The 115,001-nt window shown below is 58.8% G+C and carries 111 protein-coding genes, 2 tRNA genes, 1 other RNA gene and 2 pseudogenes (2 of these 116 running past the window's edge); 55 read left to right on the top strand and 61 right to left on the bottom strand.

Annotation, left to right across the window (positions count from 1 at the left end; all coding sequences use genetic code 11):
- Positions 1–1,113 carry the 5' portion of a GGDEF domain-containing protein gene (locus tag PJU76_RS04785; protein ID WP_271780706.1) on the bottom strand. The gene continues 24 nt to the left of window position 1, outside the view, so only the first 1,113 of its 1,137 coding nucleotides appear in the window; it begins with the start codon at positions 1,111–1,113; its stop codon lies beyond the left edge, outside the window.
- 292 nt (positions 1,114–1,405) lie between these two features.
- On the opposite strand from PJU76_RS04785, the gene PJU76_RS04780 reads away from it, so the two are divergent.
- Complete coding sequence (locus PJU76_RS04780) at positions 1,406–2,158, top strand: MBL fold metallo-hydrolase (RefSeq protein WP_271780705.1); 753 nt, start codon at positions 1,406–1,408, stop codon at positions 2,156–2,158.
- A 40-nt stretch (positions 2,159–2,198) separates the two neighbouring features.
- On the opposite strand, the gene amrS is transcribed toward PJU76_RS04780, so the two are convergent.
- The 4 genes from amrS to PJU76_RS04760 all read right to left on the bottom strand — a co-directional run bounded on the left by amrS (position 2,199) and on the right by PJU76_RS04760 (position 6,071).
- A complete protein-coding gene (amrS, locus tag PJU76_RS04775; RefSeq protein WP_271780704.1) occupies positions 2,199–3,284 on the bottom strand; it encodes an AmmeMemoRadiSam system radical SAM enzyme in 1,086 nt (361 codons plus the stop codon).
- Positions 3,277–3,879: an AmmeMemoRadiSam system protein A gene (gene amrA, locus PJU76_RS04770; RefSeq protein ID WP_271780992.1), complete on the bottom strand. Its 603-nt coding sequence runs from the start codon at positions 3,877–3,879 to the stop codon at positions 3,277–3,279. The genes amrS and amrA overlap by 8 nt, the downstream gene beginning before the upstream one ends.
- Positions 3,866–4,693: an AmmeMemoRadiSam system protein B gene (gene amrB / locus PJU76_RS04765; protein ID WP_271780703.1), complete on the bottom strand. Its 828-nt coding sequence runs from the start codon at positions 4,691–4,693 to the stop codon at positions 3,866–3,868. The genes amrA and amrB overlap by 14 nt, the downstream gene beginning before the upstream one ends.
- Before the next feature lie 70 nt (positions 4,694–4,763).
- A complete protein-coding gene (locus PJU76_RS04760) occupies positions 4,764–6,071 on the bottom strand; it encodes an arsenic transporter (RefSeq protein WP_271780702.1) in 1,308 nt (435 codons plus the stop codon).
- A gap of 117 nt (positions 6,072–6,188) precedes the next feature.
- Between PJU76_RS04760 and PJU76_RS04755 the strand changes: the two genes are divergently transcribed.
- Positions 6,189–6,521 carry an ArsR/SmtB family transcription factor gene (locus tag PJU76_RS04755; protein ID WP_226854932.1) on the top strand — a complete coding sequence of 111 codons (333 nt, stop codon included), beginning with the start codon at positions 6,189–6,191 and terminating at the stop codon, positions 6,519–6,521.
- On the opposite strand, the gene PJU76_RS04750 is transcribed toward PJU76_RS04755, so the two are convergent.
- Positions 6,505–7,647 (bottom strand): cache domain-containing protein, encoded by a 1,143-nt coding sequence (locus PJU76_RS04750; protein WP_271780701.1) that lies wholly within the window; start codon positions 7,645–7,647, stop codon positions 6,505–6,507. The genes PJU76_RS04755 and PJU76_RS04750 overlap by 17 nt on opposite strands.
- Positions 7,648–7,733: 86 nt before the next feature.
- Between PJU76_RS04750 and PJU76_RS04745 the strand changes: the two genes are divergently transcribed.
- From PJU76_RS04745 to hemG, 3 genes are all read left to right on the top strand, one after another.
- Positions 7,734–7,907: a hypothetical protein gene (locus PJU76_RS04745; protein ID WP_271780700.1), complete on the top strand. Its 174-nt coding sequence runs from the start codon at positions 7,734–7,736 to the stop codon at positions 7,905–7,907.
- A gap of 854 nt (positions 7,908–8,761) precedes the next feature.
- Positions 8,762–9,805 (top strand): AI-2E family transporter, encoded by a 1,044-nt coding sequence (locus tag PJU76_RS04740; RefSeq protein ID WP_271780699.1) that lies wholly within the window; start codon positions 8,762–8,764, stop codon positions 9,803–9,805.
- A gap of 4 nt (positions 9,806–9,809) precedes the next feature.
- Positions 9,810–11,150, top strand: coding sequence for a protoporphyrinogen oxidase (gene hemG / locus PJU76_RS04735; protein ID WP_271780698.1), 1,341 nt, complete (start codon positions 9,810–9,812; stop codon positions 11,148–11,150).
- A 14-nt stretch (positions 11,151–11,164) separates the two neighbouring features.
- On the opposite strand, the gene PJU76_RS04730 is transcribed toward hemG, so the two are convergent.
- The 8 genes from PJU76_RS04730 to PJU76_RS04695 form a co-directional block, all read right to left on the bottom strand.
- Positions 11,165–12,013 carry a L,D-transpeptidase family protein gene (locus PJU76_RS04730; protein WP_271780697.1) on the bottom strand — a complete coding sequence of 283 codons (849 nt, stop codon included), beginning with the start codon at positions 12,011–12,013 and terminating at the stop codon, positions 11,165–11,167.
- A gap of 88 nt (positions 12,014–12,101) precedes the next feature.
- On the bottom strand, positions 12,102–14,156 hold the full coding sequence (gene recG / locus PJU76_RS04725; RefSeq protein WP_271780696.1) for an ATP-dependent DNA helicase RecG: 2,055 nt from the start codon (positions 14,154–14,156) through the stop codon (positions 12,102–12,104).
- 1 nt (position 14,157) lies between these two features.
- Positions 14,158–14,376 (bottom strand): DUF1858 domain-containing protein, encoded by a 219-nt coding sequence (locus tag PJU76_RS04720; protein ID WP_064219974.1) that lies wholly within the window; start codon positions 14,374–14,376, stop codon positions 14,158–14,160.
- A 1-nt stretch (position 14,377) separates the two neighbouring features.
- The gene (locus PJU76_RS04715; RefSeq protein WP_064219975.1) at positions 14,378–14,767 is read right to left on the bottom strand and encodes a Rid family detoxifying hydrolase; all 390 of its coding nucleotides are present in this window, start codon (positions 14,765–14,767) and stop codon (positions 14,378–14,380) included.
- 14 nt (positions 14,768–14,781) lie between these two features.
- The gene (locus tag PJU76_RS04710) at positions 14,782–17,031 is read right to left on the bottom strand and encodes a RelA/SpoT family protein (protein WP_271780695.1); all 2,250 of its coding nucleotides are present in this window, start codon (positions 17,029–17,031) and stop codon (positions 14,782–14,784) included.
- Between the two features lie 16 nt (positions 17,032–17,047).
- Positions 17,048–17,323, bottom strand: a complete 276-nt coding sequence (gene rpoZ / locus PJU76_RS04705) for a DNA-directed RNA polymerase subunit omega (RefSeq protein WP_271780694.1) — start codon at positions 17,321–17,323, stop codon at positions 17,048–17,050.
- A gap of 24 nt (positions 17,324–17,347) precedes the next feature.
- Entirely contained in the window at positions 17,348–17,986 is a 639-nt protein-coding gene (gene gmk / locus PJU76_RS04700) for a guanylate kinase (protein WP_271780693.1), read from the bottom strand.
- Positions 17,987–17,992: 6 nt separating this feature from the next.
- Entirely contained in the window at positions 17,993–18,856 is an 864-nt protein-coding gene (locus PJU76_RS04695) for a YicC/YloC family endoribonuclease (protein ID WP_064219870.1), read from the bottom strand.
- A gap of 220 nt (positions 18,857–19,076) precedes the next feature.
- Between PJU76_RS04695 and PJU76_RS04690 the strand changes: the two genes are divergently transcribed.
- Positions 19,077–19,439, top strand: coding sequence for a hypothetical protein (locus PJU76_RS04690; RefSeq protein ID WP_271780692.1), 363 nt, complete (start codon positions 19,077–19,079; stop codon positions 19,437–19,439).
- A gap of 28 nt (positions 19,440–19,467) precedes the next feature.
- Here the strand turns inward: PJU76_RS04690 and PJU76_RS04685 are convergent, their stop codons facing one another.
- From PJU76_RS04685 to PJU76_RS04665, 5 genes are all read right to left on the bottom strand, one after another.
- A complete protein-coding gene (locus PJU76_RS04685) occupies positions 19,468–21,786 on the bottom strand; it encodes a nitric oxide reductase activation protein NorD (RefSeq protein ID WP_271780691.1) in 2,319 nt (772 codons plus the stop codon).
- Between the two features lie 55 nt (positions 21,787–21,841).
- Positions 21,842–22,645, bottom strand: a complete 804-nt coding sequence (locus tag PJU76_RS04680; RefSeq protein ID WP_271780690.1) for a CbbQ/NirQ/NorQ/GpvN family protein — start codon at positions 22,643–22,645, stop codon at positions 21,842–21,844.
- A gap of 151 nt (positions 22,646–22,796) precedes the next feature.
- A complete protein-coding gene (locus tag PJU76_RS04675) occupies positions 22,797–23,153 on the bottom strand; it encodes a ribulose bisphosphate carboxylase small subunit (RefSeq protein WP_064219874.1) in 357 nt (118 codons plus the stop codon).
- A 78-nt stretch (positions 23,154–23,231) separates the two neighbouring features.
- Entirely contained in the window at positions 23,232–24,653 is a 1,422-nt protein-coding gene (locus tag PJU76_RS04670) for a form I ribulose bisphosphate carboxylase large subunit (protein WP_215848829.1), read from the bottom strand.
- Positions 24,654–25,047: 394 nt separating this feature from the next.
- Entirely contained in the window at positions 25,048–25,251 is a 204-nt protein-coding gene (locus PJU76_RS04665) for a hypothetical protein (RefSeq protein WP_271780689.1), read from the bottom strand.
- Between the two features lie 427 nt (positions 25,252–25,678).
- Between PJU76_RS04665 and PJU76_RS04660 the strand changes: the two genes are divergently transcribed.
- Both PJU76_RS04660 and PJU76_RS04655 read left to right on the top strand, forming a co-directional pair.
- On the top strand, positions 25,679–26,191 hold the full coding sequence (locus PJU76_RS04660) for a HugZ family pyridoxamine 5'-phosphate oxidase (RefSeq protein WP_271780688.1): 513 nt from the start codon (positions 25,679–25,681) through the stop codon (positions 26,189–26,191).
- 731 nt (positions 26,192–26,922) lie between these two features.
- On the top strand, positions 26,923–27,474 hold the full coding sequence (locus tag PJU76_RS04655; protein WP_271780687.1) for an SCP2 sterol-binding domain-containing protein: 552 nt from the start codon (positions 26,923–26,925) through the stop codon (positions 27,472–27,474).
- Between the two features lie 80 nt (positions 27,475–27,554).
- Here PJU76_RS04655 and gatB read toward each other — a convergent pair whose 3' ends face one another.
- The 17 genes from gatB to secB all read right to left on the bottom strand — a co-directional run bounded on the left by gatB (position 27,555) and on the right by secB (position 47,017).
- Positions 27,555–28,985: an Asp-tRNA(Asn)/Glu-tRNA(Gln) amidotransferase subunit GatB gene (gene gatB, locus PJU76_RS04650; protein WP_271780686.1), complete on the bottom strand. Its 1,431-nt coding sequence runs from the start codon at positions 28,983–28,985 to the stop codon at positions 27,555–27,557.
- Between the two features lie 2 nt (positions 28,986–28,987).
- The gene (gene gatA, locus PJU76_RS04645) at positions 28,988–30,460 is read right to left on the bottom strand and encodes an Asp-tRNA(Asn)/Glu-tRNA(Gln) amidotransferase subunit GatA (RefSeq protein WP_271780685.1); all 1,473 of its coding nucleotides are present in this window, start codon (positions 30,458–30,460) and stop codon (positions 28,988–28,990) included.
- Positions 30,461–30,469: 9 nt separating this feature from the next.
- Positions 30,470–30,757 carry an Asp-tRNA(Asn)/Glu-tRNA(Gln) amidotransferase subunit GatC gene (gene gatC, locus PJU76_RS04640; protein WP_271780684.1) on the bottom strand — a complete coding sequence of 96 codons (288 nt, stop codon included), beginning with the start codon at positions 30,755–30,757 and terminating at the stop codon, positions 30,470–30,472.
- 2 nt (positions 30,758–30,759) lie between these two features.
- Positions 30,760–31,566 carry an MlaA family lipoprotein gene (locus PJU76_RS04635; protein WP_271780683.1) on the bottom strand — a complete coding sequence of 269 codons (807 nt, stop codon included), beginning with the start codon at positions 31,564–31,566 and terminating at the stop codon, positions 30,760–30,762.
- On the bottom strand, positions 31,563–32,231 hold the full coding sequence (locus PJU76_RS04630) for an HpnM family protein (protein WP_271780682.1): 669 nt from the start codon (positions 32,229–32,231) through the stop codon (positions 31,563–31,565). Before PJU76_RS04630 ends, PJU76_RS04635 begins: the two co-directional genes overlap by 4 nt.
- Before the next feature lie 47 nt (positions 32,232–32,278).
- Positions 32,279–33,382 (bottom strand): adenosyl-hopene transferase HpnH, encoded by a 1,104-nt coding sequence (hpnH, locus tag PJU76_RS04625; RefSeq protein WP_215859528.1) that lies wholly within the window; start codon positions 33,380–33,382, stop codon positions 32,279–32,281.
- 151 nt (positions 33,383–33,533) lie between these two features.
- Positions 33,534–34,556, bottom strand: a complete 1,023-nt coding sequence (locus PJU76_RS04620) for an HpnL family protein (RefSeq protein ID WP_271780681.1) — start codon at positions 34,554–34,556, stop codon at positions 33,534–33,536.
- A 1-nt stretch (position 34,557) separates the two neighbouring features.
- The gene (locus tag PJU76_RS04615; RefSeq protein ID WP_271780680.1) at positions 34,558–37,260 is read right to left on the bottom strand and encodes an MMPL family transporter; all 2,703 of its coding nucleotides are present in this window, start codon (positions 37,258–37,260) and stop codon (positions 34,558–34,560) included.
- Complete coding sequence (hpnK, locus tag PJU76_RS04610; RefSeq protein ID WP_271780679.1) at positions 37,241–38,155, bottom strand: hopanoid biosynthesis-associated protein HpnK; 915 nt, start codon at positions 38,153–38,155, stop codon at positions 37,241–37,243. Before hpnK ends, PJU76_RS04615 begins: the two co-directional genes overlap by 20 nt.
- The gene (gene hpnJ / locus PJU76_RS04605) at positions 38,118–39,548 is read right to left on the bottom strand and encodes a hopanoid biosynthesis associated radical SAM protein HpnJ (protein ID WP_271780678.1); all 1,431 of its coding nucleotides are present in this window, start codon (positions 39,546–39,548) and stop codon (positions 38,118–38,120) included. Before hpnJ ends, hpnK begins: the two co-directional genes overlap by 38 nt.
- A complete protein-coding gene (gene hpnI, locus PJU76_RS04600) occupies positions 39,548–40,705 on the bottom strand; it encodes a bacteriohopanetetrol glucosamine biosynthesis glycosyltransferase HpnI (protein WP_271780677.1) in 1,158 nt (385 codons plus the stop codon). Before hpnI ends, hpnJ begins: the two co-directional genes overlap by 1 nt.
- 39 nt (positions 40,706–40,744) lie before the next feature.
- Positions 40,745–41,734 (bottom strand): hopanoid-associated sugar epimerase, encoded by a 990-nt coding sequence (hpnA, locus tag PJU76_RS04595; RefSeq protein WP_271780676.1) that lies wholly within the window; start codon positions 41,732–41,734, stop codon positions 40,745–40,747.
- Complete coding sequence (locus tag PJU76_RS04590; protein WP_271780675.1) at positions 41,731–42,441, bottom strand: phosphorylase family protein; 711 nt, start codon at positions 42,439–42,441, stop codon at positions 41,731–41,733. The genes hpnA and PJU76_RS04590 overlap by 4 nt, the downstream gene beginning before the upstream one ends.
- Positions 42,423–44,354, bottom strand: coding sequence for a squalene--hopene cyclase (shc, locus tag PJU76_RS04585; RefSeq protein WP_271780674.1), 1,932 nt, complete (start codon positions 44,352–44,354; stop codon positions 42,423–42,425). The genes PJU76_RS04590 and shc overlap by 19 nt, the downstream gene beginning before the upstream one ends.
- A complete protein-coding gene (locus tag PJU76_RS04580) occupies positions 44,351–45,418 on the bottom strand; it encodes a phytoene/squalene synthase family protein (protein ID WP_271780673.1) in 1,068 nt (355 codons plus the stop codon). Before PJU76_RS04580 ends, shc begins: the two co-directional genes overlap by 4 nt.
- A gap of 117 nt (positions 45,419–45,535) precedes the next feature.
- Positions 45,536–46,564 carry an NAD(P)H-dependent glycerol-3-phosphate dehydrogenase gene (locus PJU76_RS04575; protein WP_271780672.1) on the bottom strand — a complete coding sequence of 343 codons (1,029 nt, stop codon included), beginning with the start codon at positions 46,562–46,564 and terminating at the stop codon, positions 45,536–45,538.
- Between the two features lie 3 nt (positions 46,565–46,567).
- The gene (gene secB / locus PJU76_RS04570) at positions 46,568–47,017 is read right to left on the bottom strand and encodes a protein-export chaperone SecB (RefSeq protein ID WP_064220049.1); all 450 of its coding nucleotides are present in this window, start codon (positions 47,015–47,017) and stop codon (positions 46,568–46,570) included.
- Positions 47,018–47,165: 148 nt separating this feature from the next.
- Between secB and PJU76_RS04565 the strand changes: the two genes are divergently transcribed.
- A tRNA-Glu gene (locus PJU76_RS04565) sits at positions 47,166–47,241 on the top strand.
- A 141-nt stretch (positions 47,242–47,382) separates the two neighbouring features.
- Here the strand turns inward: PJU76_RS04565 and PJU76_RS04560 are convergent.
- Positions 47,383–48,255 (bottom strand): Fic family protein, encoded by an 873-nt coding sequence (locus PJU76_RS04560; RefSeq protein ID WP_271780671.1) that lies wholly within the window; start codon positions 48,253–48,255, stop codon positions 47,383–47,385.
- Positions 48,256–48,455: 200 nt separating this feature from the next.
- Between PJU76_RS04560 and PJU76_RS04555 the strand changes: the two are divergent.
- Positions 48,456–48,731: pseudogene (locus tag PJU76_RS04555) on the top strand (transposase); the annotation flags it as partial.
- Here PJU76_RS04555 and PJU76_RS04550 read toward each other — a convergent pair.
- The 5 genes from PJU76_RS04550 to exaC all read right to left on the bottom strand — a co-directional run bounded on the left by PJU76_RS04550 (position 48,707) and on the right by exaC (position 54,028).
- Positions 48,707–49,030, bottom strand: a complete 324-nt coding sequence (locus tag PJU76_RS04550; RefSeq protein WP_271781039.1) for an N-acetyltransferase — start codon at positions 49,028–49,030, stop codon at positions 48,707–48,709. The pseudogene PJU76_RS04555 and the gene PJU76_RS04550 overlap by 25 nt on opposite strands.
- A gap of 66 nt (positions 49,031–49,096) precedes the next feature.
- Positions 49,097–50,551 carry an undecaprenyl-phosphate galactose phosphotransferase WbaP gene (gene wbaP, locus PJU76_RS04545; protein ID WP_271780670.1) on the bottom strand — a complete coding sequence of 485 codons (1,455 nt, stop codon included), beginning with the start codon at positions 50,549–50,551 and terminating at the stop codon, positions 49,097–49,099.
- Between the two features lie 5 nt (positions 50,552–50,556).
- On the bottom strand, positions 50,557–51,738 hold the full coding sequence (locus PJU76_RS04540; RefSeq protein ID WP_271780669.1) for a glycosyltransferase family 4 protein: 1,182 nt from the start codon (positions 51,736–51,738) through the stop codon (positions 50,557–50,559).
- The gene (locus tag PJU76_RS04535) at positions 51,738–52,145 is read right to left on the bottom strand and encodes a hypothetical protein (RefSeq protein WP_271780668.1); all 408 of its coding nucleotides are present in this window, start codon (positions 52,143–52,145) and stop codon (positions 51,738–51,740) included. Before PJU76_RS04535 ends, PJU76_RS04540 begins: the two co-directional genes overlap by 1 nt.
- Positions 52,146–52,507: 362 nt before the next feature.
- Positions 52,508–54,028, bottom strand: coding sequence for an acetaldehyde dehydrogenase ExaC (exaC, locus tag PJU76_RS04530; RefSeq protein ID WP_271780667.1), 1,521 nt, complete (start codon positions 54,026–54,028; stop codon positions 52,508–52,510).
- A gap of 343 nt (positions 54,029–54,371) precedes the next feature.
- Here exaC and PJU76_RS04525 point away from each other — a divergent pair, with 343 nt between their 5' ends.
- Both PJU76_RS04525 and PJU76_RS04520 read left to right on the top strand, forming a co-directional pair.
- Positions 54,372–56,084 carry a proline--tRNA ligase gene (locus PJU76_RS04525; protein WP_271780666.1) on the top strand — a complete coding sequence of 571 codons (1,713 nt, stop codon included), beginning with the start codon at positions 54,372–54,374 and terminating at the stop codon, positions 56,082–56,084.
- Positions 56,077–56,553, top strand: coding sequence for a universal stress protein (locus PJU76_RS04520; RefSeq protein WP_271780665.1), 477 nt, complete (start codon positions 56,077–56,079; stop codon positions 56,551–56,553). The genes PJU76_RS04525 and PJU76_RS04520 overlap by 8 nt, the downstream gene beginning before the upstream one ends.
- 9 nt (positions 56,554–56,562) lie before the next feature.
- Here PJU76_RS04520 and PJU76_RS04515 read toward each other — a convergent pair whose 3' ends face one another.
- Positions 56,563–57,186, bottom strand: a complete 624-nt coding sequence (locus tag PJU76_RS04515) for an ABC-type transport auxiliary lipoprotein family protein (RefSeq protein ID WP_271780664.1) — start codon at positions 57,184–57,186, stop codon at positions 56,563–56,565.
- Positions 57,187–57,232: 46 nt separating this feature from the next.
- Positions 57,233–58,171: an MlaD family protein gene (locus tag PJU76_RS04510; RefSeq protein ID WP_271780663.1), complete on the bottom strand. Its 939-nt coding sequence runs from the start codon at positions 58,169–58,171 to the stop codon at positions 57,233–57,235.
- A 150-nt stretch (positions 58,172–58,321) separates the two neighbouring features.
- On the opposite strand from PJU76_RS04510, the gene PJU76_RS04505 reads away from it, so the two are divergent.
- The 3 genes from PJU76_RS04505 to PJU76_RS04495 are packed head-to-tail and all read left to right on the top strand — an operon-like array spanning position 58,322 to position 60,906.
- Entirely contained in the window at positions 58,322–58,975 is a 654-nt protein-coding gene (locus PJU76_RS04505) for a protein-L-isoaspartate O-methyltransferase family protein (RefSeq protein WP_271780662.1), read from the top strand.
- Between the two features lie 6 nt (positions 58,976–58,981).
- The gene (locus PJU76_RS04500) at positions 58,982–59,137 is read left to right on the top strand and encodes a hypothetical protein (RefSeq protein ID WP_271780661.1); all 156 of its coding nucleotides are present in this window, start codon (positions 58,982–58,984) and stop codon (positions 59,135–59,137) included.
- Positions 59,134–60,906 (top strand): M61 family metallopeptidase, encoded by a 1,773-nt coding sequence (locus PJU76_RS04495; RefSeq protein ID WP_271780660.1) that lies wholly within the window; start codon positions 59,134–59,136, stop codon positions 60,904–60,906. Before PJU76_RS04500 ends, PJU76_RS04495 begins: the two co-directional genes overlap by 4 nt.
- A gap of 149 nt (positions 60,907–61,055) precedes the next feature.
- Here the strand turns inward: PJU76_RS04495 and PJU76_RS04490 are convergent, their stop codons facing one another.
- The 4 genes from PJU76_RS04490 to PJU76_RS04475 form a co-directional block, all read right to left on the bottom strand.
- Positions 61,056–61,619 (bottom strand): 5-formyltetrahydrofolate cyclo-ligase, encoded by a 564-nt coding sequence (locus tag PJU76_RS04490; RefSeq protein WP_271780659.1) that lies wholly within the window; start codon positions 61,617–61,619, stop codon positions 61,056–61,058.
- A gap of 53 nt (positions 61,620–61,672) precedes the next feature.
- Positions 61,673–61,853: non-coding RNA, 6S RNA (ssrS, locus tag PJU76_RS04485), on the bottom strand.
- A gap of 9 nt (positions 61,854–61,862) precedes the next feature.
- Complete coding sequence (locus PJU76_RS04480) at positions 61,863–62,183, bottom strand: cell division protein ZapA (protein WP_226825084.1); 321 nt, start codon at positions 62,181–62,183, stop codon at positions 61,863–61,865.
- Positions 62,184–62,199: 16 nt separating this feature from the next.
- Positions 62,200–62,439 carry a hypothetical protein gene (locus PJU76_RS04475; RefSeq protein ID WP_271780658.1) on the bottom strand — a complete coding sequence of 80 codons (240 nt, stop codon included), beginning with the start codon at positions 62,437–62,439 and terminating at the stop codon, positions 62,200–62,202.
- Between the two features lie 87 nt (positions 62,440–62,526).
- Here PJU76_RS04475 and mrdA point away from each other — a divergent pair, with 87 nt between their 5' ends.
- The 14 genes from mrdA (at position 62,527) to PJU76_RS04405 (ending at position 79,339) form a co-directional block, all read left to right on the top strand.
- Positions 62,527–64,440, top strand: coding sequence for a penicillin-binding protein 2 (gene mrdA, locus PJU76_RS04470; RefSeq protein WP_271780657.1), 1,914 nt, complete (start codon positions 62,527–62,529; stop codon positions 64,438–64,440).
- 13 nt (positions 64,441–64,453) lie between these two features.
- Positions 64,454–65,062 carry a 50S ribosomal protein L25/general stress protein Ctc gene (locus PJU76_RS04465; RefSeq protein WP_271780656.1) on the top strand — a complete coding sequence of 203 codons (609 nt, stop codon included), beginning with the start codon at positions 64,454–64,456 and terminating at the stop codon, positions 65,060–65,062.
- Between the two features lie 6 nt (positions 65,063–65,068).
- Entirely contained in the window at positions 65,069–65,638 is a 570-nt protein-coding gene (gene pth, locus PJU76_RS04460; RefSeq protein ID WP_271780655.1) for an aminoacyl-tRNA hydrolase, read from the top strand.
- Positions 65,639–65,647: 9 nt separating this feature from the next.
- Positions 65,648–66,739, top strand: coding sequence for a redox-regulated ATPase YchF (gene ychF / locus PJU76_RS04455; protein ID WP_271780654.1), 1,092 nt, complete (start codon positions 65,648–65,650; stop codon positions 66,737–66,739).
- Between the two features lie 56 nt (positions 66,740–66,795).
- On the top strand, positions 66,796–67,341 hold the full coding sequence (locus tag PJU76_RS04450) for a helix-turn-helix domain-containing protein (RefSeq protein WP_271780653.1): 546 nt from the start codon (positions 66,796–66,798) through the stop codon (positions 67,339–67,341).
- Positions 67,338–69,320, top strand: a complete 1,983-nt coding sequence (gene hyfB / locus PJU76_RS04445; RefSeq protein ID WP_271780652.1) for a hydrogenase 4 subunit B — start codon at positions 67,338–67,340, stop codon at positions 69,318–69,320. Before PJU76_RS04450 ends, hyfB begins: the two co-directional genes overlap by 4 nt.
- Positions 69,317–70,258 (top strand): respiratory chain complex I subunit 1 family protein, encoded by a 942-nt coding sequence (locus tag PJU76_RS04440; RefSeq protein ID WP_271780651.1) that lies wholly within the window; start codon positions 69,317–69,319, stop codon positions 70,256–70,258. Before hyfB ends, PJU76_RS04440 begins: the two co-directional genes overlap by 4 nt.
- Position 70,259: 1 nt before the next feature.
- Positions 70,260–70,892 (top strand): formate hydrogenlyase, encoded by a 633-nt coding sequence (locus PJU76_RS04435; RefSeq protein ID WP_271780650.1) that lies wholly within the window; start codon positions 70,260–70,262, stop codon positions 70,890–70,892.
- A complete protein-coding gene (locus PJU76_RS04430) occupies positions 70,892–72,346 on the top strand; it encodes a hydrogenase 4 subunit F (protein ID WP_271780649.1) in 1,455 nt (484 codons plus the stop codon). The genes PJU76_RS04435 and PJU76_RS04430 overlap by 1 nt, the downstream gene beginning before the upstream one ends.
- Before the next feature lie 10 nt (positions 72,347–72,356).
- The gene (locus PJU76_RS04425; RefSeq protein ID WP_271780648.1) at positions 72,357–73,910 is read left to right on the top strand and encodes a hydrogenase large subunit; all 1,554 of its coding nucleotides are present in this window, start codon (positions 72,357–72,359) and stop codon (positions 73,908–73,910) included.
- A gap of 36 nt (positions 73,911–73,946) precedes the next feature.
- The gene (locus tag PJU76_RS04420; RefSeq protein WP_271780647.1) at positions 73,947–74,444 is read left to right on the top strand and encodes an NADH-quinone oxidoreductase subunit B family protein; all 498 of its coding nucleotides are present in this window, start codon (positions 73,947–73,949) and stop codon (positions 74,442–74,444) included.
- 252 nt (positions 74,445–74,696) lie between these two features.
- On the top strand, positions 74,697–76,076 hold the full coding sequence (locus PJU76_RS04415; protein WP_271780646.1) for a ribulose-bisphosphate carboxylase: 1,380 nt from the start codon (positions 74,697–74,699) through the stop codon (positions 76,074–76,076).
- A 142-nt stretch (positions 76,077–76,218) separates the two neighbouring features.
- On the top strand, positions 76,219–77,037 hold the full coding sequence (locus PJU76_RS04410) for a CbbQ/NirQ/NorQ/GpvN family protein (RefSeq protein ID WP_271780645.1): 819 nt from the start codon (positions 76,219–76,221) through the stop codon (positions 77,035–77,037).
- Between the two features lie 22 nt (positions 77,038–77,059).
- The gene (locus PJU76_RS04405) at positions 77,060–79,339 is read left to right on the top strand and encodes a nitric oxide reductase activation protein NorD (protein WP_271780644.1); all 2,280 of its coding nucleotides are present in this window, start codon (positions 77,060–77,062) and stop codon (positions 79,337–79,339) included.
- 7 nt (positions 79,340–79,346) lie between these two features.
- Here the strand turns inward: PJU76_RS04405 and PJU76_RS04400 are convergent, their stop codons facing one another.
- Positions 79,347–80,258 carry a LysR family transcriptional regulator gene (locus PJU76_RS04400; RefSeq protein WP_271780643.1) on the bottom strand — a complete coding sequence of 304 codons (912 nt, stop codon included), beginning with the start codon at positions 80,256–80,258 and terminating at the stop codon, positions 79,347–79,349.
- A gap of 240 nt (positions 80,259–80,498) precedes the next feature.
- Between PJU76_RS04400 and PJU76_RS04395 the strand changes: the two genes are divergently transcribed.
- Positions 80,499–81,335: a polysaccharide deacetylase family protein gene (locus tag PJU76_RS04395; RefSeq protein ID WP_271780642.1), complete on the top strand. Its 837-nt coding sequence runs from the start codon at positions 80,499–80,501 to the stop codon at positions 81,333–81,335.
- Between the two features lie 102 nt (positions 81,336–81,437).
- Positions 81,438–82,520: pseudogene (locus PJU76_RS04390) on the top strand (putative glycoside hydrolase); the annotation flags it as partial.
- Positions 82,521–82,630: 110 nt separating this feature from the next.
- Here PJU76_RS04390 and PJU76_RS04385 read toward each other — a convergent pair.
- From PJU76_RS04385 to PJU76_RS04375, 3 genes are read right to left on the bottom strand one after another with little or no spacing between them, the layout of a single operon-like run.
- Entirely contained in the window at positions 82,631–83,131 is a 501-nt protein-coding gene (locus tag PJU76_RS04385) for an RNA pyrophosphohydrolase (RefSeq protein WP_334212496.1), read from the bottom strand.
- Between the two features lie 57 nt (positions 83,132–83,188).
- Positions 83,189–83,638 carry an NUDIX hydrolase gene (locus PJU76_RS04380; RefSeq protein WP_271780640.1) on the bottom strand — a complete coding sequence of 150 codons (450 nt, stop codon included), beginning with the start codon at positions 83,636–83,638 and terminating at the stop codon, positions 83,189–83,191.
- On the bottom strand, positions 83,635–84,348 hold the full coding sequence (locus PJU76_RS04375; RefSeq protein ID WP_271780639.1) for a pseudouridine synthase: 714 nt from the start codon (positions 84,346–84,348) through the stop codon (positions 83,635–83,637). The genes PJU76_RS04380 and PJU76_RS04375 overlap by 4 nt, the downstream gene beginning before the upstream one ends.
- 87 nt (positions 84,349–84,435) lie before the next feature.
- On the opposite strand from PJU76_RS04375, the gene PJU76_RS04370 reads away from it, so the two are divergent.
- The 3 genes from PJU76_RS04370 (at position 84,436) to PJU76_RS04360 (ending at position 88,366) form a co-directional block, all read left to right on the top strand.
- On the top strand, positions 84,436–85,467 hold the full coding sequence (locus PJU76_RS04370; protein ID WP_271780638.1) for an agmatine deiminase family protein: 1,032 nt from the start codon (positions 84,436–84,438) through the stop codon (positions 85,465–85,467).
- Between the two features lie 71 nt (positions 85,468–85,538).
- On the top strand, positions 85,539–86,357 hold the full coding sequence (gene lgt, locus PJU76_RS04365) for a prolipoprotein diacylglyceryl transferase (RefSeq protein ID WP_271780637.1): 819 nt from the start codon (positions 85,539–85,541) through the stop codon (positions 86,355–86,357).
- A 29-nt stretch (positions 86,358–86,386) separates the two neighbouring features.
- Complete coding sequence (locus PJU76_RS04360) at positions 86,387–88,366, top strand: UvrD-helicase domain-containing protein (RefSeq protein WP_271780636.1); 1,980 nt, start codon at positions 86,387–86,389, stop codon at positions 88,364–88,366.
- A gap of 100 nt (positions 88,367–88,466) precedes the next feature.
- On the opposite strand, the gene rpsT is transcribed toward PJU76_RS04360, so the two are convergent.
- The 3 genes from rpsT to PJU76_RS04345 form a co-directional block, all read right to left on the bottom strand.
- On the bottom strand, positions 88,467–88,742 hold the full coding sequence (gene rpsT, locus PJU76_RS04355; protein WP_064219339.1) for a 30S ribosomal protein S20: 276 nt from the start codon (positions 88,740–88,742) through the stop codon (positions 88,467–88,469).
- 141 nt (positions 88,743–88,883) lie between these two features.
- Positions 88,884–89,891: an ABC transporter ATP-binding protein gene (locus tag PJU76_RS04350; protein ID WP_271780635.1), complete on the bottom strand. Its 1,008-nt coding sequence runs from the start codon at positions 89,889–89,891 to the stop codon at positions 88,884–88,886.
- 18 nt (positions 89,892–89,909) lie between these two features.
- A complete protein-coding gene (locus PJU76_RS04345; protein ID WP_271780634.1) occupies positions 89,910–90,713 on the bottom strand; it encodes an ABC transporter permease in 804 nt (267 codons plus the stop codon).
- 268 nt (positions 90,714–90,981) lie between these two features.
- Here PJU76_RS04345 and PJU76_RS04340 point away from each other — a divergent pair, with 268 nt between their 5' ends.
- The 7 genes from PJU76_RS04340 (at position 90,982) to PJU76_RS04310 (ending at position 95,911) form a co-directional block, all read left to right on the top strand.
- The gene (locus PJU76_RS04340) at positions 90,982–91,350 is read left to right on the top strand and encodes a hypothetical protein (protein ID WP_271780633.1); all 369 of its coding nucleotides are present in this window, start codon (positions 90,982–90,984) and stop codon (positions 91,348–91,350) included.
- A gap of 3 nt (positions 91,351–91,353) precedes the next feature.
- The gene (locus tag PJU76_RS04335) at positions 91,354–92,193 is read left to right on the top strand and encodes a symmetrical bis(5'-nucleosyl)-tetraphosphatase (RefSeq protein WP_271780632.1); all 840 of its coding nucleotides are present in this window, start codon (positions 91,354–91,356) and stop codon (positions 92,191–92,193) included.
- 2 nt (positions 92,194–92,195) lie between these two features.
- Positions 92,196–93,992 (top strand): DNA helicase RecQ, encoded by a 1,797-nt coding sequence (recQ, locus tag PJU76_RS04330; protein ID WP_271780631.1) that lies wholly within the window; start codon positions 92,196–92,198, stop codon positions 93,990–93,992.
- A gap of 87 nt (positions 93,993–94,079) precedes the next feature.
- Complete coding sequence (gene cyaY, locus PJU76_RS04325; RefSeq protein ID WP_271780630.1) at positions 94,080–94,394, top strand: iron donor protein CyaY; 315 nt, start codon at positions 94,080–94,082, stop codon at positions 94,392–94,394.
- Between the two features lie 4 nt (positions 94,395–94,398).
- The gene (locus tag PJU76_RS04320) at positions 94,399–94,851 is read left to right on the top strand and encodes an EVE domain-containing protein (protein WP_271780629.1); all 453 of its coding nucleotides are present in this window, start codon (positions 94,399–94,401) and stop codon (positions 94,849–94,851) included.
- An 8-nt stretch (positions 94,852–94,859) separates the two neighbouring features.
- The gene (locus tag PJU76_RS04315) at positions 94,860–95,552 is read left to right on the top strand and encodes a glutathione S-transferase family protein (RefSeq protein ID WP_271780628.1); all 693 of its coding nucleotides are present in this window, start codon (positions 94,860–94,862) and stop codon (positions 95,550–95,552) included.
- A 14-nt stretch (positions 95,553–95,566) separates the two neighbouring features.
- Positions 95,567–95,911 (top strand): hypothetical protein, encoded by a 345-nt coding sequence (locus PJU76_RS04310; RefSeq protein WP_064219630.1) that lies wholly within the window; start codon positions 95,567–95,569, stop codon positions 95,909–95,911.
- Here the strand turns inward: PJU76_RS04310 and lptG are convergent.
- Positions 95,904–96,977, bottom strand: coding sequence for an LPS export ABC transporter permease LptG (lptG, locus tag PJU76_RS04305; RefSeq protein WP_271780627.1), 1,074 nt, complete (start codon positions 96,975–96,977; stop codon positions 95,904–95,906). The genes PJU76_RS04310 and lptG overlap by 8 nt on opposite strands.
- On the bottom strand, positions 96,974–98,095 hold the full coding sequence (gene lptF / locus PJU76_RS04300; protein ID WP_271780626.1) for an LPS export ABC transporter permease LptF: 1,122 nt from the start codon (positions 98,093–98,095) through the stop codon (positions 96,974–96,976). Before lptF ends, lptG begins: the two co-directional genes overlap by 4 nt.
- 116 nt (positions 98,096–98,211) lie before the next feature.
- Between lptF and PJU76_RS04295 the strand changes: the two genes are divergently transcribed.
- The 9 genes from PJU76_RS04295 (at position 98,212) to PJU76_RS04255 (ending at position 108,411) form a co-directional block, all read left to right on the top strand.
- Positions 98,212–99,714, top strand: a complete 1,503-nt coding sequence (locus PJU76_RS04295) for a leucyl aminopeptidase (protein ID WP_271780625.1) — start codon at positions 98,212–98,214, stop codon at positions 99,712–99,714.
- A gap of 12 nt (positions 99,715–99,726) precedes the next feature.
- Positions 99,727–100,152 carry a DNA polymerase III subunit chi gene (locus tag PJU76_RS04290; protein WP_271780624.1) on the top strand — a complete coding sequence of 142 codons (426 nt, stop codon included), beginning with the start codon at positions 99,727–99,729 and terminating at the stop codon, positions 100,150–100,152.
- 14 nt (positions 100,153–100,166) lie between these two features.
- Complete coding sequence (locus tag PJU76_RS04285; protein WP_271780623.1) at positions 100,167–100,748, top strand: hypothetical protein; 582 nt, start codon at positions 100,167–100,169, stop codon at positions 100,746–100,748.
- Between the two features lie 12 nt (positions 100,749–100,760).
- Complete coding sequence (locus tag PJU76_RS04280; RefSeq protein WP_271780622.1) at positions 100,761–103,577, top strand: valine--tRNA ligase; 2,817 nt, start codon at positions 100,761–100,763, stop codon at positions 103,575–103,577.
- Positions 103,578–103,595: 18 nt separating this feature from the next.
- Positions 103,596–104,945 (top strand): Na+/H+ antiporter NhaA, encoded by a 1,350-nt coding sequence (nhaA, locus tag PJU76_RS04275; RefSeq protein ID WP_271780621.1) that lies wholly within the window; start codon positions 103,596–103,598, stop codon positions 104,943–104,945.
- On the top strand, positions 104,942–105,769 hold the full coding sequence (gene nadC / locus PJU76_RS04270; protein WP_271780620.1) for a carboxylating nicotinate-nucleotide diphosphorylase: 828 nt from the start codon (positions 104,942–104,944) through the stop codon (positions 105,767–105,769). Before nhaA ends, nadC begins: the two co-directional genes overlap by 4 nt.
- A gap of 164 nt (positions 105,770–105,933) precedes the next feature.
- On the top strand, positions 105,934–106,551 hold the full coding sequence (locus PJU76_RS04265) for a TetR/AcrR family transcriptional regulator (RefSeq protein WP_226817568.1): 618 nt from the start codon (positions 105,934–105,936) through the stop codon (positions 106,549–106,551).
- Positions 106,552–106,609: 58 nt separating this feature from the next.
- Complete coding sequence (locus PJU76_RS04260) at positions 106,610–107,338, top strand: dienelactone hydrolase family protein (protein ID WP_271780619.1); 729 nt, start codon at positions 106,610–106,612, stop codon at positions 107,336–107,338.
- Positions 107,335–108,411, top strand: a complete 1,077-nt coding sequence (locus PJU76_RS04255; protein WP_271780618.1) for an NADH:flavin oxidoreductase/NADH oxidase — start codon at positions 107,335–107,337, stop codon at positions 108,409–108,411. Before PJU76_RS04260 ends, PJU76_RS04255 begins: the two co-directional genes overlap by 4 nt.
- Positions 108,412–108,425: 14 nt before the next feature.
- Here the strand turns inward: PJU76_RS04255 and PJU76_RS04250 are convergent, their stop codons facing one another.
- On the bottom strand, positions 108,426–109,049 hold the full coding sequence (locus PJU76_RS04250; RefSeq protein WP_271780617.1) for a nucleotidyltransferase: 624 nt from the start codon (positions 109,047–109,049) through the stop codon (positions 108,426–108,428).
- 53 nt (positions 109,050–109,102) lie between these two features.
- Here PJU76_RS04250 and PJU76_RS04245 point away from each other — a divergent pair.
- Positions 109,103–109,187, top strand: a tRNA-Leu gene (locus PJU76_RS04245).
- A 99-nt stretch (positions 109,188–109,286) separates the two neighbouring features.
- Here the strand turns inward: PJU76_RS04245 and PJU76_RS04240 are convergent.
- Positions 109,287–110,162 carry an ATP-binding protein gene (locus PJU76_RS04240; protein WP_271780616.1) on the bottom strand — a complete coding sequence of 292 codons (876 nt, stop codon included), beginning with the start codon at positions 110,160–110,162 and terminating at the stop codon, positions 109,287–109,289.
- Between the two features lie 62 nt (positions 110,163–110,224).
- On the opposite strand from PJU76_RS04240, the gene PJU76_RS04235 reads away from it, so the two are divergent.
- The 4 genes from PJU76_RS04235 to argA all read left to right on the top strand — a co-directional run bounded on the left by PJU76_RS04235 (position 110,225) and on the right by argA (position 112,803).
- Positions 110,225–110,788 (top strand): septation protein A, encoded by a 564-nt coding sequence (locus PJU76_RS04235; protein WP_271780615.1) that lies wholly within the window; start codon positions 110,225–110,227, stop codon positions 110,786–110,788.
- A 79-nt stretch (positions 110,789–110,867) separates the two neighbouring features.
- Entirely contained in the window at positions 110,868–111,170 is a 303-nt protein-coding gene (locus PJU76_RS04230) for a YciI family protein (RefSeq protein ID WP_219616089.1), read from the top strand.
- Positions 111,167–111,478 carry a BolA family protein gene (locus tag PJU76_RS04225; protein WP_271780614.1) on the top strand — a complete coding sequence of 104 codons (312 nt, stop codon included), beginning with the start codon at positions 111,167–111,169 and terminating at the stop codon, positions 111,476–111,478. Before PJU76_RS04230 ends, PJU76_RS04225 begins: the two co-directional genes overlap by 4 nt.
- An 11-nt stretch (positions 111,479–111,489) precedes the next feature.
- On the top strand, positions 111,490–112,803 hold the full coding sequence (gene argA, locus PJU76_RS04220; protein WP_271780613.1) for an amino-acid N-acetyltransferase: 1,314 nt from the start codon (positions 111,490–111,492) through the stop codon (positions 112,801–112,803).
- 7 nt (positions 112,804–112,810) lie between these two features.
- On the opposite strand, the gene PJU76_RS04215 is transcribed toward argA, so the two are convergent.
- Together PJU76_RS04215 and ilvD are read right to left on the bottom strand one after the other, a co-directional pair.
- Complete coding sequence (locus PJU76_RS04215; protein ID WP_271780612.1) at positions 112,811–113,767, bottom strand: LabA-like NYN domain-containing protein; 957 nt, start codon at positions 113,765–113,767, stop codon at positions 112,811–112,813.
- A 6-nt stretch (positions 113,768–113,773) separates the two neighbouring features.
- Positions 113,774–115,001 carry the 3' portion of a dihydroxy-acid dehydratase gene (gene ilvD / locus PJU76_RS04210; RefSeq protein WP_271780611.1) on the bottom strand. 449 nt of this gene lie beyond the right edge of the window, so the window shows 1,228 of its 1,677 coding nt (coding positions 450–1,677); its start codon lies off the right edge, out of view; it ends in the stop codon at positions 113,774–113,776.

The following is a 115,001-nucleotide window of genomic DNA, read 5'->3' as shown; positions in this document are numbered from 1 at the left end:
TCCATTGATTTTGACCTGGTACATACGGTTGTCGGCCAGCTTGATCAGGTCGCTCCAGTTTTTGCCGTTTTCGGCTTGCAATTCGGCGATGCCCCCGCTCATCCTTATGGGTTGCCCGTCCGGCTTCTGCACGGTGCGTCCATCGAGGATGACCTGCAGGCGCGCCTGAGCCTGCCCGGAATTCGCATAGGGCATCACTATCACAAACTCTTCACCACCCCACCGTATCACGGCATCGCCCGTCCGTACCCCGGATTGCAGCAGTTGTGCCACCTCCTGAAGTACCCGATCCCCTGCCTCGTGACCCCAATTGTCATTAACCCCCTTGAAGTCATCCACATCCAGCATGGCGATAGAGAGTGAATGGGGATGGCGCTCGGCCTGAGCAAACAACAGGGTCAACAGCTCTTCGCCAGCGCGCCGGTTAAACAACCCGGTCAGGGGGTCCGTAGAAGATTGCACGAAGAGTCTTTTCATGCCCTGAAGCTGGCTCATGGCGGCCAGGGTGGCAACACTGGCTACCAGCATCAGGTCAATGAGCTCTGGTAGAATTCGAGGGTCCTGCCGCAGCCATAAGGGCAGTGCAAAAACCGTAAGGAGAGAAAGAGTGAAAGCCAGGGTTTCCAACAGAACCATGGGAAACACCCCGATACTCGCCATGAGTATAAAGGGTAGATAAGTATACTTATCGAAGTATTCCGCCGCGCCATTAAGCCGGGAATGGGCAAGTAATGCGTGTGAAAAAAGGAAGAAAAAAGCGGGAATCAAAAAGAGTATGACCATAGCCAACCGGGCGTGCCGCTGTGTCGGACTGCACCTGCAAAAAAAGGCCAATACGGCAAATGCCACGGCCACGAGAATCCGTCCGCTATCGAGAAGGATGAACAGAGGATGCGGGAGCAGCAGATCATCTACAGCGATCCGGAATGGAGCGAGAATTGCCAGCAGAGCGGCAATGATACGGACACGGGAGAGGATGAAACGCGCCCGTTCGCGCTGGAAAAGATAAGGATGATTGAGACTGGAAAAGAGATCTCGCCATTCTCCCGGGGCCAGGAGGAGAAACGATTGTATGGAACGCGGCACGGCTGCCACTATGGCGTTATCGGGCATGCGCATGGCCGGTGGATAGTCGTGGAAACCTCATAATTAGCATATTCTCTGGCAAAGGATGACGTAGTGGGGGCGAGCTAGGCGGCCCATCCGAGCACATACGGATGTTTTCACGTATACAGCCTGACATAGCGCCAAATTATCACCTTTATTCCAAGACATATCCATCCAGCAGCGGGGATTGAGCCCCTGCGGCGATGAAGGCTATCCTTTTGGATCAGCACTGCCGAGGAAATGACCAGTTTCTAAGCACATGGCGAATCCCTGACTTGCCCTGAAAGAAAGGAGACACATGATGATATTTCGACAGATGTTTGAAGCGGAATCTTCTACTTATACCTACCTGTTCGGTTGTACTCAGACGGGACAGGCGATCCTGCTGGATCCCGTACTGGAAACCATGGAGCGGGATTTGCAAGTGCTTCAGGCGCTGGGTCTGCACCTGGTCTACACCCTGGAGACCCACATTCATGCCGATCATGTCACCAGCGCCTACAAGCTCAAATCGGTTGTCGGAAGCCGGATTGCCGGTCCGACCATGGACCAGCTTCCCTGCACAGATTTTGGGACCATGGAGGGACAAGCATTCAGAGTAGGCAGCCTCACCTTTTCTCCACTGTTCACACCCGGACACACCGACACCCACCATAGTTATTTGCTGAGTGAGGGCGATAGTCAACGAGTATTTACGGGCGACGCGCTGCTGATTGATGGCTGCGGACGCACCGACTTTCAGAATGGCGATGCAGCCACTCTTTATCGGTCGATCCGGGATAAGTTATTCAGCCTGCCGGACGAAACCCTGATCTATCCAGCGCACGATTATCAGCATCGACACGTTTCTTCTGTGGCACAGGAAAAAGGGCGGAATCCCCGGCTGGCGGGCAAAAGCGTGAAAGAGTTCCAGGACATCATGGCGAACCTGAATCTGGCCTATCCAAAAAAAATAGATTATGCGGTACCCGCCAACCGACACTGCGGTGAGTGCCCTACCGAGCTGCCAGAGAATATGCGGCGTTTGTGTGACCCCTCTCCACAGGGATAATAGATCTGAGCTCTGGGCTATGGACTTGGCGGGCCACCACTCAAGCCCCGATGCGTAAAGGAATGCGCTTGCGTCCGAAACTCCCCGGCCGGGCCTCGAAATGTCCGGCAATAGAGTGGCCACAATGGGGACAACGACTCTCCGGAGTCAGGTGATAAGACAATATCTGATACCAGTCGCGGACGATCAATGCCGCCCCGCATCCGGGACAAAAAGTGCTATCGCCCTCCTGATCATGCACATTTCCGGTATAGACATAGTGCAAACCCGCCGCCATGGCCACGCGGCGTGCCCGCACCAGGGTATCTGTCGGCGTGGCGGGCACATCCGACATCCGGTAATCGGGATGGAAAGCGGAGAAATGAAGCGGTACGTCAGGACCCAGATGCTCCATAATCCATTCCGCAGCCGCACGGATTTCCGCCTCGGAGTCATTATGACCCGGGATAAGCAACGTAGTTATTTCCAGCCAGGTCTGAGTTTCCTTGACAATATACTCCAGTGTTTCTAACACGGGAGCCAGATGCGCTCCCGTCAGTTTGAAGTAAAACTCGTCGGTAAAGGCCTTGAGATCGACGTTGGTTGCGTCCATTTTGGCGAAAAACTCCGCCCGCGGCTGCGTATGGATGTAGCCAGCGGTAACGGCCACGGTCTTAATGCCGGCGGCATGGCAGGCATCCGCCGTATCCATGGCGTATTCGGCAAAAATAAGCGGGTCATTATAGGTAAAGGCCACACTTTTGGCAGCCAGCGACAGGGCAGTTGCCGCGATGCCCGCAGGACTCGCCTGGTCCTGGAGCCGGTCCATCTCGCGAGACTTGGAAATATCCCAGTTCTGGCAGAACTTGCAGGCCAGGTTGCAGCCCGCCGTACCGAAAGAGAGCACACTGCTGCCGGGGTAAAAATGATTCAGGGGTTTTTTCTCAATGGGGTCCATGCAAAAACCCGAGGAACGCCCATAGGTGCTGAGGACCATGGTATTGCCCTCCCGCATCCGCACAAAGCAAGCCCCGCGTTGCCCTTCCTGCAGGCGGCAATCGCGCGGACAGAGGTCACACTGAATGCGTCCATCTGCGAGATTATGCCAGTAGCGGCCGGGATGCGTTATAAGCGCTTCTTTATCCATCGCTCTTTCTGTCTACGGTCGGCCCTTCACGCCATTTCTCGACCATATAGCGGTACACCTCTATGTTTACAGACCAGAAATCCGCAGGCAGGCCCGCCTTGTGCTTCAGCGCACGCAGAAATTCCCGTGGCTGGGGGAGTTCGTCCCATACCTGCGGGAGAAAGGTGCCGCGATGCACCCCATGGCTTAAAACCAGCCCATCCTGATGGGGTTGTATTTGCTGCAACAGGCTCTCTTCGCTGTCAAAATGCATGCGTTGCAGCGAAGAAAGTAATGAAACCTCCACCTCCATCTGTGACCACTCCTCCGCGCCCAGCGGCGGGAAACGCGGGTCCTCGAAGGCCGCCGCCAGGGCATTGGCGCGCAGGTCCATCCCAAGGGGACGGTAGGCTTGCAGGCTGCCGATGCAGCCTCGCAGGCCCTGAGGTCCAGTCAGCGTTACAAAGGTCGCACCGGGCCGCTGCGCCCAGTTCGGAACAGCCGCCAACTCGGCGGGCAAACCCAACGCCCCGGCAATCGTAGCGCGGGCCAAATGCAACAGGCATTTCCCGGCTTCCGGTGGAAGCCCACTGGTCTTTTCATCAGCATCCTGCATGGTCACGGTTTTCTCCGTAAAAAGCTACCGCGGCATAGCCCACCACCACATCACGGGACCCCGCCGTATCACCCGAGTTACACAGCCCCACCAGACGTGGGTGCAGGTGGTGCTTGCGGGCGACCGGGAGGAAGCCATTGATGGGCGTAGCGCCGCAAGCCTGCTCGTGGTCTATGGGTGTGGAATCGAAGTGCAATATTTCCTGCACCGTATGGCGGTCTATCGCACGGGCTTCGGCGTAGGGATGGTAGTGAGAGAGGTCGGAGCTGATAACGATGACTGTCTCCTCGCCACCCCAGAGCTTCTCCAGAACCTCCGCCACCGCCTCTGGCCGGGCATCTCCCACCACCAGAGGAATGATGCTGACGCCATCCAGCACTTCCTGAATAAAAGGCAATTGTACTTCCAGGGCATGTTCCTGGGCGTGCGCGGTCGGCATTTCCCGGACCTGGGGCAACCCGGCCAGTGCCTCCGCCCCCGCCGGATCCACCGCGACATTACCCAGCGGCGTTTGCATGGCCTGGACCCCAGGAAGAGCGAGACCGCGGAATGGCACACGATGCGCCGGCCCCAGAAGCACCACCCGGCGGATGTGCCCCCGCCCCTTGGCCAACAGGGCGTAACCGGAAGCGGCTACCGCTCCCGAGTAGATGTAGCCCGCATGAGGGACGATAATGGCCTTGGGCCATGAGACAGCCGCCACGTCACCGGCATGTTCAGCCCTGGCCAGCAAACGCCCTACTTCGGTCCGCAAAACGGCAGCCTCGGCAGGATAAAACGTGCCGGCCACCGCTGCCGGTCTGACGAGATTCATGAAATACCCCCCGGCCGCTATAAGGCCAACACCTCCATATCACACTACATGAGGATGGGAAAGGATTTTTTCAAGCCAGCGGCAACCACCAGGCGAGCGCCAGCAGAGTCACCAAAAGCACCGGCGGTGTGATCAGCAGCCCAATCCTCATATACTGGCCCCAGGTGATGGTGACCCCCTTGCGACCCAACACATGCAACCACAATAAGGTGGCGAGACTGCCGATGGGTGTAAACTTCGGACCCAGATCACAGCCGATGATATTGGCGTAGACCATGATCTCGTGAATCATGGGATCCGCTGCGGCTGGCGCGTGGTGAATGGCCAGTGCGCCCACCAATACCGCTGGCATGTTATTCATCGCCGAAGAAAGTAGTGCCGCCAGGAAACCCATACCCAGTGCCGCCGCGATCCGCCCATGCGCGCCAAACCAAAGCAGGGCCTGTGTCACATAGCCCGTCAGTCCGGCGTTACGTAACCCGTACACCACCAGGTACATACCCAAACTGAAGACCACAATTTTCCAGGGCGCTTCCTGCAAAACCTTACGTATGGGAATCTGCGCGCCGCGCCCACCCTGAAACCAGCGGCCAGCCAGGGCAAGCAGAATCAAGGCACCCGTAACAGTGACCACAGAGACGGGCATCTGCCACTGCGCGGTCACAAAATAGGCGATGAGCAACAAAATCAGCACCGGGAAGCTGGCACGGAACACCAGATGGTCTTTGATCGCCGTTGCCGGCTCCGGGAGGTGCGCCGTGCCGTAATGCTGTGGCAGCGTCCGCCGAAATGCGATCCAGAGCACCAGCAGCGTCGTCGCCAACGCCACCAGATCTACCGGAATCATCACCAGGGCGTAGCGATCAAATGAAATATTGAAATAGTTGGCGCTGACGATATTAACCAAATTAGAAATCATCAGCGGCAGGCTGGTGGTGTCGGCGACAAAACCCGTGGCGATGACAAAGGCAAAGGTGGCGGCCGGGGTGAACTCCAGTTGCAGCAAAATGGCCATCACAATCGGGGTCAGGAGCAAGGCGGCGCCATCATTGGCAAAGACTGCAGCGATGGCCGCGCCGAGGATAACAATCAGCGGGAATAAGAGCCGCCCCCGCCCACCACCCCAACGCGCCACGTGCAACGCCGCCCAGTGAAAAAAACCCGCTTCATCCAGAATCAGCGAAATGATGATGAGGGCCACAAAGGTAAAAGTGGCGTCCCAGATGATGTGCCAAACTACGGGGATATCACTCCAGGTGATGACACCAGTCGCCAGCGCCAGCGCCGCCCCGCCCATGGCACTCCAGCCAATACTCAGCCCCTTGGGTTGCCAGATCACCAATATCAACGTTGCCAGAAAGATCAGTACCGCCAGCATGGGCCCGTCGCTCCGCAGAAGATTCAGCGCGTAGTCTTGACGAGCGGTCAGTTCATGTCAATACTTCCACGAAAGTTCGTGAGTTGATTTATGGATGCCACAGAACAACGGAATCGAATGGTAATTTGCTTGGAGGCACTCGCGTCGCCGGTACGGCTGGATATTTTCCGGTTCTTGGTGGAGCAGGAGCCTGTAGGCTTGGTATCTGGCGAAATTGCCGAGCATTTGGGGCAAACGCACAATGGTATTTCTTTCCATCTCAAGTCTCTGCAACATGCAGGACTGGTCACGGTACAGCGGGAGGGGCGCCACCAACGTTATCGCGCGGTCATGCCCGTAGTCTGGACCTTGGTGGCCTATCTCAGCGAAAATTGCTGCACAGCGGGCGTGGCACCATCAATGCAGACAGTGCCAAACGCAGAGGAAAATTGTGCTAGTCAGATTTCTTAATATGGCTCAGCATGTTCAGCAAGGTCTTGCGCAGTCGCTCGGCTGCTGTTTGGAGAATGCCGATCTCGTTCGTTTCTGTCTGTTCTAGCGATTGTTCCAATCGCTCTCCCAGAGAAATTGCCCGCAGCCGCTGCGCCAATTCCACTACTGGAGCAAGAATGCGCCGCTCGACAAAGCGTTTCAGATTGAGTCCGATCAAAAGAAATACCAAAGCACTCAAGATTAGAGATGCACCGAGCGTAATCGCCGCGATGCGCAGCGTGCTTGTTACGTTGTAACCAAACACGGCCAGGCCCAGCGGTTTCTTATCATATCCCGTCAGAGGCATCACGAAGAGATGGTAAAACTCACCATCCTTAAGCCTGGCTATGCCACTGTAGTTCGCGCGCAGCATATGGGGATGTTGGGCAATATATTCCTGCAGATCAGGAGAGCTAACATAGCTAACCAAATTATTTCCCGGCATTTTTCCATTAACATCATCAGGCGAAGCAGCGTTGTGATGGATCAGGACAGCAATACCGCTCCCTGGAATATCATGCAATATGCGGCCATATAACGAGGCAATGGGCAAACTGACCTGCGCAACCCCGATCGCAGTACCGTCACTAGAAAGCACAGGAGCGACACCACTTACAGAATAGCCAACAAGCTTCAGCAGTCCCAGACTGGCCACTGGCAGGCCGGTCTTTATTACCTGAGAGATATCTGGACGAGGGATTATATGATCCCCAAAAAATGTTGGTTTATTAGCGCGATACAATACATGCTGGTTGGCGATAAACACCACGACGGCGTGGCCGTATTGTGACTTGAGCACGCGATACAAGCTATCGGACTCTGCGCCAAGTTGAGTACGTTGACTCGCAGAAGGTGCGGTAGCAAAGGCAGCCACCACTCCTGGATTGCCTGCCAGAGCGCTGGCAGCGCCAAGGACCTGCTGCGCATAACCCGCTGTTAACTGATGAAACTCATTGCGTATGGCAGAAAGCTCCTGATCTTCCGCCTGACGAATCAGCAAATACTGTCCCAATGCGAGAATACCAAGCACCAACAAAGCATTAAGCAATACTGCGGGTATGAAGTGCCGTAAGAATTCCCGAGTCAATGTATTTTCGCGCGCCATCTTAATTCTCCATCCAAAATATGCTCAATCATGATCAAGAAATATCTGGGAAAACGTGTCTTCATCAAGCCCATAGTGCCCGCGCTTTGCGGTCGGTGGCGGTGGCGGTGGCGGCGGCGGTGGCGGTGGCGGTGGCGGTGGCGGCGGCGGCGGCGGTGGCGGCGGCGGTGGCGGTGGTGGTGGTACATCAGGTTGCTGAGATACGAATGCCGCCGCCTCTTGGCTGGCGCGGGCCTCACGGAGACTCTGCAGATGAATAATAGGGTCCTGGCCGAGAAAAGTTTCATCGACTGTCAATAGTGAGAAAATTTCCTGTATCAAGGCCTTGCGCGCGTTCTCTGAGAGGCTCGACCCGATTTCTTTGCGTACAAACTCAATGCTGGTCGTGGTCGGTGTGCGCAGAGCACCTCCCATGTACGCGGCTTCCCAGCGAAGCAACAATGCCAGAGACTTATCCCGGTCAAAGCGGGCGCTGAATGCGCTCCATAGGATACGCCGCATGCGCGATTGATTGTCCATAATTTTTCACATGCTCCATATCTAGAATACGTATCGCTGGAGAATTTAGCCACGCCATATATTTAGTTTTGAAAACATATCAGAAATTTGCCAGATTCTGGCATAACTGCCCGCTAGAATGATACAACAGAGTTTCTCCATAAACTAGTCATCATGGTAAATCACAGTAAATTTATTCGCTATCTAATCATCTCCGATCTATCCGCCGTTGCTTCGCCGGACCTCTGACAAACGCACGGCGAGACTTTTCATCAGAAGGTCGCGCCCAAAGTCGCACCCAAAGAGGCCGAACCGGCATATAATATTAAAAATTACTTATTAAACAATATATTGAATATAATTGGCTGTAGTGCCATGTGAAATAAACAGAATACCTATAAAGCGATGACAGGCAGAGTCTGCCAGCTCCCGCACGCGTAATGCGGCACGCAGACGGCGATGCTGCATTTACCTCTTTTAACGTATGGCACCATAGAGATACCTTATTTGTCCGGGTCACCGGCACTCCGCCGCAGCCCCATAGCGAAACCGTACCGGACTAGGTTATCCTGACCACTGTAATCATTAAATACGGGATGAGGGGGCCTCGCGAACGATGCAACGATTTTTTGTGCTGGCCATCCTTATTCTGCTGGGCTGGCTGACGTATCGCCTCTCCCCCATCCTCAGCCCATTTCTGATTGCGGGCATCCTCGCTTATCTCGGCAATCCGCTGGTGACCCGGCTGCAACGCCACCGAATCGGCCGAACCTGGGGCACCACACTGGTTTTCGTCCTCGTCATCCTGATCCTGGCCGGGATCATCATGGCCCTGCTCCCCGTCATCCGTCACCAGTCCTTGCTATTCATCGAATATCTGCAAAAATATGTAACACTCCTGCAAACTCAGATCATCCCGCAACTCTCCGCGCGAATCGGCATCCCCCTCGACAGCCAAAGCATCACTCATTACGCCACCGCCAATGCCCAGAAACTGGCGGGGTGGCTGGGGCGCAGCCTCCAGGTAGCGCTGAGCTCCGGCTCCGGCCTGATCAGCAGTGTACTCAGCGTCATTTTAGTGCCGGTTCTAGGTTTTTATCTGCTGCGCGACTGGCCACGCCTCATTGCCCGTATTGCCGCATTCATCCCGCCGCACTATCTGCCGCTTTCCCAACGCCTGGCCGGCGATGCGGACGCCATGCTCATGGCTTTTTTGCGTGGACAACTCCTGGTGATGTTGTCCCTCGGCACCAGTTACGCGATTGGCCTCAGTATTGTCGGTCTGCAAACCGCCATCCTCGTCGGTCTGGTGGCGGGACTGCTCAGTTTCGTGCCCTATCTTGGCGTCGTGAGCGGCATAGCCATGGCCAGCCTCGCCATGTACGTGCAGACCGGTGCTTTTTTGCCTATCCTCTGGGTACTGATTGTCTTTGGCATCGGTCAGATACTGGAGAGCATGGTATTCACCCCCTATCTGGTGGGGGATCGCATCGGTCTACACCCGGTCGCGGTTATTTTTGCCGTGCTTGCGGGCGGCGAACTCTTCGGTTTCGTCGGTCTGCTGCTCGCGCTACCGGTCACCGCCGTCCTCATCGCTCTGCTGCGCCACGCCCATGGCTGGTACCTGCAGAGCCCTTATTACCTGGGTAAGGGGTCATAATCCCGTGGAAGAAGTCATCATTATCGGCGCGGGTATTTCCGGCCTGGCCACCGCCTATTTCCTCCGTAAACGGGGTTGGTCGCCCTTGCTGCTGGAAGCAGCCGCCACGCCAGGTGGTAACCTGCAGAGTCGACGGGAAGAAGGCTATCTGCGGGATATGGGACCCAACTCGCTCCTGCTCAAAGGCCAGATTGTCCCGGAATGGCTCCGCGAACTACACCTGGAAGAAGACATCGTCGAAGCCAACCCGCTCGCCAAGCGCCGCTATATCCTTAATCGCCATCGACAACCCGTTGCACTGGGACCGGGTGTGCTTTTCGGCGGCAGTCTGCTGAGTGCGCGCGGCCGCCTGCGTCTCCTTGGCGAGCCTTTCCGGTCACCGCGTCGGGTGCAGGATGCTAAGGAAAGCGTTGCGGACTTTGTGCGGCGGCGGCTCGGGGATGAAGCACTCACCTGGCTGGTCGACCCCTTCGTCTCCGGTGTCTTTGCCGGCAATCCCGCACGCCTTTCGGTACAAGCCACCCTTCCCCGTCTGGTGGCGCTGGAGCAAGACGGTGGCTCACTCCTCCGCGGCGCACTGCGCGCCCGGCACAGGAAGTCGCCCGGCACTCCCAAAACCCGTCTTATTTCCTTTCGCGAAGGCCTGCAAACCCTCCCGCTAAGGGTCGCCAGCACACTCGGTGATGCGCTGCATTGCGACACCCCGGTCAATCAATTGGGTAATAGCAATGGCATGTGGCAGGTCAGCAGCAGCAACCAGACCTGGCAAAGCAAACGACTCATTCTCGCCCTGCCCGCGGGTGCCGCGGCCAGGCTGCTCGCACCAACGGACGCCGCACTTGCCCACGAACTGGACGCCATCCCTTATCCTGCGGTAGGCAGCCTGTCCATTGGCTTTCAGCGCGCACAGGTACAACATCCGTTGGATGGTTTCGGCATGCTGATCCCGCGGGTCATGGGTCTGGAAACACTGGGGGTGCTCTTCTCCTCCACCCTCTTTCCCGGGCGCGCGCCTGCGGATCAGGTATTGCTGACCGCCTTTATCGGCGGCAGTCAAAATGACCTTTCCGGGCGTACTGATGATGACCTGCTGGCGACTGCATTACACGAGATCGGCCCACTGCTGGGTATTAGCGGCAAGTCCGTTTTCAGCCGCTGCCAGACTTGGCCAAAAGCCATCCCGCAATATGAAATCGGGCACCTGGATCGGCTAAAGCGGATTGACGCCCTAAGCGCCCGGCACCCTGGATTATACTTCCGGGCCAACTGGCGGGAGGGCGTCGCGCTGGGCGACTGCATGGAAGAAGCTTACCGATTCAGTCAGGACACCGACTGGCAGCGCTGAAAGCACACTGAAAATCAGTGTGCTGTGGTTGGGGCGAGCGCCGCAACCAGAGTATCCATCGCGGTATCCTGAGGCTTCGCAATAGCCCCAGGCGTCGCCCTGGTGTTGAGCACGGCCGCGGACTTATACCGGGCATCGGCACTGACTGATTCTAAATTGCGGCGAAATCCGCGCACATCCCCCACAATCTCCACGGGCGTCCCCACCTGCACCATCGCGGCGATTTGCCGTGCATCCCAGTTGGACAAGGCCACGCAGCCAGCCGTCCAGCGCCCAGGGAACACCTTGCCCTGAGGGCCATCCGCAAAGTGCGGGCCCATGCCGTGAATACCTATTTCGCCACCGAGGGGGGTATTTTGCGGTGGGGTGTGCCCGGCATCGACGGCAGCGACAATAGCGCGATATTGCGTCTTGGTGATAATGCCTTCACGCAACCCCCACGCCGCATTTTTCCGGTTAGGGTAGGTTAAACCCATGAACGGGCCATAGCGTGTGTCCCGACTAACCCAACCAATGTGATAACGCCCTATCGGCGTAATATCATCACCTCGCATCCGTTTGGGGGCAGCGCCATTAAAACCGATGGCGACCGGGTAGGTCGCCAGCACGGTAGGGCCTTTGTAGACCATCAGGGAGTGTGTGCTGGTTGAAATGACGATACGCACCGATTGAGCGACGGGCTCGGAGATTACCGGAGAGACTACCGGCGCCACTGGCTGAACAACCGGCGGGGGAATCTGTGCGGCATAGTAGGCCACCGAGTGTACTGGCACGGAGGACAGATGTGTCGTCGCGCAACCCGCCAATCCCAGAACACCCGGTATAACCCCCAACAGCCCCCATCCCTTGCATGTGCGTATCACCCTACTCTCCCCAATATCCCCACTCACACGGGTTCATAATATACCGGAAGTCCGAGCGCGAGGTCCATGATCTTCTGGCAGATTCCCGTTAACCCACCTGCCCGTAATCCAGTCGGTTCCCCAACCAGCGTTGCACGATAGCCTGCGCCGCATCGGGATCTTCCCGCAGCAACTGCTCCGCCAAGACTGGCACGAGGATCAGCAGGGCCTCGTCACGCAGGATGTCGGCGACACGCATCTGCAGAATGCCCGTCTGCCGCGTGCCGAGATACTCGCCCGGCCCGCGCAATTCGAGGTCCTTGCGCGCAATGACAAAACCGTCATGGGTTTCGCGCATTACTCGTAAACGCTCCCGTGCCTTGCTGCTCAGGGGTGGATGATACAGCAGGATGCAACTGCTCTGTTGCGCTCCCCGCCCCACTCGCCCGCGGAGCTGGTGCAGTTGCGCCAAGCCCAGACGCTCCGCATGCTCGACGACCATGAGACTGGCGTTGGGGACATCCACCCCCACCTCTATCACCGTCGTCGCCACCAGAATGCGTACAGCACCTGACTGAAAGGCCGCCATCACCTCCACCTTTTCTGCGGCGCGCATCCGTCCGTGGATCAGCCCGATGGTCACACCAGGCAGGGTGCTTTGCAAATCTGCAAAACTTGCCTCCGCCGCCTGTAATTCGAGGATTTCCGATTCCTCAATCAGTGGACAAACCCAATAGATTTGCCGCCCCTCCTCCAGCATGTGTTGCATCCGCCCGATCAATTGGGGCCGCCGGCTGTCAGGCATCACCAGGGTTTCCACGGGGGTGCGCCCCGGCGGCAGCGCATCAATGACCGACACCTCCAGGTCCGCATGCACCGTCATCGCCAGGGTCCGCGGAATCGGCGTGGCGGTCATCACCAGCAGGTGGGGCATGACGCCCTTCTCCAGCAACTGACGGCGCTGCTCCACGCCAAAGCGGTGCTGCTCGTCAATGATGACCAGCCCAAGACGAGAGAACTCCACTCCCTCCTGAAACAGGGCCTGCGTCCCGGTCACCAGCCCAAGCCTGCCACTGGCCAGGGCTTCCAGGGTCTCGCGGCGGGCGCGCGGCGGGCGGCTACCCACCAAATAGCCCACCTCCCAGTCCAAGGGCTTTAACCACTGCTGGAAACGCGTATATAACTGTTCTGCGAGAATCTCAGTCGGCGCCATCAACACTACCTGATACCCGGCCTCTAGGGCGGTCAGCGCTGCCGCCGCCGCGACCAGGGTCTTACCGGAGCCCACATCCCCTTGCAATAAGCGGCGCATGGGCCGATGGCGCGCCAAGTCGGCATTAATCTCCGCAATCACCCGCTCCTGCGCTTCCGTCAGTACGAATGGCAGTTGCGCCAGGAAACGCTGCCACAACTGCCCGTCGCTGTGCAGGCAAGGGGCATTCTGCATCGCCCCCGGCTGCCGCATTCGGCGTACCGCCAAATGATTTGCCAGCAACTCCTCCAAGGCCAGCCGCTGACTGGCGGGATGCTGGGGGGAGGGAATCTCGTCCGCACTTTCATGGAGCAGACGCAAACCTTCGCGCAGCCTGGGCCAGTGCGGAGGCAACCGATCTTCAAGGTAGTCCGGAAGCTGGTCAAGCAAAGTCAGGGCTTGCGCTACCCAGCGCCGCCATTGCGCCTGAGTAATGCCTTCACTACTGGGGTAAAAGGGGGTGAGATGACGTGGAGCCTGAAATTGCGGGACATCGGCCATCTGCCATTCCGGATGCACCATTTCGAGGCCGTGAAAGCCGCCCCGCAAATCGCCGAAACACCAGAGCCGCCGCCCGACCTGCCATTGCCCACGCAAGGCCGCCACCATATGAAAAAGCCGTATTTGCAGACACCCGCTGCCATCACTCAAGGTCACCAGCCATTGTTCGCGTCGCCCACGCTGGTGATTGATAGTGACAATTTCACCCAGTACGGCGCACTCCTGACCGGGCTGCAAGGTCGCCATAGGGAATATGAGGCGGCGATCCTGATAACGACTGGGCAAATGAAACAGAATATCCTGCACCCGCCACAGGTCCATGCGCTGCAGGCGCTGGACCAGCGCGGGGCCGACCCCGCGCAACGCCGAGACGGAACTCTGCAGATATAGCCCCGTCTTCGCTACCGCCATACTAGTCGGTGCGCGACAGAGCCTCCTCGCGACGTGCCCATTCCGCGAGGAGTTCATCTGGATCGATATGATGCATGATGGCCACCCCCGCCAGGGTCTCTCGATCAGCGACAAAGCATTCCCCGCAGTGAATGCCGCGCTCTTCCAGCAGCGCGACCAACACCGGATGTGCCTGCAACAGCACATGCATGGGTTGGGTAAGCAGTTCCGCGCGCGCCATATCAGCTCGCCTCACTCAAGGCGACGATACCATCGATTTCTACTTGCGCGCCGCGCGGTAGTGCCGCCACCTGCACCACGGCTCGCGCCGGATAAGGCGGCGCAAACTCCGCCTCCATGGCCTGATTCACCTCTGCAAAATGGCCGAGATCCGTCAAATAGACCTGCAACTTAATGGCATCCTGCAGCCGCCCACCCGCCGCCGCGCAGACCGCCTGCAGGTTATCCAGCACCCGCCGGATCTGCAGGGCGACGTCGCCCTCTACCATCTGCCCGGTGCTGGGGTCCAAGGGGATCTGACCTGAAAGGTAGAGCAGGCCATTATGCACCATACCCTGACTGTAAGCCCCGATGGCCTGAGGTGCTGAATTACTGTGAACTGGAACTGGCATAGACGCACTCCTTGTTAGCCTTTGACCCGCTGTACCCGGGATACCATCGGCAGGCTACGCAAACTCCGCATGATTTTAGCCAGATGATCACGATGGTGCGCCTGTATGGTAAAGGTGATGCCCGTGTAGAGTCCATCCTGGGGCTCGATGTCCACATGATCGATATTGGAATCTTCATCAGAAATCAGGGTGGCGATACGGGCCAGTACGCCACGCGCACTCTCCGCCACCACCCGGATCGTTACCAGAAACTCGCCTTGGGGGGCTTCCGGGTCCCACTGCACATCCACCCAACGGTCACGTCGCTTACGCCACTCGCGGATGTTGTGGCAATCGTGGGTATGCACCACCACGCCTTTGCCGACACTGATGAAACCCAAAATAGGATCGCCGGGAATAGGTCGGCAACAACGGGCCAAGGTCACCGGCATGCCCTCTGTCCCCCGAATCAACAGGGGCTTTTTCGTGGCTTCCTCGCGATTAAGACGGCTTGGCAGTAGTTGACTGACCGCATGCCCCAGACGGCGCGCGGTCTGCGCCAGACGCCCACGATCTTCCTCCCCAGGCAAGAGCTTGTGTGCCACGACCAGCGGGAAAACCTCACCCATGCCGATGGCGGCGAGCAGTTCTCCCTCATTCTGGACATTAAACGTCGTCAGTACCCGCCGAAAATCAACCGCTTCAACCTGTTGCAGGTTAGCGCCCAGACTGTGCAACGCCTTTTCCAGCAAATTGCGGCCCAACACTTCTGCATCATCGCGCTGAATGGTCTTCAGATAGGCACGCACGCTGCCACGCGCTTTAGCGGTCACCACCACATCCAGCCAGCCGGGCTGCGGATGCGCCGATGCGGCGGTGACGATCTCCACTTTATCCCCATTATTCAGAGGGCTGCGCAAAGGCACGTACATATCATTGACCTTAGCGGCCACCGCCCGGTCACCAATATCGGTATGCACGGCGTAGGCAAAATCCACCGCCGTTGCGCCGCGGGGCAAGCTGAGAATCTTGCCCTTGGGAGTAAACACATAGACCTCATCAGGAAACAGGTCGAGCTTGACGCTCTCCAAAAACTCCTGAGAATCTCCTCCCTGTATCTGTAGTTCCAGCAAACGCTGCAACCAAGCACGCGCCTGCGTTTCGGCATGCGCATTATTCGAGCCCGTCTTGTACAGCCAGTGCGCCGCCACCCCCGCCTCGGCGACCCGGTGCATGTCCTCGGTGCGGATCTGGACCTCTACCGGGTGCCCGAAGGGGCCTAGCAGCACGGTGTGCAGGGACTGATATCCGTTGGATTTAGGAATGGCGATATAGTCTTTGAAACGCCCGGGGATCGGCCGATACAGGCTATGAACAATGCCCAAAACGCGATAGCAGGCATCCACATCGGCAACAATAACCCGGAAGGCATGGAGATCGTGGATGGCGCTGAAGGGCATGCCCTTCTTCTGCATCTTGCTATAAATACTGTAGACATGTTTCTCACGACCACTGACCTGTGCCGCCAACCCTTCCTGCCGGAGGCGGTCCTCCAGGGCGTGTTCAATCTTTTGCACCGCTTCCTTGCGGTTACCACGCGCTGCCTTTACAGCCTCATTAAGGGTATGCCAACGCTTGGGATAGAGATGGGAGAAGGCCAGCTCCTCCAGCTCAATGCGAATGGCGTGAATACCCAGGCGCTGCGCAATGGGCGCGTAGATATCGAGGGTTTCCCGGGAAATACGCCGCCGCTTCTCCGGCGTCATCACGCCCATGGTGCGCATATTATGCAGACGATCGGCCAGTTTGATCAGCACCACCCGAATATCCCGGGGCATGGCCAGAAACATCTTGCGGAAGTTTTCCGCCTGCGCCTCTTCACGAGTTTCGAAACGCACCTGCCCGAGCTTGCTGACGCCATCCACCATCTCTGCCACTTCTGGCCCGAAGCGCTCGACGATGCTTTCCTTGCTGACGTTGCAATCTTCGATCACGTCATGGAGCAAGGCGGCTTGGATGGTGAACATATCCAGCTGCAACTCGGCAAGAATGCAGGCGACTGCTACCGGATGATGAATATAGGGCTCACCACTACGCCGGGTCTGTGCGCCGTGTGCGGTGGCCGCCAACTCGTAGGCTTCGCGCGCGCGCGCCACCTCTTCCGGCGTCATGTATTGCTGGAGCAAGGCGCGCAGCGGCGCGCAAGGATCCTCTAGAGCCGGAGAAACCGGCGGCAGACGCAGCACCTCGCCCACCGCTGTCGCCAGAGGCAGTCTCGGCACCATTGCGCCTAGCTCGTTTTCACTCGCCAGCGGCATCCTCAGCTCCAGCCGCTTCGCGGTTCACTGCACCGGGGAAGTTGGGTAACGGTGGCGGCATCTGCTCGTCCAGAATCGCCCGGCTCACCTTGCCGGCAGCCACTTCTCGCAAGGCAATGACCGTATTCTTGTCGCGCCCTGGTTCCACCGCCGGAATCGCGCCGGAAGCCAATTGCCGCGCGCGCCGTGCCGCTACCAACGTTAACTCGAAACGATTATCCACATGATCCAGACAATCCTCTACTGTTACTCGTGCCATCGTCTATTCACCTTTTTAGTAAAATTAACCACTCATACCGAGAAGATTCTTCAATCGTTGATGCTGTGCATACTTCTGATAACCCCGCCGCAAATGCTCGGCATGGACAATGCTCTGCAAGTCGGCCAACGCATCTTGGAAGTGGTCGTTCACAACCAGGTAATCAAACTCGTCGTAATGCAACAACTCTTCACGTGCCGCCGCCAACCTGCGCGCAATGACCGCCTCTGAATCCTGGCCACGGTCGCGCAAGCGCTCCGCCAAGGCGGCGACAGAAGGCGGCAGGATAAAAATACTGACCGCCTGCCCCGGCAATCTTTCCCGCACCTGCCGCGCACCTTGCCAGTCGATCTCCAGCAGACAGTCCGTCCCAGCGAACAACTGGCTCTTCACCCAAGGTTCACTGGTGCCATAACCATTGCCATGCACCTTGGCGAACTCCAGAAACTCACCGCGTTCCGCCATGGCCGTGAAGGCTTCCATGGGAACGAAGTGATAGTCCGTTCCCTCTACCTCACCTGGCCGCGGGGGCCGGGTGGTGTAAGAAACGGAAGTCCGCAATTGCGGAGTCGCCGCTACCAGCGCCCGCGCCAGACTGGTCTTTCCCGCCCCGCTGGGTGCGGAAATAATCCATAGGATACCGCGTTCTGCTCCACCAGTCATTGGCTTTCACTCCACATTCTGTACCTGTTCCCGCATCTGTTCGATAAGCACTTTTAGCTCTACCGAGGCAAAAGTCACCTGGCTGTCTCCGGCCTTGGAGGCGAGGGTATTGGCCTCCCGATTGAGTTCCTGCATGAGGAAATCCAGACGCCTGCCCACGGCCTCACGCCGCTGCAAGATGCGCCGCAATTCGGTCAGATGGGTATCCAGCCGGTCCAGCTCTTCCGCTACGTCCTGACGTTGCAGATAAAAGAGCAACTCCTGCTCCCAACGCCCCGCGTCTACCTGCTGCGCCAGTTCCCGCAGACGCGCCTGCAAACGTTCGCGCAGCGCCTTTTCCAGCTCAGGCAAATGCTTGCGCAAAGCTGCGGTCTGTTCGGCAAGCGCATCCACACGGTTCAGCAACAGCTGTGCCAAGGCCGCGCCCTCCCGCTCGCGAGCTTCCTGCAACTCGGTCAACGCCCGATCCAGCAGAACCAACACTTCTGCCTCCAGCATCTCCGTATCTGTGCCAGATGCCTGCACCAGACCCGGCCAGCGCAGCGCATCCCATGGATTAAACGCGGTCTCACCTAGTTCCCAAATATCAGTCAGTTCCGCATGGAGCCCGTGCAGTTCCGTCGCCAGTGCCGTATTAAGGCGCAACGATCCGCCCGCCACAGGCTGGAAACGCAACCAGGCATCCACCCGGCCACGCACGAGAGTTTTTTGCAAGCGTGCCCGCACCGCTGTTTCGAGGGCGCTCAAGCCCTCGGGCAGGCGCAGACCAATATCAAGAAAACGATGATTTACGGAGCGCAGCTCCCAGGCAAGCGTGCCCCAGGCCCCATGACATTCACAGCGGGAAAACCCGGTCATACTGCGTATCATTTTCCTGACCCCTCGGCACAATCCAGTTCACAGAAATACAGACATTGCCCATATAAACTAGCATATGGCCGTCAGTCCGGCGACCCCCGGCATAAGCCTGCAAGGTGCAGAATATCGAAAAACATCCTTGACACCATCATGATCCCGAACTACACCTAAAAAACTGTACCCATAAAAAACAGGGACGCCGATCATCATGACAACTGCGGGAGAGTGTCAAATGGTTGCCACGGAAGAAATGCTGTTCGAATGGGATGCATGGAAGACACGGGCGCGGGCGCTGGGTATTACGGAGGAGCTGGCCGAATTGGGCAAAAAAGTCATGCGCGATGCCTATATGCAGCGCTGGCCCGAAGCCGTGCTGAGCGATTGTGGCTGGGATGACGATGGATTTGGCATGCTGGCCTTGGCACGCGCCAAGCCTGCCGAAGCCCGCCGTGATTGGGAACTGCTGTATGCGCGCCATCATCGCAGGCCCACTTGCCAGGTGGAGGCGAGCCAACATCGCAGCAATAAGGCCATGGTGCGAGCCGCTGCCTCAATGCTGGCGCGCACCCGGAAGCCCGAAGAGAGCAGGCCCTGAAATCTACAGCCCCATCCTGAGCAAAAAGCTACTGGGTCAAGCCGGCGTAAAGCATGGGCAAACGTTCCGGCAGACGCTCGACATGGTCAATTACCTGATAGTTGCGCGCCCCGAAAATCCGCGACACATATTCGTCGGCGTGAGGATCCAGACTGAGGCAATAGGTAATCACCCCGTCCCGCTGCAACTCCTCCACCGCACGCTTGGCGTCGTAGCGCAGATATTGCGGATCGCGCACATCGATGTCCGCCGGTTCACCGTCGGTGATGACCAGCAGCAGCTTTTTACTCTGCCGCTGCTGACGGAGATAGTGCCCGGCATGCCGCAGCGCCGCTCCCATACGGGTCGAGAACTTACCCGTCATGCCCGCAATGCGCCCCATGGCCTCGTCGCCATATGCCTCATCAAAGTCCTTAAAGCGGTAATATGCCACATCATGCCGCCCGTCGGAATGAAATCCGTGAATAGCGAAAGGATCGCCAATACGGTTCATGGCATCGGCAAGTAAAGTGGCCGCATCACGGGTGAGTTGAAGGATCGTATCCTCCGAACCATGGACCTTATCGTTGGTAGACTCCGATAAATCCATCAGCACCAGCACGCCCAAATCGCGCACCTTGCGCAGTGTGCGCATGTGAATGCGGGTATCCGGGGCCAGGCCCATGCGGATATCGACGAGGGCGCGCAGCGCCGCTTCCATATCGATCTCGTCACCGTCTTCCTGCTTGCGCAAACGCTGCACGCCCTGGGGCTGCAAGGCTTCGATCAGATACTTGAGGCGGCTGGAAACGGGCTTATACTTTTCCAGCACTTCACGCACGACGTTTAGATCGCCCATGCGGGGGCGCCGTTCCAACAGCGTCGCCCAGTGGGGACGACTGGCCTGTATTTGATAATCCCACTCCGCGTAATGAAAAGGATCGGAAAGCGGTTCCTTACCCTCCATCTGGTTGTAGCTTACCCCCATATCCTCATAGGGAAAGAGCTCCGATTGCAGCACCCAGACTTCCTGCGCATCATCGCCAGCAAGTTCCGTATCAATTTCGTTGACCATCTCCATGACGCTGACATACTTTCGGACTTGCGCGCCCGGCAAGAGGGTCACCTCGTGCTCCCAGTCGATTTCTTCAAACTCCCAGATATAGCGGTTGTCATCGCGGTAAAGGACATCGGGAATATCGGTTCGGGCGTGGTAAGTCACCTTCTCTTTACGCAGCTTGTCCGCCAGTCGCACCCCCAAATCCCAGGAGAGCTGTGGATCGTCCCAACGCGCCTCGGCCGCCATAAAGGCCTGCCGACCTTCCCGCACCCAGGCGTTATCATCTTCGTAGACAGGATCGATAATGGCCCGCGCCAGCCGGGAAAACAGCTCTCCCATACTGGCGACCGGCCCCGCCACCGCCGTATGGAAAGGCAACCAGATGGCCCGGATTCCGGGGAAAGCGCGCATGGCCAGCGCTTCCACCCGGGCATCTTCAAACAGACCAATGACCGCCATCTGTTCCGGATTGAGCGCCTCGGCCGAGATGGCCTTTGACATATAAACCATATGCGCCGCGGCATGGGCCGCCACGGCGCGATAACGAGTCATCCCATCGATGCCTTCCCAGTCGTCGTAAGCGTCTGGAATGTGGATAAAAATCCCCTCGATGAAGGGCCGGTACCCTTCGCGTTCCTCAAAGTCACCACTGGTAGGACGCAGAAAAAAATCCCGTCCCCACAACGCGCGCAGATACATACGCAGGCGGCGCTGGATATCCACAAATAGCGTGCCTTTGCGTTCCTGCTGGAGCATAGCCAGGGCTTCCGGACTTTTCAGGGAGAAATACGCAATTTGCGCCACAAAATCGGTGCGATGGGCGTGCGCGCCCCACAATGCCCAGCGGCGTAAACCACCCAGCGTCAAATAACCGAAAAGCTGGTCGATATTTTCCAGCATCGGCCGCACGGCTCTCGGCACTTGTGCAAGCAGGCGGTCCAGCATGCCGAGATAACTTTTGAAAAGCTCCAGATCGGCCAGACGGTTGGCGGCTGTCGGACTGGTGGATACCACCGCCTCCAGCACCGCACCGCTGGTTTTGGACGCCATCTTCATAACGGCGCCCACCAGTTCCCAGACGGCATCTTCCCCCACTTCGCGGGCGACGTGGGGGACGGCATCCAGATAACAGCTCACCAAGCCATCGCCCTTGCCCAGCGAGCGCATACCCATGGCGCCATCCAGGTATTGATCCAGACCGGCCGGACTGAAAATCCGGGCGGCCTCCTGCCAATTACTCTGCAGAACGGCTTGGCTTTCCTCGCCGAAAACCTCCAGCAGTTCTGCATAATCTTCGAGACGTTTCATGCGTCCTCCGTGATCGTTGCGACCCTGTTTATTACTGCAAGGCGAACGTGAGAACTCAGAAGTAAGTGGTCACCGCCGCATCCAGGGCATCGCGCATATCCGGGTCATCGGTAATCGGACGCACCAGCGTCACCCGGCAAGCGGCTTTTGCTTCGACGCCCTTGCTGATCAGCGAACCAGCGTAGACCAGCATACGGGTGGAGATACCCTCATCAAGACCATGGCCCTTCAGGTTGCGGGCGCGTTCGGCGATGGACACCAGCTTACCGGCGACGTCCTTGCCGACACCCGTCTCATGGGAAACAATTTCCGTCTCAACCTCATGCTCTGGGTAATTAAAATCCAGAGCGCCAAAACGCTGCTTGGTCGACTGTTTCAGATCCTTCATGAGGCTCTGATAGCCCGGATTGTAAGAGATCACCAACTGAAAATCGGGGTGTGCATGGACCAACTCCCCCTTCTTTTCCAACGGCAAGACCCGACGGTTATCGGTCAGCGGATGAATGACCACGGTGGTATCCTGACGGGCCTCCACGACCTCGTCCAGGTAGCAGATGGCGCCCAAACGCGCCGCCATGGTCAACGGACCATCCTGCCAGCGGGTGCCTTGCGGATCGAGCAGGAAACGTCCGACCAGATCGGAGGCCGTCATATCTTCATTACACGCCACGGTGATCAACGGTTTACCCAGCTTATAGGCCATGTATTCCACGAAACGGGTCTTGCCGCAACCCGTCGGGCCCTTGAGCATCATTGGCATGCGAACGCCGTAAGCGGCTTCATACAGTTCTATTTCATCACCGGTAGCCCGGTAGTAGGGTGCTTCTTTAATATGGTATTCGGCCAGTTGGTCGCGCATGAGATGATTCTCCTCGGACAATATCGGACAGGGAAACACGGCACTTGACGAGAATATTCAAATAGCGCGAAGGCAGGCTACGGAGTACTCTCGACAAGCGCCGTATCTGCTTGGCACGAAGCCCTTACAGATACGGCACGGGACTGCTTACTTATACGGTCTTACCCCGATAAATCACCAGGGCGGCGCCCTGGGACTGCTTGAAGTTGTCATAACCGACCAGACGGACGTGGTTATGGGGATTGGCCTTGTGACAGGCCTCCGCCTCTTTCAAGATGTGATCCACGTCGGTTTCACCGAACATGGGCAGCTTCCACATATACCAGTAGTGATCAAAGGCGTTCTCCGGCTCGGTGTGCTCAATAGCCGGATTCCAGCCTCTGGATACGATATACTCGACCTGGTTACGAATCTGCGCCGGAGTTAAAGCGGGCAAATAAGACAAGGTTTCGAACTTCCGGCTCGCCGGATCGGAGAGACGGGATTTGTAATCCTGCACTTCACTCATAAAAAGCTCCTAGGCATCAAGACGTGCCCACCGGAGCGCGAAACAAAGTATCCGCGCCGGGGTACACGATAAACGTGCTTACTTGTGGGCGACGTCCAGCTTGTCGACGGTATCGAACTCGAACTTGATCTCTTTCCACGTTTCCATGGCCATCTTGAGTTCGGGAGAATGCTTGGCAGCGTCGGTGAGGACGGCCTTGCCTTCTTTCTCGATGGGCACACCGCGGTTGCGGGCTTCCACACAGGCTTCCAGCGCAACACGGTTGGCAGCGGCGCCAGCAGCATTACCCCAGGGGTGGCCCAAGGTGCCGCCGCCGAACTGTAACACCGAGTCGTCACCAAAGATGGTGACCAGCGCCGGCATGTGCCAAACATGGATACCACCGGAAGCAACCGGCATCACGCCTGGCATGGAACCCCAGTCCTGATCAAAGAAGATACCGCGGTTGCGGTCTTCCTTAATGAACTTATCACGCATAATGTCGATCCAGCCCAAGGTCGCCTCGCGGTCGCCTTCGAGCTTACCTACCACCGTACCGGAGTGCAGATGATCGCCGCCGGATAGACGGAGAATCTTGGTCAGCACGCGGAAATGAATGCCGTGGTGCGGGTTACGGTCGAGCACAGCGTGCATGGCGCGGTGGATGTGCAGGAGCAAACCGTTATCGCGACACCAGTTGGCCAGACCTGTGTTGGCACAGAAACCGCCGGTGATGTAGTCATGCATGATGATGGGCGCGCCGATTTCCTTGGCGTATTCCGCACGCTTGTACATCTCTTCCGGGGTTGGCGCGGTGACGTTCAGATAGTGTCCCTTGCGCTCACCAGTCTCCCGCTCTGCCTTCTCGATCGCTTCCATGACGAAGTCGAAACGCTGCTTCCAGCGCATGAAGGGCTGGCTGTTGACGTTTTCGTCGTCCTTGGTGAAATCCAGACCGCCACGCAAGCCCTCATAGCAGGCGCGGCCATAATTTTTGGCCGACAACCCCAGCTTGGGTTTGATGGTACAGCCCAGCAGCGGACGACCATACTTGTTCATGATGTCACGCTCGACCTGGATGCCGTGGGGGGGGCCACCGCAGGTCTTGACGTACGCGATTGGGAAACGCACATCTTCCAGACGCAGGGCACGGACCGCCTTGAAGCCAAATACATTACCGACCAGTGAAGTGAAGACGTTAACCACGGAACCTTCTTCGAACAGATCGATGGGGTAGGCGATGAACGCATAAAAGCAGGTGTCATCGCCAGGAACGTCTTCGATCTTATACGCACGGCCCTTGTAGTAATCGAGATCGGTGAGGAGATCGGTCCACACCGTGGTCCAGGTGCCGGTGGAGGATTCGGCGGCAACCGCAGCAGCGGCTTCCTCACGATCCACGCCCGCCTGGGGAGTAATCTTGAATACGGCAAGGATATCCGTATCCTTGACGCTATAATCCGGTTCCCAATAGGTGTTCCGGTAATCCTTCACACCCGCGTTATAGGTCTTGACGGCCATATGCCACCTCCATGCAGTTGCCCGACGCCGGAGGCACCGGCGTCAATCGCTGCGTCTGCAGCGATTGACGGACTATAGTGCGGGAAAACCATAAATACTAATCAGCATTAATTATTTTTTTTATAAGGCTTAGCTGATGACATAACCGTCTGATGACGATCAAAAGGAGCGGGTGGCCCAATTGCGCACCGCCAAGACAACCGCCGCCTCGGCCAAAATTTCCCTGGAAGACACGCCGAAGGCTATGAGATGGGCACCCGCTCCATCAAAAGTGGGGCATTGCCGCCGTGGTCATTCTCGCCATCAATGAAGAATGCAATGGGGAACGGGGGTGGCTAATAAAAACCCCGCCAAGATATTCTTGGCGGGGTTTGGATTACAGCAACCGTGCTACTTACTTGGCCTTTTTCTCTGGGGCCTTCTTGACCATGCTGTGCTTCATGAACTTCTTCTTGGCCACCACATGCTTCACCGGGGCATGCTTGGCTACGACATGCTTGGTAACAGCATGTTTAACCGGGGCATCGGTGACAGCGAAAGCAGACAGTGAAAAAGAGCTCACGACAATAGCAGCAACAATAGCAGAAATGTGTTTCATGATGTTCTCCTCGATAAATAGAAATGGCCATATTGCGGCAGAGCTATAGCATGGATCATGCCACCCAGCTAAAACAGGCTGTTGCACGCTTCTATCCACACGCATCTGTCGTCTTTCCCAGACATGGAATCGGGGGTAGGCTGAACCGGCGGGCAATTACCTTGTCGGTTTCTGGCGACGGAAATAAGTATTTGTAAATAATAATTAAACCTGTCATTGACGCCCAAGAGGGGACCATTCGAAAGATACCCCCATAACAGCAGAATGATTCTACTGAAGGTGACCCATTTCAGCTGGGTGGGAAGGTCCTGTGTGTGGGTTATGGCAAGGTGTATATCCATAAAGGATAATCATGCGATGATCTTTGGGACTGTGATGGACAGCAGTACTGGCGCTTAACCGAAAATCCGTTGAATGAGGTGAGACTATGATGGAAAGAACAGAAGTCGTTGCCGTAGAAATAAGCAATCTGATAGTCAATACGCAAACCATGACCCTGGCAACGCTAAATTCAGCAGGCGTCCCGGAGGTATCCATGGCACCCTTTATTTACGAAACAACAAGCCATCAGTTTTATACTGTGGTGAGCATGCTTTCTCCGCATACCGCCCACCTCGCTGCCAAAAAACCCACGGGGATAATGATCATTGAGGATGAACAGAGTGCCCCTCAGGTGTTGGGCAGAAGGCGCGTGAGCTATACGTGCGATGTCCATGAAATTTCCAGAGAGTCCGAAAATTACCATTTGTTGTACGAGCAGTTTATGATCAAGTTTGGCGGTATCATGGAAGTATTATTTGAGTTACCGGATTTTCATGCATTTTGCCTCCGGCCGATATTCGGTCGTTATATCGCCGGATTCGGGAAGGCCTATACCTTAAAGGGTGACGCTATCGCTCCGATTGGTCCAGACGATATCCAAAAGACTGTCGGGAACTGAAAATGCGCTTACCCCCAAACCATACGTCGCAAAATCCACGAGACTGAATAGCGTCTAGACCCAACCCGTAAAAACAAAGAGCTAGGGCTAGGTGCTACCAGAGGGCAGAGGATGCCCATCCAGCTTTCAGTACATCACAAAATCAGGGGGGCAGACGATAGGGCAGACGTTGCCTGCCACATAAAAATAAATCAATTAAATATCATTGGATTACTTCTTTTATATGGCGGAGGCGGTGAGATTCGAACTCACGAGGGGCGTTAACCCCTGCCGGTTTTCCTTACCCGCTATGGCTTTCGCCACAGGGTCACGAGGACCCTTTTGGAGTCTGGATCATGCCTTCACCCTGGCCGTGAGGCTGTAGGTGGGAACCGTCTGATCTCTACACCTTCCGGAACCTTTCCGGCTTGGCTCGGCGTTACCTCGGATAAACCAGGGGATTCGCCGAATTTGATTCCTGCCACCCCGCCTGTTTCCGGGCAGGGGCTCGATTTGGGGACAAGACCGGTGCAATCAACCGCTCTGCCACACCTCCGTGGTCCGCTAGTTTAACGAAAGTGCTACCCGATGGGAATGGACGCGACACCACTCTCCACTAAAATCTTATATAATGATTTTCTTCTTATTTATCGAGCAATTAAAAATACCTTGGTGCTGACAACAACCTCCAGAGGCTATACTGGCCCTACGCTCATTTGGAGCGCGGCGATAGCGATATGGAGGAAAGGTCGATGTTCAAAAAAATGACAATGGCTGCCATCTTGGGGCTTGCTTTGGCGGGGTCGACGATGGCGGCGGCGGTGGACACCCCGACTGCGGCGGCAACCAGCACCGCCCAGTCTCCCGCCGCTGCTCCGGCTTTTATGTCCTCCGCCTGGGCGCAAAATCTCTGCACCGCCTGGAACAATAACTCGACATTGACCCAAAAACTGGCCAGTTCCTGGGCCAAAAACAATGGTGGCAAAGGCTACAAAGTGATGGAACTCTCCGACTCCGACATGAAGACCACCCCGCCTGTACAGCTCGAAATCGCGCTGAAGGGAGGCAAAGCCGAGTGCGTCTACGGCGGCCCCATCAAAGTCACCAAACTTAACTATAGTTACGACTACAAGATGTGGGCTACCACCCATAACTGGCAACACATGGGTTCACCCATGATAGCGATGATGTGGGGTGACTTGAAGTTCAAGGGTCCGAAAATGGAAGCCATGGAAAACATGGGTCCATTCGCTGCTTTCCTGAAACTCATCAAGGACGTCCCTGCAACAGTTCCAGCCTCCTGATCGGCTGTCTCCGTAACAACAAAAGGGCACCCCGGAACCACTGGAAGTGCCCATTTTGCCTGAGCCAGGCTCCCCGCCTGCTAACTCTTCTGCAAACGCTCCAGCAAAATGGCGTTTACCTGATCAGGATTGGCCTTCCCCTGACTGGCCTTCATCACCTGCCCCACGAAGAAGCCGAGTAGTTTGTCCTTTCCGGCGCGGAAATCGGCCACCTGTTGCGGATTGGCCGTGACAATGGCGTCCACCATTGCGGCAATAGCCGCCACATCGGTGATCTGCCGCAGACCCCGGCCATCAATGATGGCGTCCACCTCGCCCCCGCGATAAAAAATCTCTTCAAAGATTTCTTTGGCGATCTTGCCGGAGATCGTCTGATCCGCAATACGCTGAACCAGCAGACGCAATTTTTCTGCAGAGACCGGGCAGTCCTCAATCTCGATGCCCGCCTTGTTGAGGGCGCCGAGCAGATCGCCCATGACCCAGTTCGCCGCCAGCTTACCATCCACACCGGCGGCCACCTGCTCGTAGTAATCCGCCAAGAAACGGCCTGCGGTGAGCACCCCCGCGTCATAGGCCGGCAGGGCGTACTGGTTCATAAAGCGGGTACGCTTGGCATCGGGCAACTCCGGAAGGATGTCCCGTACCCGCTCAATACGCGACTCGTCCAGCACCAATGGCAGCAGGTCGGGGTCAGGAAAGTAGCGGTAGTCGTTGGCTTCCTCCTTGCTGCGCATGGAACGGGTTTCGTCGCGATTGGCATCATAGAGACGTGTTTCCTGCACAATCTGACCACCGCTCTCCAGAATATCGCGCTGGCGAACGATCTCGTATTCAATCGCCTTTTCCAGAAAACGGAAGGAATTGAGATTCTTGATCTCTGCCCGGGTCCCGTATGCCGCGCCCGGCCGCCGCAGGGAGACGTTGGCGTCACAACGGAAGGAGCCTTCCTGCATGTTACCATCACAAATATCCAGGTAACGCACCAGGGCATGCAATTTTTTGAGATACGCCACCGCCTCAGCCGGCGACCGCATATCCGGCTCCGACACGATTTCCAACAGCGGCGTACCCGCGCGATTCAAGTCGATGCCAGACTGACCGATAAAGGCCTCGTGCAGTGATTTACCGGCGTCCTCTTCAAGGTGTGCGCGGGTTACGCCCACTACCTTTTCCACACCGTCCGCCAGTTGCACCGTCAGCGTTCCCTTGCCGACGACGGGCAGTTCGTATTGGCTGATCTGATAGCCCTTGGGCAGATCGGGGTAAAAGTAGTTCTTGCGGGCAAAAACACTGTGGCGATTCAGTTCCGCGCCAATCGCCAGCCCTAAGGCGATAGCCTTATCCACTGCCGCCGCGTTGAGGACCGGCAGAGCACCGGGCATAGCCAGGCAGACCGGGCAGGTATGACTATTAGGCTCCGCCCCGAAAGCGGTCGGACAGCCGCAGAAGATTTTGGTGGCGGTATTGAGCTGGGCGTGGACTTCCAGGCCGATGACAACTTCCCAGTCCATACTCAAGCCCCCCCCGCCTGCAAGGGCGGACGCGCGCGATGCCATTGGGTTTCCTGCTGATAGCGATGGGCCACATTGAGCAATAGATCATCGGCAAAGTAGTCTCCCATCAACTGCATGCCGATGGGCAACCCGGCCGCAGTGAAGCCGCAGGGGAGACTGAGCGCGGGGATACCCGCCAGATTCACCGCGATGGTATAAATATCCGCCAGATACATGGCTACCGGATCCGCATTTTTGGCCCCCAGCGGAAAGGCCGGGGTCGGGGTGGTCGGCCCGGCGATCACGTCCACTTCCGCAAAAGCCCGTCGGAAATCCTCGCGAATCAGGCTGCGCACCTGCTGGGCCTTGCGATAATAGGCATCATAGTAACCCGCAGAGAGCACGTAGGTGCCCACCAGAATCCGTCGCCGCACCTCCGCACCAAAGCCCTCATACCGGCTCTGCTGATACAAATCGGTCAAATCGGCAGGGTTCGCCGCCCGGTGGGTGTAGCGCACGCCGTCAAAACGGGCCAGGTTGCTGGAGGCCTCCGCCGGCGCCAGAACATAGTACGTGCTCACCGCATGGGGATTGTTCGGCAAGCGAATGGACTGCACCGTGGCGCCCTGCCGGGCGAGCTCCGCAATACCCGCCTGCACGGCGGCCGCCACCTCGGGGTCGAGGCCGGCGCCGAAAAACTCCTCCGGAACCCCCACCCGCAAACCCTGCAAGGGACGATCCAGGCCGCGTAAAAAATCGCTGGCGGCGGCCGGGTGACTAGTTGAATCGCGCGGGTCATGCGCGGCCATCACGTTCAGCATCAGCGCGCAATCTTCGGCGTTACGTGCCATGGGACCACCCTGATCCAGACTGGAAGCAAAGGCGATCATGCCGTAACGGGAGACCCGGCCATACGTCGGCTTGATACCCGTGATGCCACAAAGGGCGGCTGGCTGACGGATAGAACCCCCGGTATCCGTACCCGTCGCCACGGGGACCAGACCCGCCGCCACCGCAGCGGCAGAGCCCCCGGAAGAGCCACCGGGCACCATATCGGTATGCCAGGGATTGCGCACCGGACCGAAATAACTGGTCTCGTTGGAAGAACCCATAGCGAATTCATCCATATTCAGCTTACCCAGCGTGACCATACCCTCTGCCGCCAACCGCTCGACCACGGTGGCGTTGTAGGGTGCGACAAAATGTTCCAGCATTTTTGAAGCACACGTGGTGCGCACCCCCGCAGTGCAGAAAATGTCCTTATGGGCCATGGGAATGCCGAGTAAGGGACCATCCTCACCAGCCGCACGCCGCGCATCCGCCGCGGCGGCGGCGGCGAGGGCCTTGCTCTCGGTAAGCGTGACGAAAGCATTCAGTGCCGGATTGAGGGCGGAGATCCGCTTCAGCAGCGTCGTGGTCAATTCTACGGAAGAAAAGTCCCGCTCCCGCAGGCCCTGGCGGAGTTCCCGCAGGGAAAATTCGTGGAGTTCCAAGTGTAGCTCCTACTCGATAACTTTGGGGACGAGAAAAAGCCCGTGTTCAGCCGCCGGAGCACTGGCCATAAGCAGCTCGCGCTGATCATGATTGCCAAGCATGTCCGGACGCAAGGGCTGATCCAGATCCAGGGGATGGGCCATGATCAGGACACCCGTCGTGTCAATCGCACGCAGTTCTTCCACCAGCCCCATGATACGCTCTAACTGCTCCGCCACTGCGGGTATTTCTGTCTGCGGCAGCGCAATGCGGGCCAGATGTGCCGTGCGCCGCACGGTGTCCTGATCGAAGGCCATGATTATGGATTTCCTTTTTTACTCTCGTGACTCTGGGTGGCTTGACCCGGTGTACTGGCCGCCGGTGGTGGCAGTTGCAGACCCTCCAGCAACTGGTTTTTACTGACGGTACCACCGGAAATCAGATACTGCTCATGCTGTTCCCAGGCATTACGCATAAACACATAGGGATTAACGGCATCCTGGACCATACGAATTTTAGGTTCATCGATATAGCCCGTATTGATAATTCCCATACCAGTCAGGGCGTACTGAGCCGGAGCACTGGTCAGGTAATACGCCGGTCCGACAAAAATCGTCATCGCTAGGCCGGGCAAACTGCGTAGCGAGCTGGGTCCGTAAAATGGCAGCACCAGATAAGGTCCTTGCGGCACGCCCCAAACGCCCAGCGTGACCCCCAAGCTATTGTCATGTCTGGGCAAATCCAACTTGCTCGCCACGTTGAAGAGTCCACCCAGGCCAAACACCGAATTGACGAGGAATCGGCTCAGATCTTCCATTCCCTGCTGACCACGCCCCTGCAGGAAATCGTTGATAAAAATATAGGGCATATCCACATTGGCGAATACATTACTGACCCCCTCGCGGACGAAATCCGGGGTCACCGCCTTATATCCAGTGGCTACCGGCTCCAGCACATAATCATAAAGACCCATATTCAGATGAAACATCGGCCTGTTGATGGCCGCCAGCGGGTCCGCGGGAGATTTCACAGCGCCCTGAGGCCCATTTGCCGTGGCACAGCCAGACAAGGTCAATATACCAAGGGACAGTATCACTCCTGATAAATACGCACCTGATCGCATCATTGGGATCCTTTGGCGTACCCGGCAATTTGTGCTTTCAGATGCGCAACCAGTGCGGCAAAACCCTTTTTCTGCACGGTTTCGGTATATTCCGCCCGCTTCAGGGCAAGATCGCTAACCCCGTCGGCGAAAACATTAACGATGCGCCACTGCCCCCCCTGCTTCTGCAGAATATAATCAAAGCGATGCGCCTTGCCATTGCGCTGTGTAAAGGTACTGAATATCCCTTCTGTACCGGACTGCAAGGTTTCACTGCTCACAATAGCAAAATGCTCCCCATTAAAACTGTTGAACCGTGCTGCATAAGTGGCTGCGGTGTAATCGGCAAGCACCCCGACAAACTCTTTCTGCTGTTCCGGACTGAGCTTATTCCAATAGGCGCCCAGCGTCAGGCTAGCGATTCGCGGATAATCAAAAGCAGCCTGTACCACTGGGGCGACAATACGATAACGACCACGGTAACCCAGCCGGCTACCACCCTGCATGGATTTGATGAGGGCGGCATCCAATGCATTGATGGTTGCTTCCGGCGTATTCGCAAGGATCGTCTTATCCGCCGGCGTTGCAGACATAGATGCCGCTGGCGCGGTCACCCCCGCTGCGGAGAGCACCGGGGTGGTGCCCATTATCGCACAGACCAATAACATTGTTGCCGACTTTTTCAGCATGGCTCCTCCGGATTTATCCCGAATTTCATGTGGGCTCGGAATGAATCTCAACGTTCGACGCGCAACGGAAAGACTGGGTGACTGGGACCCTGAGGGGGCGGCGACACCGGCATATCCGGCGCCATCGGCCCCTCCGTACGTGGACCGAGCAGCGCTACTTTCAAGGCCCGCAGCGGATGGATGAAGGTATCATTGACGGCCGTCGGCTCAAAACCAGAGTGCACCTGACATTGATCACATTTCCCATTCACGCCCACGCCATATTTATCCCACGGCGTTGTCTCCATCAACTCGTTGAAGCTTTGCGCATAACCCTCACTGACCAGCAGATAACATGGCTTCTGCCAACCAAAAATGTTGCGGGTGGGGTTGCCCCAGGGGGTGCACTGATAATTCTGATTACCTGCCAGAAAATCTAAGAACAGGCTGGATTGATTAAACCTCCACTTTGCCTTGCGCTCCTTACCAATCCGGAAAATATCGCGAAAAAGCTGGCGCGAGGCACGCCGCTGGATAAATACCTCCTGCTGCGGTGCCCGCTCGTAATTGAACCCCGGCGAGATGGTCACGCCCTCGACATCCAAGGCCTTGCAATCATCCAGGAAGCTTGCCACTTCTTCGGCGCCTTCGCCCTGGAAGAGAGTGCAGTTGACCGTGACCCGGAAGCCCTTCGCCACGGCTTCGCGGATCGCCTCTGCCGCACGCTGATAGGTGCCGGGCTGACACACGGATTCGTCATGACGATGCTCGTTGCCATCCAGGTGCACAGAGAAGGTCAGGTATGGGGACGGCTGATAATCGTCCATACGTTTCTTGAGGAGTAACGCGTTAGTACAAAGATAAACAAAGCGCTTACGCTTGACGAGGCCAGCCACGACGGCGGGCATATCCTTGTGAATAAGCGGCTCGCCACCGGCGATGGAAACAATCGGCGCGCCGCACTCTTCGGCGGCGCCAATACACTCATCTACAGAAAGGCGTCGGTCGAGGGTTTCATCGGGATAATCAATTTTTCCGCACCCCGCGCAGGCAAGATTGCAGCGGAATAATGGTTCCAGCATCAGCACTAATGGATAGCGCTTACGCCCCCGCAATTTCTGCGCAAGGATGTAGCGGCCTACCCGATAGCTCTGAATTAAAGGAACGCCCATGATAAAATACCCCCGCATCGCTGCAACGCAGCATGTAAGTAATGAACAACAGTCTGTGGCCAGTATAACATACCAAAGCGTATGTGGGACAAGGTCACAAGCGTTTAGTAATGAATATGCGTGTCGGGGCCCATGGCCAAAGACATGGCGATCATGAAACGCTCTCCTCATTGCCGGGTCTCTGCCGCCACTGAAGGTGTATATGATGGCCCTCTAATGCTTGCCAAGACAAGAGTACCGGAATGCCTAGCACGATTTCACGGAAACGCCGCGCCAGCGAAAAGGCCAGCGCCAGATCGGGACCTACACCGATAGCACTGCCGAAAAGGATAAAACCACCCTCCTGTACCCCCAGCCCTCCAGGCACCAGAAAGGCCATGCTGCGCAGGGCCTGCCCCAGGCTTTCCATGAGCAGCGCCGCCCAGAAAGGGATAGGATGCCTCAGCAGCCAGAAGGTAAACCAGACCTCCGCGGTACCAGCCAACAGACTCGCCAGTTGCCATAAATTGGCCGGAAGCAGGCTCCAGCGGCGGGCGTAGAGTCTGCGAATTTCGGCATCCAGACATTGCGGGTCGCCCATGAGCGCAAGCAGGTCCTTGCCACCCAGGAGTTTTTTCATCACCATCTGTAAAATAGTGAATAAACCCCAGTGCCGCTGCATCCAGATAAAAACCACCAGCAGCGGCAATACCGACGCCAAAAGAAACACCACATCCAGTTGCAGATGGTGATCACTCACCTCGTAACTGAGCACCATGAGCCCCGCAAGCGTGAAAGCAAACTGGCTCAACAAGGTCAAAGTGATTTCGACCATAACGCTCGCCCCGGCGACATAGCCGGGTACGCCATGGCGAGTCAAGAGGCGTACACCGAGCAAATCACCACCCACCCGCGCCACCGGTAAGAGACCATTGACCGCCTCGCGGACCAACGCGACCCATAGTAAAAACCAATAGTGGGCGCGCGCTTCACCGCGCAGCAGCCACCTCCAGCTCAGCACATCCAGAGATTGCGGCAGCAGGTGAAAGGGGAGAAGCCACAGCAAGCCCCAGCCGGCTACCACCAATAACTTTACAATGCCGGCAATACCGGCCTGCACGATCAGGAAGACAGACAAGCCCAGACCGAACAGACCAGCCGCCAGAAACAGGAGGTTGCCTTTCCGTTTCAACAAATCAGCTGCCTTCATCCTGTGCGATACCCTCTTCGCGGGGTGACTGGGTGAAGAGCAGCAGCAGAGCCGGAAGTACAATCAGAATACACAGCAACACAATGGCCAGCGCGAGACTCAGCGCTTCACCCAGGCTGGCCATACCGGGATCGCGGGAAACCGCCATACTACCAAAGGCGCTGAGGGTCGTGAGCCCACTAAAAAAGACCGCCATGGGGGTAGACGTGCCGAGCAAATGCGCCACATCCACCCCGTTGCGCCAGCGCACCACAATGTAAATGGCAAAGGCCACGCCGAGACCGATGAGCAGCGGTAGAACGATAATATTGCCCAGGTTGAAACTCAACCCAAACAAACGCATGGCCGCCACGGTAAACAATGCCGCCAGCAGCAGCGGAATCATGATCAGAAGAACATCCCGGTAACTGCGCAACGCCAGGAGGAGCAGTAAGCTGATGCTTATCAGCGCAATAAAGGTGGCCTCCTGAAAAGCCCCGAGCACCGCCTCCCCACCCTGAACCAGCATCACCGGTGTCCCCACGGCGTTCGGCTCCACCTTCAGTACGCTCTGCACAAAAGTTGCCATCTCCCGATTCTTACTGAGGTTGGCTTTAGGGACAATCTCCACCCGCGCCTGACCCGAGGTTGCCACATAGCGGTCCCGCAGGGACTTCGGCAAAGTCTGCAAGGTCACTGGGGCTGCCGACAAGGCCATACCGAGTCGTTTCAACTCACCGGGTAAAGTCCCCATCACCCGCGTTTGCAGATCTTCGATCGCCTTGCGGTCAGCGCCGTCCTTCGCTAAAAATTGCTCCAGATGACCAGCCAGCGTCGCGGCGCCCCGCCCATCTGCTGTGCTCTCACCTTCTTTTTGCGCGAGATCTCTCAACTTTGTTACCAGATCCGCAAGATTTGTGCTGGTATCCGACGTCGGCGGCTGCAAACCGCTGGGCATCAACAGCGAAAAGGGGGGCACCAGAATCTGCAGATTCTGCACAATGGCCAACTTCTCCGCTTGATGTTTCGGGATATAGCTGGAGACCGTCAGGGCCCGGGCCACCGTGGGCAGTTGTTCTGCACGCGTGGCAAGGGCCTGAGCCGCAGCAATATTAGGTGTGAGTACGTCAATGCGATACGGGGCCGTCTGTGGATCAGCGAGTAGTTTCTCAAAAACGCGTACCCCCTCGGCATGACTGTCGATCATATGCAGCGGATTAAAATCAAAGGACGTGCGCAATGCCAGCGGCACCGATGCCAGCGCCAGCAGGGTCACCGCGCCCAGTATATAGTAGGCATAACGGTGGATGGGGTGACGCACCAAAGTAGGAATATGACGCATGTGTGGATAGTACGTCGCTTTTGTACTGGTGCTCACCATAGGCCAGAAGGTCAAAAAAGCGGGCAGGAATGTGAGTGTCATGAAGAGGGCAATAAGCATACTGGTGCCGGAAATCAGACCAAGATCAACGATGCCCGCATAGCTGGTAGGTACAAATGCATAAAAACTGAAGGCAGCCGAAACAGCGGCGAGACTTAAGGCACCGCCCAAACCATGCGTCACCCTCTGCATGGCCTGCTGGTGGGGTGCCCCGTTAAAAACTTCTTCCCGGTAGCGCAGACAGAACTGAATGCCAAAATCAACGCCCAGCCCGATGAAAAGAATGGCAAAGGCTACGGAGATAAGATTGAAGGGACCAATAAAAAATAGCGCCCAGGCGGTGGTTAAAATCATGCCCGCGATTAGTCCGATCAACACCCCGGAAACCAGACGTAATGAGCGCAATGCAATAATCAGCAAAATAATTTCAAGGCTGAGCGTCAGTGCCATGGAAACAGCCGCACCCTGACTTACCGTTTTCAGTTGTTCCGCATCCAGTACAGCGCCACCGGTCACCCCAACATTCACCCCATGCGCGGCATTCAAATTGAGCGCGCTGAGGCCAGCGCGCAAAGTACGTATAGCTGCGGCGGCGGGTTCCAGAGACTGGTAATTCAGGGTGGGCTGAATAACGATGAAACGTTGCGCCGGCCCCATTTGGGCCAGATCGCCCCCCATGAGTTCATTCCACGGAACCTCATAAGGCTTACCCTGCATCTGCGCCGTGAGCGCTTGATCCATAGCGGAAAAAATGCCCGTTAATCCAGGCAGATGCACGCCACTCGTCAAGCGTTGACCGATCGCCATGCTTAACAGGCCACTGAGGCCATTCAGGCTGGGATCGGCAGAGAGCCTGGCAATGAGGGGCTGGGCATCGGTAATGCGGTTGGCAAAATCCTGTAGTTTTTGGGGGGAGAGATACAGGAGGCCGTTACGCTGAAAAAAAGATCCGCCACCGGGCACGTACACATCGTGGAAAGACTGTGGCCGGGCACGCAGCCAGGTGCTCAGACGATCAACTGCCGCATCCGTGCGATTCCGGTTATCCCCCTGCAAGACGACCACAATAGTATTCTTATCCTGCGGGAAAGCCTTCTGGTAAGCGATTTCCCGCTTCTGAAAGGGCAGGTCGCGAGACAAGGCATGGCTGGTATCGGTATCGACGGAAAAATGGCCCACCGCATAAAGCAAGGCGAGCAAGGTAGCCAGGGCAATGGTCACCAGCATCCAGACAGCGCGCCGCACCGCAAGGTCGACCAAAGCCACCAAGCTCTGGGAAATGCGCGCCCCGGCGCGCTGCAGAAAACGATCAACGGACGGCAAAATCACCAAAAGTACCCTTCGCGATGTCTTGATCGCGTAAATAATCTTTTACCCGAGGACTCATTAATGCCGCCCACTCGGCGTGCGGCTCATACTCCGGCATCAGGGCATGCAGCGCAGCGGTCTGTAGGGTTGCCGGATGGAAATAGATTTCGGTAATCCCCTCCACAGGCAGGCAGTGGAGCATCTGGAGCAGGCGCGCTTCATTCATATGACCCGTGGCATCCAGACCGTAGAGCAGGTCATTGTGCATAATCTGACGACGGTTCAGTTGGCGGCGCATCCGCGCCAACCAGGGGCGCAGAAAAAAAGACCATAGCGCCGGTGCCAAACCCCTTGCGCCGCCGCAGCGCGCTGCCTGCAGAGGCTCCCACGGCAAGCGCACCGCCCGCAAGCCAAACTCCGCTCCAACATCCAGCATCAGCGTCAGTACCGTGGGATGCAAATGCAGATGCTTGTGGGCGTTGGCATGATCCAGTGCCAAACCAGTGGCCGCAAAAGCCACAAATTGGGCGCGAATCTCGGCCGCCAGTTGTTTTCTCACCCTGGGCAGAAAAAAATAACGCACCCCGCGCCGCCAGAGATCGGCCGCAAAGCGTCCCTGCCCATCCACCAGATCGGGCACTTGCTCCGCAGGTAGCAAGGGTGCGCCATCAACCAGAGTGAGATGCAGGCCTACGCCCAGGCGTGGCAGTTCTCTGGCACGGACGACGGCATCCTCAGCCGCTGGCGCAGCCACCATGAGACTGGCGGTAGTCAGCACACCATCACGATGCGCTGACTCCACCGCCTCATTCACCGCCACATCCAAGCCAAAGTCGTCGGCGTTGAAGATAACCCGCCGACCGCCGACCTGCCCCACCTCAGCCGTGGCGCTGTCGCAGGAAGCGGACGAATTCAACACCCTCGCGCAGACGACGTTTCATCATTTGCGTGCTCTTGAGCATCTCCCCCGTGATTTCGGCAATCTTGCCGGCACGGAAGTAGAAACGCTTGTACATCACCTCTACGGAGTCGAAGATTTCCGTGTGGTTGAGGTGCGGGTAACTCATGGGGCTGATCTGCACACCACGGTCGTTGACCAGATGGGCTTCATCTTCGTCCGTCAGCCAGCCTTCCTGCTTGGCCTGGTTGTACAGGAAAGTACCCGGATAGGGCGCCGCCAGGGATACCTGAATGGTATGGGGATTGATTTCCTTGGCGAAGTCGATGGTCTTTTGAATGGTCTCCTTGGTCTCGCCTGGCAAACCGAGGATGAAGGTGCCGTGAATCACGATCCCCAATTTGTGACAGTCGGCGGTAAATTTACGCGCCGCCTCGACCTTGAGGCCCTTCTTGATGTTGTTGAGGATCTGCTGGTCGCCGGACTCATAACCCACCAGCAACAGGCGCAGGCCATTCTCACGCAGTACCTTGAGGGTCTCATAAGGCACATTAGCCTTGGCATTGCAGGACCAAGTCACACCGAGCTTGCCGAGACCGCGGGCAATCTCTTCGGCACGGGGACGATCATCCGTAAACGTGTCGTCGTCGAAGAAGATTTCCTTGACCTGCGGAAAGTTCTTCTGGATGTAACGCACTTCGTCAATGACGCTGGCGGCGCTGCGCGTGCGATAGCGATGTCCGCCGACAGTCTGCGGCCAGAGGCAGAAGGTGCACTGCGAACGGCAACCGCGCCCGGTGTAAAAAGAAATATAGGGGTGCTTCAGATAGCCAATGAAATAGTCTTCAATGTGCAAATCGCGTTTGTACACTTCAGAGACGAAGGGCAAAGCATCCATGTCTTCAATCATGGCGCGATCGGGATTATGGACGATCTGACCATTGCCGGAGCGGTAGGTAATGCCGTCCACTTCGCTGAGGGGCCGCCCCTCCGCTATTTCCTTGACGGTATAATCGAACTCTTCGCGGGCCACAAAATCGACGGCTGTGGAAGCCTCTTGGAGGGATTCTTCCGGCTCTACCGCCACCTTGGCGCCAACCATACCGATCAGCATCCTGGGGTAGTGCTCCTTGAGCAACTCGGCCATGCGTACATCCGACGGGAAAGACGGGGTGCTGGTGTGAATAATGCACAACTCATACGCCGCCGCCACTTGCAAGGTCTCTTCGACACTGATGTCCCCCGGCGGGGCATCCAGCAAACGACTGCCGGGGATCATGGCGGCGGGCTGCGCCAGCCAGGTGGGAAACCAGAAAGAGCGAATTTCCCGCTTGGCCTGATAGCGCGAACCGGCACCGCCGTCGAAGCCCTCAAAAGAAGGGGCTTGCAAGAAAAGTGTTTTCATCGTCATTATGTTGCTCCGTCATGGCCATCCATCCGCCCGTCGGCGTCGATGGCAAATTGCGACCCGCGCCAAGCGACGTGCCGTACGAAAAGGGCATGAAACCAAATCCACAGGCCCAGGAAATCTCCCAGCAGGGCCACTCCGAAAGAACCTTTTGCACTGAGTTTGTGCTCAATTCTTTTATGGTACACGAGGCGCAAGGCGAGAACCACACCTAACGGCAGCCCGCCCCAGAAGCCCATCCAGGGAGACAGCACCAGCACCAGGGGAAGCGGATAGCTCAAAAAAGAGAAGCTGTACCCTAGCGGCTGTACCGCTCGTGTGGTACGCGACCAGCGCAACGCATGCTGATAAAACGCGCGGAAACCGGTTTCCTGTACTACCGTATCGACCACATAATTCACCAGCCAGGTACGTTGCCCCAACTCGCGGCTATAGGCGCCGAGCCAGTAATCATCCGCCAACTGATTCGCCAGCCGAGGCAGTCCACCAAAAGCCTCCAGAGTGGCGCGACGCAAGGCCATGGTCGCCCCGCCACAGAAGATATTGGGACCCAGGCGCGCCGCCACCAGCACCGAAGGCAGAAACAGACTGTTCACCTGACTGGCCAGCACCCGTGACCAGAATGTCGCCACCGGACACGCCCGGTAGAGGCAGGTGACCACCCCCACCCCCCTATTTTGCAGAGGTGCGCAAATCCGGCGCAGATAATGGGGGCCGACAGTAATGTCCGCATCGCTGATCACCAGGCTATCATAACGACAAGCGGCGAGGATACCCGCCAGATTATTGACCTTGGGATTACTGCCGATACGCGTTTCTGTACATATCCAGCGCAGGGACAAGTCCGGAAATTCGGCCTGCAGACGTTGCACCACAGCGATAGCAGGATCGGTCGGGCGCTGCACGCCAAAAACAATTTCGAAGATTGGGTAGTCCTGCTTACAAAAACTGCGTAGCGCGGGGTAAAGATAATCCCCATCGCCATACAGAGGCTTGAGCACACTGATGCCGGGCCAGTCGCACACGGCCTCGTCTGTGGCGCCGGCATCGCGCTCCGGCAACAGCGGATGCCAGCGCCCCATCGTCCAGAACGCCAGCAACAAATAGGCCATGGCAGCCAAAGAAAACAGCGCCGCCATAGCCTCTAGCCACCAGAGCACGAGTTCCCCAAAATTGCGCTGGGCAAATGGACAGACATGCTATAAATAGTGGTTATCGGCAAACCATTGTACCGCATCTCGCAATGCTTCCTCTGCAGGACGATGGGTATAATGCAGGGCCTGCTCCGCCTTGGCCGATGAAAAATACATTTTGTGCGCTGCCATACGCAGTTCATCGACAGTCACCAACGGCGTCCCCTTACCGCGCAGCCGTACCACGCCCTCCGCGCCCCAGGCCAGGGGATAAAGCAGGCGCCGCGGAATGCGCAGCCACGGCGAGTGATGCCCGGTGAGACCGGCAATGCGGGTGAGGATCGCCGCCAGCGGGAGGTTATCGCCACCGAGAATGTAGCGCTCCCCCACCCGACCATCGGTAAACGCCTGCCAATGGCCCATGGCCACATCATCCACATGCACCACATTCAGACCGGTATCCACATAGGCCGGCATACGGCCTGCCGCGGCATCGCGCACCATCCGTCCGGTGGGGGTCGGCTTGCGATCCGCCGGGCCTATGGGCGTCGAGGGGTTGACGATGACGATGGGGGCACCTTCGTTCCGGCACAGTGTACGCAGGGCCTCCTCCGCCAGAAACTTGGAGCGTTTATAATGACCGATCATCGCGCTCAGATCAGAGGGCACCTCTTCATCCGCCTCCCGGCCATCGGCGTAATGGCCCAGTACGGCAACACTGCTGGTATAGACGATCCGTTCGACACCCGCGTTGAGCGCCGCGCGCACCAGGCGTTCGCTACCCCCTACATTGGCGGCGTACATAGCATGCGGCTCAGGTACCCAGATCCGGTAATCCGCTGCCACATGAAAAACTGCCTGGCAACCGGCGACCGCGTTATCCAGAGCGAGGCCATCCGTCAAGTCACCGACCACCAACTCCACGTTCAGCCCCTGCCAGTTGCTCGGATCGGCACCAGCACGATGCAACACCCGCACTTCCAGCCCCTCGGCCAACAGTCGGCGCAATACTGCACCACCCACAAAACCCGATGCGCCGGTCAGCAAGGCCTTCATGCCACCCTCCCCGCCTGCAGGCTCGGCGCAACCGCGCGTAACGTGTTCAACGCCTTCTGCATCTGCGCGCCCAAACGCATTAAATCAACGCACACAGCAGGGTGGCGCAATAACCCACGCATGAGTTTGAGCACCTGCAGGCCACCGTATGCATCAACGCTCCCCGTGGCGGCGTCTGGTAGAGATTGATCCGCGGGGTCCACAATACTGCGGATCACCACAAATGACTTGCCCGCAGCATCGGCAACCGCGGCAATGGCGCCACTTTCCATATCCACCCCTTGCGCCAATGGAAAATCCAACAAGCAGGCTGACTTAGCAGCCGCCGAGCCGCAGGGAGTGGCCACCGAGAGTAGGCCTCCAGCATAAGCGGGAAGGGACAGGGATTGCGCCAGAATCTCGCGCCATGCCAAATCCACCGACCAGGTCTGGCTGCTGGCCCCAAACACAACTTCCGGCAACAGCAAATCTCCCGGCTTCCGTTCCGGCTGCAAGGCGCCCGCCGTACCCCAGGAGACCAATCCATCGACGCCCGCGGCAAGCAGCGTACGCGCCGCCGCCATCGCCCGCTCCGGTCCCATGCCCGAGACCACCAGCAAGAGCTGCGCGTTCACTTCTACCACCACATCATGGCGCAGGGCGCCGGCATGGAGGGCCTGCGCCTCCGCGTCCAAGGCCACCACCACCCCTAATCGCCGGCAATGCATCCCAAATTCCGGTAACGGGCCAGTGCCCAGAGCGGAAAATACAGGCTGTAACCATGATAAATAAGGTAAAAAACCTTCGGGAATCCGGGCGCGTTGAAGAAGATGTCCGGCCAGCGACCGTCCTCTTCCTGATGCATCTGCAACCAGGCTATACCACGATGCAAGGCGGGGCTATCCTGATCTCCCGCCGCCATCAGACCGAGGCAGGCCCAGGCTGTCTGCGCTGCGGTAGAAGCCTGGCCCATGCCGGCAAGCCCGGGATCACCGTAGGAGTCATTGCTTTCACCCCAGCCGCCGTCGCTCTGTTGTACCGCGCGCAACCAATGCGCCGCACGTTCCATAGCGGGCTTCAGAGAAGGATCATCCAGCTCAGCCAGGGCCATAAGCACGGACCAGGTTCCGTAGATGTAATTGGTTCCCCAGCGCCCAAACCATGCCCCCGACGACTCCTGCTCACGCAACAGGTATGCCACGGCACGCCGCAAAATGTCGCGATCCCGTGGCCGCGCCAGATGCGCCAGAAAGGCCACGACGCGCCCGGTGACATCGGCCGTCGGCGGGTCCAGCAGGGCTTTGTGATCGGCAAAGGGAATCTCGTTGAGGTAATAGTGCGTATTATCCACATCATAAGCCGCAAATCCGCCATTGCTGGATTGCATGCCGGCCAACCAGTCCGCCGCTCTTTCGATGCTGTCGCGATCTTCTGCGCGCCCGGCCCGCGCCAGTGCCCAGCCCACCGCTGCCGTGTCATCCAGATCCGGATAATAAGGGTTAGCGTATTGAAAGGCCCAACCGCCGCCCGCCAAATTGGGCCGCTGCTCCCGCCAGTCGCCGGGTTCGGCACCAATCTGCCGGTCCTTGAGCCACTGGATACCGCTTTGTACCGCCGGAGACACCTCGCCATCCTGCTCCAGCAGCGCATGGAGCGCGAGACAGGTGTCCCAGACCGGAGACACACAGGGCTGACAGTAAGCGTCGGTCGCTCGCTCCACCACCAATTTGCGCAGGGCTGCCCCCGTTTGCTGGCGATAGACATGGTCGGACGAATAACCGAGCAGCTCCAACGCCTCGTGGGCATTCACCATGGCCGGGAAAATGCCATTCAGGCCATCCTCCCCGTTGATCCGCGCTGTAAACCACGCCTCCGCCTTCTTCACGGCTCGGCGCCGGATACGCTGGGGTATCCAGTCCTCCATCAACCGCCAAAATCGATCCAGAGACAAAAAGAGATTCGCCACAATCCCTTGCCGGGCATGGCTGAAATAGTCCGCAATCTGTTCCGGCGGCCGCCGGAACAGTTCGCGGATATGCACCTGCAATGGATTTTTGGCACGCGCCTTGAGGCTGCACAAGATAAACAGTGGCACCATCACCGTGCGCGACCATGACGCCACTTTATAAATTTGAAAGGGAAACCAGCGCGGCAACAGCATGATTTCCACCGGAATAAAGGGTACCGCCCGCCACGGCACCTGGGCGAACAGTGCCAGGGTAATGCGCGTGAACACATTGGCGCGTTCCGCCCCGCCATGCGCCAGGATTGCTTCACGGGCGCGCCGCATATGCGGCAACTCCGGATTATCCCCTGCCAGCTTGAGGGCGTAATAAGCCTTCACCGAAGCGCTCAGGTCAAAAGGACCACCGTAATAGAGGGGCCAGCCGCCGTGATCCGCTTGTTTATTGCGCAGATAGACGGCAATCTTGGCCTCCAGGGGCCCATCGCGCTCATCCATGTAGTGCTGCATCAGAATATATTCGGCGGAGATGGTGCAATCCGCTTCAAACTCGAAGCACCAGTGGCCATCTTCCGCCTGCAGACCGCCAAGGGCGGCACGCGCCTCGGCAATGACCCGATCCAGCGGCGCGCGAAAAATACTCGCGCCGTAACGCATGGGTTGCAGGATACGATTCATGCTCGTCCTGCGGCAGGAGATAGCGCCAGTGGTTTGACACCCACCCGGAAGCTCAGTTGCAAGAGCGTGTCGGAGCGATGCAGCAGGCGCGACAGGAACACCACCCGATGCACAGTGCTCCGGCTGATTTTTACTTCGCTCCCGGAAGCAAAAGCGGGATTTTCGGAGATCCGCCGCAACGTTAACACCGCCATGGCAATAGCCCAGAGGCAGAAATCGCGCATCCCCGTCTGTTCGGCCGGGATCAGCAGCGTATAACGCAGCGCATTCTGCAAATGCCCGGCGGCCATCCCCAGCAGTTCATTGAGGCCCGCCGCAAAAGCCGGGTCATGGCCACCGGGCCGTACTGCGGTAATATCGCAACCATGACGCCGGAACACTGCGCGTGGCATCCAACTCACACCGCGCTGCCAATCATCCCAGATATCCTTGAGGATATTGGTCATCTGCAAACCTTGCCCAAAAGATACCGCAAGCTGCTGCATCTCCGCATCATGCGGTGCCAGTCGCGGTTCATATTCCACAAAAAGGCTGGTGAGCATTTCGCCGACGACGCCCGCTACTACATAGCAGTAGCGATCCATCTCCGCCATGTCCGCAAGCCCTTGCAACGAAGCGTGCTGCTGAAACTCCGCCATCCCCATCCCCATGATCCGCACGCAGCGGGACAGCGCAGACCGCTGCGCCGGGGTGAAGCTATGGGTAATGGCAACGACCTCAGGGGTATGACGAATCAGATCATGCTCGGCTTCCGGCATCGCTGCCGACAGGTCCGCCCCAAAAGCCGCGGCGAAGGCGGCGGCATCGCCCGCACCCTCCACCACCTTGAGAAACTCCGCCTGCCAGTAGGCCTTTTTTTCCCAGGGCAAATCCGGATCATCTTCGATAGTGTCGGCAATCCGGCATAAAAGGTAGCCATTACCGACCGCGTCTCGCAAGGTTTCCGGCAACTGAGGAATCGTCAAGGCAAAGGTCCGCGAAACAGCTTGAAGACTTTGCGCCTGGTACGCCAAAGCCTGCGCCAGCGCTGCCGTCAACATGCGGTTCTGTCTGGTGACATCCAAACTCCTTGTTCTATTTATCCGGGTGTGCAAAACACCCTGTCATCTGGCGGCAATGTAACGATCCCAGGCCCATTCTGCAAGTCTTGCAGACCCACGGCCCCATCCTGGGCAGACTCATCACGACTCACCAGAGGAAAGCGTGACATCGGGCGGCATGCGCAATTCGGAACGCCGGGCGCGATGCATCAGCACATCGCTCGCAACGCGCGGCGCCGTACCCTCAAAAAGCACGCGATACACCTGCTCGGTGATGGGCATATCCACGCCCAGACGCTGCGCAAGCTGAAACAGTGCTTGCGCCGTGCATACACCCTCGGCTTCTTCACCGATCTCGCGCAGCACCGCTTCCAGGCTCAGGCCGCGGCCTAGGCCTACACCCACCCGCCGGTTCCGCGAGAGGTCGCTGCTGGCCGTGAGGATCAAGTCGCCGGCACCGGCCAGGCCCATGAAGCTTTCTGTTCGCCCCCCCAGCGCCGTTCCCAAACGATGTAATTCTGCCATCCCGCGAGTGATGAGCGCGGCACGCGCACTATCGCCATTTCCCAATCCATCAGAAATGCCGGCGGCAATCGCCAGCACATTTTTGATCGCCCCACCCAGACAGACACCCGCCACATCATCACTGGTGTAAACCCGCATCTGCGCACTGCCAAAGGCCTCGGCGACCCGCTGGGCGTAGGCCGGGCTGGTGGACGCCGCCGTCATCGCCAGTGGTTTACCCAGGATCAGGTCATGAGCAAAACTGGGCCCGGAAAGCACCACCAGCGGCACATTCGGCACGGTCTCCCGCAAGACCTGATCAAGGCGCAAGGTAGTCTGCATTTCCAGCCCTTTACTGGCGAGGACCAGCAGCGCAGCGGGTGGCAGGCAAGCGCGCAAAGTCGTCGTCAAAGCGCGCAAGGCATGGCTGGGTATGGCGAGTACGATACCCTCACTGTTTCGTACAGCAACGCCGAGATCCACTGTGCAGCAGAGGTTTTCAGGTCGCGCGCACTGCGGGAATATGGGGAAAAGATCGACACGACCGGGCTGGCAGGGCAAACGCTTGGCACAGCGCCCCCAGAGTTGCACTGTATGCCCCTGCCGGAGCAGATAAACCGCCAGGGCGGTCCCCCAGTGACCGCCCCCCAGCACCGCCCAACGCATGCTTTATTGCGTCGTGTAGTTCTGTTGCTGGACCTGTGCCTGCTGATACAGGGCCTCGAAATTGACCGGGTGCAGATGCAGAGGCTGGAAACCACCACGGCCTACCATATCTGCCACCACTTCCCGCGCGTAAGGAAACAGTATCGTCGGGCAGTGCACGGCTATCAGGGCGGGCATATGCTCCTCCGGAATGTTCTGAATGCGAAACAAACCGGACTGCTGGACCTCCACCGCAAAGTAAGTGCTTTCGCCCGCCTTAGCCTTGACAGTGACGGTCAGCGTCACTTCGGTAAGGTCGTCCATCCCTTCCACTCCGTTGCTGGTGGTATTCAGTCCCACATCCACGGTCGGCGCTTCGGTCTGCACAAAACTCAGTGGCGCATTGGGCGACTCAAAAGAGATGTCCTTCACGTAAATGCGCTCGATCATAAAAATTGCTTCTTGTTCGTCCATAAGTCCTTTTATCCTGGATTTTTGAATTGCGAGAGGCCTAGTCTACCTGAAGAGATACCCCCTGGGCTACGCGTGTGCATCCGCAATTTCCAAAAAACAACACTTGCCCTGTGCGCCTGTTCTGTGTAGGATTCCTAGCGCTGTCCAGGTCCCCATCGTCTAGTGGCCTAGGACACCGCCCTTTCACGGCGGTAACTGGGGTTCGAACCCCCATGGGGACGCCAATAAAAACAACAAGATGGCCAATTCAGTATGGCTGTATTGATTAAATGCTGCACTTAGCTACGAATCATAGGGCAGCATGGCGACAGTTAACCCCATAAGCATGTACCATCACTGCGCCTGACCCTGTGAGCGAAAGCGAGCTACCCGCCGAAATTATCACCTGCTCCGCGGCCCTCTTCGTGCCCTGGCGCGGCGGATCGTTGGATATTTCTTTTTTCCTGCATTTCCATCGCCTCCCGTAACAATGCCTGGGTCGGCTCCCAATAGCTACGACACAAGCCTCTAAAGTGATCCCTTTCTAGGTTATCGGGGAGACCGGACAGGGTTTCCAATCTCTCCAGTTTAGGAATGGTGGCCTGATAGCCAGATATCGATCTTTTATATTCCTGACGGGCTTCTGTGGGTACCACAATAGGCGGGAAACCTGAGCGTAGAACGGGAAGATTGGAAATCAGACGCGCCACACGGCCATTACCGTCAAAAAAGGGGTGGATCGTGACGAAATCGAGATGAAGACCCGCATATGCTCCCACCGCATTGATTCCCGTTAAGGGCTTTGCGCAAAACTGATTCAATTTTTCTAGCCATTGCGACATTAATGTAGGGACTTTTTTTGGTGCAGGGAACTCTCGTAGATGTTGGCGGCCGTCATTACCGATATAGTTGGTGAAATTAGATTCATTTTTCCACTTTCCTACAGGCTTGTAGATATCCATTACCGCTTCAGTAAGTACGGCACGATGCAGTGCAAACAAATCCTCTTCCTGCAGGGATAATTGCATATCCATCAATGCGTAGACAATCTCTATGGCCTTGGCATGGCCATAGATTTCCTGATGGTCGCGAAGCGGTTTGCCGGCAACGGTAAGTCCTTCTTCAAGGACGAAGGCTGTATCACCGAGTGTGAGGCTATTCCCCTCGATCGCCGTGGACGTGTGAGTCCAGAGATTGCGGATCTGGGCCAAAAGCGTGCCTTTGATATCCGCATCCAGCTTCGCATAAAAAGATTTCACTACGCCCACCAACTTTCAACTAAGGCATTCCGAAAAAGCTCAAACGCGAGCGATAGGCGCATAGCATCTCTCCGATCTCCAATATAACCGGTCAATATTATATGGTATTTTCATCCTTTCCACATCCACCATACGTCACGCTGCCGAGGCGCGCAATCCGTCGCAACGCAGTCTGTCGGACTTTTCACGGGCCAGCCTATTACGGTTACGCCAATGCAGTGTTCTCCAGCCGCAAACTGGAACAAGCCACCTACGATTCCGTAGCCTTCCGTTATCTGGCGGCAGGCAGCCATCCAGATCATGACACGTTGGCAAACTTCCGCCGCCGTTTCCTGGATGAACTGGAAAACCTGTTCGTGCAGGTGCTGAAACTGGCGCAGGAGATGAAGCTGTTAAAAGTCAGCCGGGTCTGCCTAGATGGCACCAAGATCCACGCGAACGCCTCCAAACATCAAGCACTGTCCCACGGCCATGCGGTCTGCGCCAGGTATTCGGGTTCCATGCTTTCTGCCGGACGCCCCGCCTCTGGATGTGCCGCGAGTATTTTTACTCCGGCCCGGATGGCTTTGACGGTACTCAGGCGCAGCATCAACGGCATCGGATGTTGTGGTGACTCCTGAAAGCCGTAGTGCTCATAGAACTGTTTGGCGCGTTCGTGGAGCGCATGAACCAGCAAAGCGCGAACCACGGTGTTCTGCGATACGGTGATGGCCCGATTCACCGCGTCTTGCAGCATGGCTGCCCCAAGTTGATGGCCACCAGCTAACACGGCCAATTTCGATCTCTATGCCGGTGCAGGACTGGTCGTCGAGAACTGGGTGGCATGATGGCGAAAGGGATATCAATACGCCCCGTTCCGGAACAACACCACTTTTACGGTGCGCAGCAGGATGACGATGTCATACCACAGGGACCAGTTCTTCACGTACCACGCGTCCAGAGAGGCGCGTTCGGCGAAAGTGGTCTCGGAGCGGCCGCTGGTCTGCCACAGGCCGGTGATTCCGGGATGCACCTGGCGATAGAGGGCTAAACCGTTGCCGTAGCACTCCAGCTCCCGGTCCAACAGAGGGCGCGGGCCCACCAAGCTCATTTCGCCCCGGAGCACGTTGAACAATTGAGGCAGTTCATCCAGGCTGGTGCGGCGCAGGAGGCGCCCGATGCGTGTCACGCGGGGGTCATCACGCAACTTGAAATTGCGCTGATACTCGGCGTGCAACTCGGGATGGCTGGTAAGATATTGCCGCAGACGGCTTTCGGCATCGATGACCATGCTGCGGAACTTGTAACAGGGAAAGGATTGCCCGCCCCGCCCCACCCGTTCCTGCACAAAAAACACCGGCCCACCATCGTTCCGGTGAATCCGCCACGCCAGAAAGAGCAGCAGGGGCGACAGGAGCAGCACCAGGATGCTGGCCGCCACCAGATCAAAGGCCCGTTTGATGATCCGCGGCCCGGGGCGGGCGAGGTTGTCCCGCGAGCGCAGCATGAAAATCTCATGGCTGAAAAAGTGCAAAGTTTCCAGCCCGAAGATGGGCAGGCCTCGCAAAGGGGGCGCGATGGTCAGGTCGGGATAACGCATGCCGAGATTCCACACCAGGTTTTCCATGGTCTGCCACTGATCCATTTCCAGCGCCAGCACCACGTGGGGGTTGCCCAGCTCCGCCATGGTCTGCAGTGGGTCCGCCCCCAGCGGAACGCGGGGCACATCCGCAGGAATGGCGCAGTGTACGGCATCCAATTCCGAGGGCACCAACACCGCCTGCAACCGGTAGCCGAGGAGGGGCTCGCTGGCAAAGGCCCGTGCCGCCTCCCCCGCATTGGCACCGCAGCCCAGCAACACATAGGGACGCTGCCAGTGGCGGCTGCGGGAGATGAACCGGTGTATGGCCATCCGCAATAGGGGCAGCAGGATCAGCGCCAGCACCCAGGTGCTGAACAGCCACAGCCGCGACAAGGGCAGCCTGCCGGAAAAGGCAAAAGCCGCATTGAGGACGGCCAGGACGGAGATTACCTGGATGACCTCCCCCAGCTCGTCCCAGAAGGCCTTCTGGCGCGCGTAATGCCCCCGGTAATAAAACCAGAGCAAGGCGGTGCAGCTCATGAGCGGGAAAAGGAGCAAGTTGGCGGAATACGCCTCCCCCCACCAATGCAACAGGACCCAAACCACATCCTGTCCGTAATACAGGGCATGGGCGATACGGCCGAAATAAAAAGCGGCCGCCAGCGCCAGGGCATCGCCGCCGAAAAGCAGCAGGGAGGGCCAGGAAAACCTTGAGTTGCCGTGCTTCTTTGTCATTTTTTCTACTGGCCGAATGCTTGCCGGGCCGCAACGTGGCTGCTGGCCGTGTCGTCCGGTTCTGCCCGCTCCACGAAGGTCGTGAACTCCGCGCGGAAACGCCCCGGGGCGAAGCGCAGGGCGTTTTCGCGGCAGGCTTGCGGGGTGATGGCCGCGCCCGCCCCCTCGAAGCGCTCCACGGCGGCGATGATGGCGGTAACGGATTGTTCGTAAAAAAATACGCCGGTGGGCGCGGGGGACGACGCCGCACACTCCAGCTCCGGCAGGGGAATGATGGTCTCCAGCGCCCCACCCTTGCCAAAGGCGATGACGGGTGTGCCGCAGGCCTGGGCCTCCAGGGGGGCGATGCCGAAGTCTTCCTCCGCCGCGAACACGAAGGCCCGCGCCCGTTGCAGGTGGTCGCGCAGGACCTCCGCGCCCGCAAAGCCCAGCAATTGCACATTCGGTCCCGCCTTGGCCCGGACCTTGGCGAAATCCGGCCCATCCCCGATCACCACCAGACGCTTGTCCGGCATGGCGCTGAAGGCCTCGACGATCAGATCCACTTTCTTATAAGGGACCATGCGCGAGGCGGTGACGTAGAAATCCTCTTTGTCCGCGCGCAGGGGAAAACCCGCCACATCCACCGGCGGATAGATGACGGTGGAATCTCGCCCGTACACCTTGCGGATGCGCCGAGCGATATGGCGGGAAATGGCGATGAAGGCGTCCACGCCGTTGCCCGTGCGGGTATCCCAGAGGCGGATATAATGCAGAATCGCCTTAGCCACCCAGCCCTTGATGCCCCGCTCCAGTCCCGCCTCACGTAGATACTGATGCTGCAGGTCCCAGGCGTAGCGGATGGGGGAGTAGCACATGCACAGATGCAGTTGATCCGGCCCGGTGAGCACCCCCTTGGCCACCGCATGGCTGCTGCTGATCACGAGGTCATACGCCGAAAGATCGAACTGCTCCACGGCCAGCGGCATGAGGGGCAGATAGCCCCGGTATTTCTTGCGCGCTCTGGGCAGGCGCTGAATAAAAGACGTGATGACCGGCTTGTTGCGGATGAATACGCGCTGACCGGCCGGCAAAAAATCCACCAAGCTGAAGAGATCGGCGTCGGGATAACACGCGAGCATCTGCTCCAGCACCCGCTCCGCTCCGGCGTAAACCACCAGCCAGTCATGCACTATGGCGACGCGCATCAGTCTTCCGTTACAGCTCGGGGCATTTTGTAGCCGATCAAGCGGTCGCCGGACCATTGTTGTTGAATAAAAAAGTGGTAGCGACCGCGGCAGTCAGGGCAACGCTGGAGGACGGCCTGATACGGCACCGAGCCAGGATTGGGCTGCTGTTCCTGAGATTGCAGCGGCCCGTTCCACCATGCGGGCATCTGGGTCTGCCCGTTCTGCGCCCCTATGAAATAGCTCTCGGTGATGGCCGACCGGGAACCGAGGGGCTGCGACGAAGTTACGACCGAGTCGCCGGAGGACTGACTCAGCTGAGTGGCCGCCATCTTCTCCTGTGTGCCCGGCGCCAAGCCTACTGCAACCAGCTTGGGGGATGCAGGCTGCCCATAATTAGGGATAACTCGCCAGCCAGGAAAGGTCATCCGCAAATGCTGAACCCTGCCCGATCAACAAAGCAAAAAGTATACTGGTCGTCCATGTGGCTCGCATCGTTTCTTCCTGCCTGTGGTTATTCCAGCTTATTTTGGTGGGAATATAACATAAGGCGCGGACATTGCAACGCTTATGGCTGACAGATGGGAATCATCTGTCAGTGAATAGATGACGGGCAAATCCAGTTTTATGACGCTCGTGTATTACCCCACCGTGACCCTGCGCTCACTACCGATCTGTTCAAACGAAAAAAGCGGCACATCAGCGCGGGCGCTGGCGTGCCCGGTTTCTCCATCCTCTAACAGGATTACCCGGAAATACTTGCCACCTGCCTCTGGTAAGGAAACGAAACCTAGAAAAAGCCCAACGGGTTGATGTCGTAGCTGACCAACAGGTTTTTGGTTTGCTGATAATGGTCGAGCATCATTCTGTGGGTTTCACGGCCTACGCCGGATTTTTTGTAACCACCGAAGGCAGCATGTGCCGGGTACAAGTGGTAGCAGTTGGTCCACACACGACCGGCCTGAATGCCACGGCCCATGCGGTAGGCACGGTTCATGTCGCGGGTCCACACGCCTGCGCCCAGACCGAACTCGGTGTCGTTGGCAATCGCCAATGCTTCCGCTTCGTCCTTGAAGGTTGCCACAGACACGACCGGCCCGAAGATCTCTTCTTGGAACACGCGCATGTTGTTGGTGCCTTTCAGCAGGGTAGGTTGGATGTAGTAACCTTCGCAATAATCCGCAGACATGGTTTCCACTGCGCCACCGGTAATGACTTCAGCGCCTTCGTCCTTGCCGATCTGGATGTAGCTGAGGATTTTGTCGTACTGCTCCTGGGAAGCTTGCGCGCCGACCATGACTTCGGTATCCAACGGGTTGCCGCGTTTGATTTGCGCTGAACGCTCGACCACCATGCCGATGAATTTTTCGTAGACGGATTCTTGAATCAACAGGCGTGAAGGGCAAGTGCAGACTTCACCTTGGTTGAAGAATGCCAGTACCGCGCCCTCCACCGCCTTGCTCACAAACGCATCTTCCTGATCCAGCACGTCGGCAAAGAAGATGTTGGGGGATTTGCCACCCAGTTCCACAGTAGACGGGATAATGTTTTCCGCCGCGTATTTCATAATCAGGGAACCGACAGGGGTAGAGCCGGTAAAGGCAATTTTGGCAATGCGTTTGCTGGTTGCCAGCGCTTTGCCTGCTTCCACACCGTAGCCGTTGACCACGTTCAGCACGCCTGCCGGCAACAGGTCAGCGATCAATTCCATCATCACCAGAATGGAGGCCGGGGTTTGTTCTGCCGGTTTCAGTACCACGCAGTTACCCGCCGCCAGTGCGGGAGCCAGTTTCCAGCACGCCATCAGCAGTGGGAAGTTCCACGGAATGATTTGACCAACAACGCCCAGCGGCTCATGGAAGTGGTAAGCGACGGTATTTTCGTCGATTTCGCCCATAGTGCCTTCTTGAGCGCGTAAGCAACCCGCGAAGTAGCGGAAGTGGTCGGAGGAAAGCGGCACGTCAGCATTCAGGGTTTCGCGCACGGCTTTGCCGTTATCCCAGGTTTCAGCCACAGCCAGCATTTCCAGATTGGCGTCAATGCGGTCAGCGATTTTCAGCAGGATATTGGAACGGGCAGCGACGGAAGTCCTGCCCCAGGCATCTTTGGCGGCGTGGGCGGCATCCAGTGCCAGTTCAATGTCTTCCGCGCTGGAACGTGGGATTTGGCAAAACGGCTTGCCGTTGACCGGGGAAATATTGTCGAAGTATTCACCATTGACTGGGGCAACCCACTGGCCGCCGATGAAGTTGCCATAGCGTTCTTTGAAGTTGACGACTGCGCCTTCGGTGTTTGGATTTGCATATTGCATGTTATTTCCTTCAGTCAATGCGGATACGGGGTCATGATCAGTAAGCGTTCGTTATCCAATCGCAAGGCAGCGGCTTATTCGCCCCGGCATTTTGTGAACAGCGCGGTATCAACCACGCCAGTTTTTGCCAACGTCGATTGACTTGGGGGGCATTATCCGCCGGGCGGAGGCCTGTGCATTCAAAGCTGGAAAGCTAGCACACCGTGCTAAACCTCGGCAACGGTATGGAGCGAATCGGCCACGGGTGGAGAAGAAATGCGCCCAGATCCCGGACCGCGTTTTGCCCCTTTCTTTGTCTCCCACCCTTTCTTACACTGTACTCTATCGTTCAATAGGGATTTTTATGCGCGCCAGTCAGATTTTCATACCCACCCTCAAGGAGACACCCGCCGAGGCAGAACTCATCAGTCACCAGCTACTGCTGCGCGGGGGTTTTATCCGCCGCCTGGCTTCCGGTTTGTACACCTGGATGCCTTTGGGTTTGCGGGTGTTGCGCAGAGTGGAGCGGGTGGTGCGCGAAGAAATGGACCGCAGCGGCGCGCAGGAATTACTGATGCCGGTGATGCAGCCCGCCGAACTCTGGCAGGAGTCGGGGCGCTGGGAGCAGTACGGCCCGGAACTGCTGCGCCTGCGGGATCGTCACGACCGTGATTTCTGCCTGGGACCGACCCATGAGGAGGTCATCAGCGACTTGGCGCGGCGGGAGATTCATTCTTACCGGCAGCTTCCCGCCAACTTCTATCAGATTCAGACCAAGTTCCGCGATGAAATCCGGCCCCGCTTCGGGCTGATACGCGGTCGTGAGTTCATCATGAAAGACGCTTACTCCTTCCACATGGATCATGCCTCATTAGAAATCACCTATCAGGCGATGTACGCGGCCTACCAGCGGATTTTCACCCGCCTCGGGCTGAACTTCCGTGCGGTAGAAGCAGATAACGGGGCAATTGGGGGTAAACGCTCCCATGAGTTTCATGTGCTGGCGGATTCGGGCGAAGACGCCATCGTCTCTTGTCACCACTGCGACTATGCCGCGAATATGGAAAAGGCCCAGAGTCGCCCCGAGCCCGCGGAGACGGAAATGCCGCTGGCCGCCGCACAAGTGCGGACGCCGGGTATCCGCAGCGTAGCGGCGCAAGCTGAGCATCTGGGCATCAGCACCGCAAAAATCGTCAAGAGCGTGTTGGTGCTTGCCGACGGTAAGATAGTCATGCTGTTGCTGCGCGGCGATGATGAACTGAATCTGGTCAAAACCGGGCATGCCCTGAATGCGCAGGAGCTGCGCTTGGCCAGCTCGGATGAAGCCGTATCCGCCACGGGCGCACCCCTGGGCTTCATTGGCCCCAAGGATCCGTTGCTGCCTATCTCCATAATGGCGGATCACCGCGCCTTTGGCGTGGCTAATTTCAGCACAGGCGCCAATGCGGCGGATCTGCACTGGATCAACCTGAACTGGGATCGCGATTTACCACGTCCGGTGGCGGCGGATCTGCGCAATGTCCGTGCCGGGGATACCTGCCCTCATTGCCGGGAGGGCACTCTAAGCATCCGTCGGGGCATTGAGGTGGGGCACGTCTTTCAGCTCGGGGAACGCTACAGCAAGAGTATGGGTATTAGCGTGCTGGACGAGACAGGGCGCGATGCCACAGTGACCATGGGTTGCTATGGTATCGGTGTGTCGCGGGTGGTGGCGGCGGCGGTGGAGCAGCATTTTGATGATCGTGGCATCGCCTGGCCAGCGGCCCTGGCACCCTTTGAAGTCAGCATCGTCGCCATCAATGCGCGCAAGTCGCCGGAAGTGGCCGCCGCCGCTCAAGCCCTACATGATCGCCTGGAGGCGCAGGGCTACAGCGTACTGCTCGATGATCGCGATGAGCGTCCGGGAGTGCAGTTTGCCACCATGGATCTGATCGGCCTGCCCCATCGCATTGTGGTCAGTGACAAGGTGCTGGCGCAGGGCGTTTGGGAATATCGGGCGCGTCGCGCCACCGAAAACGTGCTTCTGGATGAAACGCAACTCATGAACCACCTGCGCAAGGAGCATCCTCGTGGATAAATCACCCGTAAAGACCCCCATAAAGCATATTTTGGCGGCCGTCGATTTTTCACCGATGGCCCTGTACACCGCCCGGATGGCGGCGCAAGAAGCCCGGTTGCACGACGCCCGCCTCACCCTGCTCCACATTTTCAACCCGCAAATGCTCAATCTGCAGATACCGGAAGAAATTCTGCCGCCCACCCTGGATCTGCGCGAAAAGCTGCTCCAACTGGCGCATGCCGAGATGGAAAAACTGCGCCAATCCATAGCCGAAGACGGCATCACACCACGGGTGGAACTGGAGGAAAGCGGGGAAAATATCGGGAAGGCGGTGATCGCCTTCGGCAAGGCCCATGCAGTGGACATGCTGGTAGTGGGCAGTCATGGCTACGGCGCCATCGGCCGGTTGCTGCTGGGTTCTGTCGCCAATGACATCGTCCATTACGCCAGTTGTCCGGTGCTGGTGGTCAAGCACCACGAGGACTGAAGTAAAATCCTAAGGCTGGGGCGTAGACTTCCCGGTGCTCGCCATCTGCGCGGCCCAGCCACTCACCGCTGTGACAAAACGTTCACTTGCCCCGGCCATGGCCACGGCACCACCCTGCGCACTCGCACCGGGAAGTATCTCGGTGAAACGAAAACTGTGCTGGGCAACCACCCGATAATCTGTAGCATTCACCAGCGTCGCGGTACCGGCGACCAGTGCCTTGCCCGCCTCCGGCCCACTGAAATTCACCACGAAATCCGTCAGTCGGACCTGCAATAGCCAAGTCGCGGTACCGCTGGACTGCCCCGCCAAAACAGCCCGCCACTGGCCGGAGTGCGCCAATTGACGCTGCAAGCGGCTGGCAATCATCTGCGGCGGGGTGCCAACCCAGCGGGCGTCCCGGTAAGCCAGCAGGCGCTGTGGCTCCTGATAGAGCAAATGATACTGGTAGGCGTCCGTTTTCAGCCAATGCGCGGCGCTGACGCGAGCCAAGCGCAGCACGGGCAGCGCCGTCGTGGTGCCTTTGGTGCTGGCCAGCGGGACGGGATGCGATGGCGTAATATCGTAGGGTGCCTGCCAGGGGGCGCTGCTGGCACAACCAGCGGCAAGCAGAACCATGCCTGCCAGCATCATGCGCTTCCCCGCGGGTGAATATTTAGAAAGAGGGTGTCGCATGCGCTCAGTTACCTCCCGTGGAAAAACCCGGCTCACCCGGTCCCGGCGGCGGGCCACGATCGCCATAGAGCAACGATTGCGGGGAGCGCTGCAGCGAATGGCTGAGAGCTGCCAACGCCGCGCTGCTGGCCATCAGGCTTTGGGTGAGGTGATTCACCCGCGGCAAGGTGTCGTAATTGAGGGTGTTCGCCGCCCGCTCTCCAGCAACACTGAGTCCACGCAGTGACTTGGCGGCCTCCGCCGTATCCGCCAGCGGCGCTTGCGCCGCCACGGTCAGCGCATCGAGATGGGCAATGAGCAGATGGCTCGCCACCATGGTGGACCGGGTGGCAGCGACCATGGCAGGCAGGGCCTTAATGGTCGGCAATAATGCCGTCTCCATTTGCACCAGCTGGTCTGTGGCCTGGTCCATGTGGGTAAGCGTCTGCGCAAAACGTGTGCGATTCTCGTCCGTTAAAAGTGCATTCAGGCGATTAGCCAGCTCGTTGCTGCGATTCACCAGCGATTCGCCATTCCGGGACAGCACTTCAAAAAAGCTGGGATGCATAGGGATTTCGGCCAGTCGACCGGGCACCCTCGGCAAAGGTGCGAAGTCGGTGCCGTGATCGCTCAGGGACAAATAACTTAGGCCGGTCACCCCTTGCGGCGCCAGTTCGGCGAAGGTCGCGCGGGTAATGGGCGTCGCCTTATCCACCTTGATCCGCACCCTGATCATGCGCGGATTCGTCGGATCCAGGCCAATCGCGGTCACATCTCCCACCCGCACACCTTTGAAGCGTACCGGCGCCTGAAGGGTGAGGCCCCCTACGCTGTAGGGGGAGATCACGTCGAAGGCGACACCCGGCCGCGCAGCACGATGCATCCACAACCCAACTACCGCCACTCCGACACCCAGTACGGCCAAAAAAATGAGTGCTACCAGCGCGTGCGCACGGCTCTCCAAGAGGAACTCCTTTGCAATATCAGTGGCTATTGGAGCACAGGACGGACGCCAAGCCAATCACCATCTTACGGGTGCGCGATGTGCGCGTGGATTGACTTGCCACCGGACCCATGCCTAAATGGTGGAAAACTACTGGAACCCTGATTCTCTATGGACTTTGACGCCCTCCGCCGTACCATGATTGACACCCAGATCCGCACCTGGGATGTGCTCGACCCTCGTGTGCTGGCCACTGTTGCACAAGTAAAGCGTGAATTTTTCGTGCCGCTCCCTTATCAGCATTTGGCTTTTGCTGATTTTACTTTACCGCTGGGGCACAGCGAGATCATGTGGACGCCGAAGATGGAGGCGCGGGTCTTGCAAGAGCTGGATCTGCATGAACAGGATCGGGTGCTGGAGATCGGCACTGGAAGCGGCTACCTGACGGCACTGATGGCACAACTCGCGGGGATGGTACACAGTGTCGAAGATCGCGCCGAACTCTCCCGAACCGCGGAAGGCCGTTTGCGGGTGCAGGGCGTGCATAATGCCCACCTGCACGTTGGCGACGGCTCCACTGGCTGGGCGGATAACGCGCCCTATGATGCCATCTGTATCACCGGATCCTTGCCGGTGCTGCCGGAGGTCTTCAAAGAGCAACTGTCCGTTGGCGGACGATTAATAGCTATCCTCGGCACCGGCCCTGCCATGCGGGTGCGGCGGATTTTCCACTCCCAGCCAGGCATCTTCGAATACTCGGAACTCTTCGAGACAGAAATTCCGCCCTTGCGTCACAAGCCGTTGCCAGCCCGCTTCATATTCTGAGCAATCATGCGTATTCAGGCCGGGCAAAGCATCATCCTCGCCATTGATCTGCAGGATCGCCTGCTCGGCACCCTCCCCCCCGCACGACGGACGCCACTGCAAGGCAGAGGGCTGGCAACCGGTGGTGGTGGCCGCCGCTTGGCATTAGGAGTGCTGCCTTGAGTTTTGTCCCACTGAGTTACCAGATCAGCGTCGCGCCGCAAGCGCATCTTTTTCAGGTGTCTCTGAATATTTCCGAACCGGACCCGGAGGGACAGATTCTCGCCCTGCCCACGTGGGTGCCCGGCAGCTATACTATCCGCGACCTCGCCCGCCATGTGACACAAATTCACGCAGAACGTAATGGGCAGGATATCGCCCTGCACAAAATCGGTAAGGACCGCTGGCGTCTCGCGGCGGGCCATGGTCCGGTCGTCGTCCGTTACGCCGTGTACGCTTACGACCGCTCGGTACGCACAGCATATCTGGATGATCAGGGGGGCTTTTTCAACGGCCCGGCCATCTACTTGCGGGTCCTGGGACAGGAAGATCAAGCGCACGCAGTCCTCCTGGAAGGTCCGGAAGACTGGCAGGTGGCCACCGCCCTCCCCCGGCAAAGCGGTGCGACCTGGAGCTGGGGCAGCTTTATTGCCGCTGAGTATCGCGCCCTCATTGATCATCCGCTGCTCATGGGCACGCTCACGCTGCTGGACTTTTCGGCAGGAGAGCGGCCCCATCACCTGCTCATTCAAGGCATCCATCAGGCAGACTTGCAGCGGTTGGGTTCAGATCTGGCACGCATTTGTGACTGGCAACAGCGTTTCTGGGGCGATGCCGCCTTTGCCGAGTACCACTTTCTGTGCATGACCAGCGCTGATGGCTATGGGGGATTGGAGCATCGCGCTTCCAGCGCCCTCCTCTGCGCCCGGGATGACCTGAGTGGCCGCAACGAAGACCATTATCAGCGTTTCCTGAGTCTGGTCAGTCACGAGTATTTCCATGGCTGGCTGGTGCAGGCCATTCGTCCCTCTGTGCTCAGCGCCAGCGCCCTGGACCGGGAGGCGCTCACCCGCGATCTCTGGATCTTCGAGGGCATCACCTCCTACTATGATGATCTCTGCCTGCGCCGCGCCGGTCTGACCACGCCCGCGGAATACTTACGCGGAGTCGGGAAGGAACTGACCCGTCTGCTGCGCCGCCCCGGACGTTTCCTGCAAAGTCTGGCGGAGTCCAGTGAAGATGCCTGGATCAAGCTCTATCATCCCCATGCCAACAGCGCCAACTTTGAGGTCAGTTATTATAACAAAGGTGCCCTGCTGGCCCTCTGTCTGGACCTCAGCCTGCGTCTGGAAAGTGACGGCGGTCGGAGCCTCGACACCTTGCTCACCCGGTTGTGGCAAGATTACGGCCGCACCGGCAAACCACTGCCGGAAGGCCAATGCATCCATCTGATCGAGGCACTCGCCGGGCCGCCGCTCGCTGCGCGTTTGGAATCCTGGCTCACGGAGAAAACCGACTTACCGCTGCGCGCACTGTTGGCGGAAATGGGCATTGCGCTCCATCTGCGCGCGGCCTGTGGCCCGCAGGATGAAGGCGGACAGGCCTGCGAAAAAACCCCGCCGGTCTGGCTGGGTGCGCACTGGCGTCCGCACGCGCTGGGTGCTCAATTGCACCATGTACAGAGTGGCGGCCCTGCCGAACAGGCGGGGTTGTCGCCGGACGACATTCTCGTCGCCCTCGACGGCGTCCGGACCACAGCGGAACATATACCGACACAACTGGATGCGCTTTCCGCGGGTGCAGCGCTACGTATCCACTTTTTCCGTGATGACATCCTTATGGAAACTCAACTGACCCCGGCTCCGCCGCCACCGGATACGGCTTGGCTGGAATTGCTGGAGGATGCGGATGAAGTCGTCCTTGCCCGCCGCCGTGCATGGCTGGAAGCATAGTCCCCAGTCGTAACAGCCGCACATGCCTGCATCGCTCTGGTAAGCCGTGCCGCTGGGGCACCCGTCCTGCCGCAAGCGGGCCAGGGCCAGGCGCAAAGCCCGTCTTCCGGCGGCACCCATGACATCTCCTGCAAAAAGTATCTGTGCCATCATGAGTCAATCCTGTAACAGGCCTTTTCTGTGCAGACAATGCCCAGGGGGATATCCCAAGGCTCTCTGGGCACATGAGGCACCTCCTGAAAAGCATGACCTACCCCAATCAGCCGCGGTCGCCGCCAACTGCGGCGGTGGGGCAAATGCACCAGACTGTGATCATAAAAGCCCCCGCCCATCCCCAGCCGATAACCTTCGGCGTCGAAAGCCACCAGCGGCAGGATCAATAAATCCAGCTCACGCACAGAACGGTACTGGCGGGGAGATACCTGCGGCTCGGGAATGCGAAAGCGATTATGGCGCAGGACGGCATTAGGGTGAAAGGGTGCAAAGCGCAGGCTGCGCGCAAAACGACCGGCGAGCACAGGCAGATAAAAATGCTTATTGGCCGCAATGGGATACTGCATGATCGGCAAGGGACTGATTTCACCCTGCATGGGCCAGTAGAGGCCGATATGACGAGCCCGCTGAAAGTGGTTGAGGCGCACCAGTTGGTCGGACAAGGCCACGGCTGCGGAATATAACGCCTCGGCGGAAAGACCACGTCGCTGCTGACGCATGCGTCGGCGTAACGAGCTTTTCGCGGGTATATCATCCAGCCCTGAAAACAAAAGAACCCCCCGCCTGGGTCGTGCAGCCCGCTACCCCCAGAACCTGATGTACAGGTGGGAATCCACACATCGCTTCAGGCTACTCCACAAGGGAGCTGCACACCACGATGATGACTGAGGACTCCCTGGATAGACAATGTTGGTTCAGGAATCATCTCGGCTACTCGCGCCCCGCAGGGAGCAAGACCCAAGCTACTCCGCCCCCTTACCCATGTCAACCAACCGGCGCAAGCGGGCCGCCACTGCATTGAGCTGATCATCGCGCGCCTGCAATTCCTGGCGCGCGCGCTGCAGATCTGCGGCCAGATTAATCGCCACCATCAACGCCGCGCGCTCTTTACCCATCGTGCGGCCCCCGGCCCGGGTGGCTTCGAGCTGCTGATTCAGCAACGCGACCGCCTCCATCAGAAGTACCTGCTCCTCGGGCTGACAGGGCACCTGATAACTTTGCCCCAGCAAAGTGATATTGACGTGATGGGTGATGGGACTGCGGATTATTTCTGGCACGGTCATCTCCATCGGTATGGTTTTATACTTCGTTTTCCCACTGGCTCACCTGCGCGAGGAGTTCACTCAAGCGCAGGCATACGATTTCCTGACGCTCCCGCAACAGGACATTTTCGGCATTGAGCATCTGGATTTGTTTTTGCAGGCTCTGCAGGGAACGCTTATCACGCCCATTTCCTTCCAGATGACGGCGCAATCCACGATAATCCGTTATAATGCTTTCCAGCTCTGCGAACAGAGATTCAAAACGGGACTCCAACACAGCGCCACCCCATTTCACCAAAGATTTTGCTTCCGAGTGTACGAAGCGCCCCAGCCATTTGCAAACTGAACCAGGTCGTTCCCGATTATGCCTCTTTCTAACCCTGACCAACGTAATCGCAACTTCCGCTTCCGGCTTGGCGTCGCGACAGTACTGATGCTGTTGGCGATTCTCGCTGTGGTATTACGTATTATGGACCTTGAGATACTGCATTATTCCAAATTCCGCACACTGGCTTACGATAATCACGTAGCTCTCGTCCCCGTTGCCCCGCCCCGCGGCCTGGTGCTTGCCGAACATGGTAAGGTGCTGGCGGAAAACCAGCCTACCTATGCCCTGGAAATCACCCCCGACCAGGTGCCCCATTTGCAGAGGACCTTGCAGCGCCTGCAGCAGATGCTCGACCTGAGTGCGGACGATATGCGCCGCTTCCAGGACCTGCGCCAGGGGAAGCCGGGTTTCGATCCAGTAGTCCTCAAGGCCAACCTGACCTCGACGCAGATCGCCACTGTAGCCGTGCGCGCACTGGATCTACCCGGCGTGCGGGTGGTCGCCTTGCTGCATCGCTATTACCCCTATGATGCACTTTTCTCTCACGTCGTCGGCTATGTCGGCCCTGTTACCGCCGCCGACCTGAAGAACTTTCACGCCCGCAATTATGTCGGACGCAACTATATCGGCAAGAGCGGCCTGGAGCGCTATTATGAACGCCAGATCCGCGGCACCATGGGCTATAGGATCAAGGATATCGACGCGCGCGGACTACAGGTGGGCACACTGCGCGAGGTGCCGGCGCAGCCCGGAGATAATTTGCTCACCCATCTGCGCCTGCGCGTGCAACAGGCGGGGGCTGAGGCCTTACAAAAAGACAAGGGCTATCGCGGCGCCGTCGTCGCTTTGGACCCTGACAACGGCGCCGTACTGGCCATGGTCACCAGCCCCAGCTTCAATGCCAACTGGTTCGTGGACGGCATCAGCAAGGCCCACTGGCAGAGCCTTCTGGACAACCCGGAACGACCGCTGATGAACCGTGCGGACAATGGTCTCTACCCGCCGGGGTCCTGCGCCAAACCTTTCTATTCCATAGAGGCGATCCAGGAAGGCATCATCACTCCCGATTTCCATACCTTCTGTGCGGGCAATTATCAGCTCGGCGGGCACACCTATTGGGACTGGAATCGGGCAGGATTCGGCAACACCGGCCTGACCAAGGCGTTGGCCTGGTCGGTAGATGTCTTTTACTACAAGCTCGCGGTGAAAATGGGCATCGCCATGCAGGACAAGACCCTGTGGCGATTCGGCTTCGGCAAAACTCCTCCCATTGACCTGCCGGGCGGCGCCAATGGCCTGGTGCCGACCCCCGCCTGGAAACGTAAGCATCTGCATGCGCACTGGTACACGGGAGACTCCGTCATTCTCGGAATTGGTCAGGGTTATTTGCTGGAAACGCCATTACAATTAGCCCGTGCGGTCGCCGCCCTCGCCAACGGCGGCTATCTGGTTCAGCCCCAGGTCGCCAAAGCGCTCATCAACCAGAGCACCGGCCAGACAAAAGCCATTCCTCATGCGCAACCTGTTAATCTGCATATTTCGGCAACGGCCATGCATGCCGTCCATAAGGGTATGGAGGCCTGTGTCACCATCGGCACCTGCCATACCATCAGCATTCCCGGCATTACCATTGCCGGGAAAACAGGCACGGCACAAGTACCGGTGGGCTATAAAAATGGCCACACTATTTATAACAACGACTCCCTTTTTATCGGCTGGGCACCAGTACATCACCCCAAAATCGCCGTCGCCGTGGTAGTGGAATATGGCGGGCACAATGCCTGGCAAGCCCTGCCGGTGGCTCGCGCGGTGATCAAAGCCTATTTGCAGCCCGATGAAAAAACACCAGAAAAGGTTGCCGAAAAACCCGCAGCGCATTATGATGCGCCCCTTGCTATTGGGGAGAAAGGTTCTGTCAACCCTCGCCCCGCTCATCCCATGACACCATAAGGAGTCCAAAAAAATGACAGATTTTGCGATTGCGGCCGAGCCGCGTGAAGAAAACGGCCGCCGGGCCAGCCGCCGCCTGCGCCGTACCGGTATGGTGCCCGCCGTGCTGTATGGAGACGGCAAGCCAGCGCTGGGAATCAGCGTTGAAGCCCGCCTGCTCCGCAAACTGCTGCCCGATGAGCGCGCTTATACCAGCGTCATCACGCTGGAATTCCCCAAAGGGAAAGAAACCGCGCTGATCCGCGACATTCAGATGCATCCCTACAAGGAAGAGGTCCTGCATATGGATTTTTTGCGGGTTCATGCCGGTGAGCGGGTGCATTTGCACGTACCTATCCACTTCCTGAACGAGACGACCTGTGCTGGTATCAAGGCCGGCGGTGTACTGCACCGTGCTCTGGTGGAAGTGGAAGTGGAAGCCCCGGTGGGCCACCTGCCTGAGGCCATTGAAATCGACATTGGCAAGCTGCTGGTGGGGGAAAGTCTGCACCTGTCCCAGATCACGGTGCCCGAAGGTGTCGTCCTCCTGCCCCTGCAGCATGAGGATGACAAGGAAATCGTCTCCATCCACAATCCGCGTACCGGTGCCGAGGCGGAAGAAGCCCCGGAGACCACCGCCTGAGGCCTTATGGATTGGTTGTTGGCGGGCCTGGGCAACCCCGGTGCGGAATATGCCCGAACCCGCCATAATGCCGGCTTTTGGACGCTCCAGACCTTTGCAGACCGGGTCGGGGCGTCTTTACGTATGGAGCGGCGCTGGCATTGTCTGGCCGCTACGGCACGCGCTTTCGGACTGGAACTGGGGCTGTGTATGCCGCAAGATTTCATGAACCGCAGCGGTGACCCGGTACAGGCTATGGCGGCCTTTTATAAAGTGCCCGCAGAACGGATTCTGGTGATTCATGATGAACTGGACCTCCCCCCAGGCAGCGCACGACTGAAACGCGGTGGTGGTCATGGCGGGCACAACGGCCTACGCGATCTCGACCGTGCCCTGGGCACCCGCGATTACTGGCGGCTGCGCATCGGTATCGGCCATCCAGGGCACAAAGATGCGGTCATCGGTTATGTGCTTGGCGCTCCGACGGCAGCGGACAAGACCCTGATTGACGAGGCGATTGAATCCAGTCTCGGCGTACTTCCCGATTTTCTCAGCGGCCGCACGGATGCGGCACAAAAAACCCTGCATAGCGATTAGGAGCTTCTTATGGCTTTGGCCTGCGGTATCGTCGGCTTACCCAATGTCGGCAAATCCACCCTTTTCAACGCCATCACCAGGGCGGGTATCGCGGCGGAGAACTATCCCTTCTGCACGATCGAGCCGAACGTCGGCCTGGTTGCCGTACCCGATCCCCGTCTTGAGGCCCTCTCAGCGATCGTCAAACCGCAGAAGGTACAGCACGCCACCATGGAGTTCGTGGACATCGCCGGGCTGGTGGCCGGTGCAGCGCAGGGTGAGGGTCTGGGCAATCAGTTTCTCGCCCATATCCGCGAGACAGACGCCATTGCCTTGGTCACCCGCTGCTTTGAGGACCCCAACGTGGTCCATGTGAGTGGCCATGTGGATCCGGTGGCGGATCTGGAGGTGGTGCTGACGGAGCTGATTCTGGCCGATCTCAGCACCGTGGAGAAAGCCCAGGCGCGGGTGGCGCGGCAAGCCAAGGGCGGCAACAAAGACGCGCTGGCCGAAGTCGCCGCCATGACCCGCCTCCTGCCCCACCTCAATGAAGGCAAGCCAGCCGCCAGCCTGAACCTGAACAGCGAGGAGCGAGAGCATCTGCGCGGCCTCTGTCTGCTGACCATGAAACCCCTCATGGTTATTGCCAATGTCGCTGAGGACGAGTTGCAGGATGGCCCCTGGCGTGCACCCCTGGAAACGTGGGCGGCAGAACGGCATGCGAGTGTGGTGCCCGTCTGCGCCGCCATCGAAGCAGAGTTGGCAGAACTGGAACCGGAGGAGCAAAACGCTTTCTTGCAGGACTTGGGGCTGGAGGAGCCCGGCCTCAACCGCATCATCCGTGCGGCGTACCGTTTACTCGGCCTGCAGACCTACTTCACTGCCGGCGTCAAAGAGGTCCGTGCCTGGACTATCCCGGTGGGCGCCACCGCGCCACAGGCGGCGGGAGTTATCCACAGTGATTTTGAACGTGGCTTCATCCGCGCCCAGACCATCGCCTATGACGATTTCATTCAATACCAGGGCGAACACGGGGCCAAGGAAGCGGGCAAGATGCGGGCGGAAGGAAAGGAATATGTGGTGCAGGATGGAGATGTACTGAACTTCTTGTTCAACGTGTAGCGGAAAACCGTTCAAAATAGATTGCATGATGCGTGTTTTAACGTACACTTCTGTGCATGGAACAAGTTTGCAAAAAAATTCGGCAACTCCGCGAGGATAAGGGCTGGTCCGTGCGCGGGCTGGCGGCCCGTGCCGAAATTTCACCCAGCGCCCTCTCGCAGATCGAGACCGGGCAGAACTCCCCCTCCATCGCCACGCTGGAGAAAATCTGCGGGGCGCTGCAGATTCCTATCGTCGCGATTTTCGATGACGGAGAAACGGCGGGTTTACCATTGATCATGCGCGTCGGTGACCGCCGCAAGTTTTATAGCGCCGGTTCCCATGCTTCTCTGGAACCGTTGGCCCGCGGCCTACCGCAAAAAAAGATGCAACCCTTGCTGATGGTGCTCGAACCTGGTGGAGAGTGTGGTGAACACCCCTACGCCAGCGCCGACGGCGAAGAGTTCGCCATTGTCACCCGCGGGACGGCCACTTTTGAGCAAACCGGCATATCGACAGAGTTGAAAGAAGGCGACGCCATTTACTATGATCCGCGCCTACCCCACAACTGGCACAACCATGGTGACAGAGCGACTACTCTGCTGGTGGTGGTAGCCCAGTGATCTCCTACCTGCCCCTGGATCTGGCCACCGGGGCATTATTGCTCTGGCTGGGTCTGGGATTATCGGGCTTTCTGTTGGGCAGCTGGCCGACCCTCGCCTGCCGGCTGGTCTTCCCCCTAAGCAGCATGGTCGCCCTGCTCCTGACCACCGCCGGATTCACCGCGCTAACAGCCACCCCGGACAATCTGCAACTGCGCGGCCCCCTCCCCGCCCTGCCCTGGTCTTTCCAGATCGATCCCCTCTCGGGATTTTTCCTGATCCTGCTGGGACTGCTGGCCTGCGCGGCAGCGCTGTTTGCCACCGGTTATTTCCGCTCCTTACCGGGACCCGACTTGCGCCGTTTACTGCTCCAGTACCACAGTTTTCTGCTGGGAATGGGACTGGTTCTGCTGGCGGCCAACGCCTTCACTTTTCTGGTCGCTTGGGAAAGCATGGCGCTGGCCTCGTATTTTCTGGTAGTGACGGAACATGAAAAAACCGATAGCCAACGCGCCGGTTTCCTCTATCTGCTCATCGCCCACCTGGGCGCGCTGGCCATTTTGCTGGGCTTCGTCATCCTCGCCGGGGCGACCATAACCCAGGGCGGGCCATTCAGCGCCATGCTGCACGCCCCCCTCGCTCCGTTCTGGGCATCGGCCGCCTTTCTCCTCACCTTTTTCGGTTTCAGTGCCAAGGCGGGGCTGCTCCCTCTGCATATCTGGCTACCGGATGCCCATCCTGCCGCCCCGGCCCCGGTCTCCGCGCTGATGAGTGGGGCAATGCTGCAGATGGCCTTCTATGGCATGTTGCGGGTGGACTTTCTCTTCCTCGGCAAGCTGGCCATGTGGTGGGGTCCTTTTGTCTTGGTGGTGGGCCTAGCGACGGCGCTCTTCGGGGTGCTTTTCGCCGCCGTCCAAACCGACATGAAGCGCCTGCTGGCCTATTCCTCCATGGAAAATATGGGGCTGATCATGGTGGCTTTCGGCCTTGCCCTGATCTTCCGCGCACATGGGCTCAATGCCCTGGCGGCCCTGGCCCTGGCCGCCGCCCTGTATCACGCCCTGAATCATGCTTTCTTCAAGGGACTGCTTTTTCTCGGCAGTGGCAGCGTGTTGCACGGAGCCGGCAGCGTGGCCATGGATCACCTGGGCGGCCTGATCCGGCGGATGCCCCAGACCGCATTTTTTATGCTCCTGGGCACCCTCGCCATCGCCGGGTTGCCTCCGCTTAACGGCTTTGCCTCCGAATGGCTGCTCCTGCAAGCCTTTCTGCTATCCCCCGCCCTGCCGCAAAGCACCCTCAGTGCGGTCTTACCGTTGGCAGCCTCCGGCGTGGTGCTGGCGGTCGCTCTGGCGGCCTATGCCATGGTCAAGTTTTACGGCATCGCCTTTCTCGGCCAGGCACGCGGCACCCGGCATGTCCACGAGATCGGACGCTGGGAACGGTCGGCCATGGCCCTGCTCAGTGTCGCCTGCGTGTTCCTCGGACTCTTTCCGGGTGTCCTGTTGAATCTGCTGCATCCCGTGTTGCTGGAGATGCTCGGTCAGGGTTTCGCCGTCCAGCAAGGGCTATGGCTGACCCCGGTCTCCGCACAACGCGCCAGTTACAGTCCGGTGATTTTCTTCCTCGGCATGGCGACCGCCCTCGGTCTGAGTTTTCTCCTGATCTGGGGTTTCTTTGGCCGACCCTTGCGGCGCGTGTCGGCCTGGGCCTGTGGCTTTCCCGTTCGGACACCGGTCATGCAGGATAGTCCCATGGGCTTTGCGCAACCCCTTCTGCGCATCTTCGCCCCGCTGTATCAGACGGAGCGGGAGACAGACGATGTCGGCCACTGGCAGGTACGGATCGGCGAACCCGTGTACCGAATACTGTATAACCCGTTGAACCACATCACCTTCTGGATATCGACTCAGGTGTTGCGCTGGCAGCAGGGTCGCATTACCCTGTACCTGCTTTACAGTTTTCTGACCCTGCTGATCCTGCTGGCGCTCTGGCGATGACCGCCATACTGCTGGAACTGGCACAGGTGCTGCTGGCGGCATTTCTCGCGCCACTCTTTGCCGGGCTACTGCGGGCATTGCGGGCGATTCTGCAGAACCGGCGACCGGCTGGCTGCTGGCAGAACTACCGCGATCTCTATCGCCTGTTCCATAAAGAATCCCTGCAGGCGGAAGGAACGTCCTGGCTCTTCCGCTTTGCACCCTACGGGATTTTCGGAGCGTTCTGTCTGGCGGCCGGAATCATCCCCATTCTCGCCACCGGCCTGCCCCTGGCACCGGCTGCCGATGTCATCGCCCTGGTGGGTTTGTTCGCCCTGGCGCGGGTTTTTCAGGTGCTGGCGGCCATGGATACGGGGACGCCCTTCGCCACCCTGGGCGCCCATCGGGAAATGCTGATCGCGGGGCTTGCGGAACCCGCCCTGCTGGCCACACTCTTCACGGCGTCCCTGCTCTCCCAGTCCACCTCGCTGAGCGTGATCGTCGCCCATCTGGAGCGACTGCGCTTTGCTCTGCACCCCAGCATGGTTTTCGCCGCTGCCGCCTTTTTCATGGTGCTGCTGGCGGAAAACGCGCGGATTCCCGTGGACAATCCCGCCACCCATCTGGAGCTGACCATGATCCACGAAGCCATGCTCCTGGAATACTCGGGACGGCACCTGGCGCTGATGGAATGGGGCGCACAGATCAAGCTGGTGCTCTATGTGTCCATCGGCATCGCCCTGTTCCTGCCTTGGGGTATCGTGCCCGCCGCAGAAATTGCGGTACTGCCCCTGACCCTGCCGATCCTACTGCTGAAATTCGCGGCCGCCGCTCTTATCCTGGCGCTGGTCGAAACCCTGCTCGCCAAGCTGCGCCTCTTTCGGGCGCCGGAATTCATGGCAACCGCCTTTCTGCTCGGAGTCGTAGGGCTCCTGAGTTTCTTCATGCTGGGGGCATGACATGATGATCACCGCACAGGGACTCGCCTGGGGCATCCCCCTGCTGAGGCTCCTCGCCGCCCTCCTCCTGCTGCTGGCTTTCGCCATGCTGGCGCAACGGCGCTTACTCACTCTGATTCATCTTCTCGCCTGGCAAGGTGTAGTCCTGGCCGCCGGTACAGCGCTGGTGGCGCTGCTGACCGGACAAACGGAGTTATGGCTTTCCGCAGCCCTGAGTCTGGGCCTGAAGGCTATCCTGATCCCGGCGGCCCTGCATCGTCTATTGCGGCGTCTTCAGGTGCGTGGCGATGTCGAGGCGGTGCTCAACATCCCCCTGACCTTGCTCGCGGGCATCGCTCTGGTCATCTTCGCTTTCTCCCTCGCTGCACCCATTACCGCCCTGACCAGCGCGGTGACCCGCGGCATGGTCGGCATTGCCCTCGCCGCCGTGCTGCTCGCTTTCCTGATGATGATCACCCGGCACCAGGCCATTTCCCAGGTGGTGGGCTTCCTGGCTATCGATAACGGCCTCTTCTTCGCCGCCACCAGCGCCGCCCTGGGGATGCCGATGATCGTGGAACTAGGCGTAGCCCTGGACGCCCTGATCGGTTTCGTTATTCTCGGCGTGTTCTTCTTTCAGATGCGGGAGGAATGATGCCGATTCTACTGGTGCTGATATGCGCGGCGACAGGCATCCCCTTGCTCGCCCTCTGGGGTGACGGGCGCCGGGGTGCGGCCCTGTTTATCGGCATCAATACGCTAACCCTACTGGCTATACTGGCGCTGTCGGCGCGGGTGTTGCGCGACGGCGCATTTACCGCGGGCGGCGGACAATTCATGGTGGACGATCTCAGTATCCTGCTGATACTGGTGGATGGCGTGGTGGGATTCAGTACGGCATGGTTCTCCCGCAGCTATATGCGGCAGGAAATCGTCCACTGGTCGCTCTCCCGTCGGCGTGTCCGCCTCTATCACGCCATGTTCCAGACCTTCCTTGCGACAACGCTGCTGGCCTTGCTGACCAACAATATGGGCATCCTCTGGGTGGCCATGGAAGGCGCCACCCTGTCCACGGTCTTGCTGGTGAGCCTCTTCCGCACTGCGGAAGGCCTGGAGGCCGCCTGGAAATATTTTATCCTCTGCGGTGTCGGTCTGGCGATGGCGCTATTCGGTACGATCCTGCTGTATTTCGCCGCCCAGAAAGTGCTGGGGCACGGTGCGGACGCGTTGCTGTGGACGCATCTGGAAGCCGTGCGCCGTCAATTGCAACCGCAGGTCATGGCCATCGCCTTCATCTTTATGCTGGTGGGCTACGGGACCAAAATCGGCCTGAGCCCGCTCAACAACTGGCTGCCGGATGCCCACGCCAGCGGCCCCAGCTCGGTTTCGGCGGTACTTTCCGGACTATTGCTCAATGTGGCCCTCTACGCCGTGCTGCGCGCCAAAGTGCTGGTGGACGGTGCCCTCGGTCCGGACTTCGCCGGACGGCTGCTGATGAGCTTCGGTTTGCTCTCCCTGCTGGTGGCGACTTTTTCCATGTTGCGGCAGCGGGATGTGAAGCGGCTTTTCGCCTATTCCTCCATTGAACACATGGGATTGGCCACCTTCGCCTTCGGGATCGGCGCACCACTGGCGAGTTTTGCGGGTCTACTGCACATGATCAGCCATAGCCTGACCAAATCCTCCGTGTTTTTCTCGGTCGGACAAGCGGTACAGAGTATCGGCAGCCGGGAAATCCAGCGCATCCGCGGCCTGTTGGCATTCAGCCCCGTCCTGGGCTGGGCGCTCATGCTGACGGTACTCTTTATCCTCGGGATGCCACCCAGCGGCCTCTTCCTGAGTGAATTTCTCATTATCACCAGCACCTTGCAGGACCAGCCCTGGCTCACGCCTTTGCTCCTGCTGGGATTGGGCGTAGCCTTCGCCGGGATTTTCCCGCGCCTGCAGGGAATGCTCTTCGGGCCTGTTCCAGAAGGCATCGCCCGCCAGCCCGTCGCCGGCATCATCCCGGTCTTCATCCAACTGGCCCTCGTCATCGTGCTCGGGGTGTTCATCCCCTGGACACTGGTCCAGTGGATGCAGCATGCCGCCCTGCTCCTCCACGGATAAGGACGCCATCATGCCCAACCCTGCACTGCGCCTACTGACTGATTTCAAGCGGTGGCGTGCGCCGTTACCAGTGTGGTCCGGTCGCCTCGACAACGAGTATTGGCCGCTCGCCGCCCAGAACATCCGTGCGCAAGGCGGACGCCTGCTGGCGCTCTGGGGCGAGGACCGCCGCACCACGGAAGCAGCAGGCTATCTCGTCCATGCGGCGTTTCTGTCCGAAACCGGCATCATCCGCACGGAAATGATCGTGGACCCCGCCATTGCAGCCTATCCGAGTCTGGCCACCGTTTTCCCAGGCGCTCTGCGCATGGAACGTACCCTGTATGATCTGCTGGGCATCCGCGCGACGGGGACAAACGATAGCCGTCCTTGGCTGCGGCATGCAGCCTGGCCAGCCGATCAATTTCCCCTGCGCACCGATTTTTCTGGAGAAGGTCTGGATATCGCCGCAGATCGCGACTACACCTTCCTACCCGCGAGCAGCCCGGACATCCATGAGATTCCGGTCGGGCCTATACACGCCGGCATTATCGAGCCGGGGCATTTCCATTTTCAAGTCCTAGGGGAAGAAATCCTGCGCCTGGAGGAACGCTTCGGCTACACGCACAAGGGCGTCGAGCGCCTCTTCCAGGGCTTGGATGTGGCCGCGGGCGCACACCTGGCCGGACGGATCAGCGGCGATAGTACGGTGGCTTATGCCTGGAGTTATGCTCAGGCGGTTGAGCAGATTACCAACGCGCAGGTGCCAGAACGTGCCCAATGGCTGCGCGCCCTCTGCCTGGAACGGGAGCGACTGGCCAATCATCTCGGTGATCTCGGTGCCATCGGCAACGACGCCGGACTAGCCTTCGCCCTGACTCAGTTTCAGGCCCTCAAAGAGGACCTGCTGCGCGAGAATCAGCACTATTTCGGGCATCGCCATCTCATGGACCGAGTCTTGCCGGGTGGAGTGGGCGGCGATCTCACGGTGGCGGCCGCCGTAACCCTGCAGCGTACCGGACAGGCACTTAAAACCGCCGTCGGGCGTCTGCAGGAAATTCTTGCCGAGCACGGCGGCCTGCGCGACCGGGTGGTGCGACTCGGCATAATCTCCCCTAAACGGGCGGCGCAGCTGGGACTCATGGGGGTCGCCGGACGGGCCAGCGGCCAAGCCTGGGACCTGCGGGTGCAGTTCCCCAACAGCCCTTATGACCAGCTCCAGGTGCGGATGGCCACCGCCGCAGAAGGCGATGTCGCGGCGCGTATGACTGTACGTTTTCAGGAAGTTTTCGAGTCGCTGCGTCTACAGGAGGAAATCCTCCGTCGACTGCCTTGCGGAAACGTGTACCAGCCGCTGGATCTCCGGGATACATTGGGGGAAGGCATTGGTTGGGTGGAGGGCTGGCGGGGGGAGGTATTTTTCTGGCTGCGCATGGAACAGGGGCATATTTGCCGCTGTCATCCCCAGGACCCGTCGTGGACGCTCTGGCCGGCACTGGAAGAGGCCGTTCTGCGCGATATCGTCGCGGATTTTCCGCTCATCAATAAATCCTTCAATCTGAGTTACAGCGGCCATGATCTTTAAGCGCGACACCCGGGCGGCTCCCGGAAGGAGGCAGTAATGTACCGGATATTGCGCGCGGCCCTGCGGCTGGGAAGGGTGGGAAAGACACCACCGCGGACAAGGCGTGACCCGTCCTCCGCCAGCCCCACCGGTTTTCACCACAGTCTCAGTATCCGTCATGTGGATGCGGGCTCCTGCAATGGCTGCGAGTTGGAGCTCAATGCCCTGAACGGCCCCCATTATGGCTTGGAGCAGGCGGGCTTTCGCTTTACCGCCTCGCCCCGGCATGCCGACGTGCTCACCGTGAGCGGGCCGGTGACCCGCCATATGGTCGCCGCCTTACAAGACTGTCACAACGCCATGCCTGAACCCCGGAAGGTCATCGCCGTTGGCGACTGCGCCTGTTGCGGCGGCGTGTTCCAGGGCAGTTATGCGGTCATGAGCGGCGTCGCGAAGGTCTTGCCGGTGGATTTGCAGATACCAGGTTGCCCGCCCGATCCTGACGCCCTGCTGCGGGGACTTTTGCAGGTGTCAGGGGAACGGATAGAGAACTGATACGAGGTCTTGTCCTGACGCTCAAAGGTTCACCACAGCCCGGTAAAGCGCGGGCACCAGTAAATCATAATGCTTTACTTATTAATTTAATAAGATTTTTCTGCTTATGTCGGCAGTATTGTTAATGCTAAGATGGGGAGGCCTATTTTATTAAAAATATTCTGCTTGTAAATGTCCGTTAGCCGGATCAGTTGTGCAGTGGGCGACAAAATCAATTTTTCTTATCTTAATATGCACATAAAAGGAGTAATTGTGGATCAATCTAATCGTTATGCCGATCTTTCTCTGAAAGAAGACGATCTTATAACCAATGGCAAACACATTCTGGTAGCCTATAAAATGAAGCCAAAATCGGGCCGCGGCTATCTCGAAGCTGCCGCCCACTTTGCCGCGGAATCGTCCACCGGCACCAACGTCGAGGTATCGACCACCGACGACTTCACCAAGGGCGTGGACGCGCTGGTCTATCACATCGACGAAGCCACCGAGGATATGCGCATCGCCTATCCTCTGGATCTGTTCGACCGCAACGTCACCGATGGCCGCATGATGATCGTCTCCTTCCTGACTCTGGTCATCGGCAACAACCAGGGCATGGGCGACATCGAGCACGGCCAGATGATCGACTTTTTCATGCCACCGCGCGCTATCCAGTTGTTTGACGGCCCGGCCAAGGACATCTCCGATCTGTGGCGTATCCTGGGTCGCCCGGTCCAGAACGGCGGCTATATTGCCGGCACGATCATCAAGCCCAAGCTGGGTCTGCGCCCCGAACCGTTTGCCGCAGCGGCCTACCAGTTCTGGCTCGGTGGCGACTTTATCAAGAATGACGAACCCCAGGGCAACCAGGTCTTCGCCCCGGTGAAAAAGACCATCCCGCTGGTATATGACGCCATGAAACGCGCCATGGACGAAACCGGTGAGGCCAAGCTGTTCTCCATGAACATCACCGCCGATGACCACTACGAAATGTGCGCCCGCGCTGACTTCGCCCTGGAAACATTCGGTCCCGATGCCGACAAACTGGCCTTTCTGGTAGACGGCTTCGTGGGTGGCCCCGGCATGATCACCACGGCGCGCCGCCAGTACCCCGGACAGTACCTGCACTACCATCGCGCCGGGCACGGCATGATCACCTCGCCCAGCGCCAATCGCGGCTACACCGCCTTCGTGCTGGCTAAAATGGCCCGCCTGCAGGGTGCCTCCGGTATTCATGTGGGCACCATGGGCTACGGCAAGATGGAAGGCGGTGCTGACGATCGCAACATTGCCTACATGATCGAGCGCGACAGTTGTGACGGCCCCGTCTACCATCAGGAATGGTACGGCATGAAGCCCACCACGCCCATCATCTCCGGCGGCATGAATGCCCTGCGCCTGCCCGGTTTCTTCGAGAATCTCGGCCACGGCAACGTGATCAACACGGCAGGTGGCGGTTCCTACGGTCATATCGACAGCCCGGCGGCTGGTGCGGTCTCCCTGCGTCAGGCTTACGAATGCTGGAAAGCGGGAGCTGATCCCATTGCGTACGCCAGGGAACACAAGGAATTCGCACGGGCCTTCGAGTCCTTCCCTGGTGATGCCGACAAGCTCTACCCAGGCTGGCGCGAAAAGCTGGGTGTACACAAGTAGGCTCTCGACCGGTTCCGATAAAGCGGGTGAAAGCGCTCCCATCCGGGGGCGTTTTTATTGAAAGCGAAGTCCCGTAGCCCGTTTTAAAATCCACCTTTTCCCGTTTGGCGCCTCTGACGCCGAACCCAGAACGGAGCACCGCATGACTGCAACAGATTCCTCCATCCTCAATCAATATCGGGTAGGCAAGGAGCCCTTTTACCAACCTCAGCATGACGAAGTGGCCCTGTTTGAGGCCGCTTATCGCAAGCGCTTGCCGGTGATGGTCAAGGGACCGACCGGCTGCGGCAAATCCCGTTTTGTCGAATACATGGCCTGGCGGCTGGGCAAACCACTGATCACCGTGGCCTGCAATGAGGACATGACCGCCGCCGACCTGGTCGGCCGCTGGCTGCTGGACAAAGACGGTACCCGCTGGCAGGACGGCCCGCTGACGGTGGCCACGCGCTACGGCGCCATCTGCTATCTAGATGAGATTGTCGAAGCTCGTCAGGATACCACCGTGGTGATCCACCCGCTCACCGATCATCGGCGCGCCTTGCCACTGGATAAAAAAGGCGAGCTGATCAGCGCCCACGCTGATTTTCAGATAGTGGTTTCCTACAATCCCGGCTACCAGTCGCTGATGAAGGATCTCAAGCAATCTACCAAGCAACGCTTTACCGGCTTCGAGTTCAACTATCCCAACGCCGAACTGGAGACCGAGATTCTGGTGAAAGAAACCGGCGTGACAGCAACCATAGCCGCCCAACTGGTCACGCTGGCCGCTACCGCCCGCCGTCTCAAGGGTCATGGCCTTGATGAGGGCATTTCCACCCGGCTCCTGGTCTACGCAGCGCTACTGATTGACGATGGAGTAGCGCCTCGTTCGGCCTGCCGCATGACTTTGGTTCAGCCCATCACCGACGATGCCGACATTCGTGCGACACTGGAACACGCCATCGACATGACTTTCGCCTGAAATATCGCCGTACGGGACACCCATGACTGACCACCTGCACAACATCTCTCTGCCACCACAAATAGCAGCGGCCTACCGGGACCAGCTCGACTGCCTCTTTCCCCGTGTCGGCGAGGTGTTTCCCGATTGCATCGCCAAAGCCGCCGCCAGCCTCAGCCCGGCGGGGATGAGCGCGTATATCGATGCGGCGCGGACGCTCTGCAAACTCGGGCGGGGTGAAGAGCCGACCCTGATTTTTCTCGAAGAGTGGCCGGATATCGGCGCGGTGCTGGGCGATTCTGCTCTGGAGCCAGTCATGCAGATGGTGCAGCACATGCAGCGCTCACCCAACGGCAACGCCATTGGCGGATTTCTGCAAACCCTGGCACCGGTCACCCGCGCCCTGCAGAGCCGCGAGTTACTGAGAGATTACCTGAATACGCTACGCGACATGATGGAACGGACCACCGGCTCCATCCACGGCCATCATCAGACCCACCCCAGCCCCGGTCTACCCGATCTGCTGCGCCAGGCGCCTGCTTTACTACAGTGGTTGACGGTGGATGGCCTGCGCAACTGGGTGAACTACGGGGTGCGTAATTATCTCCAGCACCCTGAACGCCAAAAAGATTTCTTCTCACTACAGTCGGCCGACAGCCGGGCGGTGATGCAGCGCGAACGACATGGCACCCTGCTGGTGGATGTCGAACGCAAGCTGGATCTCTATCTGCGCGGACTCTGGCAGGACAGCGAAGTACTGGTGCCTTATTCCACCGCTTTTGATGTGCTGCGCAAGCCGCAGCCTTACTATGACTCACTCGGTATGCGGCTGCCGGATGTGCTTGACGACCTGCCGGGCGCCCGTGCCCTGGACCGGTATCGCGCGACACTGGCGCACATGGTCGGCCACCGGCGCTGGTCAACGCCGCAGATAGCGGATAACTGGAGCCCGTTCCAGCGCCTGGCGGTGGAGTTTTTTGAGGATGCCCGCATCGACACCCTGCTCATCCAGAACTATCCCGGTCTGCGGGCGCTATTCCTCGCGCTGCACCCCAAGCCTGCTGAAGAGGCCTGCGATCCGGAGACCACCTCCTGCCTGCGCCATCGCCTGGCGATGCTGTCGCGGGCGCTGCTCGACCCGGAACACGGCTACCGTAATCCCGTGCTCAAGGACTTCGTCGGCCGCTTTCACGGGGAACTCGCGGGCGGCAATGCCGACACGGCGAGCATGGCCCGGCTGGCGCTGGATTATGTCACCGCCACGCGCCGCCAGAGCGATCAGTTCGCCAAAGTGCATTTCGCCGATACCGAGATCAGCTACCGCGACGACAATCGCGGGCTGTGGCGCTTCATTGAAGCGGGCGATGAAGAAGAATCCATCGACGAGGAGCGCCGCACTGCGCCGGATCCTGAAGCGCAGGGCCTGCCGCCACGCCACTATCCTGAGTGGGATTACCTAAGCCAGAGCTACCGACCGGACTGGGTCAGCCTCTACGAAGGATTGCACGCCTCGGCGGCATCAGCAACGATTGATCAACTGCTCCTCAAGCATGCGGCGCTGGCCAGACGGCTAAAACGCCTGCTCGACCTGCTCAAACCGCAGGACAAAGTGCGCATCCGTTATCAGGAAGAAGGCACCGAACTGGACCTGGATGTCGCCTTGCGTTCGTGGATCGATTTCAAGAGCGGCAGCCCCCCCGATCCACGCATCAACATGAGCCATCGTACGGCGGGCCGCGACATCGCCGTCACGTTGCTGCTCGATCTCTCCGAATCACTGAACGAGTCCGTCAAAGGCGGTGGTGACGGCCAGACCGTACTGCAATTATCGCAGGAAGCGGTATCGTTGCTCGCCTGGTCCATCGAACAAATCGGCGATCCGCTGGCGCTTGCGGGCTTCAACTCCAATACCCGCCATGAAGTGCGCTACCAGCACATCAAGGGTTTCTCCGAACCCTGGGGAGACACCGTCAAGGCCCGTCTGGCGGCACTCCAAGCCGGTTATTCAACCCGGATGGGCGCCGCCCTGCGCCATGCCGGACACTATTTGTCGGCACGCAAGGCCGACAAGAAACTGATGCTGATACTCACCGATGGTCGGCCCTCTGACATCGATGTGCAGGATGAGCGTCTCCTCATTGAAGATGCCCGTCAGGCGGTCAACGAACTGGATCGCAACGGCATCTTCACCTACTGCATCAGCCTTGATCCCCAGGCCGATGCCTATGTTGCCGACATTTTCGGCCGTCAGTACACGGTCATCGACCATATTGCCAAGCTGCCGGAAAAACTACCGGAACTATTTATCGCCCTGACCAGATAACGGTTCCCTACTCCGGCAACAAACGCGCCGCTTCCTGATCCAGCAAAAAATCCCGGAAGGCCTGGGTGGCCGCCGAAAGACGCTTACCCTGACGATGCACCAGATACCAGTGGCGTTCAATGGGTAACCCTTGCACATCCAGCACCGCCAGGCGCCCCGCCAGCAACTCTTCCCGCACCGTATGCAGAGAAGCGATGCCCAGCCCCATACCTGCGCGCACCGCATGTTTGATCGCTTCGTGGCTGCTGACTTCAATGCTCGCATGCAGAACGATGCCGGCCTTTTCGAAAAATTGTTCCACCGCGATTCGCGTCCCCGAACCCGACTCCCGCATAATGAAGGGATAAGCCGCCACCGCTTCCAGCGTAATCGCCCTGACCTGAGCCAGGGGATGATTGGGCGCGGCGATGATCACCAGCGGATTGTCCAGAAAAGCCGTCGCTTCCAGCGACAAACCCGCTGGTGGCCGCCCCATGATGGCAACATCCACTTCATTCTCCGCCAACTGATGGAGCAGGGTCTCCCGGTTCGTAACATCCATACTGACCGTCACCTGCGGGTGCAATTTACTGAAAGCCGCCAGCAGATAAGGTGCGACATACGCTCCAGTGGTCGCCACGCTGATATGAATATGCCCCCCGGACAGCCCCTTGAGGTCATTGATCACCTGTACCGCCTCATCCAACTGCTGGGTGATGGCTGCACTGTAGCGCGCCATTTCCCGCCCCGCTTCAGTGAGATAAATCTGCCGTCCCAGTTGTTCAAAGAGCGGCAGTCCGACTTGCTCTTCCATCTGGCGGACCTGCATAGATACGGCGGGTTGGCTGAGATGAAGCGACTGCGCCGCGCGGGTAAAGCTCTGATGCTTCGCCACGGCGGTAAACACCTGTAACTGGCGAAAGGTGAGATGCATGCTCATGGCGCTTTCCTGTAGTGGCTACTTAACGCAATACTGCACACCATTATATCAGCATTACCTTATGACCCGATACCCATACACTTCAATCATTTTCTGTAGTTTGGCGTGGCAATGCGCGTAGAACTCCGCGCTGCATAATCGCAGTCGATAATTTTCAGGAAGAAACCGCGTTCCCGTTCGGCTGGGGAACTGATAATATCTATCCAGCAGCGGCCCCGGACGATTTTTGAAGGCGAGCGCATGGAACTTGGGAAGTCGGGGTCGTTTCTCCAGGCCGACAGGGCGCAGCGGACCGAAAAGCCAGGCATGCGTATTGTTTGGCAAATGGTGTCTTTACTCGCCATATTTTTCGCTATACCGGCTTGGGGATCAGGGACAGAGCGCGTCGTGCCCATCCTGCTCTATCATCGTTTTGGTCCCGTGGTGCGAGATGCCATGACCGTTCGCACGATGGTCTTCGCGGCACAGATTGAATACCTGAGGAGCCATGGCTACCAGATTGTCCCGCTCAGGGAGGTCGTGGCATATATTCGTGGCGTTGGACCCCCTCCCCCTCCCCATTCCGTGGTAATCACCGCGGATGACGGGCACCAGTCGGTGTACACGGACATGTTTCCCCTGGTGCAGCGCTACCATATCCCGGTGACGCTCTTTATCTATCCCTCCGCCATATCCCGGGCGTCTTACGCCCTGACCTGGGATGAGTTGCGGGTCATGCACGACTCAGGGCTCGTGAATATCCAGTCCCACACCTACTGGCATCCGAACTTCAAGATAGAAAAGAAACGCCTTTCCCCCCAGGCATACGAGAAGTTCGTGGCCATGCAGTTGGAAAAATCCAGGGCGAAGCTCGATCAGGAACTGGGGATCAAGGTGGACATGCTCGCCTGGCCCTTCGGGATCTACAATGAGGATCTGATCAAGAGCGCCGCGACGGCGGGATATATCGCCGCCTTCACCATGGTAAGGGTGCCTGCCGGGCCATCGGATAACGTGATGGCCCTCCCGCGCTATCTGGTCACGGACCGGGATACGGGCAAGACATTGGGAAGACTGTTGACCACGGACTCCAGATAAACGAGGTGAGTTGTGAAGGGTTATAAAAACATAAAAAACATATGCGCTTCGTTACTTGCAGTCTTGTTGCTCGTCTCGGAGAGCGCTGCCGCCTACAGCGGGATGGTCGTGGACGCCTTGACGTGCAAACCGATCCCAGGGGCATTTGTAACCTTGGGTGATTCGGTCGTACGCACGGTCCAGGATGGCCATTTTCAGATCAGCGGGCAAGGGACCGTGCTTGGCCTCAGGGCCTACGGCTACAGGCGCCGCGAGGTCCCCGTCGGAGATCTCAAGGAGGATGAAACCCTATCCCTCGCGCCTTTCAAACCCAAGGCCCTTTATTTGTCTTCCTACGGAGCGGCCAACACGCGTCTGCGGGAATCCGCTCTTGATATCATCGGCAAGACAGGCCTCAACGCCGTAGTGATCGATGTAAAAAGCGACCGGGGAATGATTGCGTACAAGACCGACATTCCTCTGGCGACGAAGATCGGCGCCCAAAAAATTATCACCATTAAACATATCAAGCGACTAATGGACGATTTGCATAAAGAAGGCATCTACACCATTGCCAGGATCGTGGTTTTCAAGGACAACGTCCTCGCATTGGCGCGACCGGATCTGGCCGTCAGGACCGCGGGCGGTGCCATCTGGAGGGATCGGGAGGGCCTCGCCTGGACCGATCCTTTCAGCAAGCAGGTATGGAATTACAACATCGACGTCGCCGTCGAGGCCGCCAAGGACGGCTTCGACGAGATCCAATTCGACTACGTCCGCTTTCCCGACGCCAAGGGCCTGGCGTTTTCCCGGTCGAGTACCCAGGAAAGCCGAGTCTCGGCAATTTCCGGATTTCTCGCGGAGGCCCGCAAGCGCTTGATTCCTTATAATGTCTTTCTTTCCGCGGATATTTTTGGTTATGTGATCTGGAACCGCAACGACACCGGGATCGGCCAAAACCTGGAGGAGATGGCGCAGCAGGTCGATTATATCTCTCCCATGCTCTATCCATCGGGTTTTCAGTATGGTATCCCCGGCTACCCCAACCCCGTTCTCCATCCGCACCAAATAGTTTACCGCTCGCTGCGCAAGGCCGAGGAAAGAACGGGGTTGCCGGCCGTGCGCTTCCGCCCCTGGCTGCAGGCATTTCGTGATTACGCCTTTGGCGGGAAACCCTTCGGGGGCGAGGGGATCGCGGCGCAGATCGATGCGGCGCAGACTTTCGGATCGGACGGATGGATGCTGTGGAACCCCCGTAATGTCTATACTACGGCAGGACTCCCGCCGAAGTCGGGGCTGGCCCCACCGACCGGGTGTCAGCCCGCGGGGCCGCAGGGATTCGTCATGGGCGGTGGGTCCATGTTGATCAACGGTGCCAATTCCTGCAAAGCCTGCCAGTACACGCGGCGCTTGAAGGCAATGATTTCATTCACCGGCATCCAGTAATCCACCCAGCGCCAGTCCTCAAACTCCGGCTGCCGGGTGCGCAGGTTAATTTCCGCCTCTTCGCCTTCAAAACGAAGTAAAAACCATATCTGCTTCTGCCCACGATAACGGCGCCGCGAGGTGCGATGACGGGCACAGGGCACTTCGTAGCGCAACCAGCCCCGCGTCCTGCCAAGAATACAGACCTTGGCGGTCCCCACCTCTTCTTCCAGCTCACGAAACATCGCCTGTTCCGGCGTTTCCGCATAATCAATGCCGCCCTGGGGGAACTGCCAGGCATTTTCACCCCGGCGTTTGGCCCACAGCACCTGATTGTGTTCGTTACAAATAATCATGCCCACATTGGGGCGATAGCCGTCCGCGTCTATCATGTTCATCGTCTCTGCCGATGCATTTATGCTGCAATATAGCACGCAGACGGGCCAGCGTCAGTCCACTCCCGCGTGCAGCAGATCCAGTGGATAGCGTTTGCCCACCTGATAATCGGCCATACAGCGCTGCACCATGACACTGCGCATCTCCCCTTGGCGCGCCACCACTTCCCCCGGAGTCAACCAGACTGGACCGATAATGCCCGCATCCAGGGCACGGCTCATGTCCCGGGGGCCAAGGCGCCCCCCGAAAGCAAAACGCAGGTAAGTCAGGTTTTTCTCGGGAAATTCCCAGTGATAAACGCCCGTCAGATATTCCGGCTGGAAGGTATAGCCCGTTTCCTCCAGGGTCTCGCGGACCACTGCATCCAACAGCGTTTCACCGGGGTCCCAGTGGCCGGCAGGCTGATTGAAACAGCGCCGCCCCCCCACCATCTCTTCCACGAGCAGAAAACGGCCGTTCTCCTCTACAACAGCGGCTACCGTCACATGCGGCGCCCAGATCATGGGACTTTCTCCATCGTACGCTCTGGTTCCGTGAGTTCACGCCATTGCCCGGGAGGCAGATCGCCCAGCACAAAAGGGCCGAAGGCCTCTCGCTGCAGGGTCAGCACCAGATTATCCAGAGCGGCAAACATCCGCCGGACCTCATGGTATCGCCCCTCCGTCAGGGTCAGCAAGACCTCCTGATCTGTCAGGCGCTGCATTGCTGCGGGACGACACGGAGTCTCTTCACCTTCCAGCATCAGAGTTCCCGCAGCCAGGATATCCGCCGCATCGCCCCGCAACGGCTCCTGCAGGGTCACCCGATACACCCGGGGAATGGCGCGGCGCGGGCTCGTCCAGTGGTGCAGCCAATCCCCATCATCGGTGAGCAGCAAGACACCACTAGTCTCGCGGTCCAGACGTCCGACACTGCTCAGCGACGGGCGTCGGTAGCGCCAACGCAAGGGGAAATCCTGATAGATGGCGCGCGGATCATCGTGAGCACAAACCTTGCCCAAAGGTTTGTGATAGAGCAGATAGAGGGCATGGGGATGATCAATAGGCTCCTCATCCACCCAGACCAGCGCCACATCCACTTTGGCAGAGGCTTTGCGCAACAATTCTCCGGCCACGCGCACCCGCCCCTCGCGCAACAGATCACGCACTTCGGAACGGCTGCAATATCCCAGGCGAGACAGTAAATGATCAATGCGTTCGGCGGATTTTTGCATAGGGTGTAGTTTAGCCTGTGGGGCAGGCTGACGAAAAGCCTTTAAACCACTATGATCACGTCATAATCATGTGGAGCGGAATGCGTCATGACGACCGAATATACCCTACCCCCGGAATGGGCCCCGCAACGCGCGGTACAACTTACCTGGCCGCACCCCGATAGCGACTGGGCGCCGCGCCTGGAGGCGGTGCTGCCCGTATTCGCCAGGATTGCCCGTGAAATCAGCTTCCGCGAAGAAGTACTCATTGCCTGCCATAACGCGACCAGCGTCAAGGTCTGTAAGACATATCTGCGGCACGCCGGTGCCGACCTCGCGCACTGCCATCTCCACACCGTTCCCAGCAATGACTCCTGGACCCGCGATCACGGTCCCCTCATCCTGCAGAATCCTGCCGGTCAGCGTAAACTGATGGACTTCGCCTTCAATGCCTGGGGCCTCAAATTCCGCGCCGACCTGGATAACCAGATTACTCGCCACCTGCATGCCCAAGGCGCTTACGGAAACGCGGCACTGGAGATTTCCGGGATGGTTCTGGAGGGCGGCAGTATTGAAGTGGACGGCGCGGGCACCCTGCTGACTACCAGCGCCTGCCTGCTCTCGCCCAACCGCAACCCGCAATGGTCAGCGGCGCAAATCGAGGACGCCCTCCGCGCCCAGCTCGGCGTAGAACGCATTCTCTGGCTGCACAGCGGCCATCTGGAAGGCGATGACACGGATGCCCATATCGACACTCTCGCCCGCTTCTGCAACCCGCACACCATCGCCTACCAGAGTTGCGATGACCCCGACGACAGTCATTTCGCCCCGCTCCAGCAGATGGCTGCGGAGCTCAGCGCCTGCCGCAACCGTAACGGCGAGAACTACCACCTGATCCCTCTGCCCTGGGCACAAGCGCAGTTTGACGAAGAGGGCAACCGTCTCCCCCTGACCTATGCCAACTTTCTCATCCTCAACGCCGCCGTCCTGTTGCCCACCTATGACGACCCCGCCGACCACATTGCACAAGAACGTCTGCAACGCATCTTCCCTGACCGGGAAGTGATCCCGGTCCCCTGCGGCGAGTTGGCCCGTCAGCACGGCAGTCTGCACTGCGTCACCATGCAGTTGCCGCGTTAAAGCCCATACTGTGCCATACCTTGACAGGAGCGCATCGCTCCGCCATCGTGGCCTAAAATTGCGAGGGTCCCATGCTCTACTTTCCGGATATCAATACCGTTGGCTTCCAGCTCGGCCCCATCACCATTCATTGGTACGGACTGCTGGAAATCATCAGTTTTGTCATAGCCACCGTCTGGCTCATCCGGCGCGGCCGCATGGCGCACTGGAACTGGCGCAAAGAACAGGTCGTCGACCTGGAGTTTTATGTGGCCGTTGGCGCTATTCTGGGTGGCCGGGTAGGCTACGTGCTCTGGTACAACCTCCCCTATTACCTCACCAACCCTATGAAAATTCTGGCCATATGGGATGGCGGCATGTCCTTTCACGGCGGCCTCCTGGGCGTCGTCATCGCCTGCTGGGCATTTGCGCGGCTCCATCAACAACATGCCTTTCTGCCCACGCTGGACTTCATCGCGCCGGCCGTGCCTATCGGGTTGGGTCTGGGACGTCTCGCCAATTTCATCAACGACCAACTTTTCGGCCGTGTCAGCGATCTCCCCTGGGCCATGGTTTTCCCCGCCGGTGGTCCGCAGCCCCGGCAGCCATCGCAACTCTATGAATTTCTGCTGGAAGGCATCCTGCTCCTGCTGATTCTGGCTGTCTACAGCCGTAAAGCGCGTCCTGCCGGTGCCGTCGGCGGCATGTTTGTCCTCTTTTATGGCATCTTCCGTTTCCTCGTGGAGTATACGCGGCAGCCGGATATTCAGTTGGGCTTTGTCTTCGGTCCCTACACCATGGGTCAGGTCTTATCCGTACCCATGATTATTCTCGGCCCGCTGGTAATCTGGTGGGCCTATAAGGGCGGGTTCGCCGAATCACCCAAAACCACACTGGCAGCCGATAATTAGCTGCCGCAGCTCACCTCTGCATAATGCCCATGGCTGAGCTCAACCCGCCACAGCAGGAAGCGGTAAAACACATTCACGGCCCCTTGCTGGTGCTGGCCGGGGCCGGCTCGGGCAAGACACGGGTCATCACGCAGAAAATCGTCCATCTCATCCGCGAGCAACAGATAGCCCCCCGTCACATCTGCGCCGTGACCTTCACCAACAAGGCCGCCCGCGAGATGAAAAACCGCGTCGCGGAGGCTTTGCAGGGCCATAACAGCCGGGGTCTGATGGTCTCCACCTTTCATCATCTCGGCTTACAAATCCTGCGCAAAGACATCGAGCGCCTGGGTTATCGCAGCAACTTCAGCGTCATTGACCCTGACGACAGCTTAGGCATGGTGCGCAACCTGCTGCGCGAGGCGAGCGGCCCCAGCGATCTCGCCGAAGCCATTCAGGCGCGTATCTCCCGCTTCAAGAATGACGGTTTCTTCCCCGAGGAAGCGCATGCGGATGACCGTCTCGGTCAGGAGGCCGCCAACATATACGCGCCATATCAGCGCTCCCTCAGTGCCTGCAACGCGGTGGATCTGGATGACCTTATCCTCCTGCCCACCCGCCTGCTGCAAGACAACGAAGAAGCCCGCCACGACTGGCAGGACCGCATCCGCTACCTGCTGGTGGATGAATATCAGGACAGCAATGGGGCACAGTACCGCCTGGTGCAAACGCTGCTGGGCACCCGTCACAACCTGACAGCGGTGGGAGATGATGACCAGAGCATCTACTCCTGGCGGGGTGCCGCCGCCGACAACCTGCATCGACTGGCGCAGGATTTCCCCAACCTCAAAGTCGTCAAACTGGAGCAGAACTACCGCTCCACCGGCCGCATTCTCCAGGCCGCCAATGCGGTCATTGCGCAAAATCCTCACCTCTTTGAAAAACGCCTGTGGAGCACGCTGGGCGATGGCCACAGTATCCGCGCTCTGCGCTGCGCCAATGAGGTCGACGAGGCGGAGCAAGTAGTCAATGCCATACTCCGCGATCGCTTCCAACGACAGGGGGAATACCGCGACTACGCCATTTTGTATCGTAGCAACCATCAGGCCCGCCCTTTTGAAGCGGCACTGCGCAATGCCCGCATTCCTTACCAGATATCCGGCGGTCTCTCCTTCTTTGAACGCAGTGAAATCAAGGACTTTTTGTCCTATCTGCGGCTACTGGTCAACCCCGACGATGATCCCGCTTTCCTGCGTGCGGTCAACACCCCACGGCGGGGCATCGGCAGCGGCACACTGGAGCGCCTGGGCGCTTTCGCCAAGGAACGCAACCTCTCGCTGTTCGCCGCGCTTTGGGAAGATGCGCTGGAGTTGCCTGAAAAGGCGCGCACTGCCCTGCACAGCTTCGCCGGCTGGGTGAATCTTAAGGCCGACGAAGTGGACAAGGCCGAACTTATCCCGGCCTTGCAGAGCCTACCCGAAGAAATCGGCTATCTGCAGTATTTACAGAATGAAGGTGACAAAAAAGATGTAGGACGCCGTTGGGAGAATATTCAGGAACTTCTGAGCTGGATGCAGCGCTTGCAAGAACAGGACGAGGGTCCGCAAACCCTCGCGGAAATACTCAACCGCCTGATGCTCTTCAACGTACTGGAGCGCGCGGAAGACGACGACCGCGATGTACTGCGCCTGTCCACCCTGCACGCCGCTAAAGGGCTGGAGTTTCCCCAGGTGTTTCTGGCGGGTGCCGAGGAAGAACTGCTGCCGCACCGCAACAGCGAAACCCCGGAGCAGATTGCAGAAGAACGCCGCCTCTTCTATGTAGGCATGACGCGCGCCCGCTTCCGACTGACTCTGAGTCTCTGTCGCAAACGACGCCGCTACGGCCAGGACGTCCATCCGAAGCCGTCCCGCTTCCTCCAGGAAATTCCTAAAGAGCACCTGGACTGGCAGGGTGATCAGGATCCTGAAGAAGAAATGGATCCGGCTGCCGCCTTCGCCCGACTGCGAGGGATGCTCGGCAAAACCTGATAAATATTATTTGCCACACACAAAAGCGAGGGGGCGATCCACACCACCGGATCGCCCCCCGCTCTGTATCCCGCACGGGTTGCGGGGAGCTTATCTGCCTTTACCCAGCGACGTTACCCATGGCTTTGACGCGAGCCGAGAGCCGACTCTTGGTGCGCGCTGCCATATTGCGGTGTGTCACACCCTTGCCCACCGTCTTGTCGATGACCGACTCCGCGGCGCGCAACGCGATGCGTGCCTGCTCCTGATTGCCGATATGTACGGCCTTCAGCACACCCTTCACATAAGTGCGCAGGCGCGAGCGCAGACTGGCATTGTGCAAGCGCCGTTTTTCATTTTGTAATACGCGCTTGCGCGCCTGAGCTGTATTGGCCAACTTTAGTACTCTCCATATCCACAATCCCGCGACTGCGGGAAATTAAGTGGCGTATTTTGGCGCCATCGCCCAACCCTGTCAACATCAATACACATGCGAAAAATCGCCCGACACGGCAACAGCGGTGCTGAATGCCCTGATTTACTCCACCATTACGTGCACATGCTCTGGTGCCACCTGCACCCACAGCTCGGTGCCTACCAGCAGCGACCTGCCTGCGCACTGCATGCGCGGTAACAGCATATCGAGACACAAAGTGCCCCCCATTCTGACGCGCAAGGCAACTCCCTCCTCGCGCAGTGCCGCAACCTGCAATTTCAGGACATTCGGCGCCGCGTCACCCAGAACCTCGCCCAGCACGAGGTCCTCGGAACGAATGGCCACGGTCACCGCCATACCCGGACGCATGCCGTGCTGCAATTCGGCACGCAAACGCCAGTCGGCTCCCGCCACCACCATTCCGGATCGCTCTATTTCCGCAATGCGTCCCGTCAGGAAATTACGAAACCCCAGCAAACGTGCCGCCCTCATAGTGGCGGGTCGCGCAAACACTGCACGGGGAGGCCCCTCCTGCACAACGCGCCCATCCAGCAATACGGCCATATGATCGGCGAGCATCGCCAGGTGTGGATCATGACTCACGGCCAGCACCGGCACCCCAAAGTCGTGGACCTCACGGATGAGTTCGTCCAGAATTTCATCGCGGGTGGCCATGTCCAGCGCCGAGGTGGGCTCATCCAGCAGCAGCAATTCAGGACGCCGAGCCAGAGCGCGGGCGAGCGCCACCCGCTGGCGTTGCCCGCCGGATAGCGCCGCAGGATAGCGCTCCGCCAAATCAGCAAGCCCCACGCGCGTTAGCAAATTCATCGCCTGCGCGCGGCGATCTGCGCCCCTGGGCAGCGGAAAGGCGACATTTTCCCAAGCCCGCAGGTGCGGGAAAAGCGCATAGCCTTGCGGCAAATAGCCGATGGGCCGCCGCTCGGCAGCAAGCCCGGCGAAAGGATGCCCACGCGCTGGAATCAGGCCAGCGATGGCCTTCAACAGCAAAGTCTTGCCCTCCCCGGAAAGGCCGAGGAGAACGGTGAAATCCCGCACTTGCATCTGAACGTCCAGCACCACCGGCTTTTCTAACTGATAGCGAATGTCCATGGGTTTAGCACGGCACCATCAAAACATCCCCTGCCGACGCGAACGCAGCCCCAACCACAACGGTAAAGGCACCGCGACCAAAAAGAAAACCCAGAGCAGAGGATAAACCGCACTCAATCCGATATCCTGCAGATTGACCCAAAGCTTCACCGGAATTCCCTGCGGGAAATACGCCACAATGAGCACGATACCAAACTCTCCCATAGCCCGCACCCAGGCCAGCGCCACCCCGGCCATCAGCCCCAGACGTGCCAGAGGCAACGTCACCAGCCAGAAAGTCTGCCAGCGGTTGCGCCCCAGGGTACGGCTGATCTGCTCCAGCTCTTCAGACACTCCCTCGAAAGCCGCCCGCGCTGCCAGCACATAGTAGGGCATGGCTCCGTAGATCTGTGCCAACACAAAGGCTGGTGCGGTATTGGTCAGATAAAGCCCCGTCTGACGGAACAAACCACCCACCGGTGCATAAGGCCCGTAAAAGGAGCTCAGCAAAATACCCATAGCCAGAGGCGGAGTCAGCAGCGGCAGCAACAGCAAGGCATCCACCAACCATTTGCCGCGATAATGACAATGCGCCAGCCACCAGGCGAGTGGCGTCCCCGCCAGCACCACCAGCATAAGCGCCAGACCGCTATAAAACAGGGAAACCCGGATAGCACCGAGATCACCGGGAGCAAACTGAAAATCATGCCAGTCCGTGGCAAAAACCAGTGCCGCAAAAGGCGCCAGCAGAAAAACCAGAACAGCGGCCGCCGTAAGCGTCGCCAGCCAGCGTGCGGGTGGCTGGCGTGACGCGACAATGGCTAGAGTCGTCGCATCACTCAAATGGCGTTCCCATTTGGCCCGCCATGGGCAGCCTGGCGAACACCGGGACCATACACGGTGCCATAAACAACACGCTCCGCATCCATAGTCGCATCGTTGTTCTCCATTGGATATTTCCAAGATCGATTTATATCGGTGACTACGAAAAGGGTCAAGCGAACTCAGGCACCATGCCAGACAAAATCTCCCTTGGGGCATTTTTATGCTAAGCTTGTAACGTCATACATCAAAGCGGGACGCCAACCTGCAAGCTTTTGAAGAGTTACAGATGACAAAGAGCGTAAAGACCATGCACTGGACCATTCTCATCAGATCCCATCCGGACGCCGGCGGCAATCCCGTTCTCCAAGGCCTGCGCATGGCGGCGGCAGCCGTCGCCGATGAGATCGTGGTCAGTGTATTTCTGGCTGAAGGGGCCGCATCACTCGCACTCCATTCGGAAAATCTGGAAGCGCGGCGACGTGTCCACCACGACCTCATCGCGGAGGTTCAAGAATTAGGGGCCGAAATTCACGTGATCGGCCTCGAATGGCTACACACGGTTGAAAATCGGGGCTTGATTCCCGGTATTAAAATGGCGAGCATGAAAACCCTCGTTCGCCAGATGAAACTCTCTGATCAGGTCATCACGCTCTAAAATATGGCCGCCATCTATGCCATGGGCGACCTGCAGGGTTGCTATGCACCCTTTAGCGCTCTGCTGGAGCAAATTGGCTTTACACCGCAAACAGACCAGCTCTGGCTGGCGGGCGACCTCGTCAATCGGGGGCCGGACAGCCACGCCGTCATCAAGCGACTTTACACCTGGCGCGACCGCGTGCGGATCGTCCTCGGCAATCATGATTTCTACGCACTCGCGCGTTGGGCGGGCATCACTCCGGCAAAAAAAAGTGACACCCTCGCCCTCTTGCTAGCCGACCCCCAGGTAGACGAACGGATGGAATGGTTACGCAACAGCCCGTTGCTGCATACCGATCCGCAACTGGGGTGGACCATGGTCCACGCCGCCATCCATCCCGACTGGGACATGGCAACAGCGCGAGGCCATGCCGATGCCGTCGAAAATGCCTTGCATGGTCGTCACTGGCGGCGCTTCATGCGCTCCCTTTGGGCGGCGCCGGCACCCAACCGCTGGCAGGATTGCCGTAACGAGGATGAGGCACAGCGTTTCCGGGTCGCCGTATTCACTCGAGCCCGCTACGTGACCGCCAAAGGCTTTTTTAGCTGGCCCAACACGCCGCCCAAGGACGTTGCCCATGAGTTTGCGCCCTGGCACCAGCGGTTTTTTGAAAAGCAGACTTCTGGCGCCATCATCTGCGGTCACTGGGCCACCCAAGGTCTGCTGGTGCAGCCACGTTTGTTGGCGTTGGACAGCGGCTGCGTCTGGGGCCGCCAACTCAGTGCCGCACGCATCGATGGTACAGAACCCGTGATTTATCAGACACCCTGCCCGATGTTTGCGCAACCGGGTAACGGATAAAATTGGTATCCACCCTAGAAATACTCCGCCATACCTTCGGCTATGATGCCTTCCGGGCACCGCAGGAAGAGGTGATCCAGACCCTGATGGCGGCCAAGGATGCGCTGGTGCTCATGCCCACCGGAGGCGGCAAATCCTTATGCTATCAGATTCCCGCCATCGCCCGGGCAGGGGTCGGCGTGGTGGTTTCTCCGTTAATAGCACTCATGGAAGATCAGGTCGATGCCTTGCGCCAGGCAGGTGTAGCGGCTGCCGCCCTGAACTCCAGCGCCAGCCCCGCAAAAGCGCGCGCCACCGAAGAAGCACTGCTGCAAGGGGCCATTGATCTGCTCTATATCGCCCCGGAGCGCTTACTACAGGAGCGTACCCTCGCCCTGCTGCAAAGAAGCACCGTCAATCTTTTCGCCATCGATGAAGCCCACTGCGTCTCCCAGTGGGGCCACGACTTTCGCCCGGAATACCTGCAGCTCCGGGTGCTGCATGAGCGCTTTCCCCGGGTGCCGCGGATCGCCCTTACCGCTACCGCCGACTCGAAAACCCGCCAGGAAATCATCGAGCGACTGGCGTTGCAGAAGGCTGCCGTCTTTATCCGCTCCTTCGATCGCCCCAATATCCGTTACCACATCCACAGCGGCAGTCAGGGCGCACGCAACGCCTTGCTGCGCTTCATCCGCGACCGCCACGCGGGAGAGGCTGGCATCGTTTACTGCTTGTCCCGCAAACGCGTCGAAGAAGTGGCCGAATGGCTGCAAGGCGAGGGACTCGGCGCCCTGCCTTACCACGCCGGCCTGAGCGCCGACGAGCGGCGCCGCAACCAGCAACATTTTCAGCGGGATGAAGGGGTAATCATGGTAGCCACCATCGCCTTCGGTATGGGTATCGACAAGCCCAACGTCCGGTTCGTCGCCCATCTGAATCTGCCCAAGAGCATTGAGGCCTATTATCAGGAAACAGGCCGCGCCGGACGCGACGGACTGCCCGCCGAGGCCTGGATGCACTATGGCCTGCAGGACGTGGTGCAGTTACGGCAAATGATCCAGCAATCGGAAGCCGACCTGCCACGCAAACAGATGGAAGGACACAAACTGGACGCCATGCTCGCCCTTTGCGAAACCACCGACTGCCGACGTCAGACCCTGCTCGGCTACTTTAGCGAGCACCTCGCCCTGCCCTGTGGCAATTGCGATAATTGTCTGCAACCCCCTGCCACCTGGGACGCCACCGTCGCCGCCCAGAAAGCCCTTTCCGCCATCCATCGGACCGGTCAGCGCTTTGGAGTGCAATATCTGGTCGACGTGCTTCTGGCTCGCGAAAACCCGCGCATCCAGCAATGGGGCCATCACCAGTTGACCGTCTACGGCATTGGCAAAGAACTCTCCGCCAACGCCTGGCGAGCCCTTTTTCGCCATCTCTTATTGCGTGGACTGGTGGAAGTCGATGCCGAGGGTCACGGTGGCCTGCGCCTCAGCCCGAGCAGTCGCCCGCTCCTGCGCGGTGAGGAAAAGCTGACGCTGCGTCAGCATGAAAGCACAACACCCAAGCAGCGCGACAAGCGCCCGGAAGTCGCACTCCAGGATGCCGATCTTTGGGCAGCCTTGCGCCGTCATCGCCGCGAACTGGCCCTGGCACAGGGCGTGCCTCCTTACGTCATTTTCCACGACGCGACCCTCATGGAAATGCTGCAACGGCGTCCCCGCGACCTGGAGGGGTTAGCCACCATCCCCGGCATCGGCGAGCGCAAACTGGCAGCTTACGGGGAATCCTTCCTGAAGATACTGCATCAAGGTACGCGTCCATAAAGCGCCCCCGCAGGACCTGCATACAGACGACAGCTTGCCCTCCAGCCCGGCAAGTCTCATCATAGAGCGCTAGCCAAGGATCGTCCCATGAACGCACAGAGCTTCGCTGTCACCGTCGAAAATACACTCAATGATCTGCAGAATCGGATAGAAGTGAGCGCTCCCGAGGTAGAGAGCGATCTCGTGGACAGCGTACTCACTTTACTCCTGCCCGACGATAGTCAGATCATCATCAATCGCCAGGAAGCGGTGCAACAAGTCTGGCTGGCTTGCAGTGATGGTCCGGCGCGTTTCGCGCGGCAAGATGGCATATGGCGGAATAGCCAGACTGGAGAGTCCCTGGAGGACGCCGTCAGCCGCCTGCTGAGCCTACGTCTCGACCATCCCGTAGCATTGGATTGACAGCATGGCCTACTGGTTAATGAAGACCGAACCGGACGCCTTCTCCTTGCAGGACCTACAGCAGCGCGGGCAAGAACCCTGGGACGGCATCCGCAATTATCAGGCCCGTAATTTCCTGCGCAGCATGCAGATAGGTGACGGGGTCTTCATTTATCATTCGCGCGTGCCCGTCCCCGGCATCGTCGGGACCGCTGAAGTGGTCAGCACCGCACATCCAGACCCTACCCAGTTCGATCCGCAGAGCAACCATTACGACCCGGCGTCCAGTCCCCACCAACCGCGCTGGGACCTGGTAGATGTGGCTTACCGCCAGACTTTTGCGCATCACGTTACGCTGGACAGCCTGCGTACCATGCCGGAGTTTTCAGACAGCCCACTCATCCGCAAAGGTAATCGCCTGTCTATCTTGCCGATCACGGCCGGCCAGTGGCATCACGTCCTGCAGTGGGCCGGATAAACCGACGCGTGCCTGAAAACACGACCGGACCGACGCTCTACCACCGCTGGTCTTCCGTGGAGGGTCAGATGCTGCGCATGGCCCTTGGCGCCAAAGGCCTGCACTGGAACGATCATCCCTGCGCCCTGCGCGATCAGGAAACCGCTTTTGATCTGGGTTTTGCCGATCTGCCGGTGCTGGTTCATGCAGACGGTCAGGCACAGCAGGGGAAACTCGCTGAACTGGCCGCCCTGGATGCACGCTACCCGAACACCCCGGCGCTGCACACCAGCATTCCAGCATCCGAATGGGAAGCTTTTGTGCGGTGGCGTGCGGGGCTGACCGCGCTCGGTGACCGTCTTATTGCCCCAGCTCTGCCCGCCTATGAAGAAATCCGCAGCGATCCCGAAGATACGGCGTTTTACCGGCAGGAATGTGAACGCCGTTTTCAGCAGTCTATGGAATCCCTCGCCAACGATCGCTATGGCGCCTATCAGCAACTGGAAAACCGCGGACGTCTACGTGAACTCGGCAAAGTGCTCGCCAAACAGCGTTATTACACCGGCACCCTGTCGCTGATCGATATCGTTCTAACGGCCGACTTTCACCTGTTGCGCCTACTCGACGGCGTGACCATACCCATCGATTTGCAATATTATTTTCAACGTGTCGCCGAAGCGTGTGGTGTCTCCCTCAACGACGGCATGCCCCACTCTCTCTAAGCCCGGAGTCCACCATGACCTATCAAGAACTTGTACAATTTCTCAATCAGCATCTGGGATATCCCTTCCTCGAAGACATGACCCCGGAAGCCGCACTCCGTGCGGCACAGGAAGACAAACTCGACGACGCGCTGACCGCTGAAGTGCTCAACGCCCTCTATCAGGGCAACCAGTGCCAATCGGCCAACGACCCGGTGGATCGCGCCCACAGCTTTGATGGTCTTGCCCGTTTACGTCTGCGTACCCAGGCGGATGACGCGGATCCGCTCCTCTTCCGCAAAGTGCTCAAACTCTCACAGGAACTCGACAACGCATTTGATCAGGAATTGATTCGTCAGCGTAACGCCGCATTCAAGTGAAACGATGCAAAAGCCCGGCGACCGCCGCAAAGAACGCGATAGGTAAGACAGTAGCGGCTAAAGGGGGTATCCCGCCTGAGACACTGATATATCCCGACATCTCCGTAAGGAAATGAAATCCCAGCCCCAACACCAGCCCCGCCATAATCCGCGCGGCCAGCCCGCCGCCACGCGGATTACGCGTCACAAAAGGTACCGCCAACAAAATCATCACCAGGCCCACCCATGGATAACTCACCCTGCGCCAGAAGGCGAGGGCAACGCGGTTCATATTCAGCGCACCGCTCTGCAAATCCCGATAACTTTGCCACAGGGTCAGCAACGTCATGGTTCGCGTCGGATGCGCAAAGCTACGCAAGGTGTCCGGAAGAAGTGGTACTGACCAGGGCATCTCCGCAACGCGGGTCACCCGTATCTGATCAGGCGTAATGGCGAAAATCTGGACATTGCGCAAGCTCCAGTGCCCCGCTTTGAATGCCGCCGCGCTGGCCGTTGTCATGGCATCCACCCCCACCATACCCTGGTGTACCCAGGCGATATGCAGATTCTGCAAAATCTTCCCGCCATCACCCACGGCACCAATCTGGATAATCTGTGCACCATAGCGCAACCAGAGCCCCTGCATCCCCATATTGTGGAATCCTGCACTTGGCTCATCGGCATTGGCCCACATGGCCTCGGCAGCCGGTGAGGTGACTGGTATTACCCATTCCCCCAGAGCGAACATAAGGCCAGCACCCAACACTCCGACCAGTAACAGCGGCTGCTCCAGACGCCAGACCGACCACCCCAACATGCGTAAGGCGATCACCTCGGAATGTCCGCTCAGGATACTCATCCAGACCAGCGCACCGAGCAGTAACGCCAGGGGAATCAAATCATAAGCCACGTCTGGCAACTGCAAAGCGGTGTAGGAAAGCAGCCGCGTCATAGACCAGACTCCATGCCCCGGTCCAGAGGATTTGGCAACCAGTTGAGCGATGTAAACCAGCGCCAGAAGCATAATCAACACGAGGCTGCTATACAGCAGCATGCCACGAAACAGCAACCGGTCGGCGCGCTTCATGACGCGCGCGCCCCCGGCCAGACGGGTAAAATCGGCAGATCGCGACTACGCCTGAGAAAGGTGTACATGGCCACCACCAAAATCAGCAGGGGCACCCAAAATAATCCGGGGAAAATTGGCATCTCGCCGCTCATCATGTGCTCTTTGAGATAAATCACGATGTTATTGATGGCCAACAAAAACAGTATGCCTACCAGCATGCCTGCAGCCCGTCCACCGCCACGGGGCTCGCTATAGGCCAGCGGAATAGCCAGCAAAGCCAATAGCGGCAGCGCCAGCGGCCAGAGCAGGCGCCACTCCAACTCGGTTACCGCGAAGCGCATCTCGGGACCCCGCAGGTGACGTCCAAGCTGAGAGAGAGATGCGCTCCCCCAGCTGACACCACCCGGCTGGGCGGCACTCGTGACCGGGCTGCCCAGCAACACCCGATAGTGCGCGAAGGAAAGGACCTTGAACCCGTTTTGCCCTGGCCGTCCCAGATAGCGTTGGCCATCCACCAGCACCAGGGTCAGAACGCCATCCCGACCGGGTTTGATCTCCCCATAAGCCGCCGTCGCCAAGTCCAGTTGATCACCCTGGACAATAGACAAAAATATCTCACGGAAGCGGTGATTGTTTTTACCCACGGCCTGCCCCACATAAATAACCCGATCGCCGGGTAAATTCGTGAAACTGCCAGGCTGCAGCATGGCCTCGGCCGCGGCATTGGCCAGGCGCGCGGATTCGGACTGTAACTGACGCTGCGCACCGGGTGCCCAGGAAAGAGACAACATCAGTTCCAGACAAAAGACGCCTGCCGCCACTACCGCAACAGGCGGCAACAGTCCCGACAACCCGGTGCCGGTACTGCGAATGGCCACCATCTCATTGGAACGATAGAGGTTACTGAACACCAGATAAACCGCGAAGAAAAAGGCCAGCGGCAATACCATGACCAACAGCGTAGGCACCGCCAACCCCAGTAATTGCAGCACAATCGATAACGGCAACTGGCCAGAAGCGACTTGCTTCAACAACTGGGTCACCTGGCCGATAGCCAGGATGGCAAGCACCACCAGACAAGTCAGCAGAAAAGAGGTCGTAATATTCCGCACGAGCTGCATATGGATGCGTGTCAAGCGGACAACCCCTGAAGATTACTCGCAAGACTTGATTCCCGGTGCCATTGGGGCTTATTTTCCATCTCTTAACGTCATCTTGAATTCCTCGCCTACAGATTATCAGGAGAACCGCCGTGGAGATAGCCGTACAGTGCCGGAACCCAGTCACCGACAACAACGACTGTGTGGTCGTCGGGGTGTATGAAGGCGGCATACTGAACCCCGCCGCCATGCTGATTGATCTGACCAGTGGCGGCGCCCTCCAGGCCCTCCTCGATACCGGCGATTTCAGCGGAGCCTGTGGCGAAACACAGATGCTCTACCAGGTTCCGAAAATTGCCACTGCACGGGTGCTTGTCCTCGGCCTCGGTACCCACGGCAAAATCAAGGATAGTCAATTTCGCAAAGCCGCACTCGCTGCCGCAAGCGCTTTGCAAACTGCCCGCATCAGCCGCGTCAGCTTACATCTGCTGGATACCCCTGTGGTCCATCGCTCCGCATCGGCACTCGCTAAAATTCTGGTGCAGGCGATGGCCGAGGTCGAGTATCACTTTGACCAGCATAAAAAGCCCGCAGACAAGCCACAACGAGCCTTTGATACCCTGCAACTCATCGTTCCCGAAGACAACGTTACCGAACTGGCGGAAGTTCAAAGTGCCGCGGCGCAAGCCCACGCGACGGCCCGTGCCGTCGCGTGGGCCAAGGATCTAGCCAACGAACCGGGAAATGTTTGTACTCCTGCCTGGCTCGCCGAGCAAGCGGAGGCCATGGCCCAGCGCCTGGGCATCAAAAGCACCATCCTCGGTCCAGACGCCATGGAAGCCTTGGGAATGCATTTGCTCCTCGGCGTCGCCCACGGATCCCGGCAGCCACCCCGGCTGATCATTCTTGAATATTACGGCGGCGCCAAGGATCAGGCGCCTATCGTCCTGGTCGGCAAAGGTCTCACCTTTGATGCGGGCGGCATCTCCCTGAAACCCGCCGATAAAATGGATGAGATGAAATATGACATGTGCGGCGGAGCGTCAGCCCTGGCGGCTATTCAGGCGGCGGCGGAACTCAAACTCCCGCTGAACGTCATTACCGTGGTACCTGCTTCGGAGAATCTGCCCGACGGACAGGCGACCAAGCCCGGTGACATCCATAAGAGCATGAAAGGCCTGAGCGTGGAAATTATCAACACCGATGCCGAGGGACGGCTGATCCTCGCCGATGCCTTAACCTATGTTGAGCGTTTCAAACCGGACGTGGTGATCGACATGGCCACCCTTACCGGTGCCTGCGTCATCGCTCTGGGGCATCAAACCGCGGCCGTGCTCGGCAATCACGAAGGACTCGTCCATGCGCTAATCGCTGCCGGTAAAGAAAGTATGGATAGAGCCTGGGAGCTACCACTTTTCGACGAATACCAGGAGCAGTTGAAGAGCCCTTTTGCGGACCTCTCCAATGTCGGCGGTCGGCCCGCAGGAACCATCACTGCCGCCTGCTTTCTCTCGCGCTTCACCGAAAACTATCATTGGGCGCATCTCGATATCGCCGGGGTGGCGTGGAAGAGCGGTGAGAATAAAGGGGCGACGGGCCGTCCGGTGCCATTGTTGGTAGAGTATTTGCTGCGACGAGCGCGGCAGGTGGCCTGAGAGGAGCACCGTTTGCCCATCGCCTCGTTTTATGCATTGCCGCCGACGCTGCTCACCCCGCACGAGCAGCAACGCGGTATGTGCCGGGTGATTGCAAAAGTCTGGCAGGTCATGGGAGAAGCAGATATCCTGTGCCCGGACATGGAGACGGGGCAGATCATGGATGATCTTCTCTGGACCTTCCAGGCTGGCGCCTTTGTGCCTCATGTCCGGGGTGCAGGAGAATCAATACGCATCCATGATGGCGGCGTCTGGCCCCTGCAGAGCAAGGCGTTAGTGCTCTGCGGACTGGACGAATTGCCGACACCGGTCCCCGCATGCGAGCGGCTTATCGACTTTATCCCTGTCGCCGAGCAGACTCGCGACCTTGCCAGAGAACGCTACAAACGATTAAAGAATGCGGGATTCACCATGCAGGTGCATCCCCTGGAAGTCTGACTGGAGGCACACCCATGGCAAACATACCGAGACGTAAAGAACCCGTCCTTGAAGAGCAATTGGATGCCGGTGATGAAGCGCCTTTATTGCTCACCCATCTTTTGCGTGAGGGGCTGCCGCCACAACTTTGGCGGTATCTGGACGATGAAACACCGACGGCGCGCGTTGACTACGCACAGACAGACCCGAGCAGGCTGGCTACCGCAACGGTAGCGCCAAGCCCCACGGTCAACGAAGAGGTTGAAGAACATACGCCCACACCTGAGGTGGCAGCAATACAAGCGCGCGCCACGGATACGGTCGCGCCAGCGATTCCGACACCGCCCGCAGATCTCGACTTTCTCAAAAACTTCGAGTCATTGCTTTTCCAGGAAATTGAACGACGCATTATCAATGAGGTAGAAAACCTGGTGACACAGCATCTGCAAACCGCCTGGAAAGAGCAGGTCAACCTGACTATCATGCGAGCCCTTGCGCTGGAGGGCATCAAATTGCGTGAAAACCTGGCTGTAGACATTCGTAAATCGCTTCCGGAAATACTGCAGCGTGTCCTGCACGAAGGTCTGGATCAGATCAACGCCTCGGAAATTGAGTAATAACGCCCTATCATGACTGACACTCTGGACCGCCCCTTCGCCCCCGCCGAAATCGAAACTCAGTGCTACACGCGCTGGGAAGCCCATGGTCTGTTCCAGCCGGAAGGCGACGGCACACCCTACTGCATCATGCTGCCACCGCCCAACGTCACCGGCACCCTGCACATGGGGCACGCTTTCCAGGACACGCTCATGGATATCCTCACCCGCGTCCATCGGATGCGCGGCGAGCGCACCCTCTGGCAGCCGGGTACCGACCATGCGGGTATCGCCACCCAAATGCTGGTGGAACGACAACTGGTACAGGAAGGCGGTGACCGCCAGCAGATGGGCCGCGGTGCCTTTCTGGAGCGGGTCTGGCAATGGCGACACGAATCAGGCGGGCATATCACCCGGCAGATGCGGCGGCTGGGCACCTCCTGCGACTGGTCGCGGGAGCGTTTTACGCTGGATAGCAGCCTCTCCCATGCCGTCACCGAGGCCTTTGTCCGCCTGCATGACAAGGGCCTGATTTACCGCGGCAAGCGACTGGTGAACTGGGATCCGGTCCTGCGCACCGCAGTCTCTGATCTGGAAGTCATCAGTGAAGAAGAGCAAGGCTTCCTTTGGCACATCCGTTACCCCCTCAGCGACGGCAGTGGTTCCCTCGTGGTGGCCACCACCCGTCCGGAAACACTGCTGGGCGACGTGGCGGTGGCGGTGCACCCCGAAGATCCGCGCTATGCCGATCTCATTGGCAAGACGTTGCGGCTACCGGTCATGGGCCGCGAAATCCCCATCATCGGCGATGCTTATGTCGATCCGGAATTCGGTTCCGGCTGCGTGAAAATCACCCCGGCCCACGACTTCAACGATTATCAGGTGGGACAGCGACACGGCCTGGCCCTGCTCAATGTCTTTACCCCCGATGCCCGTATTCGCGATTCACTGGAGGTCTTTGGCGACAACATCATTGCCGGAAACATCCCCGAAGCCTTACGCGGCCTGGACCGCTATGCGGCCCGCAAGCAGATTCTCGCCCTGCTGGAGGCGGAGAATCTGCTGGAACGCACGGATGAGCACAAGCTGATGGTACCGCGCGGCGACCGCTCCCAGGCCGTCATCGAGCCTTACCTGACGGATCAATGGTATGTGAAGGTCGCGCCACTGGCCGAACCGGCCATCCGCGCGGTGGAAGAAGGTCGCATCCGCTTCGTGCCCGAAAACTGGAACAAAACTTACTTCGACTGGATGCATCGCATTGAAGACTGGTGCATCTCCCGCCAACTCTGGTGGGGACATCAGATTCCCGCCTGGTACGGTCCTGACGGCAAAATCTTTGTCGCCCGCCATGAAGAAGAAGCGCAAATGGAGGCCGCGCGCCATTACGGCATGCCGGTGGTCCTGGAACGCGATCCAGACGTGCTCGACACCTGGTTCAGTTCGGCGCTGTGGCCCTTCACCACCCTTGGCTGGCCGGAAAAAACACCGGACCTTGCCCAGTTCTACCCCACCAGTGTACTGGTCACCGGCTTCGACATCATTTTCTTCTGGGTGGCGCGGATGATCATGCTGGGTCTGTGCTTTATGGACGACGTGCCCTTCCATGAAGTCTATGTCCACGGCCTGGTGCGCGATGCCGAGGGCCAGAAGATGAGCAAGTCCAAGGGTAACGTCCTTGATCCCATCGACCTCATCGACGGCATCGGCCTGGAAGACCTCGTCGCCAAGCGCACGCGTGGCCTCATGCAGCCGCAGATGGCGGCCAAGATCGAAAAGGCGACCCGCAAGGAATTCGCCGATGGCATTCCGGCCTTTGGCACCGATGCTCTGCGCTTCACCTTTGCGGCCTTGGCCACCCAGGGGCGTGACATCAGGTTTGACCTGAAACGGGTGGAAGGGAATCGCAACTTCTGCAACAAGCTCTGGAACGCCTCGCGTTTTGCCCTGATGCAGATACAAAATCAGACCGATCTGGAAGGCGAGCGCGAATTATTGGCACCGGAACGCTGGATTATCGGCCGCCTGCAGCACTGCGAAGCGGCGGTTAACAGCGCCATCGACCAGTATCGCTTCGCTGATGCCGCCCATACGCTATACCAGTTTTTCTGGAATGACTACTGCGACTGGTATATCGAGCTGACCAAACCGATCCTGCGCGAAGGCAGCCCGTTTACCCTGGCGCAGCAGTGCGGCACCCGCAATACCCTGCTGCGGGTGCTGGAGGCTGGCCTGCGTCTGATGCACCCGGTGATGCCCTTCCTCACCGAGGAACTCTGGCAACGGATAGCCCCGATGATCGGCAAGGCGGGCGACAGCATTGCCCTCGCCGCCTATCCGGTGGCCGACCTCTCCCGTATCGACGTTCAGGCGGATGGCGATACGGAATGGCTGATTGCCGTCATCCGCGCCATCCGCTCGGTGCGTGGCGAGATGGATATCGCGCCCAGCAAAGCGCTGCCGTTGCTGCTGCAGGGAGGCAATGGCGGCGACCGCCAGCGTGCCGAACAATATGCGCCCTGGCTCTTCGCTCTCGGTCGCCTCGCCAGCCTGGAATGGCTGGACAGCGAAGCAGAAGCACCACCTGCCGCCCTGCAACTGGTCGGCGATCTACGCGTCCTCGTCCCCCTCGCGGGGGTCATTGACGTGGCTGCCGAACGTGCGCGTCTGGCCAAAGAGCGGCAGCGTCTGGAACAGGATCATGCCAAGGCCACGGCCAAGCTGGGCCAGGAAAGCTTCCGCAGCCGCGCGCCCGCCGAAATCGTCGCCATGGAGGAGGAGCGCCTGCACGAAATAGATGCCGCCCTGCTGCAACTCAGTGAACAGGCACAGCGACTGGAGCATTTGTGACCGGGTGCCGGGACCGGCATGGCTAAACGTCGGCTTTATCCGCTGGAGCCTTTATTCGGGCGCATCCTGTCACCCTTCGAGCAGTTTCTGCGGCGGGCGACGGCGGGCGGCATCGTCCTCATCGCCGCCACGATCCTGACCCTGGTGATCAGCAACTCCGTCTGGCATGTGCCATACCACGCCTTTTGGGAAGAGCACCTGGGACTGCACTGGGGTGGCTGGGCGCTGGATCAAAGCCTCCATCACTGGATCAATGATGGCCTGATGGCGGTGTTCTTTTTTGTCGTCGGGCTGGAGCTGAAACGGGAATTTCTGGTGGGGGAACTCTCCTCCCTGGCCGATGCCGCCCTGCCCATCATTGCGGCCCTGGGGGGCATGATTGCCCCGGCGCTTATCTATCACCAGTTCAATCCCAGTGGCCCCGCTGCGGGAGGCTGGGGCATTCCGATGGCGACGGATATTGCCTTCGCCATCGGTATCCTGGTGCTGCTGGCCTGGCGCATCCCCCGCAACCTGATTATTTTCATCACCGCACTGGCCATTGCCGACGATCTCGGCGCAGTGCTCGTCATTGCCATTTATTACACACCGGCACTCAACGTGGCCGCCTTAATCGTCGCCGGAATTTTATTCCTCATACTGGTTCTTCTCAATCAGGGCGGCATCCGTAATCCCCTGCCTTATCTGCTGTTAGGACTGCCCTTTTGGTATTTCGTCATGCTGTCGGGGGTGCATGCCACGGTCGCCGGGATATTGCTGGCCTTCACCATACCGGCCCGCGGCCGCATCCGGCCTGACGAACTGGCCGACGTCCTGAGTGCCCGCGGGCAAAACCTGCGTGATACCATCATCCACAGCAAGCGCCTTGATCCTCTGGTGAATGGCCAGCTCGCCGGCATCATCCAGAGCTTGCAACACAGCAGTTCCGCAGCCATCGCGCCACAACAGCGCCTCGAACACGTGGTTCAGCCCTGGGTCACCTTCGGGGTTATCCCTATTTTTGCCCTGGCCAACGCGGGCATCAACTTCGCGCAGGTATCCACCGGAATGCTGTTCAGTACGGTCACCCTGGGTACCTGTCTGGGCCTGGTGCTGGGCAAATTTATCGGGATCAGTCTCAGTAGCTGGATTGCGGTGCGCCTCAAAATCGCGCGTCTGCCCCACGGCGTACAATGGCGGCACCTGCTCGGCGCCGCCTGGCTGGGCGGCGTCGGCTTCACCATGTCCTTATTCATCAGCCAACTGGCCTTTACCGCCCCCAATCTGCAAGAAGAAGCCAAGCTGGGCATTCTCCTCGCTTCCTTGATCGCCGCCATTATCGGTCTGACCTGGCTCTTCTGGGTCGACCGCAACGAGGCTCCTGCATGATTCCTGCTGACTTATCACTTGCGGTACAACAGGCCCTCGCCGAAGACATCGGCAGCGGTGACCTGACGGCGGCGCTGATCCCCGCCGCCACCCAACTTCGCGCCCAGATCCTCAGCCGTGAGGCGGGTATCCTCTGCGGACAGGGCTATGCCGAAAACACCTTTGCGGCACTTTCGTCGACTATCCAAATACACTGGCAAATCGCCGAGGGTGCCAGCGTTGCCCCCGATCAAGTCCTCTGCATTCTGGAGGGTCCGGCGCGCGCACTGCTTTCCGGCGAGCGCACGGCGCTGAATTTTCTACAGACTCTGTCCGGCACCGCGACCCAGGTCCGTGCCTATGTCGATGCCCTGAGCGGCCATAAAACGCGCCTCCTGGATACCCGCAAGACCATCCCCGGCCTGCGCCAAGCCCAGAAGTATGCGGTCCGGATCGGTGGCGGTCACAATCACCGTCTAGGACTCTACGACGGCATTCTCATCAAGGAAAACCATATCGCCGCCTGCGGGAGCATCACTGCGGCACTCCAGGCGGCGCGGCAGATTGCCCCGGCGCTAACCCGCATAGAGGTCGAAGTGGAAAATCTGCTGCAGTTGGAAGAAGCGCTGACGGCTGGCACCGATATGGTGCTGCTCGACAACTTCCCCCTGGAAGATCTGCGCCATGCCGTGCAGCGGGTCGCCGGGCGCCTGCCCCTGGAGGCCTCCGGGAATATAGGCGTGCATAATATCGCTGCGGTGGCGGCCACCGGGGTGGATTTCATTTCCGTCGGTAGCCTCACCCGGAATCTGCGCAGCCTGGATTTGTCGCTGCGCTATCTCTGAGCGTTTTTCCATTCAAGCAAGCCCTTGCCGCCGCTTCCAGACCGCGCAGCATCTCATCCACTCCGCCGCCGTCGGCACTTCCCGGTTCTGGCTGCAGATCCGGCTTGCCAAGATGAAAACCCGAATTTCTTGACAAGATACCGATTGGTCGGTATTTTTTTCACATGATGACACAGCCCATACGAAAAACCCGTAACCCGGAGCAGACGCGCAGCGATCTGCTGAGGGCCGCCTACACCGAGATTCTGGAATCCGGCTTTCAGGCCGCCAGCCTGGAACGCATCCTTGCCAACACCTCGGTAAGCAAAGGCGCTCTTTACCATCACTTCAGCACCAAGCGCGACCTCGGTCTTGCCGTGATCGAAGAAGTTATCGCGCCACAACTGGCGACGCGCTGGTTCGCGCCTTTTACCGAGCACGATGACCCCTTGGCCAGCCTCCAGCGTATTCTCGAAGAAAAAATCAAGATGGCTGACGAATCAGTGATCCGCTATGGCTGTCCCCTCAACAATCTGATTCAGGAAATGAGTCCTCTCGATGAAGGATTCCGCCACGGCCTGCAACAGATTCTGGATCGCTGGGTCGAGGTCATGGCCTCAGCCCTGGCCGATGGGCAACTTGCCCGCAAGGTGCGGGCCGATGTCGAACCGGAAGAAGTGGCGCTCTTTATTGTTGCCGCGATTGAAGGCTGCGTCGGCCTGGGTAAAAATGCCCAATCTGTCGAAGCCTATCAGCGATGCCTGCGCCAGCTACAACTTTATGTCAAATCACTGGCCGCCTGACCGCTGCCCAGTATCAGGCCGCGGATACACGCCATTTTAAAGAGGAAATATAAATATCATGTCGCAGATTAGCTCTGAATGGATTCAACTGGAAGACGGCCCACGAGCCTGGTATGCCCGCCCCGGCACTGCGGGTCCACACCCGGCCATAGTCGTGTTCATCGAAGCCTTTGGCGTCAACCAGCACTTTCAGGATGTCGCTGAGCGTCTTGCCCGGGCGGGGTTTTGTGCCATCGTGCCTGACCTTTATCATGGTAAAACTTATGAATATTCCGATTTTGACAGGGCCATCGGCCATCTCAAAACGCTCAATGATGAGCTCGCCATGGCGGAAGCCGGACTCGCTATTCAGGCACTGCATCAGCGTAGCGAAGTGCGCAAGGACGCAATCGGCGCACTCGGCTTCTGCATGGGCGGGCGCCTCACCTTCATGGCCAATGCCGTCCATGCCGACCGACTCAGTGCCGCCGTCGCCTTTTATGGCGCCGGTATCGCACCCGATCTGGACCCGGTCGGGCGCAAGCCACTGCTGCATCTGGTGCATCAAATGCGGGCGCCGCTGCTGCTGCTCTATGGCACTGAGGACCAATCCATCACGCCCGAAGAACATGGTCGTATTGCCAGTGCGCTCAGCACCGCCCATAAGCGTTATACCCTGACCGTATTCCCGGATGCACCACACGGCTTCTTTGCCGATCCCCGGGACAGCTTCCGTCCGGAGGCCGCGCAGGAAGGCTGGCGCCTGACCCTGGACCACTTCACGCATTATCTCGGAGCGTCTGCGTGAGTCAGCGGCTATTTTCTCCCTGGGCCTTGCGCAGCATCACCCTGCGTAACCGCATCTGCGTAGCACCCATGTGCCAGTACTCCACCCCCGACGGGGTGGCACGCGACTGGCACATGGTGCACCTTGGCAGCCGCGCTGTAGGCGGCGCTGGCCTGGTCATGGTCGAAGCGGCGTCCATCAGTCCGGAAGGCCGCATTTCTCCCCGCGACCTCGGTATCTGGACGGATGGACAGGCGCAGGCACTGGCCCCCATCGTCGCCTTCATGAAGGCGCAGGGGGCGGTCACCGCCATCCAGATCGCCCATGCGGGACGCAAGGCGTCCACCCAGCCGCCCTTCCTCGGTGGCAACCCCATTGCGCCCGATGCCGAGGGCGGCTGGGAACCTCTGGGGCCCAGCGCCCCGTCCTTCAGCCCCAGCCACACCCTGCCCCACGCCATGGACGATCAAGACCTGGAGAAAGCGCGCCAGGACTTCGTAGCCGCAGCCCGGCGCGCGCTGGCAGCGGGATTCGAGGTCCTGGAACTGCACATGGCCCACGGCTACCTGCTGCACAGCTTTCTTTCCCCCATCAGCAACCAGCGCAGCGATCAATACGGCGGCAGCCTGGAAAACCGCATGCGCCTGCCGCTGGAAATCACCGCTGCCGTGCGCGCCGTCTGGCCCGAACACCTGCCCCTCTGGGTACGTATTTCGGCCACCGACTGGGTACGCGGCGGCTGGGATCTGGAGCAGTCCATCTCCCTCACCAACGCATTAAAGGCGCGCGGCGTAGACGTCATCGACTGCAGCAGCGGTGGCATGACGCCGGATGCGGTCATTCCCGCCGGTCCCGGCTTCCAGACACCCTTCGCCAGCGCCATCCGGCGGAAGGTGGGCATACCCACCGTCGCCGTCGGCCTCATCACCGAGGCCATGCAGGCGGAACACATTCTGGTTACCGAACAGGCTGATGCGGTGGCTTTGGCCCGGGAGCTCCTGCGCAATCCCTACTGGCCCCTGCATGCAGCACAGGAACTGGGCGTAGACCTCACCTGGCCCGTACAGTACGATCGCGCCAAGCCACGCCCCTAATACGCTGAGATCAATCAGGGCGGTGAGCCCTCCTCCAACAGTTTCTGCAACTGTGCCAGCGTCGCCCGCCGCAAAGGCCTACCATCCACGGGTGACGCAGGGCTGCGCCGATCTTCGTCCAGCTCAAAGAGGATCAGACGTAAGTCTGCACCAGCGTAATTCAACTTTAAGGAAGGATAGTCGCGAGCCTGCGCATCCCCATAATGAAGTCGCTGCCAGGTCTCTTCATACGCGATCTGCTGATCCATCAGAAAAAAAATCACACTCTCCGGCGTATCAACAAAAAGATGGAGCGTAATGGCCGCGTGGCGCGTCGCGGTTCCACTCAATACCGGTCCGATCAAGCGCGGCTGGAACTCCGCAAGCCAGTGCATGGATTGCGCCGCCTGCTCGCGGAGCCGACGCAACTCCGCACTATGCGCCTCGCCATGAAAAAGCTGTAGACGAGACTGGAGTTCTGCTTCGATCTCCGCATTACTTGGCCAGCCCTGCTGGGCGTCGCCGCTGGCGCCCAGGCGACGCGCCGCTTTTTCCTTGGCTGCCCGAAAATCGGACACCCCCTCGTCGGCCATAATCCGCGCCGACTCCACCGCCAGCAAGCGCCGCAAACGGGATTGTTGCTGTAACCTGGCCATCATTACACCCCGCGGTCATTGTCTGCAAACGGTATTCCGCATAAGATAGCGCAATTGCGAGAGTGGCGGAATTGGTAGACGCACTGGATTTAGGTTCCAGCGGTTTAGGCCGTGCGAGTTCGAGTCTCGCCTTTCGCACCAATAACGGGGGTGTAAGAATTTTTGTGTAAATGGTCATTTGGCAGGAAACTGCCGTTCTGACCAGGTGTACGCGCTGATCCACATGAACGGTGTGCGGAATTAGATCGTCTGCGCGGCGACTGCCAAGGCCCTGGATCCGGCCCAGTGGCGGGCAAACTGCCGCGCCACCCGGCCACTGCGCGAGCCGCGCTGCAAAGCCCAGCGCAGGGCTTCCTCCCGCCATTCCGCCGGCGGCGTCCGCACTTCCAGGCGCTGCAGATGGATGGCGCAAATATCCAGATACATGGCCTGATCAAAGGGATAAAAGCCCAGCCATAAGCCGAAACGCTCGGAAAGACTGATTTTTTCTTCCGCTGTCTCGCCGGGGATGATTTCTTCACCGTGGCGATGATATTCCTCATTGTCGGCGAAGTGGCGCGGCATCAGGTGGCGACGATTGCTGGTGGCGTAGAGCAGCACGTTGTCCGGGCGCGCCTCCACACCGCCGTCCAGCAGAGATTTAAGGGCCTTGTAGCCGGGGTCATCGGCACCAAAAGACAGGTCGTCGCAGAAGAGCACAAAGTAATAGGCCTGTTGCGGGTCCGCTGCCTGCAACGCGGCGAGAATCTCCGGCAGGTCGAGAATGCCGTCCGGATCAATTTCGACCACTCGCAGCCCGCGATCCGCATAGCGACGCAGGAGCGCCTTGACCAGCGAAGACTTGCCCGTGCCCCGCCCACCCCAGAGTAAGGCGTCATTGGCGGGAAAACCGGCGACAAACTGGCGGGTGTTCAAGTCCAGTGCGGCCTTGCTGTCTTCGATACCGAGCAGTTCGTCCATCTCCGGCAAGTCCACGCGCGCCACCCCTTCCAGACGGCCACCAAGAGGCAGATGGCGCCAGCGGACGGCCTTTACCCCAGAAAAATCGGGCAGAGGATGATTGCTACTGTCCCCCAAAAGGGCGGCCAAGCCCTGAATCACCTGTTGACGTTCCACTGTCCACGGACTCCTTTCTGTGATTAGATACCACTAGCTTAACCCATTTACCGTGGCGCGTCATGAAACTGCTTACCGACTTCCTCCCCATCATCCTCTTTTTCGTGGCCTACAGGATTCACGGAATCTACACGGCCACCGAGGTGCTCATCGTTGCCGCCATCCTGTTGATGGCCTGGCAGTGGTGGCGGCGGGGCAGAGTGGAGACCATGACCTGGGTCTCCACTCTGCTGATCCTGACCTTCGGCGGCCTGACCCTGTATTTTCATAACGACACCTTCATCAAGATCAAGCCCAGCATTCTCTATGTGCTGTTCGCGGCCGCCCTGCTCTTTACCCACTGGCGCGAGGAACCCCTCCTGCAGCGCCTGATGGGCGGACAACTGCCGGCCACGCTGCCCTTGTCTTTCTGGCGGCGCCTCAATAGCTACTGGATTGCCTTCTTTCTCTTCGGTGCAGGCCTGAATCTGATCGTGGCCTATGCGTTTTCGACAGGTATCTGGGTGGATTTCAAGCTTTTCGGCATGCTCGCCCTCACGGTCATTTTCGTGCTCTTTCAAGCGGTGGTGATCTCGCGTGCCTTGCCGCAAGAGGCTAAGGATAGCGATTCATCGGCTAGTCGCTGATTAGCAGGGACAGTTGCCAAGTTGCCGCAAATGGGGCAATTTTAGGAGCATACACCTCACCGACAGGATCCAATGGCCCATGTATTACTGCATTATTGGCACTGACAATCCCGATTCCCTGAGCATACGCCAGACGGCACGGGGTGATCATCTGGCGCGCCTGCATCAGTTGCAATCCGAGGGGCGTTTACTGACGGCGGGGCCATTCCCCGCCATAGACTGTGAAGAGCCGGGCGAAGCGGGCTTTACCGGCAGCCTGATCATCGCCCGCTTTGACTCGCTGGAGGATGCCCATACCTGGGCTGCCGCCGAACCTTATCTCAGTGCCGGCGTTTACGCGGATGTCAGCGTTCGCCCTTATAAAGGAGTATTTTTGCCATGAACAAGGAAATCCTTGGTAATTTATTGCGTGATGCCCTGAATCCTGAATTCCTGGAAATCGATGACCGGACGGAAGCCCACAGTGGTCATGCGTCGTCCGGCGATGGCGGGCATTACGAGGTGCGCATTGTCAGCAGCCGGTTCGCGGGCTTGCCCCCATTGGCACGACACCGTCTGGTCAATACGGCCACCGACCCGGTACGTCAGGAGATACACGCGCTATCGATCAAGGCCTATAGCCCGGAGGAGTTCGCCGCCCAGAACCAGCCCAAAACACCGCGCCCGACCATCGCCCTGAACGTCCTTTAAGGACCGGGATAATGACAGCCAGTGGCTTTGTCCGCGGCTTCCGCGAGTCTTCGCCCTACATTCATCGCTTTCGCGGGCAGACCTTCGTCATCAATTTCGGTGGCGACGCCCTGGCGGACGGCAGCATTCGCAGCCTCGCCCATGACATCGCCCTGCTCAACAGCCTGGGCATCAATGTCGTCCTGGTGCACGGGGCCGGGCCGCAGATCGACGCGGCACTGCGGGCCCATCAACTGCGCACCGAGCGGGTCAACGGCAAACGCATCACCGACCTGGCGGCCATGCAGATACTCCGCGAGGCGGTAGGCGGCGCCCGTCTGGTGGTGGAGGCGGCGTTGTCCGAGGGACAAATGGGCTCGCCCATGGCCCATGCCGGGTTGCAGGTGGTCAGCGGCAACTTCATCATCGCCCAGCCCATTGGGGTGCTGGAGGGGGTGGATTACCAGTATACCGGGCAAATACGAAGGGTGGCGACGGAGGCCATCCAACGCCATCTTGCCGCCGATGAAATCGTCCTGCTCTCCCCCATCGGCGTCTCACCGACAGGCACCCTGTTCAACATCCGCGCGGAAGAAGTGGCCGTAGCGGCGGCCTTGGCCTTGCACGCCGCCAAGCTGGTTTTTTTCATGGATGAAGACGGCGTGACCGATGCCCAGGGCCAACTCCTGCGCCAGATCACCCTGTCTGAACTGCCGGGATTGCTCACCCGGGACGACATTCAAGGCGACCTGCGCGAGCATCTGCACAGCGCCGCGATCGCCTGCTCCGGAACGGTGGATCGTGTCCATCTCATATCCCGGCATGTGGATGGTGCGTTGCTGCGCGAACTTTTTACGCGCGACGGTCTCGGCACCCTCATCTCGCAAGACCCTTTTGAACATCTGCGAACCGCCACCGTCGCCGACATCCCCGGCATCCTTGACCTGATCGGCCCCATGGAAGAGCGCGGCGTGCTGGTGCGACGCAGCCGGGAACGCCTCGAAATGGAAGCAGACCACTTTGTGGTCATGGAGCGGGACGGCAAGATCATTGGTTGCGCGGCCATGTATCCCTACCCTGATCAGGGAATGGCCGAAGTCGCCTGCCTCGCGGTAGACAACCACTATCGTCGCCAGGGGCGCGGTGAGCGGCTGCTCGATTACTGTCAGGAACGGGCGCGTGAGCAGAAGTTGGAACGGATCTTTGTGCTCAGCACCCAGACGACCCACTGGTTTCTGGAGCGCAATTTTCACAACGGCGCCTTGGAGGATTTACCGGTACCACGGCAGCACCTCTACAACTTCCAACGCCGCAGTCAGGTATTTTTTCGCAGCGTGAAGGCCTGAAGCGGGGTCAGGAGGGGTCGGCGGCTGCCGCAATCTCCCTTGCTTCGCCTTCCGAAGACGGCCCCTCCTCCTCTTCCCGTTCCATAGCGACGGCGCGGTCGGGCAGCTTAGCCAGACCTCCAGTGCGTCCATCATAACGATTGACCACGGTGCAGCGGCGGGCGATGAAGCCACCCTTTTCCGTCTCACTGGACTCAAGATCAAACTCCAGAATAATATCCCGGCTCGGGAGGTCATCCGTGTCCAATGCGCGCGGCAAATCGGAAATGTGGACAAAGGCCGACTCGTAAGGAGAATCTTCCTGACGGGTGTCCGTCACCCACAAACGGGCGGAAATGGCGGTCAGAAAGCGGATGAAACCGAAACCACGATCGGCCTCCCAGCGGATGCAAATACCGCGGATGCGTGAACCCAGCTCCCCCCACGGCACCCGCGCATCACCGCGCGAGGGAATCAGACCCGGCACCAGATAACCCGAATAGAAGGCGTCGGCCTCGTGCTGTAATTCCCGGGAAACATTACGGAAGGCCAGCACTTCGACCCGGCACCCCTTGTTCTGCAGGGCGCGCACGACCTGCAGGAAGTCTCCGTCGCCGGTGACCAACAGCACCTGATCCAGCCGCTCCGACTGCAGCATCACGTCCACGGCCAGATCGAGATCAGCATTGGCCTTGGACATGCTGTTGCCTTCTTCGTCCACGAACCAACGTACCGGCTTTTCGATGATTTTCCAGCCCAGATCGCGCACCGCCTGCTGATAGCCACGAATCCGCTCCCGGTATTCACGGTCGCGCTTCATGCGCTCATCATCCACCGCCATATAGGTATTCAGGCGCAGCAGCCGCGCCTCGCCTTCCCGTCCGGCAAAGCGCCGCAGTATGTCATAACGCATGGAATAGCCGCCGTTGTAGCGGATATTTTCGGCATCCACATAGACGCCAATATGTAGCTCACCATTACTCATAAATGCTCAGGATTCCAGGATTGCGCCGTTGGCGGCGTTGGTTACCAACTTACGATAGCGACGCAACCACGATGACTTCAGTGGTTTTTCGATCGGCACCCAATGCTTGCGGCGTTCGGCCAATACCGCATCACTCAAGTCGACGTGGATTTTGCCGTTATCGAGGTCAAGAAAAATAATGTCACCATCTTGCAGCAGACCGATAGGGCCGCCCTCCGCGGCCTCCGGGGAGATATGGCCGATACAGGCCCCGCGAGTCGCCCCACTGAAACGGCCATCGGTAATCAATGCCACACTTTCGCCCAGCCCCATGCCCATGATATTGGCGGTAGGTGTCAGCATTTCCGGCATACCGGGGCCGCCCTTCGGACCTTCGTAACGGATAACCACCACATTACCAGCCTTGACCTCGCCGGCAAGAATGCCATCAGCCGCCGTTTCCATGCTCTCAAAAATCTTCGCAGGTCCCGAGAATTTCCGCATGGCCGGCAGCACCGCACCGATTTTGACAACGCCTCCTTCCGGCGCGAGATTGCCGAAGACCACCCGCAGGCCGCCGGTGGGCGAAATGGGATCATTGGCCAAATGGATAATCTTGCTGTCCTTCACCGCCGCCGCTGTCACAACCTCCCGCAAACTCTGGCCACTGACCGTCGGCTTGTCCAGATGCAGTACGTCGGGGTTGCGCTTGTGCACCTCATGCAGAATGGCGGGGATGCCACCAGCGCGACCGATGTCCTCGATATGCACTGTGGACAAGGCCGGTGACACCTTGGCGAGATAGGCCACCTGCTGCGCCAGATCGTTCAGCCGCGCCAGCGGATAATGCAGACCGGCCTCCCGGGCGATAGCCAGGGTGTGCAGCACCGTGTTGGTGGAACCGCCCATGGCCATGTCCAGTATGAACGCATTGTCGATGGCATCGAAATCCACCAGTTGCCGCATGGTCGGCCCGCCCGCCATGGCCAGCGCCACCACTCGATCCGCCGCCTGACGCACCAGGTCGCGGCGCGCCGCCGCGGTCGCCAGAATGGTGCCGTTGCCGGGCAACGCAATCCCGAGGACTTCCATCAGGCAGTTCATGCTGTTGGCCGTGAACATGCCGGAGCAGGATCCACAGGTCGGGCAGGCTTTATCTTCAATTTCTTTGAGACGTATCTGCGTGATTTGCCCGCGCTTGAACTGACCGACCGCCTCAAAGGCCGTCACCAGATCGATCGCCGTTCCGTCAGAC

The sequence above is a fragment of the Acidithiobacillus ferriphilus genome, assembly GCF_028215975.1.
GTDB lineage: Bacteria > Pseudomonadota > Gammaproteobacteria > Acidithiobacillales > Acidithiobacillaceae > Acidithiobacillus > Acidithiobacillus ferriphilus.
Note: the sequence above shows the minus strand (reverse complement) of the source record. Positions and strands in the feature narration are given on the sequence as shown.

What these genes read in the sequence shown, in the direction of transcription:
- PJU76_RS04710 (WP_271780695.1), bottom strand. Translation starts at nt 17,031, where the DNA reads ATGGTGCCGAGACTGCCTCTGGCGACAGCGGTGGGCGAGGTGCTGCGT.
- PJU76_RS04340 (WP_271780633.1), top strand. Translation starts at nt 90,982, where the DNA reads ATGACAAAGAGCGTAAAGACCATGCACTGGACCATTCTCATCAGATCC.
- lgt (WP_271780637.1), top strand. Translation starts at nt 85,539, where the DNA reads ATGCTCTACTTTCCGGATATCAATACCGTTGGCTTCCAGCTCGGCCCC.
- PJU76_RS04635 (WP_271780683.1), bottom strand. Translation starts at nt 31,566, where the DNA reads ATGATGCGATCAGGTGCGTATTTATCAGGAGTGATACTGTCCCTTGGT.
- PJU76_RS04690 (WP_271780692.1), top strand. Translation starts at nt 19,077, where the DNA reads ATGGTTGCCACGGAAGAAATGCTGTTCGAATGGGATGCATGGAAGACA.
- PJU76_RS04490 (WP_271780659.1), bottom strand. Translation starts at nt 61,619, where the DNA reads ATGCGTCAGCAGCGACGTGGTCTTTCCGCCGAGGCGTTATATTCCGCA.
- PJU76_RS04350 (WP_271780635.1), bottom strand. Translation starts at nt 89,891, where the DNA reads ATGGACATTCGCTATCAGTTAGAAAAGCCGGTGGTGCTGGACGTTCAG.
- PJU76_RS04540 (WP_271780669.1), bottom strand. Translation starts at nt 51,738, where the DNA reads ATGCGCGTCGCCATAGTGCATGACTGGCTGGTGGTTTACGCCGGAGCG.
- hpnJ (WP_271780678.1), bottom strand. Translation starts at nt 39,548, where the DNA reads ATGACGATGAAAACACTTTTCTTGCAAGCCCCTTCTTTTGAGGGCTTC.
- PJU76_RS04515 (WP_271780664.1), bottom strand. Translation starts at nt 57,186, where the DNA reads ATGATGCTGGCAGGCATGGTTCTGCTTGCCGCTGGTTGTGCCAGCAGC.
- shc (WP_271780674.1), bottom strand. Translation starts at nt 44,354, where the DNA reads ATGAATCGTATCCTGCAACCCATGCGTTACGGCGCGAGTATTTTTCGC.
- PJU76_RS04505 (WP_271780662.1), top strand. Translation starts at nt 58,322, where the DNA reads ATGGACTTTGACGCCCTCCGCCGTACCATGATTGACACCCAGATCCGC.
- PJU76_RS04630 (WP_271780682.1), bottom strand. Translation starts at nt 32,231, where the DNA reads ATGCTGAAAAAGTCGGCAACAATGTTATTGGTCTGTGCGATAATGGGC.
- PJU76_RS04715 (WP_064219975.1), bottom strand. Translation starts at nt 14,767, where the DNA reads ATGCCAGTTCCAGTTCACAGTAATTCAGCACCTCAGGCCATCGGGGCT.
- PJU76_RS04320 (WP_271780629.1), top strand. Translation starts at nt 94,399, where the DNA reads ATGGCCTACTGGTTAATGAAGACCGAACCGGACGCCTTCTCCTTGCAG.
- PJU76_RS04335 (WP_271780632.1), top strand. Translation starts at nt 91,354, where the DNA reads ATGGCCGCCATCTATGCCATGGGCGACCTGCAGGGTTGCTATGCACCC.
- PJU76_RS04575 (WP_271780672.1), bottom strand. Translation starts at nt 46,564, where the DNA reads ATGCGTTGGGCGGTGCTGGGGGGCGGTCACTGGGGGACCGCCCTGGCG.
- rpoZ (WP_271780694.1), bottom strand. Translation starts at nt 17,323, where the DNA reads ATGGCACGAGTAACAGTAGAGGATTGTCTGGATCATGTGGATAATCGT.
- PJU76_RS04755 (WP_226854932.1), top strand. Translation starts at nt 6,189, where the DNA reads ATGGTAATTTGCTTGGAGGCACTCGCGTCGCCGGTACGGCTGGATATT.
- PJU76_RS04400 (WP_271780643.1), bottom strand. Translation starts at nt 80,258, where the DNA reads ATGAGCATGCATCTCACCTTTCGCCAGTTACAGGTGTTTACCGCCGTG.
- PJU76_RS04480 (WP_226825084.1), bottom strand. Translation starts at nt 62,183, where the DNA reads ATGACCGTGCCAGAAATAATCCGCAGTCCCATCACCCATCACGTCAAT.
- hpnA (WP_271780676.1), bottom strand. Translation starts at nt 41,734, where the DNA reads ATGAAGGCCTTGCTGACCGGCGCATCGGGTTTTGTGGGTGGTGCAGTA.
- PJU76_RS04375 (WP_271780639.1), bottom strand. Translation starts at nt 84,348, where the DNA reads ATGCAAAAATCCGCCGAACGCATTGATCATTTACTGTCTCGCCTGGGA.
- amrB (WP_271780703.1), bottom strand. Translation starts at nt 4,693, where the DNA reads ATGAATCTCGTCAGACCGGCAGCGGTGGCCGGCACGTTTTATCCTGCC.
- PJU76_RS04385 (WP_334212496.1), bottom strand. Translation starts at nt 83,131, where the DNA reads ATGATAGACGCGGACGGCTATCGCCCCAATGTGGGCATGATTATTTGT.
- PJU76_RS04780 (WP_271780705.1), top strand. Translation starts at nt 1,406, where the DNA reads ATGATGATATTTCGACAGATGTTTGAAGCGGAATCTTCTACTTATACC.
- PJU76_RS04410 (WP_271780645.1), top strand. Translation starts at nt 76,219, where the DNA reads ATGACTGCAACAGATTCCTCCATCCTCAATCAATATCGGGTAGGCAAG.
- ychF (WP_271780654.1), top strand. Translation starts at nt 65,648, where the DNA reads ATGGCTTTGGCCTGCGGTATCGTCGGCTTACCCAATGTCGGCAAATCC.
- amrA (WP_271780992.1), bottom strand. Translation starts at nt 3,879, where the DNA reads ATGCAGGATGCTGATGAAAAGACCAGTGGGCTTCCACCGGAAGCCGGG.
- PJU76_RS04750 (WP_271780701.1), bottom strand. Translation starts at nt 7,647, where the DNA reads ATGGCGCGCGAAAATACATTGACTCGGGAATTCTTACGGCACTTCATA.
- PJU76_RS04655 (WP_271780687.1), top strand. Translation starts at nt 26,923, where the DNA reads ATGTTCAAAAAAATGACAATGGCTGCCATCTTGGGGCTTGCTTTGGCG.
- nhaA (WP_271780621.1), top strand. Translation starts at nt 103,596, where the DNA reads ATGGCTAAACGTCGGCTTTATCCGCTGGAGCCTTTATTCGGGCGCATC.
- secB (WP_064220049.1), bottom strand. Translation starts at nt 47,017, where the DNA reads ATGGACGAACAAGAAGCAATTTTTATGATCGAGCGCATTTACGTGAAG.
- PJU76_RS04680 (WP_271780690.1), bottom strand. Translation starts at nt 22,645, where the DNA reads ATGCGCGACCAACTGGCCGAATACCATATTAAAGAAGCACCCTACTAC.
- gmk (WP_271780693.1), bottom strand. Translation starts at nt 17,986, where the DNA reads ATGACTGGTGGAGCAGAACGCGGTATCCTATGGATTATTTCCGCACCC.
- PJU76_RS04370 (WP_271780638.1), top strand. Translation starts at nt 84,436, where the DNA reads ATGACGACCGAATATACCCTACCCCCGGAATGGGCCCCGCAACGCGCG.
- PJU76_RS04740 (WP_271780699.1), top strand. Translation starts at nt 8,762, where the DNA reads ATGCAACGATTTTTTGTGCTGGCCATCCTTATTCTGCTGGGCTGGCTG.
- PJU76_RS04225 (WP_271780614.1), top strand. Translation starts at nt 111,167, where the DNA reads ATGAACAAGGAAATCCTTGGTAATTTATTGCGTGATGCCCTGAATCCT.
- PJU76_RS04235 (WP_271780615.1), top strand. Translation starts at nt 110,225, where the DNA reads ATGAAACTGCTTACCGACTTCCTCCCCATCATCCTCTTTTTCGTGGCC.
- exaC (WP_271780667.1), bottom strand. Translation starts at nt 54,028, where the DNA reads ATGCAATATGCAAATCCAAACACCGAAGGCGCAGTCGTCAACTTCAAA.
- recG (WP_271780696.1), bottom strand. Translation starts at nt 14,156, where the DNA reads ATGGCGGTAGCGAAGACGGGGCTATATCTGCAGAGTTCCGTCTCGGCG.
- PJU76_RS04695 (WP_064219870.1), bottom strand. Translation starts at nt 18,856, where the DNA reads ATGATACGCAGTATGACCGGGTTTTCCCGCTGTGAATGTCATGGGGCC.
- PJU76_RS04395 (WP_271780642.1), top strand. Translation starts at nt 80,499, where the DNA reads ATGGAACTTGGGAAGTCGGGGTCGTTTCTCCAGGCCGACAGGGCGCAG.
- hpnH (WP_215859528.1), bottom strand. Translation starts at nt 33,382, where the DNA reads ATGGGCGTTCCTTTAATTCAGAGCTATCGGGTAGGCCGCTACATCCTT.
- PJU76_RS04685 (WP_271780691.1), bottom strand. Translation starts at nt 21,786, where the DNA reads ATGAAACGTCTCGAAGATTATGCAGAACTGCTGGAGGTTTTCGGCGAG.
- PJU76_RS04260 (WP_271780619.1), top strand. Translation starts at nt 106,610, where the DNA reads ATGTCGCAGATTAGCTCTGAATGGATTCAACTGGAAGACGGCCCACGA.
- wbaP (WP_271780670.1), bottom strand. Translation starts at nt 50,551, where the DNA reads ATGACAAAGAAGCACGGCAACTCAAGGTTTTCCTGGCCCTCCCTGCTG.
- PJU76_RS04720 (WP_064219974.1), bottom strand. Translation starts at nt 14,376, where the DNA reads ATGGCGCGCGCGGAACTGCTTACCCAACCCATGCATGTGCTGTTGCAG.
- lptG (WP_271780627.1), bottom strand. Translation starts at nt 96,977, where the DNA reads ATGAAGCGCGCCGACCGGTTGCTGTTTCGTGGCATGCTGCTGTATAGC.
- PJU76_RS04665 (WP_271780689.1), bottom strand. Translation starts at nt 25,251, where the DNA reads ATGAAACACATTTCTGCTATTGTTGCTGCTATTGTCGTGAGCTCTTTT.
- PJU76_RS04310 (WP_064219630.1), top strand. Translation starts at nt 95,567, where the DNA reads ATGACCTATCAAGAACTTGTACAATTTCTCAATCAGCATCTGGGATAT.
- PJU76_RS04670 (WP_215848829.1), bottom strand. Translation starts at nt 24,653, where the DNA reads ATGGCCGTCAAGACCTATAACGCGGGTGTGAAGGATTACCGGAACACC.
- PJU76_RS04535 (WP_271780668.1), bottom strand. Translation starts at nt 52,145, where the DNA reads ATGACCTTTCCTGGCTGGCGAGTTATCCCTAATTATGGGCAGCCTGCA.
- mrdA (WP_271780657.1), top strand. Translation starts at nt 62,527, where the DNA reads ATGCCTCTTTCTAACCCTGACCAACGTAATCGCAACTTCCGCTTCCGG.
- PJU76_RS04675 (WP_064219874.1), bottom strand. Translation starts at nt 23,153, where the DNA reads ATGAGTGAAGTGCAGGATTACAAATCCCGTCTCTCCGATCCGGCGAGC.
- PJU76_RS04380 (WP_271780640.1), bottom strand. Translation starts at nt 83,638, where the DNA reads ATGATCTGGGCGCCGCATGTGACGGTAGCCGCTGTTGTAGAGGAGAAC.
- PJU76_RS04420 (WP_271780647.1), top strand. Translation starts at nt 73,947, where the DNA reads ATGTACCGGATATTGCGCGCGGCCCTGCGGCTGGGAAGGGTGGGAAAG.
- PJU76_RS04430 (WP_271780649.1), top strand. Translation starts at nt 70,892, where the DNA reads ATGCCGATTCTACTGGTGCTGATATGCGCGGCGACAGGCATCCCCTTG.
- PJU76_RS04500 (WP_271780661.1), top strand. Translation starts at nt 58,982, where the DNA reads ATGCGTATTCAGGCCGGGCAAAGCATCATCCTCGCCATTGATCTGCAG.
- PJU76_RS04440 (WP_271780651.1), top strand. Translation starts at nt 69,317, where the DNA reads ATGACCGCCATACTGCTGGAACTGGCACAGGTGCTGCTGGCGGCATTT.
- amrS (WP_271780704.1), bottom strand. Translation starts at nt 3,284, where the DNA reads ATGGATAAAGAAGCGCTTATAACGCATCCCGGCCGCTACTGGCATAAT.
- PJU76_RS04465 (WP_271780656.1), top strand. Translation starts at nt 64,454, where the DNA reads ATGACAGATTTTGCGATTGCGGCCGAGCCGCGTGAAGAAAACGGCCGC.
- PJU76_RS04525 (WP_271780666.1), top strand. Translation starts at nt 54,372, where the DNA reads ATGCGCGCCAGTCAGATTTTCATACCCACCCTCAAGGAGACACCCGCC.
- PJU76_RS04280 (WP_271780622.1), top strand. Translation starts at nt 100,761, where the DNA reads ATGACTGACACTCTGGACCGCCCCTTCGCCCCCGCCGAAATCGAAACT.
- PJU76_RS04215 (WP_271780612.1), bottom strand. Translation starts at nt 113,767, where the DNA reads ATGAGTAATGGTGAGCTACATATTGGCGTCTATGTGGATGCCGAAAAT.
- PJU76_RS04285 (WP_271780623.1), top strand. Translation starts at nt 100,167, where the DNA reads ATGGCAAACATACCGAGACGTAAAGAACCCGTCCTTGAAGAGCAATTG.
- PJU76_RS04230 (WP_219616089.1), top strand. Translation starts at nt 110,868, where the DNA reads ATGTATTACTGCATTATTGGCACTGACAATCCCGATTCCCTGAGCATA.
- pth (WP_271780655.1), top strand. Translation starts at nt 65,069, where the DNA reads ATGGATTGGTTGTTGGCGGGCCTGGGCAACCCCGGTGCGGAATATGCC.
- PJU76_RS04360 (WP_271780636.1), top strand. Translation starts at nt 86,387, where the DNA reads ATGGCTGAGCTCAACCCGCCACAGCAGGAAGCGGTAAAACACATTCAC.
- PJU76_RS04265 (WP_226817568.1), top strand. Translation starts at nt 105,934, where the DNA reads ATGATGACACAGCCCATACGAAAAACCCGTAACCCGGAGCAGACGCGC.
- PJU76_RS04435 (WP_271780650.1), top strand. Translation starts at nt 70,260, where the DNA reads ATGATGATCACCGCACAGGGACTCGCCTGGGGCATCCCCCTGCTGAGG.
- PJU76_RS04590 (WP_271780675.1), bottom strand. Translation starts at nt 42,441, where the DNA reads ATGCATTGCCGGCGATTAGGGGTGGTGGTGGCCTTGGACGCGGAGGCG.
- PJU76_RS04405 (WP_271780644.1), top strand. Translation starts at nt 77,060, where the DNA reads ATGACTGACCACCTGCACAACATCTCTCTGCCACCACAAATAGCAGCG.
- gatC (WP_271780684.1), bottom strand. Translation starts at nt 30,757, where the DNA reads ATGGCCTTCGATCAGGACACCGTGCGGCGCACGGCACATCTGGCCCGC.
- PJU76_RS04425 (WP_271780648.1), top strand. Translation starts at nt 72,357, where the DNA reads ATGCCCAACCCTGCACTGCGCCTACTGACTGATTTCAAGCGGTGGCGT.
- argA (WP_271780613.1), top strand. Translation starts at nt 111,490, where the DNA reads ATGACAGCCAGTGGCTTTGTCCGCGGCTTCCGCGAGTCTTCGCCCTAC.
- gatB (WP_271780686.1), bottom strand. Translation starts at nt 28,985, where the DNA reads ATGGACTGGGAAGTTGTCATCGGCCTGGAAGTCCACGCCCAGCTCAAT.
- PJU76_RS04660 (WP_271780688.1), top strand. Translation starts at nt 25,679, where the DNA reads ATGATGGAAAGAACAGAAGTCGTTGCCGTAGAAATAAGCAATCTGATA.
- cyaY (WP_271780630.1), top strand. Translation starts at nt 94,080, where the DNA reads ATGAACGCACAGAGCTTCGCTGTCACCGTCGAAAATACACTCAATGAT.
- PJU76_RS04450 (WP_271780653.1), top strand. Translation starts at nt 66,796, where the DNA reads ATGGAACAAGTTTGCAAAAAAATTCGGCAACTCCGCGAGGATAAGGGC.
- PJU76_RS04760 (WP_271780702.1), bottom strand. Translation starts at nt 6,071, where the DNA reads ATGCTGGCGGTACTGATCTTTCTGGCAACGTTGATATTGGTGATCTGG.
- nadC (WP_271780620.1), top strand. Translation starts at nt 104,942, where the DNA reads ATGATTCCTGCTGACTTATCACTTGCGGTACAACAGGCCCTCGCCGAA.
- PJU76_RS04250 (WP_271780617.1), bottom strand. Translation starts at nt 109,049, where the DNA reads ATGATGGCCAGGTTACAGCAACAATCCCGTTTGCGGCGCTTGCTGGCG.